General features: G+C 37.7%; 109 protein-coding genes, 2 tRNA genes and 3 pseudogenes (1 of these 114 running past the window's edge). 23 read left to right on the forward strand and 91 right to left on the reverse strand.

What is annotated here, in order from left to right; translation table 11 throughout:
- Nucleotides 1-164 precede the first annotated feature (164 nt).
- Nucleotides 165-434: a cytidylate kinase family protein gene (locus N773_RS23325; protein ID WP_024858957.1), complete on the forward strand. Its 270-nt coding sequence runs from the start codon at nt 165-167 to the stop codon at nt 432-434.
- A 16-nt stretch (nt 435-450) separates the two neighbouring features.
- Nucleotides 451-804, forward strand: coding sequence for an AAA family ATPase (locus tag N773_RS23330; RefSeq protein WP_278245379.1), 354 nt, complete (start codon nt 451-453; stop codon nt 802-804).
- Between the two features lie 833 nt (nt 805-1637).
- Here N773_RS23330 and N773_RS0117475 read toward each other — a convergent pair.
- The 7 genes and pseudogenes from N773_RS0117475 to N773_RS0117500 form a co-directional block, all read right to left on the reverse strand.
- On the reverse strand, nt 1638-1928 hold the full coding sequence (locus tag N773_RS0117475) for a hypothetical protein (protein WP_024858959.1): 291 nt from the start codon (nt 1926-1928) through the stop codon (nt 1638-1640).
- A 49-nt stretch (nt 1929-1977) separates the two neighbouring features.
- Entirely contained in the window at nt 1978-2121 is a 144-nt protein-coding gene (locus tag N773_RS22710; RefSeq protein WP_196231678.1) for a hypothetical protein, read from the reverse strand.
- Nucleotides 2122-2819: 698 nt separating this feature from the next.
- Entirely contained in the window at nt 2820-3017 is a 198-nt protein-coding gene (locus N773_RS0117480; protein WP_155250945.1) for a hypothetical protein, read from the reverse strand.
- A gap of 270 nt (nt 3018-3287) precedes the next feature.
- Nucleotides 3288-4449, reverse strand: a pseudogene (locus N773_RS20635) (RNA-guided endonuclease InsQ/TnpB family protein).
- Nucleotides 4421-5044: an IS607 family transposase gene (locus tag N773_RS0117490; RefSeq protein ID WP_196231662.1), complete on the reverse strand. Its 624-nt coding sequence runs from the start codon at nt 5042-5044 to the stop codon at nt 4421-4423. The pseudogene N773_RS20635 and the gene N773_RS0117490 overlap by 29 nt, the downstream one beginning before the upstream one ends.
- Nucleotides 5045-5143: 99 nt before the next feature.
- A complete protein-coding gene (locus N773_RS0117495) occupies nt 5144-5539 on the reverse strand; it encodes a hypothetical protein (protein ID WP_080678409.1) in 396 nt (131 codons plus the stop codon).
- Nucleotides 5540-5549: 10 nt separating this feature from the next.
- On the reverse strand, nt 5550-5918 hold the full coding sequence (locus N773_RS0117500) for a type II toxin-antitoxin system PemK/MazF family toxin (RefSeq protein ID WP_013483643.1): 369 nt from the start codon (nt 5916-5918) through the stop codon (nt 5550-5552).
- Between the two features lie 459 nt (nt 5919-6377).
- On the opposite strand from N773_RS0117500, the gene N773_RS0117505 reads away from it, so the two are divergent.
- Entirely contained in the window at nt 6378-6977 is a 600-nt protein-coding gene (locus N773_RS0117505) for a TetR/AcrR family transcriptional regulator (RefSeq protein WP_024858963.1), read from the forward strand.
- Between the two features lie 469 nt (nt 6978-7446).
- Complete coding sequence (locus N773_RS0117515; protein WP_024858964.1) at nt 7447-8979, forward strand: leucine-rich repeat protein; 1533 nt, start codon at nt 7447-7449, stop codon at nt 8977-8979.
- 287 nt (nt 8980-9266) lie between these two features.
- Here the strand turns inward: N773_RS0117515 and N773_RS0117520 are convergent, their stop codons facing one another.
- Nucleotides 9267-9533, reverse strand: a complete 267-nt coding sequence (locus N773_RS0117520) for a hypothetical protein (RefSeq protein WP_013483642.1) — start codon at nt 9531-9533, stop codon at nt 9267-9269.
- Between the two features lie 495 nt (nt 9534-10028).
- Here N773_RS0117520 and dnaG point away from each other — a divergent pair, with 495 nt between their 5' ends.
- Both dnaG and N773_RS21550 read left to right on the forward strand, forming a co-directional pair.
- Nucleotides 10029-11198 (forward strand): DNA primase, encoded by a 1170-nt coding sequence (gene dnaG, locus N773_RS0117525; RefSeq protein WP_024858965.1) that lies wholly within the window; start codon nt 10029-10031, stop codon nt 11196-11198.
- Between the two features lie 244 nt (nt 11199-11442).
- On the forward strand, nt 11443-13206 hold the full coding sequence (locus tag N773_RS21550) for a BspA family leucine-rich repeat surface protein (protein ID WP_024858966.1): 1764 nt from the start codon (nt 11443-11445) through the stop codon (nt 13204-13206).
- Between the two features lie 132 nt (nt 13207-13338).
- Here the strand turns inward: N773_RS21550 and N773_RS22380 are convergent, their stop codons facing one another.
- From N773_RS22380 to N773_RS0117600, 13 genes are all read right to left on the reverse strand, one after another.
- The gene (locus tag N773_RS22380; RefSeq protein WP_196231680.1) at nt 13339-13515 is read right to left on the reverse strand and encodes a hypothetical protein; all 177 of its coding nucleotides are present in this window, start codon (nt 13513-13515) and stop codon (nt 13339-13341) included.
- A 125-nt stretch (nt 13516-13640) separates the two neighbouring features.
- Nucleotides 13641-14165: a hypothetical protein gene (locus N773_RS0117540; RefSeq protein WP_024858967.1), complete on the reverse strand. Its 525-nt coding sequence runs from the start codon at nt 14163-14165 to the stop codon at nt 13641-13643.
- 221 nt (nt 14166-14386) lie between these two features.
- On the reverse strand, nt 14387-14914 hold the full coding sequence (locus N773_RS0117545; protein ID WP_024858968.1) for a hypothetical protein: 528 nt from the start codon (nt 14912-14914) through the stop codon (nt 14387-14389).
- Nucleotides 14915-14917: 3 nt separating this feature from the next.
- Nucleotides 14918-15247, reverse strand: a complete 330-nt coding sequence (locus N773_RS0117550; protein WP_013483637.1) for a YodL domain-containing protein — start codon at nt 15245-15247, stop codon at nt 14918-14920.
- Between the two features lie 43 nt (nt 15248-15290).
- Nucleotides 15291-15593 (reverse strand): hypothetical protein, encoded by a 303-nt coding sequence (locus N773_RS0117555; protein WP_024858969.1) that lies wholly within the window; start codon nt 15591-15593, stop codon nt 15291-15293.
- Between the two features lie 18 nt (nt 15594-15611).
- A complete protein-coding gene (locus tag N773_RS0117560) occupies nt 15612-15977 on the reverse strand; it encodes a hypothetical protein (protein WP_024858970.1) in 366 nt (121 codons plus the stop codon).
- Between the two features lie 13 nt (nt 15978-15990).
- On the reverse strand, nt 15991-16632 hold the full coding sequence (locus tag N773_RS0117565) for a hypothetical protein (protein WP_024858971.1): 642 nt from the start codon (nt 16630-16632) through the stop codon (nt 15991-15993).
- Nucleotides 16633-17096: 464 nt separating this feature from the next.
- On the reverse strand, nt 17097-17819 hold the full coding sequence (locus tag N773_RS0117575) for a DUF1848 family protein (protein WP_024858972.1): 723 nt from the start codon (nt 17817-17819) through the stop codon (nt 17097-17099).
- A gap of 140 nt (nt 17820-17959) precedes the next feature.
- The gene (locus N773_RS22720; protein WP_196231681.1) at nt 17960-18112 is read right to left on the reverse strand and encodes a hypothetical protein; all 153 of its coding nucleotides are present in this window, start codon (nt 18110-18112) and stop codon (nt 17960-17962) included.
- A gap of 146 nt (nt 18113-18258) precedes the next feature.
- On the reverse strand, nt 18259-18486 hold the full coding sequence (locus tag N773_RS0117585) for a hypothetical protein (RefSeq protein WP_013483618.1): 228 nt from the start codon (nt 18484-18486) through the stop codon (nt 18259-18261).
- A 74-nt stretch (nt 18487-18560) separates the two neighbouring features.
- Nucleotides 18561-18707, reverse strand: a complete 147-nt coding sequence (locus tag N773_RS22725; RefSeq protein WP_196231682.1) for a hypothetical protein — start codon at nt 18705-18707, stop codon at nt 18561-18563.
- Nucleotides 18707-18862, reverse strand: a complete 156-nt coding sequence (locus tag N773_RS22385; RefSeq protein WP_155250946.1) for a hypothetical protein — start codon at nt 18860-18862, stop codon at nt 18707-18709. Before N773_RS22385 ends, N773_RS22725 begins: the two co-directional genes overlap by 1 nt.
- 62 nt (nt 18863-18924) lie before the next feature.
- The gene (locus N773_RS0117600; protein ID WP_024858973.1) at nt 18925-19377 is read right to left on the reverse strand and encodes a hypothetical protein; all 453 of its coding nucleotides are present in this window, start codon (nt 19375-19377) and stop codon (nt 18925-18927) included.
- Nucleotides 19378-19615: 238 nt separating this feature from the next.
- On the opposite strand from N773_RS0117600, the gene N773_RS0117605 reads away from it, so the two are divergent.
- Nucleotides 19616-20767 (forward strand): hypothetical protein, encoded by a 1152-nt coding sequence (locus N773_RS0117605; protein WP_024858974.1) that lies wholly within the window; start codon nt 19616-19618, stop codon nt 20765-20767.
- A gap of 330 nt (nt 20768-21097) precedes the next feature.
- On the opposite strand, the gene N773_RS0117615 is transcribed toward N773_RS0117605, so the two are convergent.
- The 7 genes from N773_RS0117615 to N773_RS0117650 form a co-directional block, all read right to left on the reverse strand.
- Nucleotides 21098-21718, reverse strand: coding sequence for a DUF6927 domain-containing protein (locus N773_RS0117615; protein ID WP_024858975.1), 621 nt, complete (start codon nt 21716-21718; stop codon nt 21098-21100).
- A gap of 171 nt (nt 21719-21889) precedes the next feature.
- Nucleotides 21890-22597, reverse strand: a complete 708-nt coding sequence (locus tag N773_RS0117620; RefSeq protein ID WP_024858976.1) for a DUF3945 domain-containing protein — start codon at nt 22595-22597, stop codon at nt 21890-21892.
- A 249-nt stretch (nt 22598-22846) separates the two neighbouring features.
- Nucleotides 22847-24334: a recombinase family protein gene (locus tag N773_RS0117630; protein ID WP_024858977.1), complete on the reverse strand. Its 1488-nt coding sequence runs from the start codon at nt 24332-24334 to the stop codon at nt 22847-22849.
- Nucleotides 24335-24579: 245 nt separating this feature from the next.
- The gene (locus tag N773_RS0117635; protein ID WP_013483578.1) at nt 24580-24855 is read right to left on the reverse strand and encodes a stage V sporulation protein S; all 276 of its coding nucleotides are present in this window, start codon (nt 24853-24855) and stop codon (nt 24580-24582) included.
- A 282-nt stretch (nt 24856-25137) separates the two neighbouring features.
- Nucleotides 25138-25353 (reverse strand): hypothetical protein, encoded by a 216-nt coding sequence (locus N773_RS0117640; RefSeq protein WP_024858978.1) that lies wholly within the window; start codon nt 25351-25353, stop codon nt 25138-25140.
- A 5-nt stretch (nt 25354-25358) separates the two neighbouring features.
- On the reverse strand, nt 25359-26021 hold the full coding sequence (locus N773_RS0117645; RefSeq protein ID WP_024858979.1) for a DUF4314 domain-containing protein: 663 nt from the start codon (nt 26019-26021) through the stop codon (nt 25359-25361).
- A 186-nt stretch (nt 26022-26207) separates the two neighbouring features.
- Nucleotides 26208-28148, reverse strand: coding sequence for a dockerin type I repeat-containing protein (locus N773_RS0117650; RefSeq protein ID WP_024858980.1), 1941 nt, complete (start codon nt 28146-28148; stop codon nt 26208-26210).
- 171 nt (nt 28149-28319) lie between these two features.
- Between N773_RS0117650 and N773_RS0117655 the strand changes: the two genes are divergently transcribed.
- From N773_RS0117655 to tnpC, 4 genes are all read left to right on the forward strand, one after another.
- Nucleotides 28320-29033 carry a hypothetical protein gene (locus N773_RS0117655; RefSeq protein ID WP_024858981.1) on the forward strand — a complete coding sequence of 238 codons (714 nt, stop codon included), beginning with the start codon at nt 28320-28322 and terminating at the stop codon, nt 29031-29033.
- A gap of 352 nt (nt 29034-29385) precedes the next feature.
- Entirely contained in the window at nt 29386-29760 is a 375-nt protein-coding gene (tnpA, locus tag N773_RS21555) for an IS66 family insertion sequence element accessory protein TnpA (protein WP_024855846.1), read from the forward strand.
- Complete coding sequence (gene tnpB, locus N773_RS0117665; protein ID WP_024855847.1) at nt 29754-30110, forward strand: IS66 family insertion sequence element accessory protein TnpB; 357 nt, start codon at nt 29754-29756, stop codon at nt 30108-30110. Before tnpA ends, tnpB (N773_RS0117665) begins: the two co-directional genes overlap by 7 nt.
- A 152-nt stretch (nt 30111-30262) precedes the next feature.
- Nucleotides 30263-31897, forward strand: a complete 1635-nt coding sequence (tnpC, locus tag N773_RS0117670; RefSeq protein ID WP_024855848.1) for an IS66 family transposase — start codon at nt 30263-30265, stop codon at nt 31895-31897.
- Nucleotides 31898-32167: 270 nt separating this feature from the next.
- Here tnpC and N773_RS23335 read toward each other — a convergent pair whose 3' ends face one another.
- The 4 genes from N773_RS23335 to N773_RS0117690 form a co-directional block, all read right to left on the reverse strand.
- Complete coding sequence (locus N773_RS23335; RefSeq protein WP_155250948.1) at nt 32168-32296, reverse strand: DpnD/PcfM family protein; 129 nt, start codon at nt 32294-32296, stop codon at nt 32168-32170.
- A 63-nt stretch (nt 32297-32359) separates the two neighbouring features.
- Entirely contained in the window at nt 32360-32833 is a 474-nt protein-coding gene (locus N773_RS0117680) for a macro domain-containing protein (RefSeq protein WP_024858982.1), read from the reverse strand.
- The gene (locus N773_RS0117685) at nt 32833-33633 is read right to left on the reverse strand and encodes a DUF4241 domain-containing protein (protein ID WP_024858983.1); all 801 of its coding nucleotides are present in this window, start codon (nt 33631-33633) and stop codon (nt 32833-32835) included. The genes N773_RS0117680 and N773_RS0117685 overlap by 1 nt, the downstream gene beginning before the upstream one ends.
- A 482-nt stretch (nt 33634-34115) precedes the next feature.
- Nucleotides 34116-35477 carry an RNA-guided endonuclease TnpB family protein gene (locus tag N773_RS0117690; RefSeq protein ID WP_024858984.1) on the reverse strand — a complete coding sequence of 454 codons (1362 nt, stop codon included), beginning with the start codon at nt 35475-35477 and terminating at the stop codon, nt 34116-34118.
- A gap of 1054 nt (nt 35478-36531) precedes the next feature.
- Between N773_RS0117690 and tnpB (N773_RS0117695) the strand changes: the two genes are divergently transcribed.
- Nucleotides 36532-37650 (forward strand): IS200/IS605 family element RNA-guided endonuclease TnpB, encoded by a 1119-nt coding sequence (gene tnpB, locus N773_RS0117695; protein ID WP_024858985.1) that lies wholly within the window; start codon nt 36532-36534, stop codon nt 37648-37650.
- 459 nt (nt 37651-38109) lie between these two features.
- On the opposite strand, the gene N773_RS0117705 is transcribed toward tnpB (N773_RS0117695), so the two are convergent.
- From N773_RS0117705 to N773_RS0117870, 36 genes and pseudogenes are all read right to left on the reverse strand, one after another.
- Complete coding sequence (locus N773_RS0117705) at nt 38110-39324, reverse strand: condensation domain-containing protein (protein ID WP_024858987.1); 1215 nt, start codon at nt 39322-39324, stop codon at nt 38110-38112.
- Between the two features lie 1080 nt (nt 39325-40404).
- The gene (locus N773_RS21560; RefSeq protein ID WP_024858988.1) at nt 40405-42924 is read right to left on the reverse strand and encodes a Hint domain-containing protein; all 2520 of its coding nucleotides are present in this window, start codon (nt 42922-42924) and stop codon (nt 40405-40407) included.
- Between the two features lie 23 nt (nt 42925-42947).
- Entirely contained in the window at nt 42948-44531 is a 1584-nt protein-coding gene (locus tag N773_RS0117715; protein WP_024858989.1) for a hypothetical protein, read from the reverse strand.
- 27 nt (nt 44532-44558) lie between these two features.
- Nucleotides 44559-47837 (reverse strand): hypothetical protein, encoded by a 3279-nt coding sequence (locus tag N773_RS0117720; RefSeq protein ID WP_024858990.1) that lies wholly within the window; start codon nt 47835-47837, stop codon nt 44559-44561.
- A 13-nt stretch (nt 47838-47850) separates the two neighbouring features.
- Nucleotides 47851-48693: a hypothetical protein gene (locus N773_RS0117725; protein WP_024858991.1), complete on the reverse strand. Its 843-nt coding sequence runs from the start codon at nt 48691-48693 to the stop codon at nt 47851-47853.
- Nucleotides 48690-49865: a hypothetical protein gene (locus tag N773_RS0117730; protein WP_024858992.1), complete on the reverse strand. Its 1176-nt coding sequence runs from the start codon at nt 49863-49865 to the stop codon at nt 48690-48692. Before N773_RS0117730 ends, N773_RS0117725 begins: the two co-directional genes overlap by 4 nt.
- 14 nt (nt 49866-49879) lie before the next feature.
- Nucleotides 49880-55849: a DUF6603 domain-containing protein gene (locus N773_RS0117735; RefSeq protein WP_024858993.1), complete on the reverse strand. Its 5970-nt coding sequence runs from the start codon at nt 55847-55849 to the stop codon at nt 49880-49882.
- 1119 nt (nt 55850-56968) lie between these two features.
- On the reverse strand, nt 56969-57199 hold the full coding sequence (locus N773_RS0117740) for a hypothetical protein (RefSeq protein WP_024858994.1): 231 nt from the start codon (nt 57197-57199) through the stop codon (nt 56969-56971).
- A 47-nt stretch (nt 57200-57246) separates the two neighbouring features.
- Nucleotides 57247-57456, reverse strand: coding sequence for a hypothetical protein (locus N773_RS0117745; protein ID WP_024858995.1), 210 nt, complete (start codon nt 57454-57456; stop codon nt 57247-57249).
- Nucleotides 57449-57721: a hypothetical protein gene (locus N773_RS0117750; RefSeq protein ID WP_024858996.1), complete on the reverse strand. Its 273-nt coding sequence runs from the start codon at nt 57719-57721 to the stop codon at nt 57449-57451. Before N773_RS0117750 ends, N773_RS0117745 begins: the two co-directional genes overlap by 8 nt.
- Before the next feature lie 22 nt (nt 57722-57743).
- A complete protein-coding gene (locus N773_RS0117755) occupies nt 57744-58112 on the reverse strand; it encodes a hypothetical protein (protein ID WP_024858997.1) in 369 nt (122 codons plus the stop codon).
- Between the two features lie 2 nt (nt 58113-58114).
- Nucleotides 58115-58702, reverse strand: coding sequence for a hypothetical protein (locus tag N773_RS0117760; protein ID WP_024858998.1), 588 nt, complete (start codon nt 58700-58702; stop codon nt 58115-58117).
- The gene (locus tag N773_RS22730; protein ID WP_196231685.1) at nt 58674-58901 is read right to left on the reverse strand and encodes a hypothetical protein; all 228 of its coding nucleotides are present in this window, start codon (nt 58899-58901) and stop codon (nt 58674-58676) included. Before N773_RS22730 ends, N773_RS0117760 begins: the two co-directional genes overlap by 29 nt.
- A gap of 56 nt (nt 58902-58957) precedes the next feature.
- Nucleotides 58958-60070: a dockerin type I repeat-containing protein gene (locus N773_RS0117765; RefSeq protein WP_024858999.1), complete on the reverse strand. Its 1113-nt coding sequence runs from the start codon at nt 60068-60070 to the stop codon at nt 58958-58960.
- A 212-nt stretch (nt 60071-60282) separates the two neighbouring features.
- Nucleotides 60283-60852 (reverse strand): S-layer homology domain-containing protein, encoded by a 570-nt coding sequence (locus N773_RS0117770; protein ID WP_024859000.1) that lies wholly within the window; start codon nt 60850-60852, stop codon nt 60283-60285.
- 602 nt (nt 60853-61454) lie between these two features.
- The gene (locus N773_RS23090; protein ID WP_024859001.1) at nt 61455-62405 is read right to left on the reverse strand and encodes a C39 family peptidase; all 951 of its coding nucleotides are present in this window, start codon (nt 62403-62405) and stop codon (nt 61455-61457) included.
- 92 nt (nt 62406-62497) lie between these two features.
- Complete coding sequence (locus tag N773_RS23095) at nt 62498-62707, reverse strand: hypothetical protein (RefSeq protein ID WP_242840451.1); 210 nt, start codon at nt 62705-62707, stop codon at nt 62498-62500.
- A gap of 305 nt (nt 62708-63012) precedes the next feature.
- Nucleotides 63013-63324 carry a hypothetical protein gene (locus tag N773_RS0117785; RefSeq protein WP_024859002.1) on the reverse strand — a complete coding sequence of 104 codons (312 nt, stop codon included), beginning with the start codon at nt 63322-63324 and terminating at the stop codon, nt 63013-63015.
- Nucleotides 63325-63337: 13 nt separating this feature from the next.
- Complete coding sequence (locus N773_RS0117790) at nt 63338-64048, reverse strand: hypothetical protein (protein WP_024859003.1); 711 nt, start codon at nt 64046-64048, stop codon at nt 63338-63340.
- Nucleotides 64049-64188: 140 nt separating this feature from the next.
- Nucleotides 64189-65274 (reverse strand): DNA-methyltransferase, encoded by a 1086-nt coding sequence (locus N773_RS0117795; RefSeq protein WP_024859004.1) that lies wholly within the window; start codon nt 65272-65274, stop codon nt 64189-64191.
- A gap of 209 nt (nt 65275-65483) precedes the next feature.
- Entirely contained in the window at nt 65484-65768 is a 285-nt protein-coding gene (locus tag N773_RS0117800; RefSeq protein WP_024859005.1) for a hypothetical protein, read from the reverse strand.
- Nucleotides 65769-65910: 142 nt separating this feature from the next.
- Nucleotides 65911-66486, reverse strand: coding sequence for a hypothetical protein (locus N773_RS0117805; protein WP_024859006.1), 576 nt, complete (start codon nt 66484-66486; stop codon nt 65911-65913).
- A 31-nt stretch (nt 66487-66517) separates the two neighbouring features.
- Nucleotides 66518-67306, reverse strand: coding sequence for a hypothetical protein (locus N773_RS0117810; RefSeq protein WP_024859007.1), 789 nt, complete (start codon nt 67304-67306; stop codon nt 66518-66520).
- 214 nt (nt 67307-67520) lie between these two features.
- Nucleotides 67521-67781 (reverse strand): PcfJ domain-containing protein, encoded by a 261-nt coding sequence (locus tag N773_RS22015; protein WP_080678410.1) that lies wholly within the window; start codon nt 67779-67781, stop codon nt 67521-67523.
- 337 nt (nt 67782-68118) lie between these two features.
- Nucleotides 68119-70056: a DUF5710 domain-containing protein gene (locus tag N773_RS0117820; RefSeq protein ID WP_024859008.1), complete on the reverse strand. Its 1938-nt coding sequence runs from the start codon at nt 70054-70056 to the stop codon at nt 68119-68121.
- Between the two features lie 33 nt (nt 70057-70089).
- Nucleotides 70090-70160 (reverse strand) — tRNA-Gln (locus N773_RS0117825).
- Between the two features lie 269 nt (nt 70161-70429).
- Nucleotides 70430-70720 carry an HU family DNA-binding protein gene (locus N773_RS0117830; protein ID WP_013483533.1) on the reverse strand — a complete coding sequence of 97 codons (291 nt, stop codon included), beginning with the start codon at nt 70718-70720 and terminating at the stop codon, nt 70430-70432.
- 49 nt (nt 70721-70769) lie between these two features.
- Nucleotides 70770-70842 (reverse strand) — tRNA-Lys (locus N773_RS0117835).
- A 240-nt stretch (nt 70843-71082) separates the two neighbouring features.
- Nucleotides 71083-71991 (reverse strand): dockerin, encoded by a 909-nt coding sequence (locus tag N773_RS0117840; protein WP_242840452.1) that lies wholly within the window; start codon nt 71989-71991, stop codon nt 71083-71085.
- A gap of 251 nt (nt 71992-72242) precedes the next feature.
- Entirely contained in the window at nt 72243-73748 is a 1506-nt protein-coding gene (locus tag N773_RS0117845; protein WP_043538443.1) for a hypothetical protein, read from the reverse strand.
- A 29-nt stretch (nt 73749-73777) separates the two neighbouring features.
- Nucleotides 73778-73945: pseudogene (locus tag N773_RS22020) on the reverse strand (transposase); the annotation flags it as partial.
- A 276-nt stretch (nt 73946-74221) separates the two neighbouring features.
- Complete coding sequence (locus N773_RS0117850; RefSeq protein ID WP_024859011.1) at nt 74222-75052, reverse strand: CPBP family intramembrane glutamic endopeptidase; 831 nt, start codon at nt 75050-75052, stop codon at nt 74222-74224.
- A 236-nt stretch (nt 75053-75288) separates the two neighbouring features.
- Nucleotides 75289-77190, reverse strand: coding sequence for a zinc ribbon domain-containing protein (locus tag N773_RS0117855; protein WP_024859012.1), 1902 nt, complete (start codon nt 77188-77190; stop codon nt 75289-75291).
- A 91-nt stretch (nt 77191-77281) separates the two neighbouring features.
- Nucleotides 77282-78412: a DUF4317 family protein gene (locus N773_RS0117860; protein ID WP_024859013.1), complete on the reverse strand. Its 1131-nt coding sequence runs from the start codon at nt 78410-78412 to the stop codon at nt 77282-77284.
- 21 nt (nt 78413-78433) lie between these two features.
- Nucleotides 78434-78928 carry a hypothetical protein gene (locus N773_RS0117865; protein WP_024859014.1) on the reverse strand — a complete coding sequence of 165 codons (495 nt, stop codon included), beginning with the start codon at nt 78926-78928 and terminating at the stop codon, nt 78434-78436.
- 83 nt (nt 78929-79011) lie between these two features.
- Nucleotides 79012-80061 (reverse strand): hypothetical protein, encoded by a 1050-nt coding sequence (locus N773_RS0117870; RefSeq protein WP_080678432.1) that lies wholly within the window; start codon nt 80059-80061, stop codon nt 79012-79014.
- Between the two features lie 438 nt (nt 80062-80499).
- Here N773_RS0117870 and N773_RS0117875 point away from each other — a divergent pair, with 438 nt between their 5' ends.
- Nucleotides 80500-81375 (forward strand): IS1595 family transposase, encoded by an 876-nt coding sequence (locus tag N773_RS0117875; RefSeq protein ID WP_013483548.1) that lies wholly within the window; start codon nt 80500-80502, stop codon nt 81373-81375.
- A gap of 203 nt (nt 81376-81578) precedes the next feature.
- On the opposite strand, the gene N773_RS0117880 is transcribed toward N773_RS0117875, so the two are convergent.
- From N773_RS0117880 to N773_RS0117895, 4 genes are all read right to left on the reverse strand, one after another.
- Nucleotides 81579-82814: a hypothetical protein gene (locus tag N773_RS0117880; protein WP_024859016.1), complete on the reverse strand. Its 1236-nt coding sequence runs from the start codon at nt 82812-82814 to the stop codon at nt 81579-81581.
- 15 nt (nt 82815-82829) lie between these two features.
- On the reverse strand, nt 82830-83426 hold the full coding sequence (locus tag N773_RS0117885) for a hypothetical protein (RefSeq protein ID WP_024859017.1): 597 nt from the start codon (nt 83424-83426) through the stop codon (nt 82830-82832).
- Between the two features lie 21 nt (nt 83427-83447).
- Nucleotides 83448-84620 carry a ParM/StbA family protein gene (locus N773_RS0117890; RefSeq protein WP_024859018.1) on the reverse strand — a complete coding sequence of 391 codons (1173 nt, stop codon included), beginning with the start codon at nt 84618-84620 and terminating at the stop codon, nt 83448-83450.
- Nucleotides 84621-85242: 622 nt separating this feature from the next.
- Entirely contained in the window at nt 85243-85692 is a 450-nt protein-coding gene (locus tag N773_RS0117895) for a dockerin type I domain-containing protein (RefSeq protein WP_242840453.1), read from the reverse strand.
- A 132-nt stretch (nt 85693-85824) separates the two neighbouring features.
- Between N773_RS0117895 and N773_RS0117900 the strand changes: the two genes are divergently transcribed.
- Nucleotides 85825-86055, forward strand: coding sequence for a DUF6809 family protein (locus N773_RS0117900; protein ID WP_024859020.1), 231 nt, complete (start codon nt 85825-85827; stop codon nt 86053-86055).
- A 101-nt stretch (nt 86056-86156) separates the two neighbouring features.
- Here N773_RS0117900 and N773_RS0117905 read toward each other — a convergent pair whose 3' ends face one another.
- The gene (locus tag N773_RS0117905; RefSeq protein ID WP_024859021.1) at nt 86157-87623 is read right to left on the reverse strand and encodes an IS1182 family transposase; all 1467 of its coding nucleotides are present in this window, start codon (nt 87621-87623) and stop codon (nt 86157-86159) included.
- A 260-nt stretch (nt 87624-87883) separates the two neighbouring features.
- On the opposite strand from N773_RS0117905, the gene N773_RS0117910 reads away from it, so the two are divergent.
- The 8 genes from N773_RS0117910 to N773_RS0117945 all read left to right on the forward strand — a co-directional run bounded on the left by N773_RS0117910 (nt 87884) and on the right by N773_RS0117945 (nt 91808).
- Nucleotides 87884-88261 carry a GntR family transcriptional regulator gene (locus tag N773_RS0117910; protein WP_024859022.1) on the forward strand — a complete coding sequence of 126 codons (378 nt, stop codon included), beginning with the start codon at nt 87884-87886 and terminating at the stop codon, nt 88259-88261.
- A gap of 94 nt (nt 88262-88355) precedes the next feature.
- Complete coding sequence (locus N773_RS0117915) at nt 88356-88622, forward strand: hypothetical protein (RefSeq protein ID WP_196231686.1); 267 nt, start codon at nt 88356-88358, stop codon at nt 88620-88622.
- Complete coding sequence (locus N773_RS0117920) at nt 88619-89506, forward strand: ATP-binding cassette domain-containing protein (RefSeq protein WP_024859024.1); 888 nt, start codon at nt 88619-88621, stop codon at nt 89504-89506. The genes N773_RS0117915 and N773_RS0117920 overlap by 4 nt, the downstream gene beginning before the upstream one ends.
- Nucleotides 89496-90188 carry a hypothetical protein gene (locus tag N773_RS0117925; RefSeq protein ID WP_024859025.1) on the forward strand — a complete coding sequence of 231 codons (693 nt, stop codon included), beginning with the start codon at nt 89496-89498 and terminating at the stop codon, nt 90186-90188. The genes N773_RS0117920 and N773_RS0117925 overlap by 11 nt, the downstream gene beginning before the upstream one ends.
- A gap of 15 nt (nt 90189-90203) precedes the next feature.
- A complete protein-coding gene (locus N773_RS0117930) occupies nt 90204-90896 on the forward strand; it encodes a hypothetical protein (RefSeq protein WP_024859026.1) in 693 nt (230 codons plus the stop codon).
- A complete protein-coding gene (locus N773_RS0117935) occupies nt 90889-91086 on the forward strand; it encodes a hypothetical protein (RefSeq protein WP_024859027.1) in 198 nt (65 codons plus the stop codon). Before N773_RS0117930 ends, N773_RS0117935 begins: the two co-directional genes overlap by 8 nt.
- A gap of 25 nt (nt 91087-91111) precedes the next feature.
- Nucleotides 91112-91321: a hypothetical protein gene (locus tag N773_RS0117940; protein ID WP_024859028.1), complete on the forward strand. Its 210-nt coding sequence runs from the start codon at nt 91112-91114 to the stop codon at nt 91319-91321.
- A complete protein-coding gene (locus N773_RS0117945) occupies nt 91308-91808 on the forward strand; it encodes a signal peptidase II (RefSeq protein ID WP_024859029.1) in 501 nt (166 codons plus the stop codon). Before N773_RS0117940 ends, N773_RS0117945 begins: the two co-directional genes overlap by 14 nt.
- 252 nt (nt 91809-92060) lie before the next feature.
- On the opposite strand, the gene N773_RS20660 is transcribed toward N773_RS0117945, so the two are convergent.
- Entirely contained in the window at nt 92061-92615 is a 555-nt protein-coding gene (locus N773_RS20660) for an Ig domain-containing protein (RefSeq protein ID WP_024859030.1), read from the reverse strand.
- A gap of 251 nt (nt 92616-92866) precedes the next feature.
- Nucleotides 92867-93235, reverse strand: coding sequence for a hypothetical protein (locus N773_RS0117955; RefSeq protein ID WP_024859031.1), 369 nt, complete (start codon nt 93233-93235; stop codon nt 92867-92869).
- Nucleotides 93236-93480: 245 nt separating this feature from the next.
- On the opposite strand from N773_RS0117955, the gene N773_RS0117960 reads away from it, so the two are divergent.
- Nucleotides 93481-93720: a DUF7336 domain-containing protein gene (locus N773_RS0117960; protein WP_024859032.1), complete on the forward strand. Its 240-nt coding sequence runs from the start codon at nt 93481-93483 to the stop codon at nt 93718-93720.
- 136 nt (nt 93721-93856) lie between these two features.
- Here the strand turns inward: N773_RS0117960 and N773_RS0117965 are convergent, their stop codons facing one another.
- The 16 genes and pseudogenes from N773_RS0117965 to N773_RS0118045 all read right to left on the reverse strand — a co-directional run.
- Nucleotides 93857-94366, reverse strand: a complete 510-nt coding sequence (locus N773_RS0117965) for a hypothetical protein (RefSeq protein ID WP_024859033.1) — start codon at nt 94364-94366, stop codon at nt 93857-93859.
- 21 nt (nt 94367-94387) lie between these two features.
- Nucleotides 94388-94708 (reverse strand): hypothetical protein, encoded by a 321-nt coding sequence (locus N773_RS0117970; RefSeq protein WP_024859034.1) that lies wholly within the window; start codon nt 94706-94708, stop codon nt 94388-94390.
- A 17-nt stretch (nt 94709-94725) separates the two neighbouring features.
- Nucleotides 94726-95172 carry a hypothetical protein gene (locus tag N773_RS0117975; RefSeq protein WP_024859035.1) on the reverse strand — a complete coding sequence of 149 codons (447 nt, stop codon included), beginning with the start codon at nt 95170-95172 and terminating at the stop codon, nt 94726-94728.
- Nucleotides 95173-95174: 2 nt separating this feature from the next.
- Nucleotides 95175-95510 (reverse strand): hypothetical protein, encoded by a 336-nt coding sequence (locus N773_RS0117980; RefSeq protein WP_024859036.1) that lies wholly within the window; start codon nt 95508-95510, stop codon nt 95175-95177.
- Nucleotides 95511-95513: 3 nt separating this feature from the next.
- Nucleotides 95514-95714 carry a hypothetical protein gene (locus N773_RS0117985; RefSeq protein ID WP_024859037.1) on the reverse strand — a complete coding sequence of 67 codons (201 nt, stop codon included), beginning with the start codon at nt 95712-95714 and terminating at the stop codon, nt 95514-95516.
- A 21-nt stretch (nt 95715-95735) separates the two neighbouring features.
- Nucleotides 95736-96299: a hypothetical protein gene (locus tag N773_RS0117990; RefSeq protein WP_024859038.1), complete on the reverse strand. Its 564-nt coding sequence runs from the start codon at nt 96297-96299 to the stop codon at nt 95736-95738.
- 182 nt (nt 96300-96481) lie between these two features.
- Complete coding sequence (locus N773_RS0117995; protein WP_024859039.1) at nt 96482-98038, reverse strand: RNA polymerase sigma factor; 1557 nt, start codon at nt 98036-98038, stop codon at nt 96482-96484.
- A 112-nt stretch (nt 98039-98150) separates the two neighbouring features.
- On the reverse strand, nt 98151-99263 hold the full coding sequence (locus tag N773_RS21565) for a MerR family transcriptional regulator (protein WP_024859040.1): 1113 nt from the start codon (nt 99261-99263) through the stop codon (nt 98151-98153).
- A gap of 517 nt (nt 99264-99780) precedes the next feature.
- The gene (locus N773_RS22735) at nt 99781-99939 is read right to left on the reverse strand and encodes a hypothetical protein (protein ID WP_196231687.1); all 159 of its coding nucleotides are present in this window, start codon (nt 99937-99939) and stop codon (nt 99781-99783) included.
- A gap of 161 nt (nt 99940-100100) precedes the next feature.
- Nucleotides 100101-102290, reverse strand: coding sequence for a DNA gyrase/topoisomerase IV subunit A (locus tag N773_RS0118010; protein WP_024859041.1), 2190 nt, complete (start codon nt 102288-102290; stop codon nt 100101-100103).
- Nucleotides 102291-102661: 371 nt separating this feature from the next.
- Nucleotides 102662-103015, reverse strand: a complete 354-nt coding sequence (locus tag N773_RS0118015; protein ID WP_242840454.1) for a hypothetical protein — start codon at nt 103013-103015, stop codon at nt 102662-102664.
- A 48-nt stretch (nt 103016-103063) separates the two neighbouring features.
- Nucleotides 103064-105047 (reverse strand): annotated as a pseudogene (locus tag N773_RS20670) (toprim domain-containing protein).
- A gap of 72 nt (nt 105048-105119) precedes the next feature.
- Nucleotides 105120-106214: a replication initiation protein gene (locus tag N773_RS0118025; protein ID WP_024859043.1), complete on the reverse strand. Its 1095-nt coding sequence runs from the start codon at nt 106212-106214 to the stop codon at nt 105120-105122.
- A 6565-nt stretch (nt 106215-112779) separates the two neighbouring features.
- Nucleotides 112780-113253, reverse strand: coding sequence for a hypothetical protein (locus tag N773_RS0118030; protein WP_024859044.1), 474 nt, complete (start codon nt 113251-113253; stop codon nt 112780-112782).
- 35 nt (nt 113254-113288) lie between these two features.
- Nucleotides 113289-114356 carry a DHH family phosphoesterase gene (locus N773_RS0118035; protein ID WP_024859045.1) on the reverse strand — a complete coding sequence of 356 codons (1068 nt, stop codon included), beginning with the start codon at nt 114354-114356 and terminating at the stop codon, nt 113289-113291.
- A gap of 656 nt (nt 114357-115012) precedes the next feature.
- On the reverse strand, nt 115013-115343 hold the 3' portion of the coding sequence (locus N773_RS0118045) for an IS200/IS605 family element transposase accessory protein TnpB (protein WP_024859046.1). Its footprint extends 995 nt past the window's final position; 331 of the gene's 1326 nt are visible here — the last part of the coding sequence; its start codon lies off the right edge, out of view; its stop codon occupies nt 115013-115015.

Consider the following 115343-nt stretch of genomic DNA (forward strand, 5'->3'; position numbering starts at 1 on the left):
TTACCCCCATCCGACTTCAGGAACGCTCCCTATATAATACCGATAACCGAATAAATGACGCAAAGGAGCGCTGAAAGAAATAATTTCTTTTGGTGTTTTTTTTATATTCGGCAAAATTTATATGCGCCGAAAATACTTTCAACGGAGGTCTATTATGGAAAACAATGCAACTGAAACGCGAAAAAAAAAGAGATAATGTGGTCATAGCGGTAACAAGACAGTTCGGTTCACTTGGACGTCCTATCGCCAGAGAAGCCGCTAAAAAACTTGGGCTGAAATTTATCGACCGCGAGATCATCGAAAAAGCAGGCGAACGCATGGGCTATAAGATCGAAGATCTTGAGATGATCGACAATCACCGCATTAAAGGCTTTTCAAGAATGAAATATCCTCTCGGCATAGGAAGGCAGGAACACTCAGGATCAGCTTTTTGAGATCGAAAAAAGCATCATACTTGAATATGCCACATATGAAAACTGCATCATCGTAGGAAGATGCGCAAACTATATTCTCAGACACAGACCCAATGTGCTAAAAGTACATTTCTATGCACCCTATGAAAAGCGCCTTGAAATGTCTATTGACGACCTGAACCTTTCAAAGGGCGAAGCAAAGTCAATGATACAAAAGGTCGATGAAGCGAGAAGCAGCTACTATCTTTACCATACAGGCGAAATGTTTGATTCCACCTCCTATCAGGACGTTATGATAAACAGCTCAGTCTTCTCCTTTGATGAAAATGTAGAAAATCTGTGCAGACTGATAAAAAACAAATACCCAGATCTAGGAAACAGTGATAAATGATCTGCCGAAATGAAGTACAGCAGACATATGACCACAACAGCGTAATGCTAAAAAAATAAAGCCCCTTTGACTGCTTTGTCAGAGGGGCTTGTTCAGTTATGATTGGACAACTGTTTTTAATCTCATAATAGGATGAAGTTATTGCAAAAGTTGAATCCATATCTGCTTGGCGCTTTGAGTTTTCTATGATATAATTAAATTTAAAAACTAATATTCAGATCATGAAAATAACCAGGATATATCATTCTATTTCTGAACTTCGAGAAGATAATGCTACACTCTCAAAAAAGGATTGCAATTCTCTTATTCCAATTAAGTTACTTATTCTCGCTCTTATTGTATCCCGAAGATAATATCACTTCTTTGCTAGGTTTGTGTCACGCGTGACACAAATCATTATAAAGTGAAAAAATTTATTAATTTCCTGACAATCAACAATCTGAACTAATTTGCTCTACTTTAATCCCATTCGGTCAGTTTTGCATCAGGAGCTACCAAAACAGTTTCAGCAGAATCGTTGTTTTCATCACGGAAATAAATGTTCTGATAACTATACGATCTGATATCATCAGAAGACTTTGATACGTAAACAGATGCTGCAATGATCGGTTTTTACACCGTATAAATTTACATCACTCAATTCAAATACCGCAAAAAAATCTTCATAATAGTCACTTTCAGGTAAATGATAAGTACCTGCATTCCGGTTCGGATTAATTTCGAGTATGGATTGAACAGGAATCAAAGCCTTTCTCGTTTCTTACCAGACCTGCGCTTTCATACAATGGCGCAAATGCATCAAGTTTCAGCGGGAGTAGTCAGAAAGTTCTTCATTAAATCTGAGAGCCGATTAATCCTGTCGGCATCCATGTATAGTTTCCATGTAATCTCCTGTCGGTTTTACTTTTAAGCACTACTTCTCTTTTCAAGAGGCTCTCATGAAAACCATCGGGAGATTTGCCGCAGTAGAACTGCAGTTTTAAGCCCGTTGCTTTGTTTACAGCATTTATGTTATCATAAAATCCGTGACTTTTAACATTAACAGTATCTATTTCCCATCTCTCACCGTACTGATCGATAAGATCGCTGACGGTCCAGATAACCTCCAATTCTGAAAATATCATCGCATACCTGGATATACTCCCGATAAAAGATCTGCATTTTTAAATGTCGTCAATCGGCTTCGTATTCAGGCCATGGGTGTTTTCTTCGGGCAGTACTTTCGGACTCAGAAGCAGATGCAGCTGCGATTTCCTCTTCTTTTAACAGAAGAAAACTCCTCTTTTTTATTTCAGAGACCTCGGACCTTGCTATCATTGTTATTTGATGTACTGCTGTCTTTCGTGCTGTTTCCACAGCTTGATAGTATGCAGCATATGCACAATGCAAATACTGCTAATTGTGTAGTTTTTATTTTCATTTTCTTATCCTCCTGAATATCTGCCTTAGTCTATTTATGTGAATTCAATTTATTATATCCACACAGCACTGTAGTTTTCAATAAGAATATCATGAATTGCATCTTCGGAATCCTTGTGCGCCTGCGGTTTATCCAATCTCCATACACCGCTTTTAAGTCAACTGAAATCAAAAAAAACTACTCAAAAACCATCAAAGGGGCTGTTGCACCAAGCAACAGCCCCTTTTCCAAAAATTACAGATTTAGAAATGATGTGTTTACCTTGCAAAAATCGTTCTTAAGAAGAAGATTTACAAAAGAGCCCATATAACTCATTTTTCATAAACGCTTGTTCATCTTTGGATAGCGTTTTTGCCTACTATAAGACTATGAACCGATCTGCTGTGATCAAACAGCATAAGGTCATAATATATTCCCTCGCAGCTGCCATAATCAACATCACACATAAATCGACATTTTTGAGGCTATAGATTCGGGTATTACGTATTTATATTCACTGTAAATCTCTTTAAGGTTTATATGATTCAGTAAAATACTCATCCGGTTCAAGTTTTGCCTTGACCAACTCGGAACAAGATATCACTTACTATATTTTTTAGGATGCCCTGATACCTTCTTTCACACATCTGTGTTCGTCTACTCCTTTGTACACAGACACATAAATGCCGTTTTCTTTTCTTCTTGAAAGGTATGAATAGATCATTTCTCTTAGTCTTTCATCTTTATCAGTCATTTCTTCACGGCTTGATGAGCTGTTTATTTTATCAGCGGAATGCTTTAATTTTTTCGTCATTGAGCGCTTCATCAACATCCTCAGTAATAAAGAGAATATTTGTAGGCAAGTAGTTCGTTAATTTTATTGATATTCATTGAAATGCTGCCACTCAAAATGTGATTAAATATACTTACATCGAGATGTTGTAAGTTCTCGCGAACATTACTTACTGCTTCACAATGTATGCTTTTTGATTGACCGAAATCATATCTACTCACAAGTTCTTGTACACTCCACAGTCGTTAATTCCCGAAATAGCCTTCGGTACATACTTACGTTTGCGTTTAATTATGCAACTTCGTAAGTCATGGCATCTTTCAAATTAAGGGCAGCATTGAGATCTCTGTCTTCGACATAACCACAACTGCATCTATAGATTCTATCTGAAAGCCTTAAATCTTTCTTGATGCATCCGCAACAGTGGCAAAATTTTAGATGATGGATACCATCTGTCTACAACTCTTAATTCAATACCATTTTCGTTGCATTTGACCTGAAGTTTCGCTCTGAATTCATAAAACTTCTGTGCCGCAACCGTTTTTGAAAGATGCCTGTTCTTCATCATTCCTTTTACATTCAAATCCTCAATCGTTATATAAGATGGCTTGGTTTTTTACTATCTCAGCGATTGTCTTATTGATGTAGTCAGTACGGATATTATCTATCCTATGATAAAGTTTCTGTACTTTGAGCTTTTGTTTTTTGTATATTTTTTTTGAGTGGACTCTCCTTTCTTTAAATTTTCATATTTGCGAGAAAGACATCTTTGCTCTCTTCGTAATTGTTTTTTCAAGTTTCTTAACTTTGCCAGACTTGTTGATATTCTTGAATGTTTTTACCATTAGAAATAATCGCTAAATCCCTTTAATCCTAAATCAATACCGATACCTTCGCTGCTGTTTTTGGTGATTTTTGTTGTCAGGTATTTCTACAAGTGCAGATACATAATATCTTCCTGCTTTTTTAGAAACTGTACCGCTTTTGATTTTCCAACCATCTTTAGTTGTTGGTATATAACCCTTTTTCTTTAAGTTTTACCCAACCAAGAGTAGGGATATTTATTCTATGTCTTTCACAAGCACAATCTTTTGGATTATTCTTTACAAAATACATTTTCACATCAGATTTATCCTTTTTCTTATAGTTGGGATAACCGCTTTGATGCTTAAAAAATTTTGTAAAAGCAGCACATCCATCTTCAATAGATTTCTTTACAGATTTAGAACTTACTTCCTTAATCCATAGTTTATCTGGATTATTTGGAAGATATTCGTTATTTAGCCAGACGCTAAAAACTCTTTCCACTCATGAACTTTTCGCCTTTATCGTAAAGTTCTTTGTTATGAGTAAGATAAAAGTTATAAACGTATCTGCAAGTTCCAATAGTCTTATTGATTTTAGCTTTCTGTTCCAATGTTGGACTAATTTCCGTCTTGAAGCTCTTTAGCAATTTCCTCATCCCCTTCTATTTGTTTCTTATACTTACGAAGTCCGTACAACCTGCAAGAAAATACATGAAGAATTGAAACAATGTCCTGCACGAGTTCTTCTTGTGGCGATAATTCTTCATTGTTTACCACCACAATAGTTGTATTAAACTTCATGCAGAATTTTTCAAACCAGTCATAGCCAAACCTGATAAATCTATCTTTATGTGTGACTATGATAGTTTTGATTTTTTGTTCCATCACCTCATCTAATAGTTCATTCCACTTTTTACGGTTATAATTTAAACCACTTCCATAATCTTCAATACATTGGTCTACACTAATGCCTTTAGCATTACAGAACTGTCGTAAAAAGGATACTTGATTTTGTAAGTCATCTTTTTGATTTCTCGTAGACACTCTGGCATAAATAACGATCTGACGATTATCGTTTTCTGTATTTATACCTTTAAACTGAAGATATTGGTCGTAAGTGTAATAACGCCTGTCAGTTGGGGTTCGGTTTGCTTTTAATATGCCTTCTCTGTCCCATCGTTGAAGTGTTTTTACTGAAACACCTAACAATTCGGCAAAATCTTTTGGTTTGTAATTTGTGATATTTGATGTATTCATAATAATATACTCCTTTGAGTTTATTTCAACACATTTAATCACATTTGTCAACTCATTTGATTACTTAACAACCGCTCCTTTTCTTTACTGATCGGTGTTTTCGATCTCAGTCTGCATAGCCGCGTCTATATAGTAGAATAACTCAGCAGCTACTTTAGACACTCCGTTTTGAATTAAATAATTCTTTGCGTCTTCGGGGGAATCGAATATCATCCTCTTATTTTCGCTGTTAAGCAAGTACTCGATCCCACCATTAACAGTTATTCCGTTTAAGGGCCTGCCTACCATAACGCCGCATTCATTTCCTTCCGACAGAGCTTCTATCATGTAGAAATCTTCATCACAGTGAAAGCATTGTCCGAAATAACCCGGGGTCTTTGTTATGTACAACGGTCTTTTGCATTTTGGACAATAATATTTTCCCTCAGCTGCATCCTGTCTTGAAATGAATCCACCTTTGTAAATTCCTCTTACCATCATTATTTTCTCCTTAATTCAGGCCTAATTGGATCTTTACTGTATTGCTTATTTGCTTCATGAAGTTATCATTAAGATCTCCAATATAGTATCTCAGGCGTTCTTTTGAAATAGTTCTTATACTTTCGGCAAGGATCACGCTGTCTTTATTAAGATTGGCTGTTCCTGCCTGTACTAAGAAGTGTGTGGGCTGATTCAGATCTTTGAATTTAGACGTAATAGGTACTACCGTTACAGTAGGAGAATACTTATTTCCCATATTATTCTGGATAATGATAACAGGTCTTACACCTGCCATTTCAGAGCCTATTCCGTCACCGAGGTCAGCAAAATACACCTGCCCTCTCTTAATCAGTTTTCTGTATGTACTGCTTATATTCATTTTTTATAACCTTTCTTTCTATAATTTTTTGGATATGAAATGCTCCAAATTATCAAATCATATCACTACTAAAATTATAATTGAAAATTAGGAGAGATAAAAGAGGCTGTTGAGTTTTAAAAAACGCCCTTTCCATTATACTGGGCATCGACAATGGTTGATCAGCGGCGAAGTCCCGAAACCTTGAAATGATAATGACATCTCCTCGTCTATCAAATGCACGACCGAAAAGTACACGTATCAAAATAAGTTGAATGCTCCTGCATGTATTGATCAGACTTGGATTAACGGTATAATTCTTGTGCGTTTTACCCCCTTTTACGATTTGTAGAATATCCTGTTCGTGCGATTTATCAAAACAGTCGCGAACCTATTGACAATTGGCGCAAGGTAGAGTATAATTGCTACAATAGATTAGGCGTTAGCTAAATTACGAATCTATAGAGAAGGGAGAGAACTATGCAAAAAGGAAACACAAGAGAAAGGATACTGGCAGCTGCGTTGGATCTTTTCTCGGTAAAAGGTTATGATGGAACGACAATAGATGATATTGCAGCACGTGTTGGCATCAAAGGTCCATCTATCTACAAGTATTTGAAAGGAAAAGCCGATCTGTTCCGTGCGCTTGGAGAAAAAACTGACGAAGAATACAATGCCGGAATGGAAAGGTTTCTTAGTGAAGCAGAAAATGTACATTCCGGAAAAGAACTGAAAGAATTTACCATGCATTCTGTTATGTTTACGCTCGATAGCGAAGTTATAACAAAGATGCGCAGGGTGCTGTCCATTGAACAGTTTCGAAGCAAAGATCTTGCAGAACATACTACCGAACATCATCTCACTAAGATCACCACTCTATACACCAAGCTCTTTAAAAGATTGATGGATGAGGGTGTCATGATAAAGGGAGATCCCGAGATCTTTGCAATGGAATATACAGCGCCGACCACCTTACTGATCCATATGTCCGATCGTCAGCCGGAAAAGAAACAGGAAGCGCTGACAACTATTGAGCGGCTGGTCGATTCGTATATTGCCCGCCATTGCCATATCATATAATCAGATATCATATTTACTATTACCGCACTTGGAAATGATTTCGGGTGCGGTTTTGTTTTTCTTCTGAGGACCGTTGATCAAACGAGCTGTATTGTGCAGTGGTTCTGCTTTTTACTTATTTATTAAATAAATAAAGTTCAATGTGCCGAATTAAAAGCAAGTGTATTGACAAATAGTGGAAACTAATGTATAATAGCTAATAGTTGTTAATCTATAAACTATTAGCTTTTACGTATAAAGCCTAATAGCATATAGAATATGGATATGATTATGCGCATGATTAATAACATTTTATTTCAACTAAATTAGGAGTGGTAAAATGAAGTCATATACCAAAATTTTTTCTGTTACTGCTGCACTTGTAACTGCAGAAGAGATTGAATCAGAACTTAATATGCCACCAATGGTCATCACGTAACTATCATTGATAGCTGCGTTATTGATAATATAAATAAAAGGAGTTTACTCAATGAGTTCATTCAAAAGAATTGCATCAACAGCAGCCGCTGTTGTACTCACGTTTACAGGGACTGTTTTCAGTTCTCCAATTGCTTCAAACATTTCCTATGTTTTTCCTGCTTCAATTACAGCAGAAGCCATCTCTGTTGATCAGTACGAAACCTTTTATTGTACTGATACATATGGTACATGGAAATTCGCTCTTTATCACGGCGAAAAAAGCCAATATTCAAGAAAAGATACCAGTAAAATGACTTATACAGATCCAAAGGTTTATATATGTCAGTTCACACCCAAGAATAAGAATAATTGCCCCTATGTTAGTCTTCCGACGACTGTAAGTGGCTCTGTAAAAGATTTTAACAACAAATCTTTTACAATTGATAAGGCTCAGGTAGTAGGAATCAACTATGGAGCTTTCCAAGATAGTAATGTGGAATCTGTATTTATTCCTGCTTACATCGAAGTTATTGAACACAATGCATTTATGAATTGCAAAAAGCTTACAACCGTATCATTTGGTAACGGTTCAGCATTAAAAAGAATAAATGGTGATGTTTTTGCAAACTGTTCATCATTAAAATACATAACACTACCTAGCAAATTGGAGTTTTTAGGAGGATGTTTTTCCGGTTGCACATCTTTGACAAATATTAATATTCCTTCAAAAGTTAAAGAGGTTCAGGAAGGATGTTTTGAAAACTGTGTATCATTAAGGAATATCAATTGTAACCTTAACACCACAAAGATCATGGGAAGAGCTTTTGTTGGATGCAATCAATGGAGAACAATTAATTTTGAAGATGTTTCACTGGGATATGATATAAATCCAAAGTTTAAAAAAATGTTTTCTAGTTTAAATGTCGGAGATATACTTATGATCGATGACGTGATGAAACGCCAGATAAGGACCACAGCGGAATTTTTAACCGCCGGCTGTCATGATGATTATGAAAGAGTTAAAGCACTTAATGATTGGATATGTCAAAAAGTATATTATGATAGAGAAGGCAATTCTCTTGACAACCACGCTGATTATTCAGTTTATTTGGACGATAATACTGTATGTGCTGGGTATGCACAAGGTTTTGCTCTTTTAGCTCAAAGTATTGATATAGAGACATTGGTTGTTTCCAGCGGCAGTCATGCATGGAACATTGTAAAACTTGGTAACAATTATTATCACCTTGATGTAACATGGAATGACGATCCAGATGATAGAACAGGTACAAAATGGAATTATAATTGGTTTTTGAGAGATGATCAGTTTACTAAATCTGAACAGAAAAACCATAGGTCGTGGAATACATACAACTTTGGTGAATTGTACTGTAAAAATAAGAGCTATTCTAGTATTCCAAAATGTAACATAAAACACGGTGATGGTAACTGCGACGGTTATGTCAACAAATCTGATTATAATCTTCTCAGAGACTATCTTTCAAAAAGAAACCCAAAAATAGAGAACATTTATATGTTTGATATGAATGGTGATGGTAAGATAGATCAAACCGATCTTTCAGCATTAGGTTTGCTTGTATAATTCTTTATAGTGTTTAAGGGACTATTGCACTCCCCAGAAAGAAAAGAGCTTAGCGACCTCAAAAGGAGGAGCTAAGCTCTTGGTTTTGTGGTATGATGTAATTACAATAAACATCAAACCAACGAAAGGGTTGTACGTTATTCAAATACAGTCAAAAAAACGACATACGTCATGACTTGGGTAAGTGCGTCTTGAGTTTGGTCTCATCATTACATAACGTGACAATTTGAATATTTTTAGACAAAAGTTAAGAGGCTGCTGCGGGTGCAACAGCCTCTTATTGTTGCTCAGTGTTTGAAAAATTCATCTGCATCTCCCGATAACAAAGTAAATCGAGCTGTATGCTCTTTTCCCTTATTATCAGAAAATGTTATGACAGAACCCATATCCTCTGATGAGTGCATTGCAGGTTCTATTGATGTTACGTTTGCTTTCTTGTCCAGAAAACGCTTGACATGAGCCTTTAAAAGACTCTTCATTGACTCGACATTACTGCCGAGCTCCAATATCGAAAATCTATCGTCTATTGTTTTAGTAAGAAATGTGACATTCATATGTAAAATACTCCTTTCGGGAGCATGTACACAACAGCGCCGGGTACATGCTCCGTAAAAATTTGATAAATAATATGATAAGTGGAATATATTACACAGTGACAATGAGGTGAGAATCACTGTGAGAATAAGGAAGGAAATTGAAAAAGAGATTTGATAAGTGGTTCGATAAGTATATGTACATTCCTAAAAGGAAATTATAGAGTAGTAAGATATATGATAATGGCTTAATAATTTATTATAGCCTTGAAACGGTAGTTAATATCGATAGTTGGAGGGTTTAGAACATCGATATAGAGCAACAATTAATGATCTCCAGTTATCAATCGTTATCTCTGATTATATTGTAGAAGAAAATTCACTCAGATAAAAACAAGCTTTTTTTATTTTTTATCATTTATTATTTTCTGATATAATTTAATCGAAAGATAAAATTGAAAAATTGGAGCGAAAAATTTGAAGGATCCACTCTTAAACAAAGGAGAAATGATATAAATGAAAAATAACAGTATTCTCAAAATAATTTCCGTAAAAACATCACTTAAGCACATCGGGAATGGGCTATACCGCGGGAAATGCCCTTTTTGCGAAACTATACAGCTATACGTTTTTGAAAAAGAAAACTGCTATCATTGTTTTAACTGCGGCAAAAATGGAGATCAGGCGAGATTCATGAATGAAAATAAGATCCATTACAAAGATGCCGTTGGAAAGAAAAATCATGTGATACATACCAAATCCTGCGATTTAAAAACTTTTTATGAGTTGAATTACGAAGCTGCAAAATTCTTTTTTGAAAGGTTATTTTCAAAAAAGGAAAATGTATGCCTGGATTATCTTATAAATAAAAGAGGTCTTACAACAGAGACCATATGTAATTACAGAATGGGTTATGCAGATGGAAATTTCACATCACTAAAAGAACATATGCTTGGATTAGGATACACGATCGAACAGCTTCTTCAAAGCTCACTGGTTACAGTATCCAAAAACGATGAGATCATTGATTTTTTTAATAACAGAGCTATGTTCCCTTTTATAGATATAAACGGAAATATCATCGGATTTGGTGGCAGAAAACTAGATGGTGATAACAATTTTAAGTATCTAAATATCAAAAACACACCATGCTATACCAAAAACAACTTCTTGTTTTCTCTGAACTATGCCGTAAAAAACATAAGTAAAGGTGAAACACCGATATTATGTGAAGGTAATCTCGATGTGATATCAATGCATCAGGCAGGCTTCAGAACCGCCGTGGCGAGCTGTGGGACAGCTCTTACAACCAAACAGGCTTTATTGCTAAAGCGTTATTCAGACGAAATAATTATATGTTATGATAATGATGATGCCGGGATAGCAGCAACTGAGAAAGCAATAGACATACTTGAAGGCGTCGGATTTACAGTATACGTGATTAGCATCCGGGATGCAAAAGATCCGGATGAGTTCATAAAAAAATTCGGAGCTAAACAATTCTATCAGCTGATAAGAAATGATTTAAAAAATTCCATCTTTTACAGAATAGAACAATTATCTCAAAAATACGATCTTACTGACCTAGATGCTCAATCATACTTTATAAAGGATGTAACAGAGTTATCGTTACGTAAAAATTATGATCCTGAAAAAGCTATCAAAGAAACTTTCAATTTTATTTGATCCTTCAAGCAAAAAGAGGTTGTCGAATTAAGGACAGCCTCTTTTTGGCACTCGAAAAGCACTACAATATATTAAGATGTAAAGCAGAAAAAGCCTTAATTTCAATCTTTACAATTTTTGCTATCCAAAGCATGATATAAGAACAAAAATCCTATTGACAGTTATAGAAAAGTATGTTACAATAACTAGAACAGTTAAATATATTAATGTATTTAATCTAATTTAATTTTAGGAGGCTAAATTTATGAAGATGAAAAAAGTTTTGGCAGTAGTGATGTCGCTTTGTATGGTGGCAGGTATTGTCAGCTATGGTGCGCCTGTTATTACACAGAGCATAACCGCACAAGCTGCTGAGGCAAATATAAGCTGCTATTCTTTCGATGAAACAACAGGTACACTTACTCTCAGGGGAGAGATAGATGCTGATGCTCTGAGAAATTTCAGCTCTAAATTCAAAGTAAAGTCTATTGTGGCAGAGGAAGGAACAATTTTTCCAGAAGACTGTAGTAATCTGTTTTACAGGTATGTTTCTTGTACGTCTATTGATCTTTCACAAGCAGATACGAGCAATGTCACAAACATGAAGCAAATGTTCTACAGTTGTTCAAAGCTAGCTTACATTGATGTAAGTGGATTTGATACAAGCAGCGTAACAGATATGTCAAATATGTTCAATTACTGTCAAAAGTTGGCTTCATTTAATTTAAGTTCATTTGATACAAGTAATGTAACAAATATGAGCTATATGTTTGCAAGCTGTTCTTCGACAACACTTGATATAAGCGGATTTGATACAAGCAATGTTACAGATATGTCTTATATGTTCATGGGCTGCACTCTTCTGTCTGCGCTTGATCTGAGTTCATTTGACACAAGCAAGGTAAAAGATATGCAGTTTATGTTTTCAAGTTGTGACAATCTGACATCGCTTGATCTGAGCGGATTTGACACAAGTAATGTAACGAATATGCGTGGTATGCTATCATATTGTAATAGACTTACTGAACTTGATATAGGTGGTTTAGATACAGGCAAAGTTACCGATATGGGCTATATGTTCGCTGGTTGTTCCGCTATAACATCATTGGATCTGAGTAATTTTGATACAAGCAATGTAAAAGGTATGGATAATATGTTTGCCCAGTGTTTTAAAATTTCTGAGCTGAATTTAAGTGGGTTTGACACAAGTAACGTCATATATATGGATGGGATGTTCAGTCATCTTTCCAGCATGACCACGCTGGATCTGAGCAGTTTTGATACAAGCAACGTAAAATGTATGAGCTGTATGTTTGATGCTTCTTCCGGCTTAACATCACTGGATCTGAGTGGTTTTGATACAAGTAGTTTAACTGATACGAACAGTATGTTCAGAAGATGTACGAACCTTACTACACTTGATGTAAGCAGCTTTGATATAAGCAACGTTACAGATATGAGTGGTATGTTCTCCGAGTGTTCAAGTCTTACTGACCTTGATCTGAGCAGCTTTGCTCCAAGCAAGGATACTCGTATGGGTTATATGTTCGAGCGTTGTTCAGGCTTGAAAAAACTCACTCTCGGCGAGAGATTTTCCGGCATACCAAGAGGAGCTACACTCCACAACGACATCGGTTGGGTAAATGCGAATGATCCTAAAACTATCATCAGCGGCGACGGAGAATATGCCGTTATCGAAAATGAAGGGAAAAACACCTACAAACTTTTTGGTACCGATACAGAAAATACACTCACCTACCCCACAAACATCAAGGTAGAATACAGCAAGGAATATCACCAGGTAAGATTTTCATGGGATAAGGTAGAAGGTGCTGACAGATACGGCATTGCTGTATACCTGGCTGGAAAGTGGAGAGTACAGGCGCAGAACATAACAGGCACTGTATATACTTCTCCTAAGAACCTCACCCCCGGCAAAACCTACAAAGTAGCTATCGCAGCGAGAGTTAACGGCAAGTGGGATACCGCAAACGCTATCAAACATTCTGGTACTGTAACTATAAGGTGAAAGTTCAAAACTGAACCAATTCTGATAAATAAAACGGGACTGTTGCCACCTAGCAACAGTCCCGTTTTTTATGCTATTACTGCAGAAGAGATTACTGAACAATCGGAAAGGCCAAGTCTTTGAATGATTTTTTTAATACATTCTTTGGAATTTCTTCCCCAGATGCTCATATATTCGCCCTCTGATAGAATCTCTTTTTTCTTCGGTAAATTTTTCGTATACGTCTTTTATGTAAAAGACCTTACCTTTGAATGATGCGTTGATTTTCTCCCATAAATGCAGTGTTTTAACTACGTTGATATTATCCATAATTATCCTCCTCGTAATAGTTTGTTTGATCTCCAACTATCAGTGAATGTTCACTATTGTTATTTTACAAGAAAATAATTACAAATAAAATCTCCCTCCTAGAAAAAAAAGAAGGGAGAAAATGATTACTCAGTCAGAACCGAATCAAGGAATTTAAGGAAAGACTCTTTTGTGCTATAAAGGTCATCGTTATTTTCAAATACATGATCATAATTATATTTATTTACCTCATCATCAGCTCTGTTTCCGAAAACAAGATAATCCTTTTCGTTCCTGCTGACCAGAAGAGTGACAACAGTAATGCCGCATACACGATGTTTTACAGTTTCTTTGAAATGTTCTATCATTTCGGGTTCTCGAATATGAACGAACATGACCTTATATTCCGGTAAGCCAGCAAATTCTTCTGCTTTTTTCAGAATATACTCGTTGGCACCGTCGTTATAACGTGTTACAAGAGATTTCAGATCAGCAAGGAATTTTCTGTCTTCAAGAGTTTTACTTCCGTTCCATCCGATTATCTCAGCCATTTTCTTCATGGGATCAATGGATGACACGTTTATTGTTGGATACTTTTCCGAAGCAAAATTGCAAAGCGTATCTTTCCCACAGCCGCCTTTGCCATTTATTACAATTATAGTTTTATTCATCATATTTCTCCTTTCGGTAATAATTAACTTTATTGCATTTATCAGATTCGTATAGTTGATCATCTGTATTTTCCTATATATTTGCCATAAATACTCCTCCTGACTATGTTAAAATCCAAGTTATCAATGATACACTCTATAACAATTATATCTGAAAATCCAAATAAATAAAAACTCCCCGTTTATTGAAAAACAGGGAGAACAAAATTACTTTTATAATTTTAGAGGTTACTCAAGAGCTCTCGTTCGATGTCTTTTTCGTGAAAAACTGATTTTGATGTGTAGTCTTCCAAAAAAGGGTCTTCCCATTTATACAGTACAACATCTTTTTTGCCTACATTGGTATTTTTACGAAGATCTTCCCCCTGAGTTTCTGCCATTGCCAAATCTATTTCACCGCCACTTTGCGGTCTATAGCAGATCCCCACGGAAGGATTATCCAGATCTTTGCCTGCATAAGCCACAAGCTGCCCCGCAAATGTATCTACAGTTATTTCAGGCTTTAACAACCCCCAATTCTCGATAGTTTCCATAAGTCTATCAGACAATTCATCGTAATCACTTCCGTAAATATTAGCACTTTCCTCTGGATCAAGGTCTTCATCTTCGTCTCTTTCAGGATTAGGGATGATAACTCCTTTGCTATCAAGAAATTCTTCGAAGATGTCGATAAGCTGACCTTTTAACTCAGCAAGCTGAGTTAATTTTTCATCTTCACTGCAAGTTCTTATATCTTTCGTATCATACATTATCTAGTTCTCCTTTTTGATAAGCTTAAAATCAATATTTATTCTCTTGAATCCAAAGGTATCAACATAGTACAGTCTTCCCTCAAGATCAATGACGTCAGAAACACTCATACTGCGTCCTTTGAAATCTTTCGGATGTCTGATATTGAATACGTTATACAGTTCGTTGAGCGCATAGCTGTCACTGCCAGATAAATCGGTTTTACCGGAATAAACCATGTCATAATCCTTTATTGACAGATCCGGCTTCTCTTTTTTTGCTGTTTCATAACATGAAAAAACAGCACCTCGTGTTTTATTTGAATATTTCATCTGAAAAATTTTATAGTTCATATTATCCTCCTGTTTCTCATAATCCAATATAATTATGGGAAGTTTATTTTACTGTATTATTACATTTACTTGTTTTTTTGAATTCTGAAATAACATCGCGAAGCATAAAGTTCCATGAATCATCATCTTCTAGTCTGCGTTCATATTCATCACAGATCTTATCGATATCATCTTCTGTTATTTCTGACTCGTTTATTTCTTCCAGCTTGGTTTTTACATCTTCGATATGGTACATTCTATCTACAGCCTGAGAAAGAGTAAGCGCATCGCTGTATGACAAGAACATTTTCGGTGTACCGGGCCTTTGAAGCATAAAACCTTCTTTATGTGTAGTAATTGTAATCATGTAATTTACTCCTCTTTATTATTTGTAAATTTCATCCAGCATTTTTTTGAGCTGTTTTTTATCATTATCTGAATCATAACGGACATCAGAAGGAATGTTTTTTGCAATATTAAGAAATTTTTGTTCGATTGTTATTGTGGGAATGTTTCCGTCAGCCAGCCACACCATTATATGATAATCATGACACTGAATTAGAACTCCATAATGATTCTCCATAGCATTGAATGAGATGCTTTCAATATTATCTTCTGACAGATCATTATCTTCTATTGTTTTTAACGCAACTGCTTTAACAATACACTCTGGTGAATCTTCACTTTCCACATAGAAATCTACTGCATCTTCTGCATCGTAGTTATCTGAAACGTAAATATGATACTTCATTATATTTTTCCTCCTAGTCATACAGCTTGTCGCATTTTTCAAACTCATGAATACTTATAAAGCTATCTTCATGATCTTCTTCATATTCCTCACAAAGAGGATAAAAATCTTCGAGTTTATTGAATGTTGATTTGAAGAATTCATTTAGTATCGCTATAGCTTCTTCTTTTGTACTGTAACCGCCGATATCTTCTATATCATCATCACCGTAAGCATCAATATATATCTCTTCGTATAAAAAATCTCTGTAATTATGTGGGTCATATTTCCAATAGATATCGCATCCGCCTTCTTCAGCCATGAATGAAAATCCTACAGAAGTTAGATTTAACGCTTTGATTACAAGTTCCCACATTTTGCCCATAGGTACCCATGCTGTTTCAGTATATACATCAAAACAATAATCGTCATTATTACTGCTTGTTATATCACCGATCTCAGTAACTGTACCCCGGCATCTTACATTTTTTGACGAGTCTCCATTATCGATCCTATCTTTGAATCCGGCACCGATTAATATGTTTCCAAGCCACGGATCTCCAAAATCCGTTTTCATCGTTGAGGATGAAGTCCATTCTGTAATTTTACTGTGAAGTGTTTCAATTTGTTCTTTATTTCCGTGAAAACGAAAATCTGTGCTACACCAGTTCGGCATAATAATTCCTCCGTATATAAAAAAGTAATCCAATTATTAAACAACTCCAGTTATCAATAATTAGATCCTATAGTAATTATAATTGAAAACTACGGTCAATATAATTAAAAGAAGGCTTGTCGAGTGTGCAAGCCTTACCACAAATTATAGTCCAAATAATATTTTTGATACATATTATGATTGAGTAATGTGTTTTAGGTAAAAATGCAGGAGAAGTTCTGAATAGTTCAGAGTGGCAGCGAACCTCCTTCACTTATAAATTCTGATTTGGTTTATCTTAGCAACCTAACACGCTTGAATACTGATAGCCGTCCTCAACAGACGGCTATCAGCCTCTTTTCCTGCATACCCACAATCCAGCAAACTGAACTTCGTTTCCATTTTCTTTATCTCCGAATTCAAGGTCGTTCTTTTTGTAATGATTTAAGAGTCTTTCGCTGCTGAAAAGTTTTTCTCATTTAGCTCTAATCTTTCCAGTAGCAATACAGGCATCCAGAAGGACATCTTTTCTTATGAGTGAGCAATTCTGTCTTCCCTGCGCAGCAAAGGCATCCTTTTCTCTGAAAGCCACCTTCTTTTATATAAAATGTATTAAGTCCGAGTATTTCGTAATCTTTTTTGCTGATACAACCTGTTTTGCCCGGAAGATCCTCTGCACAAGCTTCAAAATCAAAGAACATTGAATACCTCTCAATATAATTTCTTACATTATTGAGCATATATTCAGGAGCTTTAAAGCTCTCAAAAGGAACTTTTCCAAATACAGCTCTGATCCGTTCTTTAGTATGAGGGTACATGTCTATGACTGAATACCTAACTCTATCAATATTTGCATCAAAAAATAACTCCCATACCCAGGCAACTCTTTTTAAGCCTGCCTCAGTTGGAATAATGGGGTCAGTTCTTAATACTATCTGTTTTTCAGGAAATCCTTTTGAAATAAGCTCCATAACCCCGGAATATACTTCTTGAGCCTTCGGAACATACGGCTCCATTTTTGTACCACCGTATCCTGTACAGGTTACATGCAGAATGATTTTCTCTCTGTTTTTCAATAGTAATTCAATAAGTTTTTGGTTTTTCGAAGTTAAGTGCTTGGTGATTATTATATTGCCGTCTAAAAGCTTGTCAGCCCAACTATAATCAAGGCCTGCATCGCCGGCTTCTGTGATTCCAAATTTTATCATTTTTTATCCTCCTATCTGAACTACTCAATTTGTTTTGACTCCATTTATCAAAGGTGTTCCTGTATTTATTATAAAAGAAAAACAGCTGTAATAAAAAAAAGGTTCGCAGAGCGAACCTTAAGAAAAATCATATGAAGAATTCAGCAAACACAATAAATGTTAAGATCAAATAATATCTGTTCTATATAGTCTTTTTTATAACCGCCATGTGATTCTCCCTCAAAAGCTATTACCGGCTTGCCGTTAGCCTCAGTTATGTTAAATGCACATTCAAGCTCTTTATTGTAATACATCGCATTCCATTAATTATTTTCATCAAAAGGCTTTGACGAAAATGATAATGGAAAAGGCTAAGGATTATCCTGAGTCTGAATATGAAACGAGATAACAGAAATAGGGCGATGAGTTAATCGCCCTATTTTTAATAATTGAGAGTTGCTTAGATTTTGGTATGATTCTTCTTGGCATCATTGAGAAGATAGTTAGAATGTGATGTGTTTGAATCGCGCCAGTAGTGTACTGCGTCCGAACCATCAACCACAATATGTCCGTGACCAGGACCATCACCGGTAGGTCCTCCATAGTATATATCGCACTTTCCACTTCCATCGTTACGTTCAACTATTTTTGCTATCTTTCCCTGAAATGTACCGTCGTATGTACTCATAATAAAATACCTCCAATACTTTGAATATATTGTCATCATATAATTTTAAACTGCTCTTCAGCGTTTCAAAAATCTCAGATTGCAGCAGTCGTCACAAATCTGATGTCCATAATATGGAACTTCACCACGCCACCAGCATTTACAGAAATGTTTATTATCTTCTGGAATAAACGCTCCACAATTTTTACAATTTCCAGATCCATCACAAATATGTTTTCCATTAGCACAGTCTTGATCTTTTTTTTTTCTGAGCTAATGCCTTGTTTTTGTAAAATTCAGTTTCAAGTCTTTTTAAATCCTCTCTTTCTCTTACATTCTCCATTATCACACTTGACACTATAATAATGATAATAATTATTATAATAAATACCATCATTTCAATCCTCCTCTGTCTTTCTTATTTAGTTTTAACTAATTTTATTTTCCAGTATAAAAAAACTACAATCGATTAATAAAATCTTTATATCCATCAACATCATTCAGTTCCGGGTATGTCTTGAGAACAATTTCAAGCATCTTATACGCTTTGCTTGACTTATCCATATTTAGACACTTGGTTCCTGCAATTACCCAATTTGGCGGCCTAACTTTTTGGTTTATGCAGTTTTCAAGACGAGTAAGGCAGTTTTCTATGCATAACTCAATAATAAATCTTGAAAGATAGCTGTCAAGCTTCTGATCAAGAATATGAACATTAGCAGGAACTATAGTGGTAGAAAAGATTGTTTTGTTATTCTTGAACCAATACTTCATATTAAGTTTATCTGCTATATATCTGCTTTGTTTCTCATCCAATCCATCAGCTTCAAAATAGAAGTCTTTACTGTCAATAAGCAACGCCTTTATATAAAATCGGCGAATACTATATATCAGTGCTGTCAATTCTTTCATTTTACCATGCTCCTCATTTCATGTTAATATATTGTAAATTGCTTAACATCCTATTACAACTTGAAAATCAAATGTGATTGTGATATAATGATTTTGATTTATGATTCTGAAAGACGATATATTGTTTCTGTACCAGTATCATAGCAGATATTCTTTTTTTTGACAATGAAATTTCGACTACTCAAAACTACTCAGGCCTACTCCGGTATACAATCGTTATTTTTAAGGATGTGATTAAATGCATAAAATAGATGGATGCAATAGAGATAATGTAAAAGTTGTTTTGTATGATTTATATTATATTCTGTCAGGTGTTTTAGCATATGATGAATCGATCGTATTCGAAAAATACACAACGAGTTATTATGATGATGAAATTCGTAACATATCTTTTTTCAAATCAAAAGAATATACACCAATCAAACTAAATAAAGGCGAGATTATTGATTTCGTATGCTATCATTTATTATCTGGAAAAGATCATCCACTTAATACAATGAATTATAATACAGTGAAAAATTATGCAACGCCTAAAGGCGATGGAAAAAACAATCCTTCTGATTTTTTTATGGGATATCTAATCGATGAAGAAGGCGTAGATAGATTGACATCCGTTTTGATTGAGACGTTTGAAATGAGTATGGACGAATTTAAGTCAAAACTTAAATTTAAAAACTTTGTAGAAAAGTATAATCTCAAAGATACAGACAATTTGGAAAAATTGTTCCATGCAGTATCTGGGCATCTCGCTGCGCTTATCAACGAAGGAGCTTTTATGTATTCAATGACCGACATAAAGGCAATCGAGATAGTTTATAATGATAATAAACCCGATGATAAAAAAGACAACGTATTATTTTCAAATGATATGTTGTCTACTGCAGCGGATGATAAAGCTGAAGTAGATAAATTTATAAATGATTATTATTATGAAGAAGATAAGGAGTGCATGGAACTTGGGCTGGGAGAAGTTATACATATGACAAATTACAGAACATACTATCGTTATCAAATCATTGAAATCGCAAAAACTGGATATAAAATAGAGTTTGATGCATTTTACAATGTTATTGCTCTCAAAAAAATAGAATATAATTCATTTAGAAACACTGGTTCCGGAACTTATGTAAATGATAATATTCTTGTTCCAGAATGGTTTACAAATATACCGCATGGTAAATGCAAGTTTTATTTTATTGACGGCATGTATTATGAGTTTGAAATAGCAGAAGATAATACAATTTATAGAAATTCAATAACAAAATATCCTATTGAAGAAATGATGGATCCTGTCCATTTAGATTTATCTTGTGACAAGATGAGAATTGAATTTTATAAAACTATGATGTATTTCAATATCAAATTTTGCTTAGAGAATCGTAGCGAATAAGCTAAACCCATTTACGAGATTCCCCCATGATAAACTTGTACTGCTTAGATAAAAAAATAACAGAATAAAAGCAAAATCTAAAACTACAAAAGGCAAGGGAAAGGACTTTCTTGTGCTGTTGGAGGTTATCATTAAAATAGCCCCGCAAAAGCGAGGCTCAACAAAACTAAATCACTTTAAAATCGTATACTCCTCTATACAAATTTTCTGCAAAGAGGTTATATGCATTATTGCAAGCTTCATTATAGTCGTCGAATTTACCGTAATATTCAGCGAATCCGTTTGTGAAAATCAGTTTGATCTTGTACATTTTTAATTTCCTCCGTTTTTTTATACTAAAATTTCAAATTCCTTAGGTAATCTTTTTTTGCTACAATAAGAATGGCTTCTGGCATCATACCACCATGGTGTCTTGAACTGATAAGCAGGAGAACGCTTTTCAAGGGTTATATATTCCCCGTTAGGAGCCTTAAAGCGAATCCTTGTTCCTATCGGCAATTTTGAGGGGTTATTGGCTGTTTTTTTACTTTCTGCGTATTTTCTGCATCTTTCTCTCCATTCATTAGCATATTCACTGGTTGTAGGAGTGAGCAGCTTAATTATTCCCATCGGACAATGATCCTCACATGGGCCACAGGTTTCTTCCATCTCCTTAAAATTGAAATTGAACCATTCATTGTTGTCTACTGACGTTAAGATAACAAAACCGACTACTCTTCTTTCATTTTCAGGGATCTCGACAAGCTCCTCAGGCTTATAGCTGCTGCCTTCAGGCCATTTCTTGCATATGGCCACAGCTGCATAATATACTCTGCCAAGTACTGTTGATTTCAATACCTTGAATCGTCCGTGATCATGTGCAAAAAGGTCGTCACATTCAGCCTTTACGTCAACAACTGTGCGATATCCTTTTTTCTTGTAAAAATTAGCATGTGTTCCTGTCCAACCCATAATGAGTCCTCCTTCGTAATTGCTTCGATAATAAATGTGATATAAAGTAAAAAAAATGATCTAGTATGACTCCAATTATCAACACTAAATCCTAAATGTATTATAATAGAAAAAAGGGATCAATAATAACAGCCCTGCCAAAAAGCAGGGCTGTAAAACAAAGTCAGTATTCTAAGCAAAATCAACGATTATTCCCTTTTTGCCATCTTCTTTTTCACCGTATGTCACCGTACAGGAAAAACTATTTCCTGTTCTGTTTGAAACCGCGTCAGTAATTTCAACCTCTCCGCCGGCTTCAAGTATCATCTTTTCCTCATCGGTGAAAGTGTGTCCGCTCCATGAATCAGGAACTGTTTCCTCTTTTTCAAAGCCCACAAAAGGATGTCCGTTGTATTCCTGTTCCGTCAGTTTTCCCTTTACAGAATAAATCGTGTTGTTTTTGGATACAAGGTTTTCGATTTCTATAGTATCTCCGTTTAAGAGGCTTGATACCTCTTCATCGGTGAACCTATGACCGTTCCAAACCCTCGTAAAGGTTATCTCTTCTCCTGTAACAGCCCATACACCGGATACCTTTTCCTTTTTTTCTCCATTGTTATTTCCGGCAAATCCGGTCATATCGAAGCCTATAAATTTGACTCCGTTATATTCCAGATTTGCCAGATGGCCGGTAACTCCATACTTGGACTTGTCTTTCTGAGAAACGATGCCATTGATAGTTATATCCTTACCGTCAAGAAGATCTTTTACTTCCTTGTCAGTAAACCTATGGCCGCGCCATTCTCTTGTGAATGAGATCTCCTTGTTTGTTACGCTCCACACGCCGGAAGCTCTTTCCTTGTTCTTGACCTTCTCTGTGTTGCTCTTGTTTTCAGACATAATTTTCATTTCCTTTCATTGTTTTATACTTTTGATTCAGTTGTAATCATCTTCAAGATATGTATAATCCTCCTCGTCTCCATTCCTGTTCCCATTCAGAGAAAAAATACTGTGAGACTCTGCTATAACTTCAGAAATATAATCATGATCATTTTTGACTATATCTTTCAGAAACGCCACCAAGTCGTTTTCTAAATCAATTCCATTTTCTATTTACTACACTCGCACTTCGGCTCTGAATGCAGCACATCAGTACCCCCCGCTTTCTGCACCCATAAGATACAGGTGGATATTCTCGCCGTCCCACTCAACACGACGCACCAAGCAGCGTATAACATCACGCTTTTTCATAACATCTAATGTGTCAATAGTTTTAGTGAATGACGACAGCATATCCGCAAGGCTTTGATACTGCTCGTCGGTTTTCTTTTCAGTCAGCCTGTCGATTTCTGCCTGCAAATCAGCGAATGTCTCATTCAAACTCTTCTGTGAATTTCTTAGCAGTTTCATCAGCTCCGAATCGTCCTCGCCCAGGTGCTTTATCTCATCGCATATCTGACGGTCAAGCTCGTTGCCGTTAATTCGCTTATTATCGCACTTGAGACCGTGACTTCTTTCTTTGAGCTCGCAAAGGTAATCATATACCTTCTCGCCCTGCTTGTTGACCCTTGATGAAAGCTTTGGGCGCATAAAGCTTCCACAGCACGCACAAAACAGCAGTCCCGACAGAAGTGCAGTATTGCTCTTGGGCTTTCGGTATGCCTTGTCCCTGTTCTTTTCAAGCAGATGCTGTACCTCTACCCAGCGCTTGCCCTCGATAATGCCCTCGTGTTTGCCAACAGCCACTATCCACTCGCTTGGAGCTTTCTGCTTCATTGACCTCCCCTTTTTCTGTATGGTCTTGTTGTACGCCATAATACCGTGAATGCCGTCAAAGTCATCGTGTGAACTGTACAACTGCATATCTTTTTCGTTCAAATATACCCATGTATCCTCGTCAGCAATGGCATACACAGGGTTTTGCAGAATGGTCTTAATGGCAAACCTCGAAAGCGTGTTGCCCTTTTTCGACTTGAAATCATTATTGAGCAGATAGGTCTCCACCTTAGTAATAGAACGCAGTTCAACAAACTTAGTGAACACCAGCCTGACAAGCTCTGCCTCTTCGGGATTTTTCTCCAGCATTCTCGCCTTATGTATCTTGCCATCAACCGTCATACTGCCTACGGTCTCGGCACTCCTGTAACCCGTTGGCGGATTGCCGCCCAACCACCGTCCCGACTTGGCAAGCTCATGCATATTGTCGGTTATTCTCTCTGCAATAATGTCACGCTCCAGCTGTGCAAAAACCGAGCTTATCATCATCATAGCCCTGCCCATAGGCGAGGTATCATCAATGTTGTCGCTGACCGAACGAAAACAAACGCTGTGTTCTTTCAGCTCCTCATAGGTGTTCACAAAGTCCGATGTGTTGCGGCTTATCCTGTCAAGACGGTAGCAAATAACCAACTGAAACTCACCATTGCGGCAGCGCTCCATCATCTCCTGAAATTTTGGACGCTTGGTGTTGCCACCCGAAAAGCCCTCATCCTCGAACTCCACAATGTCCTCATCAACTACATCATATTTGCTTTTCAACGCCCGCCTGCATATCTCAATCTGGTTTTCAATGCTCTCACCTTTGCCGGTGAATTTGAATTTGCGGCTGTAAATTGCGTATTTTCTGTTATCAGGCATATTATTGCTCCCTCGTTTCGTTATATTTGTTTAGGATAGATAATGACGCTTTTATGTATTCTTTATTGATGAGCATGTTTTCGTCCTCCTTCTATGCTTTGTATTTATTATATAAGTTTTGTCGGTAAATAAAAATTATATATAGTACATGTAAGCATCTCGTATATTTTTCTGCTATAATTATACTAGAAAATTACTTTCAATAAAAAAACATCTCCATAATAATGAAGATGTTTTTTAAAGTATTACTGGAAGCTACAATCAAACATTATACCCGTAACCTGCTTAGAATCGATTTCCAGCGTTGCAAAAGACGTTTTACTGATAACGTCCCTATTCTTGGTAATAGCCATTCCGCGAGCAATTGCTAAAGCCTTCACTACCTGGTTTGTTGCTGCGGCTCCAACTGCTGTTATCTCAACTTTTTCACTGTTACCGCTGAGTGCAGAGACGATTGCCCATGCAAGGTTCTTAGGAGTTGTTTTTGCTGATGCTTTCAGTCTTGTGATAGAATTATTCATTCATAATTCTCCTTTCATGATTTAATATTGTTTGGTTGTTTATTTGAAAGCTTTGTACTCTTATTATATAAGAAAATTATTGAAAATAAAAAAAATTGCCTCGCTTTATATTTTTTTTAGGAATTTTTATATACAGTTCGATTTTTACGCAAAAATATTTATTAAGAACAGTACAGTAAAAAACTGCCACATTTCTGCGGCAGTCTAACTGAATACTATATTCTATTGATTCAAACCGAGTTTTTGATTACATCGGACAATTCGGAACAATAACAAGTTATTTTATGATTCGTTATATACTCCTTCAGCTCCGCACTTTGTACAAGTCCAGATATTATCAACATCAGGGCGATGCATAACATCACAGCATTCCTTAACTACGCTTATAAATTCGCCTTCACTGTCAACTTCCCAGTCCTGTGTGACATGAGCAGTAGTGACAAAAGTTGTGTTTGTCCCGCAATTTGGGCATATCATTCTTCCTTGCAGACTTCCCATTTTTATTATATCCTCCTAATAAAGATCCTGTTACCTGAAAAACCACGATCAAGCAGATTTTTGATCTCACCATCAGACAAATCAAAAACAGGAATATTATTAATTTTTATATCCTCAACAAAAACGTGAGAACACCACCAAATGAGATGATCGTTAATAGCTTCCTCTATTGTATTTTCATCACCGCTGCAATAACTACAGCATTCTCTCAGCTCATTTACCGCTTCTTCGTATGTGCTAAATTCTTTGAGCGGAAGCCTGTGTTTCCAGCAATCTGCACGATACTTCCCTTCTACAAAGCTAATTTCTGTGTATCCGTAATCTTTTTCTTCGTCATTTTCAATGATATCAAATTCATCATCAAATACGCTGCTTGGTTTAATTTCTACAGAATCTTCATTGATGGGATAGCAGGAGATCGAATCTTTACCTGTTCTATAAAGCTTTCTTACATATGGTATTTCAATTATCTCTACCTTATCTACTTCAAGACATATCCCTAGACCGCTTCCGTTGTTCCATTTTGCGTGAACAGTCCCAACGTCATCAACTTCAGTGACAGTACCGCAGGTATTATCCGGAACAGGATGATATGGATCATCCATGTGAATTAGCTTCACTCTAGTTCCCGGGAGATATTTTTCTTTGATCGATTTTACGTCTAACATTTTTATTCCTCCGTATTATAATATTCGGTCTGCGACTCCATTTTATCAATAAGCGTAAACCTAAAATAATTATACAAGAAAACTTATCAAGATAATTTCATTCCGGATGAAATCTTTCATTGATTTGTAATTTGAAAAAGCAAAACACATCCATTCTATTACGAACAGATGTGTTGCAAGTTTTTTCTATTTCAGAGTTTTCTTCCCTTTTATATTCGCAGCTATCACTACAATATCAGTAATATTCACTTTTCCGTCTTCGTTTACGTCAACTCTGAGCAAGTCATCTTTTGAGTCAATGATCTTTCTGCCTTTTATATGAGCTGCTGCAAGAGTTATATCAGTTATGTTGATTTTTCCATCTCCGTTAACATCTCCCTTTGACAACGTTGTTCCTTCTACTATGCTGAATGTCTTTGTTACAGTACCCTGGTAATTACCCTTGAACTTGATCAATGCCGTAGCTGTTCCGATCTTAACGTTGTTAGAATACTCTACAGTATAATCTATACCATAAAGTACAGCTCTTCCATCAGAAAGGCGAATTTTATCATTGAACGGAGTTGCAGCTTTTCCGGTATAACCGACGCTGATAGGTGATCCTTTAATTTCATTGATTTTTGCGGGGACAATATTGAACCGGATATACGAAGTTCCTGTATAGTTTCCTATTCCTTTAATTGTGAAATTACCTGCAAGAAAACCTACTGCAGTGTTAGAACCATAGGTTATAGTATAATCTTCATCCTTTTTCAGAGTGATCTCCTTGCCGTTTCTATCGGTTATTACCAATGTGGGATTCGGAGTTATCTGTCTGCCGGTATACTCTTTGTCTCCAACGCTGTAATCACTGAAATTTAAAACGATCTTGCCGTTTTTCTGTGTAGTTCCGTTTGCCGTACAGGAACCTATGTATGAGCCGATGCCATACACTACTATTTCATAGCTAATAGTAGTGATCCCATTTTTTTCAGTTTCCCCGGTTTTAGTGACTGTGTAAGTGTAATCTGTGTTTTGAGCAAGTGTTTTACCGTTATCCATAACGATAAGCTTCACGAATTCGCCTTTTGAGAAAACCGGAGTGATACTGCAGGCGGAAATGTTTTTCTTTGTCGTGTCGGAAATTTTGTGATTCTCTATTTTATAGGAGAAGCTTCCTGCATAATTTCCCACACCTATAAATGTGCAGTTATAGGTTCTGTAAGTAACTCCGGACTTAGTAACATCTGATGTATTTATTACGATCTTATAATCTTTGTTTTCAGTAAGGATTTTACCGTTGTGTTTAACAACAAATACAGGGTTTTCGCCTTTATACGTCGGTTCGCTTACTTCACATTCAATAAAATTGATCTTATTATTTTCATCATCTACAGAGTTTATGAACGTCCTGGAGGTTTTACCAACATAGTTTCCTAAGCCCTGTATCTCAACAGTAAAAGAATATTCTATACCTCCGGAGATCTTTTTGTTGCTGCTGGAAGTTCTGAGCACCTTATAGTCAACATTTTCCTTAAGTTCCACACCGTTGTACTTGAATTTATATGCCGGAACAGCCTCATTTTTTGAGTAGTCAGTCGTGGCCTTGAATTTACCGGTGTCAGTGATATCGAAGATAACAGAGGATTTTATGAACAGATCAGAAAGAACTGTGTCTGACGTTACTCCTTTGTTGTATATAACGGCATAATAGTTCCCTGCCGGCACTTTTGTCAGTTTGATCTGACCTACCTCGTTAGCTTTTCCTGTATAATCATATCTTCCCCTAACAATTCCACTTGAATCCACAAAAAGAAGCGACACTTTTTTTGATGCTGCCGTCATGCTCAAAGTTATATCACCCTGCTTTGCCAGTTTTACTTTCAATCCACAATACGTAGGTGAGTTGTTTTTCAGAGTAGCCGGATTATATACCGGCCCGAAGCTCATTACATCACTATCCATAAGATAAATATCTGTTACGTCTATCTTTTCTGCAGAAGCATCAGGAAAATTAGCATTAATAGCTTTAGAACTGTATAAATACGCTTCTGTATCATTTTCCTCAGCTGATACGGCTGTTGTCATCGAAAGCATCATCGTTAATGATAAAATGCTTGTCAAAAGTTTATTTGTCTTGGAATTCATAATAATCGTCCTTTCGTTTTCTTTATATTTTATCCTCACACTTCTTTTTAGGATGCATCTATATAATAGCAGAAAATTTCCTGCGATAAAAACGCACGGCTAAAAAAATTTCTCTAATAGAAAAAAATCTAGTATAATATAAATATAAAAGATAAAAGAAGAGGTAATAACATGTCGATCAATAATTATAGATTTTCTCCTGCGTATAAACATAATGACTGGGCATCTTTAAAGGACGATTTAACGGTTCTCATAAAAGCTCAAAACCCAACTATAGATCAATCGTTTTACGCATCTTTAGCAAGCGAATTAGAACCTGATAATTATCCGTACTATACAAACAAATATAAATGCGAGATCACTCGGGATCATCTCGTTGATGTTTCCATTAGCAGCCACTCCGATGGTCTGCACCGTGGTTTTATAACCTTCTGTTTACCGGAATTCTTGCAAAAAGCAATAAAAATGCAGTTTTTACACAACGACAACTCAAAAGTTGTTTGTTATAAAATATGTTCTTCAAATTCAAGTGCATCTCTATCCTTTTATAATACCGCCAAGGAAACTCAAAGAAAAGTTTTTCATCTTCAAGGTGATCCTGATGACAGGATCTATGTAAATACACGAGAAAATCCGTATTCATACAGCCAGCATATAATAATGGACAACAAGCATCTTTCTATTTATGATAACACAAAAAGCAAGTACCTTGGAGTAAACGTATTATCAGTTACAGACCAAAGAAACGTCGTATCCGAAAAAGTAGAAATCCTGCAAATCAAATTTAGTTATTCAGATTATAATGATCAAACTATAATAGAAAAAATCATTGATCTCTTAAGTTTTATCACAACCGATAATATGTGGTTTGCATCTAAAATATAGGGTCGCCTGACGATTTTGCCGCCTAACGCGTGACTTTAGTCATGAGTTAGGCGGCATTTCTAGACATTCTGTTGTGCATGGTCGAGGGTATGTATATTCATTGTAATACCATATCGTAAGAGCTACCAAATACAGGAAGTCCTGATCATATACTTCGTCTTGTAAACTGTAAGCCTCAATTAAGAATGTCAGATACTATAATTCTTAAGTGAAAGACAGCTAAGTGAGTAAGATTAGCTGTCTTTCTGCATCTTAAACGTAACCGCCAACCACCCCCAGCCAATGACAAAGTTAGCAAAGAATGATATAATTACTCTGAAGGCAAATCGAAACCTGAAAGGAGTAAGATATCATGGGAAGAATACGCGAGATAAAAAAGCAGGTGCGTCACAAAGAATGGGCGGCAATGGTACAGGAATGTCAGAGCAGCGGAAAGAAAGTCGAAGAATGGTGCAATGAGAACGGCATCAATATCAGTACCTACTACAAAAGGTTGAATGTGATCAGAACCGAGCTTATCGAAGAAAGCGAAAATCAGAGTATCGTTCCGGTAAGTGTTTCCGCTGCTGTTTCGGATGCGAGCAATTCGGTTATCGCGAATGCAGTGAAGAAATGCAGTTGTGAGGATAAGATAATGATGCGCAAGAACGGCATCGAGATCGAGCTGCCTCAGAATATATCCGGAGATATTGTGCTCGCATTGCTTCGGGGACTGAGCCAATGCTGAAAGAACTGTCAGCTGCCAATATCTACATCGTGTGCGGGCATACGGATATGAGAAAATCTATTGATGGCCTTGCTGCTATCGTACAGCGGAAGTTTGATCTCGACTTATTCTCGGATAGCCTGTTCCTGTTCTGCGGAAGGCGCAGGGATCGACTGAAAGCACTATTGTGGGAGGGTGACGGTTTTCTGCTGTTCTACAAACGGCTTGAAAATGGTCGTTTCAACTGGCCACGCAATGAGCAGGAAGTAAGGGATATTACGAGAGAGCAATTCATATGGCTGATGCAGGGGCTGTCTATCGACCAGCCGAAAGCAATAAAAAAGATCAGCGGTGGTGTGGATATATGCTGAATATCCAACACTAAATCTGCACATAAATGTTGACAATATTTCTCTGCCCGGAAAGCAGTGAAAAGCGTTCTTTTTCTTGAAAAATCGGGCGGTTTGTGGTATAATTAAAGTATCGGGAACCACTGAAAAAAACAAGAAAAGGAGCGCTTTTTATGACATACGAAGAACTGAAAAAAGCATATGAAGAAGCCGCAAAAAAGTGTTCCGAACTTGAATCGAAAAAAGCTGAACTGGAAAAAGAAAACAGTGAATTAAAAAAATCAAATGAAGACAAAGACCTCCGAATAGAACATCTTACCGAGCTTGTTCTTAAACGCAATAAAATGCTGTTTGGTCAGAAAAGCGAAAAGGGTAAATATCTATGTGATGGTCAGCTTTCATTTGAAGGATTTTTCAATGAAGCCGAAGAACAGTCAAATTTAGCTTTGTCGGAACCTAACGAAGAAAAGATAACGAGAAAGTCTGCAAAGACCGGAAAGCACCGCGGCAGAAATGAGATAAGAACAGACCTTGAAACCAAAAAGGTCGTTTTTGATCTGCCCGAGAATCAGCTTATCTGCGGTGTGTGCGGTGATGCTCTTACAGAATATACCGAAGAATATCTGACAACAAGGCTTGCGGTCATTCCCGAAAAGATCTACAAGATAGAATACTACCGCAAGGTCTATAAGTGCAGAAACTGCGATAAGAATGGGATCAGGTCCAACATAATCAAAGCGGAGAACAAGACTCCTGCCGCTGTCATCGAAAAGGGGCTGCCCGATCCGTCGCTGGTCGCGGATATAATGCAGAGAAAGTATCAGCTCGGAGAACCTCTGTATCGACAGGAGCAATACTGGAAGCTGAGGGGCATTTATCTGAACCGCACTTCACTTGCAAACTGGGTCATAAAGGGTGCAAAATGGTTTGAACCGGTCATCGGAATGCTGCGTATGTATTCATTCCTCGAACCGGTTTTGAATGCCGATGAGACTCCAACAAGGGTATTGAAGATAGACGGCAAGCCATCTAAGAAAAAATGCCAGATGTGGGTTATCTGCACAGGGGCAAGTGCATCAAAGAAGATCGCTTTGTACTATTACCGTGACAGCCGCAGCAAGATAACTGCCGAGAAGCTGCTTGAAGGATACACGGGTGTTGTGCAAACGGACGGAATGAAGTCCTATGGCAGCGGAGATTATGAGAGTGCCGGCTGCTGGGCTCATTGCCGGAGATACTTCTTCGACTGCATAACAGATGGAGATACCACCTGTCCATCAGCGCAGATAGTTGCACTGATCAGCAAGGCAGCAGACTATGAACAAGCGGCTAAGGAGGCAGAATACACAAGGGAGCAGATACTTGAAATGCGGCAGGAAAAAGTAAAGCCTCTGCTCGACAAGGCATATGAGATAATAAATACTCTGCGCCCTAGTCAAGGTTCAAACCTGGCTAAGGCAGTTACCTATGCCCAAAATCAGAAAAAGAAGCTGTACCTGTTCCTTGACAATCCCGATGTAGAAATGACAAATAATCTAGCCGAAAGAACGGTGAAGCCTTATGTCATCAACCGAAAGAATTTCCTTTTTAGCGACACGGAAAAAGGAGCCGCTGCAAGCGCAGCAGTTATGAGCATCATCGAAACAGCAAAAAGAAATGAGCTTGATGTCTATGGGTATCTGCTCTATCTGCTGACCGTCCTGCCCAAGTGGGGTGCGGATCCAACTGAAACACAGCTTAAATCGGTAATGCCTTGGAGCATGGCACTTCCACCATACTGTAAGCAAACTTACAGTGAGGTAAAGTAATTGGCTGTAAAGTAGAGTTACAGCCGTTGGTAGAGAAGTATAGTAACCGGTAGTAAAGTACAAGTAGATGGCTCTAATAATCAAAGCCGAGGTTTCATTGGAAGCCTCGGCTTTTCTCTTTAGGGGCTGGGTTTGGTTGGCGCTTACTCTTAAACCTCATAAAAGGAAAAATTGAATTCTGTTTTTGTCACGCGTGACACAAACATAAAAAACGTCTCCCCACAAAAGAGAGACGCCACACTGTTTCTATAAGCTATCAGTTTGCGTACTTTATCCGGTTTCTATTTCTGCTTCAGTATTATCTTCCTGAGTCTCAAACTCAACTCCTGAAAAGTCCTCAGCTTCAACTGTTACAGTCCTTTTAAGCGTTTCGATAATTGTTACATTAAATTCTTTCATAATGAACTTCTCCGTACATTTCTATAGCATATTTATTGTTTGTTCTTAAGGATATTTAAGCGACTATTTGTACAGACAAACAAGGATCTCTATATCAGTGTTCTCAAATACTTCTTTTATGATCTGTCTGACATTATCCCATTTTAGTTTATCCAATCCGCAGCCGATTAGTGGCATAGCCAACTTCCGTTGAATTCCTATAGGCCGTATATCTCCCCAAGGCAAATAATTTTCATCAATCACCCAATTCTTTAAATTCTCAAGACTTTCCCTGAGTGTATCATAGGTGGGTTTCATCCAATACTTTTCTTTAGTGATGAGATTTGCTACCATTTTATCCTTAAGACCGACAGGTATCATATATCCATGACCTTCCCAGTTCTTCGGATAGTTTTTCACAAGTTTTTCTTTCACTCCCATCTGAGCGAATTTCTTTGCGATCCCTGCACCCAAAGCAAAGTCAGAACTTATGCAATGGACTAGAACGTAATCATCGGGAACTTCAAACAGGTCTCTGATTTCTTCTTTATAGTTCATCAATAATCCTCCTCATCATCCTCAAAATCAATGAATACTATTTTTATTGCAACGATCTTATCTTCAGAATTTCTTGAAACAAAGCATTCGTAACTTCCATCGCCGTATCCAGAACTGCTTATAAATGCTTTATCATCTAGAGGCATTCCATCTCTCAGCACGTATGTGGATTCGTACCATTCTTCATCCTTACAGTTTTTTACGAAATATTCTTCATCGTAAATTCCACATTCACCTGAATCTACTCCTACGTCGATGTTTTGGAGTTCATCAGGTTCATATTCTTCAGGATCGTATTCTTCGTGAACTATTTTGATCCCTGCAACTCTTCCCTCTCCTGTTTTCTGAACAAAACAGTTATATGTTCCCGGAAGAACGTTTTCAAGACTTCCTGCACACCAGGTATCCATATCATAGCACGGATCAGATATTCTGACTCTTGTACCCAGAGTGATAGTGCCACTTTCGGTATAATCATAAAGACAGTTCATATCTATATGCACCAGTTCATTAAAATAATGTTCAGATGAGTACTTATCTACTATAGCCTTTATTTTGTCGTGTTCTTTCTTTGAAAAATTATAGTTTTCATAGAAAAGCCAGAAGTTATCTCCTCCTGAAGGCTCACTGTGAATACCGAGATCTTCAATTATCTCCGCTCTCCTTTTTATCATTTCTTGATTTAACGAACTATTCTCCTTCTTGCTTGAAAAGATAGTTACAATTATATCTGAAATGATAGTGCCGTTTATGTTGTTTTTCTCAGATGTTCCATTGTTTGCATTTTTAAATTCTTTCATTTTGAATTCCTCCGTATAATAATCATTTAGTGTCTTCGATAACTTATTTATCTTCGCCAGTTATCAATAACATCTATGTTGTTATTATACAAGAAAAGTGAAATCGATAATATCTTTCGCTTGTGTCACGCGTGACACAAAACATACAGCTGCTAAAAAAGGCTCTGTCACTAAAACAAAGCCTTTTTCTCAGAGTAATTTTGTGATCGTTTTTATTCTTCTGCATACAACGGATAACGCAGCTTTATTGCCTGTCAGCCTTTAGTCAGCATTCAGGATTAATCGCCTGTTACACAAAATCAAAAATGTCTTAATAATGTTTTCAGCATTAATTATCTAAGGCAAGAAGATAAGCTACAACAAGGCGGTATTAGTCTATGTATGTTTCCCCAAAACATACAGCAAAAATCATTAAAAATCGCCTCGATTTTAGGACGTTAAGTCGCCCTAAAAATATTATCATCACATTATTTTACGTGAACTTACTTCTCTGGCATTTCTTCCTCTGTTTTCTTTTCCGGTTCCGTCTTTTCAAGTTCAGCTTTTATTATCTTGTCTATATCCTTGACAGCAATGTTCTGGCTGGCATTGTAATCATGCAGAACCCTATACCCACACTCTTGACAGATAAACTGCTCTCTGGTCGGATGATTATCTTTGTGTATACATCCGCATTTTGAGCATCTCAGGCTTGTGTAAGCAGGTTCAATATAAACAACTTTTATCCCTCTTTCTTTCGCCTTATTTTCGATCTTACTCTGAAGATCATAAAAAGACCAGTTTTTGAGGAATCCTTCTGAATTTTTTGTTACTCCTTTAAGATTTTCGAGCTGGATGATCCCACAATCATTTTTGATTGCAAAATCAATTAGCTTTTTACTTGCTTTGTGATTAAAGGTATCTCTGAAATTTGCTATCTTATCAGAGACATTCTGTAATGGTTTCATCCTGGTTTTATAACCATGACCTATCCTTCCATCTCCGCACACAGCAGCCTGTTTCTTCAGAGCTGTCCTTCTAGCCTCTATTCGTTTCCTGAATTCGATTATTTCATCACCGGAGATCGCTAGTCTATCCTTTTCTCCGGATATTGAAGCGCATAAAGGGTAGTAAACACCGAGATTTACTCCCAGTATCTTTTTCTTGTCAAGTTCCTTTACCTCTGCTTTATCGAATGAATAGCAGAGATTTAAAAACCACTGACTCTTCTTTCTGTTCCAGATAAGCTTACTTGCGCTTATGCCGTATACTCCATCAAAACAACGTTCAAGGATCATTCTTGTTGAATTATCCTTTACGGTTATCTTAAATCTGAAATCACTGATATTATAATGCTTGACGCCATTTTTGTTTAGCAGAACAAGAGTTACATAATAAGTATTTGTGTCCTTATCGTATTCCAGTCCGATACAGGTCTTCTTGATATCCAGAGGCTGATCGGCTCTATAACTTAAAATGCTCTTATCTCCTCTTAATATTTCTTTGAGATTATTTTTAAAGCTTCCGCAGGCGTCTCTTAATGTTTGTGAATAGTTTCCTGAATGGAGATTGTATTTTTTGCTGTATTTAGCATATATAAATCCATCCAAAGCATAATCTTTAATCGTTCCATCTGACTTTACCTTTTTCAGATAATCTCTTTCATTCGGATATTCTTCGTTAAGTTTATAATAATCGTTGGTGAATCCGTACCATTCCCAGCATTCTCTTACTACAGCATTTTTCAGGTCCCTGGTTTCTTTTTGAAGATCCCATAGGCATCTGTTTAATTCATTGTATTCAACTTTGTTTCCATCTTTATCGGTTACATTGCTTATTAACGCTAATTTTACTACTTTAGTCATTTTTATTACTCCTTAAGTTTTTTTGAAGGACACATCAATACTCCAACATCATTATATAACTTACAGCTCACATTCTTATATAGTTATGTTCACTGTCTACGCGGATTTTATGCGTAGAATTTTGATCTCATTGCTGAGATATTACCTTATCGAGTTATAGCGGTTTACGACGCATTGTTTCGATTTAAGGGCGTTAAGCCGCCCTGGATAATATGAATATCACAGTGTTATTTATTGTTGCTGTTATTCTTTTTGAGAAAAATTTTATATAGTTCGGGATTTCTTTTGATGATTAATAGTGCATTTCAATTTTCTCCTTTACTGTAAATTGATCTGTTGATTCCGACTCCGATTATCAAAATTTATAGATCTAAGATAATTATAGAAGAAAATCTTTATCGATAAAAACGTCCCTGCAAAAAAGGTTTTTATGGGGAACATTTTATTTGTGTCCCGCGTGACACAACAAGTTTTATACTATTATAACAGAAGATAATTTTTCCTTTTTAATATTTTCTTGATTATTATATCAAAAAAACAAATTGTAGTCAACATCTTCCATTCTTGTATGATGAAAAAAAACGCCCCTCGTGTGAGGAACGTTTAAAAGACAAATTATCGGTTATTTTTCTTGCTTGCTGTTTTATGTTGTCCATTCCAGTTTATTTTTTCCGTTGAGCAAGTCTCTGATATATTCAAGAGGCATTTTTTCAATTCTTTCTATAATGTCTGCTCCTTTTATCCTCTTTAAGCAAGAATACTCCCACCTCTTAGGTGGGAGATGAATTGCGCTTCTTACTCACCGGAATTTTCACTATGCTCATAGGATAAAATATTCAGTCGAATAAAATGGAGTGGCTAAAACACAGTGGATTTGAATAATAAAGCATATTCTTGCTTTACAAGAGGGGAGATTTTTTTAGAAGGGCGAGAACACCCGTTGCTTTAGCTGTGGGATGAAGCCCTGTTTTTATTTTTTATAAATTTTCTTGTATAATAATAGTGTAATTAGTAATTGATAAACGAACATAAAGCCATAAAAGGAGTGAACACTATGGCAAACAAAGCATTTAAATTCAGAATATACCCAAATAACGAGCAAAAGATTTTGTTTGCCAAAACCTTCGGCTGTGTGAGATTGGTATATAACTATTGGTTATACAAAAGAATCAAGCAGTATAAAGAATATGAGACAACTTTAAGTTACAATGCTTGTGCCAAAGAAATGGCTGAACTTAAGAAAATGGAGAAATACTCATTCTTACGGGAAGTGGACAGCGTATCATTGCAGCAGTCGCTTCGACACCTAGATACAGCGTTTCAGAACTTCTATAAACAGCCTAAAACAGGATATCCCAGGTTCAAATCAAAAAAATGTAAAAAGAACAGCTATTCTACTGTTTGTATCAATGGTAACATAGCCATATCCAATGGATACTTAAAATTACCTAAAGTCGGACAAGTCAAAGTTAAGCAGCACAGGAACATTCCTGATGAATATGTTCTCAAGTCTGTGACAGTAAGTCAGACTCAAAGCGGAAAATACTATGCAAGTATTCTGTATGAGTACGAAAACCAAGTACAGGAACAGGAACTGCATGACTTCTTAGGGCTTGACTTTTCAATGCACGAGCTGTACAAGGATAGCAACGGCAATGAACCTTCTTATCCCAGATACTACAGACGAGCCGAGAAAAAGCTAAAAAGAGAACAAAGAAAACTTTCTCTTATGCAGAAAGGCTCTAAAAGCCGCGATAAACAACGTATCAAGGTTGCTAAAATGCATGAGAAAGTTGCAAATCAACGAAAGGACTTTCTACATAAACAGTCAAGACAGATAGCCAATGCCTATGATTGTGTATGTATAGAAGATCTTAACATGCAAGCAATGTCTCAGACACTTAAATTCGGCAAGTCGGTTTCAGATAACGGCTGGGGAATGTTTGTAACCTACCTGAAGTACAAACTGGAAGAACAGGGCAAAAGGCTTGTAAAGATAGATAGATTCTTTGCGAGCAGTCAGACTTGTTCCTGCTGCGGTTATAAAAATAAGGAAACTAAAGATCTATCAGTAAGAGCATGGGATTGTCCCGAATGCGGAACTCACCATGACAGAGATGTAAATGCTGCAATAAATATAAGAAACGAAGGCATGCGAATAGCATTAGCGTAGCCTTAAATCATAAAAACCGTGGGACACACGGGGTTAGCTCGCTTATGCTTAGTGCATTAGTACTATCGAACGAGAACCGAACTCGCTGAGGTAGGGGAAGCCCCCGCTCTTTAGGCGGGGGAGGATGTCACAGTTATTTGAGAATGTTTATCAAAAATCTGTCTGATCTCCATATTATCAATATTATTCTCATGTTTAAATTATACAGGAAAATCAGGCAAAATAATAAAAAGACTCTGTATGAAACAAAGTCTTTTAATAGTTTTTATGGTTATCCCCTTAACACAAAATGGAATCATGTAAACCCTGATGGGTCAAGATGCGGGCAAATTTTCGCGTACAAAAAAAGAGCGTATGCATACGTTTGCATACGCTCGGATATTTTGCAGCTGCGAATTTATGCGCATTAATTATTAAATAGCTGCCCCGCAGCTCTTATCATACTAAAAAAATACGTTATCATCGTTCGCTCGTACATATTCTCATTTTGCCGTTAAGAGTAAGCACTCCCAATGTTTTCTTCATTGCGGGCGAAGCAGGCGGGATAAAATATGCATCTTCTATTACATCACTCTCTGTTTTTCCAAGATTAGTGATGCTATATCCCTCCGATCTGTCCATGTGGAAGAAGTTCTTGCCTATAAATCCGGCAGCCTTACTCTCGAACCTTCCCCTGCTCGCCATCATTGCGGCATCCAGCATTCCGGGATCAAGAGCCACATAGCATTGCAGCACCAGATAAAGAGATGAGGGTCTGGCAGTTATCTGACGGACTTTTTCATGGACCTGCTTTGCCATCGTAAAAATATCATCATCGAAACTATTGATTTCAACGGAAAAAGCAGTGGAATAATTCCCCATCGCCCCGGGATTATAACATTTTAAGGCTTTTCTGATATCCATTGCCATAACGATCCTTTTGATCTTGTCTTCGGTAAAAAGCTTTGCCAGAAGATAATCGTTTACCGTAACGCCTTCTGTCCTGCACTTTTCTGCGATATCATTCGTCTCACTTATCTGTAAAACCGACAGATTATGCTTTACTTTATCGGTTTTGATATGATCGTCCGCAAAACGGTGGTAATCTTCAAAGGATAGTCTTTTATTCTCTTTTTTCCACTGCCTGTTAGCCCTGTTCACAAGCAATCTGCTGATAAACGGAAGACGTGAGTTCTCAGGAAATTCCGCTACGGACGATATAAGCTTTTCTTCCGCATATACAGGCTGTTTACCAAGCACATAATAATCCGCAAACTCCTTGGAAAGTTCCAGAGCGCCCCTCCCGTCCGCAAGCAGATGATGGAAAACCATCAGTACGATCGTTTTTGCACCCGAAGGCCACACAGAGATCTTTAACATCCCTTCTTTAAAAAGGTCAGGATCTCTTGAGGTGATCCTTTCAAATTCATCTATGATCTCAGGTGAATCTGTATTCGGATCATTAACGGAGCAGATGGAGATCTCTGCCTGAGAAACATCCTTCACATCATAAAAGAATCTGTTTTCTTTTTCATCATGTGATATAAGCGCCCTGATAAAAGGATGTGCCGATGACATGCATTTCACTGTATCCGCTATCCTGCTTTCATCCAATTCGGCGTTTATGCACATAACTATCCCAAAGCACATGTTCGGACACATTAAATGTGCTCTTTCAGTAAAAATATACTCCATATCCGCTCCTTGCCTTTTCAGTTCTCCTTGGGATTCTGTCCTCAGTTCTGTCCGTAATAAGCATTCTTTCCATGCTTGCGCAGATAGTGCTTGTCAAGAAGTTGTTTTAGACGTATCTCGGCTCCATAAAAAGATCGGTCACTATGATTATTACTAATGTTTGATTTTTCATTGTATAAGCATTATTTATGCTTGTAATGTTGCATCTGCCTCGGCCTGAGAAAAAGCATGATGATAGTCACTCGCAATTTACTTGCCTGTACAGATTGTATCTGCAAAATTATACAAATAAAATTGAATACACGGATTTAATGTGTATTGTTTAAACCTTATCGAGTGTTATTTCAGCTACAGTTTTGTAGACTCTCAAACACTTTTCTCGATTTACGGACGCCGAGCCGTCCGAAATGTGGTGTTTTTATTTTGAATAATAGCACCCATTTTTTTATTTGAACGTCTTTATATTTTTTTACATGCACAATATATTGTTTTACTCTGTTTAATTAAAACAGTTGATAATGTATGACTCGCAATCTATTTGTACCGTGCAGATTGCGTCAAATATGGTAATGTATAATATATAATATCGATGACTCGCAATCTATTTGTACCGTGCAGATTGCGTCAAATATGGTAATGTATAATATATAATATCGATGACTCGCAATCTACTTGTACCATGCAGATTGAATCTGCAAAATTTTACAAATAAAATTGAATACACGGATTTAATGTGTATTGTTTAAACCTTATCGAGTGTTATTTCAGCTACAGTTTTGTAGACTCACGAACACTTCTCGATTTACGGACACCGAGTTGCCCGAAATAAAGTGCGAATCTACCAGCATTTTTATGTGAGCTTATCATTCGCACCGTATTAATGAAATTAATTATCTATAATCATTATAGCATAAAATCGGCTCAAAGTCCAGCGCATTATATGAACTTTTTCGTCTTATTAAGTTTATTTATCAATAATCTCTCTAACTCCAAATTATCAATAATTATCTTATGTTTTAATTATAAAGGAAAATTATTTGCAATAAAAAGAGGCTGCTGCAACAGCCTCTTTTATGAGAATTATACATTTAAGGGATTTGGCTTATTTTTCATATCGTTGACATATTGCTTCATATCATTTATTATCGCCATAGTTTTTTCCGGTATTTCGCAGAATTCGGGCTCATTCTGTGCTTTGAAATCACCTGACCAGAATCCGTTTGCCATGATATAATTTGAAGAATGCTCTTCTTCAAATGTGAAGTTGTATACCTTGTCGTTGTATTCCTCTATCTCAACAGAGCTTATTTCTACCACATTATCGGGAGTCATCAGACGATCACCCTTTTTAAGTTTGGCTGCTGCGATCTTTTTTCCATTGGGATATTTCTCGGAATACATCTTCATCGCGTGTCCGCCAGATACTCTGATGCTTCTGCCGTCGGTAGTCGTGATCCTGAATATCGCTCTGTCATTACCGGTCATCACGCTGCTTATTGTAAGTACCTTTCCGCCGTATACGGGAAGTCTGTCTCCCCTTCTGATCTCACAAGCCTTCTTTGTTCCATCAACAGTATTTATCAGTGTATCCGCTGCATAACAGCCCCATGCTATTACGAATCTGGGTATATATACTGTCGCTTTGTTATGAGAGCTTACAAAGTAGTTGGGATTATCATCAGGAAGCTTTCCGTTTTTACCTTCGATCCAGATCTGAAGATCATCATATATATAATCTCCGCCTTCTTTCTTTCTATATTTCAAACGAAGCATTATACTTGCTAAGAACAGGCAATCATTCTTTATATAATCATCTCCGAAAAATCCTGAATCTTCAAGTTTGCTTTGCCAGTCATATCTTCCGTATTCAGTATACTGTCCCTCATTTTTCAGACAGAAGTTAAAGGACACTTTCCATTTTGTTTTGTCACTGCTATAAGGAATGACCTCAAATGCACCGGCTTCCTGCATTGCCTGCTGAAGATTCGAAGCATCGAGTCCTAAGCCCTGACCATAAGATACAATAGTATGATATTGGTTATTGGAATAGCTTAGTCTTGGGACACCTGCATTATATTCAAAGCCCACAGGGCTCTTGCCCTTGAACGGTATGACCTGGATATTCTCCAGATAGAATTCGGGATCTTCTTCAAAATATATTTCTCCTTTAACCGGGATGATTGTTGTCTCAAAATACTTTCTGCCGCCTTCTTCCTCCTTAGCAAGAGCTTTGTAAACACCGCCGTAATAATCAGCACCTGCCCAATCGGGATTCTGATCAGGGTCTCTGCCGTATAAAAACATTATATCTTCGCCCGGTGTCTTGTGTCTGTCGGGATTATAACAAGGTTCAATTATCTTGGTGTAATTATAGAACAGGATCTTGGTCTGCCTTAATACTATACTGTTGCTCAATACCGGGTATGATACACCGTCAGCATCAAGATATATATAAGCTATCGAAATTTTGAAATTAAAATCTCTTATAAGATCAGCAGAAAAATAATCAGTTTCGGTCACATCTGATATCTGAGAGATATAATCTGTCTGTACCAGTGCAGAAGGTGACTGCCAGATAGTGATAGGCTCATCGTTTTCCATACCGTATCCGTTGATCATCATACTTCTCAGGCAGGACACGAACTCAGGGTGCTTCTTTTTCTCTCTTTCTTCCTTTGAATCGGTCTGTTCACAATCTTTCAGAACAATAACATTATTTATCTGGAACTTGAAATAATCTGAAGCTGACGACATTTTTCCATTGCTGCTGTCCGAATCACCCAGAAGACTCGCATTTGATGCTGTATCATCGAATGAGAAGAGAGGTTCTTCATCATTTACAAATGATTTTCTGAGTCTATTATTCTGAATGGCTTTCCACATCTCGGGGTATTTTTTCAGCTGTTCTTCTCCGCCAAAATGACTAACGAAATAATTATATTCATCTTCATTGGAAAGATCGAGCGGCTTTTTAAGTTCATTGTCATTTTTCAAATACGAAGTCTGCCATTCAGCTGCCTTGCCTGCTTTTCCCGCTTTGCCACCGTTTCCGTTTTTTCCGCCGATAGTAGGTGCGGAATCTTTTGTGCCGCCATTACCGACAGGTTCGGTACACGATCCTCCATCACCGCCATTTCCGCCGCAGCCTGTTTCCCATTTAAACTGGCTAGGGATTCCGGTTGATAATTTTCCGATATGACCGTACTCAAAAAATACAGATGGACCGTCTCCGCCATTTCCGCCGTTTCCGCCGTTTCCGCCTGTTTTTTCATACGAAACACCGCTACCACCGTTTCCGCCGTTAGTACCCTTGACCTTTACACGAACATCATTCACAAGATCTTTGACTTTTATATGTATCTTACCTCCGTCAACGCCGTCAGTACCGTTCTCACCGCTTCCGTCCGGAGCATCAGTACCATTAGTGCCATGTATCAGAAAATCACAAACATTTTCCGTCTGTTTTGTCTTATTATTTATGAGCTTGTCTATGATGAGTTCGGTCTTGTTCTTATCCGAATTTATAACAATACAACCACTATCTACCAGCTCGACCTCATCGATGTGCCCGCTGAGTTCCATTAAATTTGATATTACCATAATAAAATTCCTCCCATTAATTTTCAGAACTTGTAGTTCCATAACTCCTTGTCTTCACCGTTACAGATGATTGCAGAAAAAGTCAGTCCGTCCCGCTCACCGACTATCTGAAAAGCATTATCTGTGACCCCTTCGCTCTTCGCAGTGTTTTCCCGCAGCGAGAAATGCATATCCAGAAACTTGTCCTTGTCATCTATCTCAAAAACGTAGTCGTCAAGCACTATATACACCGAATTGGTCTTTACCAGATCAACCCTTTTCTGGTCTGCGTTCTCAAATTCAAATATGTTGTTTTTGAATTCATCATCGACATCGTACAGGTATACTCTGCCATTATCACACAAAACAGCTAACAAAAGATCCTTATCGAAGATCATGTCCACTGAAATGACATTGCGATGCTCCGGTGTCAGAAGTGTCCATGGATTTGACATTGAGTTTTCTGTTATCGTATACACCTGTATCATATCACCCGAAACACCTGCGATGATCGTATCGCTGTATCTCTTTATCGCATGGGTCATCGACCAGCGGACATTGTCTATTGTCTTCTCATCACCCCACTTATCGCCGCAGAATTGGTATTCTCTGTAAATGATATGGTCTTCACACGTATAACATATTATAAGTCCCGAATTGCTTTCAGAAAAACTGCAAGTGTAATACAGATGGTCTTTCGGCGCATCGAAATATTCGGTAAACTTGAACCATTTTATAAGGTCTTCACTCTCATAAAGATAGGGATGCTTGTAATAATAATACTTGCTGTTATATGTAAAAAACTTATTATACGCATTTTCATCGGGATCCAGTGAGATTTCTCCCTCCGTATCATCTTTTTTCCACAGCGTCCTGTATACGGGCAATGACCTCGACACGACTTTGCCATCTTTTTCAACACTCAATGTGAATCTTCTGTCCTTGTCAATCTTACAAAAATACGGCGCAAGATTTGTTACAACGTATCCGTTTTCATCGCACAGACTTGCGGATACTTTATCCACATTCCCGAGTGACCAGCTTATCTGCCCGACATCCCCCTTATGTATCGCACTTACTCTTCTCCCGTTTGCATCCATCAGCACAAGATCATCTATATAAGCGACAGATTCAGTTCTTATCGGGCTTCCGCTCTTTACAATATCAGCACTAAGGTCGGTACACATCGTATCAAAATCGACAAACTCAACATCTGCACAGATCGAGCCGCCGTCTTTAAATTCACCTGTAAATTCCACCTTATCTGATAACACGATATCGACCGTGAATTCACTTTCAAGTTTGAATGCATTGCACGTTACCACGATACATGATACGCCTTTATCGTTTTTGCCGTATGATACGCTCCAGTCATCAGTACCGACTGCGTGAAAAGATCTGGCAAACAGATCCATCGTATTTCCAAGATGCCCGTCATCTCTGAAAAGTTTTTCAAGACCAGTGATATATATCCTGGGATATTTCCCCGCTGTTCTTTCTGTGTTTATACACTTTTCCCCTTCTGTAACAGTCTTGCGGAAAGAGAAATAGAAATCATTCTTAACTATGCAGTTTTCCTGAGTCGTAAACGATATACTTTCAGGGAAATATGCGTTTAAATCGCCCACTTTTTTTCACCTCCGTTCATAATACTCTTATTGCTTATTCTCAGCAGCGGCAGCCCTCTTTACAATCAAGCCGTCTGTTATGATCGTTTTTTCTACTGTACCTATCGCAGGCACAGCCTTAACAACTTCAAGTTCTTTGTAACCTGAAGTATCATTTTCCAGCACAGGATACTTTCTTACAAACTTTTCACCCTTTGTGAAATCCGGTGTCTGAATATGGTCTTTTTCGGAAACGAGCATATCCATCTCAGCTGACATAAGATCCATACCGGTGAGATCGGTGTGGCTCGCATTTATCTGTACCTGTTCAACAGGCAGGAACCCTGTGGATACTGTTACTTTAAGCGAGGGATCCAAAAGCAGTGTGACCTTCGCGTTCTTTTCACCGCTGACTGTCGGATATGCCGCATTGATGACCTTGTTGTTTGATGTATCATATCCAAAAGGTGCAAACGCTTTGCCAAAGCCATCATAGAAACCGCATACCACACCATCGGAAACTCTTTCAATATCGCCTATCATAACAGGGAATCCCTGTTCCATAAGTCCCTTATCATCATTTGCATCGGGGCCGCCCGAGTTTTTGGAATACTCAGTCCCGCCGTAGTATTCAAGTACTATATCCATATCGGCAAGCACTAGGACACGTCCGAAGATGAAGTCACTCTGATACATTGGTATCGTATCATCAAGCTTTTTCTCGATGAGATCAACAAGCTCGATGAAACAGGATGAATCTTTATTATCAGGTGCTACCATTTTGATAAAGTCTGTTATTCTCCTATCTATGGGCTTGGTATAACCTGCAGCTTCTCTAAATCTTCCTTCTACCTTTTTATTTCTGTATACCCTCTTTATTATTCCGATCAGATCGCCTTCGTTATCGAATATATTGAGATTTCTGTTAAGTATATCGGGCGTGATTATTCCTATAATGGGTGAACTTATCGGCAGCGTACAAGACGGATAAGCTTCGTTTATTGCAGATACGAAGCGCGGAGAAAGTCTTGCGGGCGTTGTAAGTGCAAGCGGCAGGAAGCAGCAGTCATCTACCACGGGATACAGGTTTTCGGAGATATATTCCGTTCCCGATACAAGTTTATCATCCTCGATAATCTTCCTTCTGTTTCCGAAGGTGGATACTATCGAGAGCTTTCTCAGGTCAAGAAATCCTTCACGCAGCGGTACAACGTCGGTATCGTCGATCACTGCACGCCTTTCGGGATCGGGTTCATAGTATTCAGGATTTTTCATGTACAGACAATCATGCACTTTTTTCGTCAGATCATCTGTCGTATCCATAGGCAGCTGAAAAACATATTTAAGTGCTGCCATGTTGATCGTAAATCCTCCCAGACTCTGAGACAAAGCAGGGATATCATGTATCTTATCAAGGATATCTTTTATGTCATCTTTATCCTTGGCATCGAAATTATCATCGATATATTTTTTCAGCTTGTTCTCAAGATTGCATACTCCGTATGGCGTAAGCACGGAAGTTCCCATGCACAGCCTGTAATTCTGCGTCTTTTCTCCGTCGTAGGTATAGTCTGTGTTTTCATAGTCAAATGCACTCTTTGAGGGCGTACTGTCGGTATAGTCATTGAAGAATACCGATTCCCATTCCATGAAAAGGCTGACTTCTTCATACGGCTCTCTATTGACCATCACCTGCGAATACTTTCTTCCGCCGCAGGTACCTGCAGGATCGCTATCATTATCAAGCAATACTGTCATTACCAGTAATCCCAGATAGCTTTCAGTGTCGATAACGGAATTGAAAACCTTTGAAGATATGAGCTCCTTGATGTGTTCTGTATCGTCGCATGAAAGCGGAGAAGTAAGACAGTACAGAGTATTGTCGTCTTCAAAACGTCCGTCCTCACCAAAAGCATATGTCCTGCTGATCCCCTTTCCGAACAGCATCAGCGCAGGATCTTTCGGCGAATAGAAAGGCTTTGTCGGTACATCTTCGATACGCACCTTGTCGTTGTCGATCTTACTCTGGAATGTGAACAGCTTTGCATCAAGATCCCTTTTGTACTGAATTATTTCGTTCCTGAGCTTGTTTATCTCATCTACCGCAGTGTTAATCCTGCCTGTTATGACCTCTGAAGTACTATTTTTCTTATACATCTCCCAGAGATAATAGAGCTCGTTCTTTTTATATTCGAGCAGTCTTCTAGACTTACCGAATCTGTGCTTCATCAGCGCTAGTTCCGAATACTCCGCCAGTACATCCGGGGTGTCTTCTAATTCAGCGTCCTTGTCGAACACTATCTCGAACGCTGTCTCGATAGGATCAGCTGCATTGAAACCGTATGAATGTATAGTATCATCGACCTTGAAATTACCGTCGATCTGATCTCTCTCATCGACCATATCGTACTGTATCATCGTGAGTATACGTTCAAGGTCTTTTTCAGTATACTTTGAAGATATCACCGCCGAAAGCGCTTCTGCCGAGGTCTTTCCTATACCCGCGTTTATCTCGTTCTCGGGCAGAGGAGCTTTCTCGGATAGATCGACCTTGCATACCTCACCGAACAGCAGACAGGAATTGCATATGCTCTCATCCTCCGCTTTCAGCTGCATCGCTTCAAGCAGATCTTTCATTTCTTTCTCATTTCTGACAGCTGAAAACGGATCGTTTTCTGCATCAGAGTAGTAACCTATAACCGAATAAGTCAGCACCGCATCAGAGGGTACGCCGTCAAGATCGTCGTAGTATCCGAATACGCTGCGGCAGCTGGGATAATACGCGTTGAACACAGGATCGCCCGCGCCTACACCGCAAAGATCGCTTATGTATCCGTCATCTGCATTTATAGCGGGCGGTTCTTCAAACCCGGTGTACTGTCTGCCGAGGTAACGATATTCAAGCGTATCATCCTGTCCGTAAAAAGGTATGGTTATACTTTTAATATCACCGCTTTCCATTGAACAGAAATTGCTCTCCACAATATTGCAGTCATTTACGATCATGCCCGTTTTCTTATCAGTATACATTCTCGTTACGATATATCTGTCGGGTACCAGCGGATATTCAAACGTTCTGCTGCCGTCGTCATTTGTCTTTTCAGTGCCGTGCTTGAATGCGGAAGGTAGAACAAAATGCAGGTGCAGACCCTCCTGCAATTCAACGTTTGCATTGAATGCCTGCGGAGAAACATCTTTTCCCAGATCGGCATGATATGCTTCTTTATAACTGGGTGCCAGCGCAGGAACATTCTTGCTTCCGTTCTGTACTCTGTAAGCAAGCACTGTCATGGGTATTATTATACCGGATAGTTTTTTTTCAGCCATATTTCAACCCTCTTTATTCGCCCGCACAGAACTTTGCCCTGTGCGCTACTGAGATAATCTCATACGCAAAACGTGCAGGTGTAATCTTTTTTGTATCAAGCTTTCCTGCTGCTATAAGTTCAGCCTCGATCTTAGCCGAAAGCTGTTTAGCGTGCAAACAACCGTTTGTATCAACACAATCTTTACCTAACTGTAATGAACCTGATTTTTTTCCAAAATCATCGTCCGATGCAGAACGAAGATCTATCATTCTTTTGTTGTTATCATAATAACAGCCGAACTTCAGGTTTGTACACGGTTCTTCAATGATAAACTCATCTATTATGCCGCTGAATAGACATATTATTATATCATCAGCTATCTTTTCTATCCTGAGTATCAGCAGTTCTTCGCCCGCTTTGTTGAAGCCCAAGTAATTCAAACCCGTTTCAGTATATATGAGCTCAGACCTAATCAGCACGGCGCTCATCACTGAATAGTCTTCCGTAGCCTGTTTTCTTTCGGCTGAATGCAGCACTATCTTTTTATGCGCTTCGTGCATTCTTTTCATACGCGGCGTTTCCGAATAGAGCTTTTCTTTTACGGCAGACTTTATGTGTTCTTTATCCATATGACCATCCTGACCGCAAACACGTCCGACAGAAAATGCACCGTCGATGAAAGCGTCCGTCCAGTTTATATCCACCACACCGAATCTTATGCTCTCTTCAGGAAGGTCTGAAACATCGGTCAAAAGATATGTCAGTGGGATATCATTCAGCAGTCTTAGACGGTCTGCATAATCTTCCAGCCCCACAGGTATCTGCACGGGTACATATCCGCGGCCGGGATCGTTTCTCAACAGTCTTCGTTTCATCTGAGTTTTCCCTCCCCAAGTCTGATCACCACTGTCTTCAATTCATAATCGTCGATAGCGGTATTCTTTTCAAGATCATCAAGATGATCCTTTATCCTCTGCTGTTTTCTCCAGCTGACTATCTCCTGTGCCTCTGTAAAATGGCTGAGTGTGACAAGTCTGCCAAGATTGAAAGCAGCAGAATATGTAACATCGAAGATACCGTTTTCTTTATTGTATATCAGCCTTCCGTCAGCGGTAAAAGTTTCCTCGCCGTTGATATTGTCGGCACGTATGTATTTTTCCGGCAGCAGCGGAGAATGATACCACGAATAAGTCTTTTCACCTGTCCTCAGATAATGGGGTTTCAGCATGCCGTCCATTACCGAACGTGAATTGCCTTTCAGCCCCTCCACTATCGTTACAAATGATTTGTCCGTATTTTTTTCGGAATAGATATCCCAGTGATAAAGCGATATCACATTTACAAATTCGGCATCTGTGCTGTCAAGATCGTCATAATCACAGGCAGCAATAAGATGTACTGTGCTTTTTGTTATACTTCCCTCAATATACGGCGGGAAACGGTTTGCGATAACAGCTGAGAAATTGTCATCTTGATGAGTCAGACGATCTTCCGCATTTGAAAGAGATACCTGCTTGTAATGCGCTAGCCATGCACGGTCTTCTTTATTGGGCAGCAAGGATGACAACTGATCTTTTTTGAGCTTGATGATATGGACAAGATCATCGTTTTTGCACGCCGTATTCTTTGTCTTTTTGTATGGGAAGAAAACATTTGCTCCCGCCTCATTTTCAAGTTCGGAATACTTTACGTCCTTTTCTTCCTCGGCTTCCCCCTCTTTAACAACAATAAGCGCTATCCACGGCACATCAAGATTGCTTGAGTCTTTTCCCGCATACTTCATCCACGGGTATGAAGGATCGTTGAAAACCATGAAAGGAAGGTCAGTCGAAAAATCACCCTGCTGATTTTTGGCGGGATATATACTGAATATCATGTCTTCCGACAGAAATTCAGTATTAGCTGCAACACAGAATTTTTTCTTAACGCTGAATTCATCTTTATCAGGCTTCGTCACTTCCTGCGTAAGCCTTATCGTGTAATCTCCTTCGTACAAAGGAGGTATACAGCTATCGGCAAGTTTGAACTTGGAATCCGGATTATCCATATACTATCATCTCCTTACGATCTTATGATCAGTATTTCTTCTGCAAGCCAGTTATCGGCTTCATCTGCAAATTTTGTTATGCTGACGCTGTCATCGATAAGCTGTGATTTCAGAAATTCGTTTCTCTTCTGTTCCATCAGATCTGTTTCATTAGCAGTGAATATTTCTATTGTATCCTCATCTGAATATTCGTGCTTGACATCATCAGCGAAAGCAAAGCATTCTCCATATCCGATTGTATTATCTTCATAAAGTTCCGAAAGAACTATGTAACAGTTTTCAGGGAACAAAACCATTTTGTTATTTTTTATAGTGAGTTTCGTTCCGCATTCCAGTTCTCTTACAGGGTTTTCCTTTAGTTTATCTTCGGGCTTTTCTCCCCAGAGCGCTGCCGGCAGGTTTCTTTTGATATCGGTACTATCAAAGCTGCTTGTTATATCATCACTATCTCTTTCAACGACTACTGTAAGTTCAGATTTCAGAGGAGAGTCGACAGGTCTGACATACGCTTCACCCTTTGGTATCTTTGATTCTGCGGATATCACGAGACCCTGTGATGATATGATCGGAGTTTCGTCTTCTGTCTGACCAACAGCACCTTCAAGTGAGATAGTAAGAATATCAGATAAATTATCTTCAAGGAGGTTAGCTTCTTTATTCCCGGAAGAACCATCAGTAAGGAACGAATCTTTGAATTCTTCCCATTTAAGAGGATCATTTGAACTGCATTCACCCATCGAGAACGATATGGTAAATGAAATTATGTACCACGATATCTTGACTTTTCCGTTTACCTCGGGACCCCAGAGATGAAGATCTGCACCGAGTTCAACAGAAAATGTCTTGTGTATCTTCCATATATTCACAGTATACGAAGCCCCGACAGTTACCCCTACTGCCAGATAGTATGTGAACGGCTTCCAGTTGAGAAGCATATCCGTATACGCAGTGAACCACGCTCTGAGATCGCCCTGCGAATAGGTAGCGCTCAGTTTTCCACCTGCCATAAGTGTACTTGGCGTAAATGCAAAATAAATTTCGCCAATGATCTTTATATGTTCATCTATATTCCAGTTGAGTCCCAGTCGTGGAACGACAGGATAATGATCGGGTTTTACGAAAGAAGGATGATAACCGCCGAGAGTGATGACGAAATCTCCGCTGTGTTCATTATTGCCGAACCATAGGTATGCAGCAAATCCGCCTGTGAGCTTACAGCTTTTTGAAAGGATATATGATTCATTAGTCAGCTGTGCCTCGGCGCTGAATACGCCCTCGGTGGGTCTTATCGAAGTTTTTATAGCAAGCTGTGCTCTTGCGATGAAGTCAGTTCCGATATTGGGCGGAACTGTAAGGTCAGCTAATCCCAGCAAACCAAGTTCAAAATCATTGCCGAACGATACTGTGACCAGCAGCAGACCTGTAAGCGTTTCGTAGGTAGTAAATTTCAATCCCGCTGTCAGGAAATACTGATCGCTCTCCTCGACCATATATGTTTTGAAATCTTCAAGCAATTTAGGATTCTTATCGAATCCACACATTGCAGCAAGCACAAGAGGATACTCTGCCACCTTTTCTATCGGCGGAAGTATCAGTCTTCTATTATATCCGAAGCCAGCCGCGATACCCTTTACGAAGAATTCGGGTATACCGCCTATCGGTGCATTAAGTGACAGATACGCCCACATAGAACCTTCAGAATAACTGCCCATAGCTGCAAGGCCGAAATCTTTGAAACGGATCATCAGCATACCAGAGTACTCGGTCTTTCCACTGTTTTCTGTTGCCGAGAAACCTCCGCCTATCGACAGTATTCCGTTATCAAATCCTACACTGAATCCCGAGAGGTAGAATCTTACACCAAAAGGTTCGGGAGAAACACCTATGCCTGCTTCCTGCAGCGAGATAGTCAGAGGTGAAACATTAAGTGAAGCATCAAGAAGTACAGATATATATTTTTCATCTATACCAAATCCAATCTTAGGTACAGTAAGTACAAGGATGTTCTTATTAATCTTGAACCACGCAGCCGTACCAGTGAACGCGATGCCCGATGAACCGACATTCTGTGCAAGCTGTGTCTGAGGCTTTTCAGGCTCAAAGAACGACACTTCACAGTTCTCACCGAAAGCTTTGCAGCTCAGTGTAAGTCCTGTTTTATCTGAAACGGTTATCTTGAAATCACCGATAGTCAGACCGCTCGCATTCGGGTCGATGATCTTTATAAGTTCACCGACAACAGGCATATCGATAATATCAAAGTAACTGCTGTTTGCGTAAACGAATTTCCATGTGACTTCCGCACCGAATCCGACATCAACAGTCAGTTCGCCCAGTGAAGTTGTTATGCCAAGATGGATCTTATTAGTGTCTGCACCGACTTCAAATGCGATATCAACATTCTTGACAGTAAAACCGAGTATGAATTCAGGCAGATGACTAGTGTCTATATTGAATGACTTGAGAACATCACTGACAGAAACGTTAATTTCAACATTGCCTGTAAATGAATAGCCATTCTCGTCCATTTTAAGTTCAAGTGTGACAGGAACATCTACTATTTTAATATAAGCATTGATAAGGAATTCCAGAGCAAGATCATCCGATGAACCTATATGGAATTTGATATCATCAACTTCAAAACAATCACCGAATTTCAAAACATCTGCAATATCAACATCTGCTGTAAATGCATTGTTTTTCGATTCATATGAAACGTACAGACTTCTGATAAATGCTGTCAGGTATTCTGCAGGGAATGAAGTTTCTTCAATATCACAGCCAAATTCCGCTGAAATATCGGTGATAAGATCACCGAGGGTATATTCTGTATCATTGTATCCGTCAGCTGTGAACTTAAACGCATTATCACCAGAGTAACTGCCGTATACATTCAGTTCCATACCGCCAAGACGGAATGTACCTGAAAGACTGACTTCACCAAAATTTCCGTTTACACAAGAAAGTCCGAATGCAACATTATCTATGCCAAGTTCGGTGCTGCCAACATCGAATGAGAGTATATCGGAAGCTGCAACAGAGAAAGAGTAATCGTTTGTATTGAAATCAGCCATAAGGGTAAGGTCGGTAACGCTGATCTCAGGGAAATCAACACCGTGAGCAAATATATTCACGAAATCTTTTAAATTAAAAGCAGTACCATCTGCAAGACCCGCATATATAGTAAGGTCAGTTGTAAGTGTTATATCAAATTCCGCACCGCAGATAAGTGTTCTGCCTGTTGCCGAACAGAACACCGAGGTATCCCCTCCTGAAGGATGGTCTATATCTATCTCAAATACAGGGATAAATGAGATCTTTTTGGGAATTATATCCCACGCATTTGAAGCCGAGATGACGAAATTGAATTTGTCGGGAACAAGACTGCCCGGCTGAACTTCCATCTCCACACTTTTCACTCCGAGCGAACCGAAAATGCTTTCATCCGCAGGAAGAACCTTGCTTACATCTATATCATCCAGCCCGAACATCCTGAAAAGGTCGGTGAGAGTAAATACATCATTTTCATCAGCACATTTTCCGACTATAGTGAGAGAACTTGTGTAAAGCTGCTGATACAGCGTTACTTCGAAAGTTTTATCTTTATCGACCGATTCATTGGTGATCGAACCTTTTATACTTGTAGAGATCCAGTCATTATCAAGTCCGCTTTCAAATGTAAAATTATCTATTGACAGCGAAACGCTCCCTATCGTTACCGAGCAGCCGAACTCTATCTCTCCTTTGAAAACGAGTATTTCTTCGTTTTCCGTTACGGTACACAAGATGTTCTCGGTAGTTTTAAATCCCGAGATGATCTCCTTGACAGCCGTCCAGCAATCGGCAGAAGTATCTACCTCAGCATTGTAAGTAAGCACCGAATCTGCTGATGTGAGACCGGAGATATTTTTAAATACCATTCCGCCAACAAAGTCCTGTATGCCGTTATCAGTCAGGCACTGCGGCGGGTCGATGCCAAACTGCTCATCTTTGACAAACTGAAAGTCCTCATGCTGATCCTGTGCCTGCTGTATCTTTTCAGTAAGTGCGTTGAAGCGATCGGAGGAGCCGCACAACGAGAATGCTTTTTGGGGTATGGGCGGGGCATCTTGAGCAGGTGGTGGAAGTTGTACAACTTGTTTGGTAATATGCACACTGCTAAGCACCGAAGAGACCATTTCTCTGATTTTTTCTCCCGATTTGATTATGTCATGCGACCATTCAATGACCATCAGACCTTTATCCATCATAGCTTTTTTACGCTTTTCGATCTCGTCTTTTAGCAGTGCTATGTTCTCTGATATAGTTTTATCCTTTTTATAGTAGATCAGATAGAGTCTGTACATCACAACGATCGAACCAAACACAGCATTACCATCAAGCAGATCCATAGGATCGTCATACTCATTGACAAGCGCTTTGAGTATTTCAACTTCTTTTATCTGACGATTTATCTCAGAATTACACCACGAGTTTTTCTCCTTCTTATTTTTGCTATCCCATGTTGAAAAATAATACAATGATGCATCAAATGTTTCGGCTAAGGAATGGACACCCGTGATCCGTTTATCATAATATAATCTCCAGAAAGCAAACATTGACGGCAGTACTATTCTTGCATTTTCGACAGATTTGTTAAAATAAACAGAATGATCTTTACTGTAATCATTAAAATAATAATCAACAAATCCCATCATTCCATTTGAATGACCGGAAGGACCTGCCCAGAGCGGCATAAGATAATGTCTGTTGGTCAATGTAGTATAATCTTTTTCATCTCTTGTCCAACTCCATAATAAACCTTTCATGTTTTCTTCGAGAGTAGGGATAAAATTTTTATCGGCAGCAAGTTTGACTTTGCATTTCGTAAAAAATTTACTTCTATCTATCTCATCATATTCGATCGAGTTTCTGATCTGACCCGTTGCATAAGCAAATTTACGCACAGCATTGAAAACCATCGCACAACGCATAGTCGCGGGCATAAGTTTGCTTCTATCAAGCACTCCTTTTATGATCTCTTTATCATCCGCTGTAACAACTACACTTTCAAATTCAGTATCAGGTATTATTTTTTCATAGATAGAATTAATAAACGATGCAAAAAAATACCACTGCGATTCCTTGCTTTTCAATTTGTCCAGATCTTTTTTATAATAGAAATAGATGTATTCCAACATTTCCATTCTATTTTTCTTACATAAAAACAGATTTTTTAGGCTTTTATATTTTTTACCAGTTTTATAATTGCAATTAACAATCAGTTCCAATAATTTTTTTTGATTCGCTTCCAATTTCTTAGATGCACACAAATCAAATGCGAATATCTTCTCCAGCATTTTAGAAATATATGCGGTGACTTCACCTATGACAGCTCTGGCTAGTTCTGTCCAGTCCTTGCAAATTCTCACCTGATCACGGCTGGACTTTTCAAGTTTTTTCAAGCCTGCAGTTCCTGGATAACAACATAGTTCAAATACTCTATCTTTAGTTTCTTCCGACATATATTTTGGATCAAACTTTGCCCAATTTTTAAGATACTGATCTATATTATCCTGCGGTCTGCACTGCGGACTGTTTGCAACGTTACCGATCATAGGATGAGCCCAGTATTCATAAACTGTTTTGAAAATACCAGATATATCATCCTCATTCTTGACATCGGGATTATAGGTATTTACGTATTTTTTAAACTCGCCAATGATGTCTATCGTTTCATCGTTTTTTGCGTAAAGGGTACTGAACTGAGCTGCATAATTATTGCACACATCATCATGGGTTGCAACATCAAGTATATTAGTAAACAACTGCTTAACATTATCCGAAAACTTACCGTTCCTCTTTGCTTGATTCCATGCAATCAACTGAATGTTAGCTTCGGTGATCTTACCTTTAGTTTTTTCATCATAAAAATCACTGATTTCAAAGTATTCATCTTCTTTGACTTTATTATCCTCGCCTTTATTGATCATGAAAAAGATCATCTCACAACCTCCTTATTATTTATTTGCGTATCATCGGCTTTATCTTTTTATAATGACTTATCGATGTTAACACGGCACTCAGAATAGATCATTATTTTGAAAACACAAAATCTTTTTATTTTGCCTCCTTTCCAAATATTTTTCTGATGATTGGATAAACTTGTGTAATTATAGCAACAATACAGTTTGAAAGCTCATACTCAAATCTAATAACTTTGTTAGATTCTCCGGTTAATATTTTCCTATAATCTATCTTTTCGATATTAAATAATACATCATTTTTGTATTTGAAATCGTTGAGAAGTAAATCGCTTTTTGGGTTATCTCCTAATTTATGGTATTGATATCGATCTTCGTTATAAAATCCTACTCTTTAATGTCTATTTTAACCGCCTCTATTTAATTAGACAAAGTTAACAATTGAACAACTAAATAGCAATATAGTTTTCATCTTTTGATAAATTTATTATAAACGAATTGTGGACAATTGTCAATAACTTTCAACACACTTGATAAAGTTCTATGCATTACACAAAGTTGCTCGTTTATTACTTCAAATAACTTAATATTTAATCATGCATACAAAGATATTATACAAGAAAGACACTAAAGATAAAATCATTACTTTCCGGTCGGATGGTTATATACTTTGTGTCACGCGTGACACAAAAAATCGAACCTTTTAATTTTCTTAAAAATGAGCTTTTGGAGCAAGATTTTGAAGACTTTAGATTGATTAATTTTAGGTCAACTCATCTATATCTGAAGGGGGGCACGTTTATAGTTGCCTGATACAAAGCTATTTGTGCCAAACATCTCTATTTTTATTAGTCTTTCAAGAAGAAAAATGTTGACTTGATTTTGACCTCACTCGGTTGTATAATAATAAATAAATATTATATGAAAGGAGCTGTTTATGTATAAGCAGGTACTACTATTCGGAACGTCAGAAGAATATAATCAGAGGAGAGATGCCTTTAGATAAAGCATCAACGACTGAACTTGTTAGAATTTGCATGAAAGTTCGTTAATTTTATGATAAGTCCTAAAGATGATGATTGCAAATAACAAGAAAAAACGCCCCTCCGAAGAGAGACGTTTGTAAAAGACAGGTCTTATTCAAGGAAACAACTTTTCAGCAAGACGAACTATCCGTTCCATACTACAAAACTCTTTAGCTATATTAAGAGCTTCAACATCGGATAGCTCGTATTTATCTCTGAAAGGGATAACAAGTTCGCATATAGCTGATTTTGTGATCTTACTTGATGTATACAGTTTATGATACTGTTTTTGAAGTTCAAGTATCTCCTGTATCAGATTCCATCTACTTTCGTACTTATTATACATTGTACGCTCCTTTCAGAAATATCGTCCGATTTTTTTTGATGATCACTTTATTCTTTTGAAACAACTATATCTTTGATCGTTCCTATTTCTCGCATTTCCTCTTTGTTTTCCAGAAGAAAGTTAAGAACAGCACGAACACAGTTCTGATTGTACATCTTATTCACTTTTATAGCTTCAGAATGATCATCAAAGAAACTCCGTACATTGATTAGAGCTGTCGTATAACCTCTAATGTAGTCTCCGTTCAGATTATCCATCTTTATTCTCCTTTGTGGCATCATAATATTCATTGTTCCATACTTCCCTTTCCCAGAGTCCTGATTTTTCATCACACCCCAAAACAACATCGGGATCAGACTCTATCTCATAAGATTCATCGATATAATTGGCATCTCCGCAATGGGTAGGTATTTCAGCCTGATGTTTACGAACGTACTCTATCGCTTCTTCTTTAGAAAAAGCCTTCACCGGAACGTATTCACTAACCTGATAATAAACGGGAACTCTATAGATCTTCGACATGATTTCGTCCTCCTTGTATTTTTTATAGTCCTTTTATCTTTCTCATATACGGTAAAGCTACTTTGATGCGTAATATCTGTTTTGCTTCCCAACTGTCTTCTTTGGGTTTAGGATTATCCGACAAGAATTTTTCCATTAAAGCTACCGTATGATATCCTCCGCCTATCGCAGCCATTATCTTATCTGATCCTTCTGACTTTATTGCTAATAGACAATCTTTTTCTATTACATATAGTCCTTTTTGCAAAAGTTCTTGTTTTAGCCGGCACAGCGGAATGAATCCTTTCAGCATATAAGGACCTATATTCCATATTTTATATCCATCAGGAACTTCATTTACTATTGTAAAGGTATTTTTACCATATACTATTTTATCTTCGGTGATTTCCATGTTTATTCCTCCGTTTCGAAAGTTTTGATCCATTCCTTTAACTCCTCGGTCTGATAAATGAATGCTGTATTTTCCTTCACAAGGTCGTATACCAATTGTTCGTAGAAAAATTCAATATCTGTGATAGGCTCTTTTGTATCTGCACGAATGGCAACACAAAGATCATCAACTCCTACATAACCGATACTGTTTTCAGTTGCAAACTGAAGATGCAAGATGTGACCATCCGGAGTAAGATAAGCTTCATTAATATCTTTGATTCTTCCCTTTTCATGTAGCTTATTATATACGATATCCAATTCGTCCAGACTTTCATGCATAGAAAAATCTTTCACACCGTTGACGTAAAGAGCAAGTGACTGCTGCAGCAAATCTTTTTCTGTCATTTTCCGTCCCGACCACGTCGTTCCAAAATCTTTTTCTGTCATCTCACTGCCGTTTCTCTCCACTTTGATATCATCTGCATAGAGAAAAACAGTGTATTCATCCTGTTCGATTTCAAGATTACGTACCTTGACTTCATATGCGTCATTTCTGAATTCAAAAGAATATCCCTTCCATTCAGATATTTCGTTTTTTACTTCGTTCATAATTCTTAAGCTCCTTTTTATCTTCTTCGATATGTGTTTTGAAAGTATTATCAACAACTTGTCTGACCTCCAAGCTATCAATGAATATTCCTGAATAGATTATATTTGAAAATACAAGAAGATATAATACGTCATAGAAATGAAGCAAAAACAATAAACCAACCAATAGAACAAATGATACACCAGCCAGTGCTATCATTCAGTTGTTCTATTAGTTGGTCTATTTGTGTCACGCGTGACACAAATTATACACTATCAAAAAGTGGGCGGGGCAAAAACATAGATAAGGTACTGGGTTTTGGAATTATTACAAAGATCGTTGTTGATCTGAGGTCCGGTGAAGTTATCAAAACCGTGCCAAGTACCCGTGCTTTCAAGTCTCCAGTGTTTTCCGTCATTATCGCTGTTGTTGCTATTATATCCTATCTTCTGTGAGCCTATCTTGGTCATAATATCCCCAGGAGCCTTATCTGTCAGTGAAGCTATGTATTTTCTGACTTCATTTGCATTGTTGTATTCGCCCAGATACAGCCACATATGATCTGCATTAGCCATTCGGTTTCCTTTATTATCTTCAGCAAAGGCAACGACAATAGAGCCTACAGGGATTATATCATTATTCTTCCCGTACTGATAATACTTCTGTTTTGAGGTAGAAACACCGTTTTTCAACACTTTCATCGGTTTCTTTGTTCCGTCAACGATCCAATAAGCATTCTTTACAGGCTTTATTACGTTAAATTTATTGAGCCAGTCACCTGTTGCTGCCGGAGTATATCCAAATTGTGCAGCATTAGTGTTGCTTGATCCACGAAGACCTTCTGTTTCTATTCCAAGTGTACCCAGAGCATAATTTATTATACCCGAACAGTCTATTCCTTCTTTAAGGATGATTTTTTCAGCTTTGTCATTTCCTTTTGTGAAATCATATTTTCTGGGCTCATTAGGTGAGTAGTATTTGAGATTAGCTTCGGTAAGTCTGAGTGCTCTTGCGATAATATCAGTTTCGGTAGGAGTCGTTAGCTTTCTTACATTTTTAAATGCATTAGTGCTGCTACTAATACTTTTTACGTTCTTTATTTGAGCTGCTATTGTAGTGATGTCAGTTATATTGAGTTTTCCATCCCTGTTGACATCGGCAGCCCAGAGTGTTGTATACGGTACAAGTATATCATTCTGCTCTTCACTAAGCATTTTTTTGTTTTTTATGTGAGAAGCTATCTTGATTATATCAGTAGTATTTACTGTGCCGCTGTTGTTTATATCCCCTTTTGTATAAAAAGTTTCAGCGCCTGCATTTACTGTAAATACGCTTCCCAGTATCATCAGTGCTGTCAGCGAAGCTACGATCTTTCTGAGTATAATCATTTTTACCATTCCTTTCTTTTTCTTTGTTTAAATGTCGCATTCTTATTATATGTGAAAATTTATTGCAATAAAAAAACATCCCTCCGAAGAGAGATGTTTGAATGACAGGTTATATTCAGTTGCTATAAGCTTTTACTATACTCCATAAATACAACGTAGTTGATCTCAGAAAGGTCTTAGTTTTGATGAATGTAAGGTATTTTGATAACTAATTATATCTTTTTATATCTATCTAACAAAACACTACACTTTACGGAGCTTACAGTACTGGTCAGGTCTCTGGGAACAATGGAGGTGTTTATTAAATCATTAGTAACAGCCCAGTCAATGGCTCCACTGTTTTTTGCCCACTGACTCATTTTGAAATCGTTTGCTGCACCTGGTTTGATTATTATAAAACTTCCGTCATACTTTGCATATTTGAAAATCATCTGTATTACCTGTTCATATGTGATAGTGTCATTTACCCCAAATGTTCCGCCTGGATAACCGCTTACGATACCTTTATCATATGCCCACGTTATAGCTTTTGCATATATATAGTTGGTAGGCACATCTGAGAATATACTCTTAGGTTTAACATTAGGGTAGTGTGCCTTAGCGTAGAGCTTTTGAACAAACTCCACTCGTTTCATGCCATATGCTGATAAATAGTTTGCAGAAACAGTTGCTGCCTCTGCGGTCAGTACATTCGCGGAGAATACCCCACTCACTGATGTTCCTGCACCTGCAATAGTCAGTGCCATTGCTAGCGCTGCGATCCTTTTGATTGTTTTCTTCATTTTTTGCTCATTCCTTTTCTAAATTATTTGAGGTGAATTATTCAACCTCAACTACTTAATAATACCAAAACTCGCATCATTTGTCAATATAATTAAATTAAACAATATATATTACAATAGTTCACCAGCATTCTTTTAGCATTTCAGTATTCTATATCTATGAAAACGCAAGAAATGCAAAATTACAAAAAATCAGATATACGCAACTGTAAAATTTATGGGTGAATATAACAACAAGGCCATCATAAAAGTACACCTGATACTTTCCTTTAGAAAACTTCCTCAACTTCATTCCCAAAGAGAAAAATATTCTAATAGTATAAAAGTATATTTTTATATTTATGGATTATTGGTTGAATGATTTTTTCCTTTTAATTTTCGTGGCACTTCCCTAACGAAACAAAAAAATTTCCTCCTAAGAGATCCGCAATTACATAAGTTTTCAGTTTTGAACAGGAGAATTGCTTTCCGGCAATTGCTTTTTCATCATTAAATTTCACACGTTATTATCGCACTAAATCGAAGTTTAGTGCGCTTATTTATACATAACTATTCAGAAGTCGTCCTAAAAGTACTGTCACAGATCGGGATTATTCACTCCATCATTTAAGCCACAATAATCCTTTTACACATCCTTCAAAAGTCGATTCGTCATCTCCGCCAACACTCATTATCCTGTCAGAAAGAGTCCACTGATCCCAAGTATAAACAGTTCCGCCCCACGGATCAACTATTTTATAGTACATACAGTTTTTTTCACAGTATTTACCGTATATAACTATATAATGAAGAGTGCCGCTAAAAGTTCTGTGACCGCATATAAGCCTGTGTCCTTCATTCAGTTTTTCATTTATAGTATAAATGATATCTTCACTTGAATTATTCCATAAATGATCTATTTCGGAATCCAGTCCGTAATAGCTTACAAGATCCTGTATATTTTCTAGTGTGACTCCCATTCCGGATGTAAAATTCAATCCGGCATTATAATAAAAGCCCTGATCATATGCATTTACAACGATCTCATCTTTAGAAATATCCATTCCTTTTTCTGAAGACAGCAGCATGGCCGCTGAAGTCGGGCCACATCCCGAAGAAGAATATATGGAACCTCCAAGCTGATTATAAATGTAAGTGTCAAGCTCAATTATATCAGTAATGATAGTATATCCGGGTTTCTGAGCATGCTCAGTATCTGACGGATCTTCTTTTTCTTTACATTCAGAAGAATCAGCAGGTTCATTTTTACTATCATTAATAACTTCTTCAGAGATACTTTCAAATGACGATATTTCAGACTCGTCAGCTAATGATGAAGATTCTTCAGCTTCGGAGCTATTTTCATTATTAATGACTTGCCTTTCTAATGAATAATGCGATTTTTCTTTTGATGAACATGACACATCACCAGACAATAAACTTGTGCTGTCGAAATCACTTACGGTTAAATGCTTATCCTTTTCTTTATCATTAAAACTGTATTCAGCAAAATTACAGCACAATAATGCCGAAACTGTAACAGATAAGATCATAGCGAATTTTTTTATTTTCATAATTACACATCTCCTTTATACAGTTATTATATAAGAAAACACGTAAAAACAAAAATACACCCCGCCATAGCGAGGTGTTAGAGTCATTGAAATCAACTATATTTTACTTTGTAGTTATTAATGCAGTAACCATATACGTCCGAAAGCCAGTCTGTAACTTCTCCTGTATCATCTTTCTCGCTTTTCAATCCAAAAAAATCGGGAATTTTGACCTCATCGGGTAGTCCTAATATTTCAGCTGCATTAATTCTGTTGTGGTGAAGTTTATCACGTATAATTTCATGTCTATCTACCGTTTTCATATCAGCATACGTATCTGCAGTGATACATAATTATTTTGCTGCATCGTAAATAGTCATTTTTTCGAATGCTTCATAGATTTCATTAATATCAACATCCCAGTCTATATCATAAGCAGTAAATATTTTCATTTTTCATCCTCCGTTTAGAAATTATGTCATAGATTTTTACCTTTATTATTTGATCTCAACAACTTGTCTGACCTCCAGTTTATCAATTAAATCCTATACCTGAATTATACTAGAATTTCCCCAAAGATAAAAGCGCCCCTCCTGAGAGAGACGCTTTGTAATCATGAATTACTATACTAGTTGAAGAATTTTTCTACATCTAGTCTTACGGTTTCAAATTTAGGAAGTTCAGGCTTTTTAAATCCCTTTTCCGCGATGGCATCAAGCAGTATTCTCTGGTCATCCGGTTTATTGACCAGATCTCTTGCAGCATCGAAAATATTTTCACTATACCATCCTTCAGGATATTCCTCTCCATTACCCTCACAAAAAACGAGAATATCAGACGGAATTTGTGGATTTTTCTGTATCAAGCCGATCTCTACGAGGTATTCTAGAAGTTTCAGGCATTGATAGTATTCCAGTTTTTCTTCTTTTACATCATTCATTGTTTATCTCCTTCTACCACCAAGCCCAGAACACTGTTTCATCATCGATCCAGTTTTCTATAAAGGATTCTGAAAGGCCGCCTTCTTTTGTTATTTTTCTGATAAGATCTTTATCATCACAATAACCGCAATTTTCCGGGAGCAGCCCCCATCCAGTATCATTCAAACCTTTTCTTTGATAATCTATTTCTTCCAATTTTACAGCATATTTATTAGTATTCTTTTCGGTAATGTACTTGCCTTCATAGGGTGTATCAGTGTCATTGAATGTAAATACAACCACAATTTTATTGTAATCGGACTCATACCTTACACTAGTTGTCATATTTTGAGTTGTTTCCAAAATCTTTTCGTCTGTATTACAGATACCATTAAGAGTTTTTTTGATTTCTTCATTATCTTCACAATACAAACTGAAAGATTCGTTTTTATTAGTACGTGAAGAACCTCCTTGCCAAAATTGTTTTGCATATTCTGAGGCTTGTTCTTCTGAAACATCAAAAGTCATTAGGTAATCCGTTATGATTTTTCTCATATTATAGTATCGTTCTGTTATAATACATTTTACAGCAATTTTCTTAATCGTGTCGCAAAGAACATTTTCTGCATCTGTGTTGATAAATTTAACACCGGAGCATCTTGGATCTTCGTGTATATCATTTATAATTTCGCCCTCGTTTATTTCCGGTGTAGATACCTTGTACAAATACATATCTAGTCCCATTTTTACTTCCTCCTGTTTAAATTATTATAGTAACCCTTTTTTTATTCCAAGTATCCCAAAACTGATCCTGTTAATATTATAATTGAATACTTATCTTATTAAAAGCAACACCGCTCACGCAGAACTGCAAAACTGATTTTTTAAACTGCTAAGTTCCTATCATCTTCTCCGCTTTTCAGGATAGATATTGCTCTGGTTTTTATTACATTAAGATACTTTTTATCTATCTCACAGGTAAATACCTTTCTATTCAGAAGAAGCGATGCCGCCATTGTCGAGCCTGAGCCCGCAAACGGGTCAAGGATCCATTCTCCTTCTTCAGTGGAATTTTCTATATACATTTTAAGCAGTTCAACGGGTTTTTCGGTCTCATGGAGTTTTGGTCCCTTTATGTTATCAAACTGATGTACGGTCTTACTTCCGCAGTTTGAAATAGCCTTTGCTTTTCCTTTGTAGCAGAACAATACATACTCACAGTTTTTCATGTACCATCTGTTGGGTGTGGCATTATTTTTCAGCCAGACCAAAAGGTTATGAACCTTAAATCCTGACCTCTGAACTGCTTCAATAAGCTGCTGAAGATTAAGAAAATTTGTGAAGAAGTATGCCTGTCTGTCAGGTTTAAGTACCCTGTAACATTCGGGAATATATTCATCAAACTGTATGTCGTTGTTATCGAATATCTTTCCGTCATTTTTGCTCAGCATTCCTTTGGGTGCGTTTTTACCGCCTGTCCCTCCTGAAATTACCCTGTAAGGCGGGTCGGTAAGTATCATATCAAAGGACTCTGTTTTAAGTTTGTTCAGTATAGTCTTAGCATCAGCATGAGCCAGCACTGCCTGCAAGTTTATCTTTGCATTAAAGAAGTCCTGTTCATCTGCAAATGCTCTTCTTTGTTCGTATACGCCCTCTTCTATCATTTCGTTTTCTACAAATACATCTTTATAAAAGAGATCAACACTGCCATTTTCCAAAGTATCATATGATGCTCTATAACTGAGACTTATACCTTCTTCGTTCTTTTCTGCCTTTATAACTTCTATCAAGACAAAGACTCCAGCTTCTTTTCTTTCAAAAGCTGGAGTTTCGTTTGTTCTCAAATATCTGGAAATAACTCCTCTTATGCCGGTAGGAGAATATTCCGGTAGTTTTTCGTATAATTCTTTCGTCGTCAGACCATCATGATTTATACTTAACAGCCTGATCACTTTCTGTATCAGTGTCATATTTATTCCTCCGTAATATAAATAGTAATTCAATTTTTTCTGACACTCCAAGTCATCAAAATGAATTCTGTAATTATTATATTTGAATTTTTGATCCGATAAAAACAGCCCTGCAATAAAGCAGAGCCGTTAAGATTGGATCTAATTGTATTTTTTAATCATAATTTATAACTCGATAATTGTGAGAGATGAAATACCTATCCATTATTTTATATCTCCTTTTTGCATCCTGATTTTACGACATTATATAGAATGTCGGATAAATTATCATTTTCGTTTATTATAGCATCGATATAATCATCAGTAAGTTCTCTCAATTTGACCGATTCAAAAAAATCATCCGGGATCTTTTTGTCTTCGTTGATGCTTAGGTACATATCATATACTTCTTCCTTGCGTGAATTGAATTCCACTACGTTATAGATCTGTATCGCTTCATAAGACGGAACTATATGTCCATCATCAAGGATATATTTTCCATTTTTGTAGACCATTGTTTATTCCTCCGTTTTTATAGTATTAGATCCGTTTTTAATAACTCCGATTATCAAAATACAGATCTAATGATATTATAACGGAAAATTTTTTTTCATTAAAAAACGCCTCTCGAAAGAAGAGAAGCGTTTTATCATTGATTCAATGAACACCCATTTTAGAAAGAATGTTGCTGTCTGAAAAATCGAAAATTGTTTTGTCAAATATTGTGATACGATTTAATTCTGTCTCAAAATCAGATTCATTGTAAAATTCATCTGTTCTGTGTCCTGTCCATAGATCTCCGTAGAAAATCATACCTTTTGGAATGATCTGTCTTATATCCTCTTTAGATGGCGTTTCTGTCTTAAGAAACTTCTCACGAAATTTCTCGTATACTTCCGGTGTTATTGATGTCCTTAACTCACTGCATTTTTCTGAACAAATAAAGGCTATACCGGTCTTGGTATAATCCCACTTATCGAGTTCGGTAATATCATTTTCAGCAAGGAGCTCGTCCATATCATCGATAAAGTAGTCTTTGATATAGATATCCAGTCTTTCAAGCAGGAGTTCAAGATCTGGAAATCTATCTTTTCCTATATTCCCCCAGTAAGCTCCCTGAAGGTCGATCAGCGCAAACTGACCATCTTTTATATCGATCATGAAATCCATCTGTTCTACTATATCATCCATCTTTGCACAGCAAAGTTCTATATCAGAAAATTTATTTGCCATAATTACATCTCCTGTCTTGATTTTGTTCATCTTAGATGTGACAATCAATTACAAAAACATTTGTATCATCGTGAAAAGGTTCAATGAATTCTTTGTAATAGTTTTTGCGAAATTCATACTCCTCCTCAGCACTCGCAGTACTTAAGCCAAAGCTTCCTACTGTTCCCGGTTCAAACCAGCCTTCAGGCAAGAGCACACTGTAAGAAGGGCAGAAAGTATCTCTGTGAAAAGAAATATACTCTTCTTTACTTTTATACAGCTTCAACATTTCTTCTTTAGAAGGAACCCCCCACAGCAGCATGAAATGATCAGGATCCATTTTTTCAGGTTTGATGCCATTAACTACTACATTCCAGATATATTCGAGCCTGGAAGTGTCAAGCTTTTCTCGCTCTTTTCTGAATTCTTCTTTTATTTTTCCAATCGTGGTCTCTTTCTCTACACCGTAATAATCCCACTTAGCCTCGGGATTAGACATCGATAATACATTTCCTTTTCTGTCTACTTTTCGATACGATATATAATGTTTGTAAAAATCTTCAGGATTTTTATAATAACCCAAATATCCATCAATATTACGATTTTCATAAAGATCCTTTACTCTTTCTCCATGTTCAGCAACTGCTTTTTCAGGATCTTTTTCATACGCTTCAATAAGTTTGCATTTTTCCTGATAGAAAGCTTGTGCATTTTCGTAAATTTCTTCTTTTGTAATGTCGATATGAGGTTTGACTTTGCGGGATTCGTTGTAAATAGACATCATTTTCTCCAGTTCTTCCTCATTTTCAAATCCTATTGCGTACAAAGAATAGTGACTCATAATTATTACCTCCAAAAATATTATATATAGTAATTCTTGAAGCTTATTTCTTGATGTTCATCTTAATCATAAAATTTGATTACTCCGGTTATCAACAAATAAACTCTGTAAGTATTATAGATGAATATTTAGAATGATATCAGACGTTATAATTTCATGAAAAAGGCCCGAATAAAAAAACGCCTCACATAAAAGTGAGACGCTTATGTTGTTATCAAACACATTCAAGAACGTGCTTATGCCATCTTTCTATGAATTCAGTCTGTGCTTTATTTCTTATCGGGCAATTGTAAGCCAGAAGCTTCTGTCGTATTTTATGAGTTTTTGGGGTAAGTTCAATTGTAATAAGGCTTTTTTCGGGAGCTTTCTTTTCACGCATCACATAAATAAGACTTCTACCTTCCGCTATACTTTGAGCATAGCTGGCAACACAGTTATGCTGCTGTGTTGCTTCATCAAGAAGATCATCATCTATTTCGAATGCAAAAGAAGCCCTGCAAAATCAATGCAGAGCTTCTTGCTTTACCTTTTGGGATGTAAAATCCCGCAAGGGATTTTGATGGTTGATCACCGGTCTTTTTTTATAACCGCTAACAACGCTGTTATATAATGGAGACCATCGCTCCCAAGCAATGTTTATGGCACATTACCATAGCCCAAAATAACGTTCTCGTGTTATTTCAGTACGCTTTCCTTTTGTTGGTGTGCGGATACAGGATCCTGTCGGACGAAAGAACTATTCCCTTCAGAGAAAACACAATGCATTCTATTAAGAATACCCATGTTATTTCTTACAGTATCATGCCGGATCATTAAAACGGCGCTATATACTTGCTTACTACTCCTTTTGTAATACATTTCACTACTGCATCGAGGAACTTTCTCTTATTTGGCACTGTTACTTCATACATATCCCCGTTTTTTACATTCCAAATGATCCCTTTTTCTATTTTTGAAGCAACAAGATAAGAAGCTAGCTGAAGAAAGTCTTCGTGAGCAAGTTCTGTTTTGAATTTAAGCTCGTAGATAATTCCGTTTTTAAACACATCAAAACGGCCACAGATATTTATCGCTCTGGTTGGACCATTCATAAATGGTATTGAACAGTTTACCTGAACTTCTTCTCTGCCGTCAAAAACTGTTCCGAGACGGTCAAGAATGATATTCTTATGATATTCACGTATAAAAGGTGTTTTAACCTGTTTTACGTATCTGATGAAGTTTGTTTCTATAGCAGCGAGCAACAGAATTTTATCATCTACTGAAGACTCATCAGGAAGTTTGGGGAAATTTTTATCTTTATGGTGTTCTTTGGCAAACTCTATCTGAGCATCAATATCATAGTTAATGAAATACTCAGCTTCCTGCCATATTCCAATACACGGAGACAAATCAATGAGGTGATCGTTTACATCTACATCGATCACTTTTGCATTCTGAGGAGTAATATTTTTTCGTTTTATCAGTTTGTAACAATCTTCCACATCTTCTTTATACTTGAAGTCGAACATTTCGGAAATAAGAAAACTATCATACTGATTATTTATAGTTTTAGAAGTAGCAATTGTTGTATCCGAAAGTTGATCACCGTTTCCACTTACAAAAATTATAGTTTCTTTTCCTCTGGAAGCTGCTACAAGAAAAATATTTCTAAGGATCTCACATTTTACCTGAGGCTTAGAAAGTCTTACTTCCCAGTATTCCTCCGTATAGTCGAAAACTACACAAATTTTTCTTTCAAGACCTTTTGAAGAATCAAAAGTCGTAAATATAGCCGATGATGAGGACGGGGCTACTGCTTGTCTGTCCTCATCTTTAATGGAAGCATAGACTGTTTCCTTATTAAATTTGTCACTGTATTCTTCTTCCAATCGATTAAGAACAACGGACATAATACCGTTTCTTGAGCCTAAGCATAATATATCTGAAGTCTTTTGCTTTGAGAGAAAGTCTGTCACAGAACTAACTGACATTGTTTTGATGTTGCATTTCGGATTTACACCAACAATTTTCTTCTCCCAAATATTTCCAAGTCTTGCCGCATATTCCTTGGAAAGCCTGAAACATTTAGTAAAACTCATTTCATCGTGATTCCCTAAATAGCCATTAATGAATTCAGCAACGTTCAAAGTAGTTTTATCATATATTTTTTGCTTCATGTCTCCAACTGCAACTATCTGCAAGCCGGGGCATTTTTCTTTTATATACTCAAGCATCTGAGCTATTTCGAGTTCAATATCCTGATATTCATCTATTACCAACAGTTTGTATTCAGCTATCAGTGAGGGTTTGTGCTCCAAAAACGTCTGAATAAGATCGGAGAACCCGTCAATAGAAATATTTGCCTTCATCAAGCACGAAAGTGCAAAGCTGTGATAGTTCGCTACGGTTACATTTTTTTGTTTGATCTTCTCTCGTGCATCAAGTTTCAGTAAGGCATTATATGTTAAATACAGGATTTTTTTATCTGTTATCTCATTGCACAGAACCTGAATGGCTGTTGTTTTTCCACTGCCAATGCAGGCATCAACGAGTATATTCTTGCCTTTTTTCGCCTCATTCACAAATTTTTTCTGTTCATCCGAAAGTTCGTTTAATGTTCTTGACTTTTTTTCTGTCCAGCGTGAAAAGGCTTCTATGTTTTTGCTGTCAGAACAATACCACTGTTTCCTTTTAGCATCCCATCTTGCTCCGAGGTTTTTTGCCTGGTCTTTTTCAGAAAAAGGAACTTGCAAATAAATTCTTTCCATCAGATCACTCTCAAAAATTTATTTAGTTTATAGTTAGGGTGTCGGGATTCGAACCCGAGATGAAGGAGTCAAAGTCCTTTGCCTTACCGCTTGGCGACACCCTAATAACTGATTTAAAATAACAAACAAAGGGGAGATCTATGATCCCCCTTTTGTTATTTCCACGCTGATACCGTTAAATCACAGTATCTCCTTTGTATGTGTAGCGTGAGATACACCTTATAAAGGAGGCTTTTGATGATTCTCATAAAGCCAACGCGCAGACGGTGAGATTCGAACTCACAAATTCCGTATAACGTCTGCATACAAGCCTCTTTTACAATAGTTATGTATTGTATCAGAGGCTTAAAAAAGGAGAAAATGAAAAAGCTTTTTACTTCTTGTTCTTAGCCTTTGCAACAGCTTCCTTAAGAGCCTGTCCAGCCTTGAACGCGGGAACCTTTCTTGCAGGAACATCAACAGGAGCCTTGGTAACAGGATTTAAAGCGACCTTAGCAGCTCTTTCCCTAACCTCGAATGTACCGAAGCCAACGAGAGTGACCTTCTCACCGTTCTCCAGAGCGCCTGCAATAGTATCAAGAACTGTTGTCAGTACCTTATCAGCTTCCTTCTTGGTATAACCGCCCTTCTCTGCGATAACATTGATAAGTTCTGCCTTATTCATTTTTCGTATCACTTCTTTCTATAATTTATTCAGACTAAAAGTCCGTAAGTGTGCCATCGGAGATTCGAACTCCGGACCCTTTGATTAAAAGTCAAATGCTCTGCCGACTGAGCTAATGGCACATGTACTGCAAAGGTATCTAAAAGCTGCCTTTGCAGCAAAAAATTTAGGAGTAAAAATGAGATGGAATCGTAGTTACGCAAGCTTTGTGATTTGTTTTACAGCGAAGGAAGATATCCTGTATCTTCCTTACAGCCATAAAACATCAATAGGGGTTAAAATGAAACATGAAATGTTTGAAAGTATACATATATATTATAGCAGATTTTTTTGAAAAAGTAAAATTATATATAGTAAAAAAATTATTTCACGTATACAATACCTCTGTACCACGAATCATACATCTGATTGATCGAACCAGCCATAGTCTGTTTTCTTACGATAGTAAGTCCCGAATTTATATCATCACAGACCAAATTTCCGTTTATATCTTTCAATGCTTTTTTATAAGGATCCGCGACAGCATAATATCCGTCATATTTTCCTGATCCATCACATTCTCCTGCTATGACCACATAATGGATAAAAGGATTTGCCGGGAGAAAATTTGCTGCAGCACGGATAGTATTGGAATAGCCATTGAAAGCTACATATCTCGAATTAAACAGCACAGAAGCCACTACAGTATGTCCTTCACTGAGAGCTTTGTCTATTTTATCTATTGTTTTATTATTGCTTTCATAATAGTTTACAACGGGTGAAACAGCAGTCTTCCCTTCCCTGTCGGCATATATCTGCATAAGCCTGAACATACCATTAAGGGTAGTGCCGTTCCCTCCGGCCTCACACCATTCAAAATTCCATGGTGTGTAGTTGTAATTATGTGCATAAAGATTTTTTGGTATAGCTCCTATAGACCATGCATAATTATTTCCGTCGGCAAAAACGTCTGTAATAGATACATTCTTTTTGAATTCACTTGTAACAGCCATAGCAATACACGCGGGACCGCAGCTCAGATCCTTATCTTTTCCGTTATATTCTGTTACATTAAGTTCATTATCAAACTGCGATATATTTCCCACATTCAAGATATTATTGTATTTATTGGTAATAAATACACCGTCACGAACATACTTCTTAGGAACGTCTGTATAAGTGTTCCTGCTATATAATCTATATGTATTATCGTCTATCTGATAACCATAATAAAGATTATCAAATAATACTCCGTTATTGCTGTTTGGATCCAGCTCCTTTGATTTTACCATTCCTTTATAGTTTTGTTTCAAAAACAAGTATGATGGAGATGTATCCGTGCTTCTGACATCCTCCCACGGTTAAAACCGTGGGGTTCCCAAAAACAAAACGAATAGAATAACATACATCGTTTTGTCCTACCTTTTCTTTAACCTCGAAAGCTTAAAGTGCTGAGTAGTTAAGGTACTATAGTTTGTGTTGGAGAGAGTGCAGCCACTCTCATATAAACACTTAGGCTTTGTCGAAGCCTTCCGTTGTGTATTTATGCAGTTAATTTCTTATAAATCTTAATCCCTACACTGCTGAGAGTGTTATTATCGGTTATTAATTTTTGAATTTCTTGATCATGATTATTTTTGAATTCGGAATACTGTGTTTCTAATAATTCTTTATTAAAAGAACAAAGATCACTATTGATATTTTGTATCAGAAACGCAGAGTACAGATCTCTCTGGAGCAAATCTTCTCCTATATAAACCCACCTGTCGGAAAGTTCTTTTTTAATATAACTTTCGCTGACGTGGTTGTATTGACTGGCTCTTGCTTTCACTGTATTGATATAATTGAGTACAATACCATGATTACTAAGCTTTTGTTTTAATATTGAGACAAACATTGCAGGAGCTCTGTTTGCTAATGATTTGCCAAATCTCTTTTTTGAAATATATTTGCCTTTTGCATTGGTTTTAGTTTCTTTAGACCTCTTTTGTAAAGCCTTATAGTTCATTTTCTCAATATAAAACTCATTACCATAGGAGATTATCTCATTGGCAAGTATCTCATGCTGTTGTTTTCTCTCATCAGAAGATCTTCTATGAAGATCTTGTATTTTAGCAAGAGTTCGTAAATAATTATTAGATCTGTTCCATGTTAACTTAATACCTTTTTTTATAGTTCCGTCAGAGTTGTAATTATCGGGGTTAGTATACCTTCTAGAGCGAGCAAGCTTCCTTTGATAAAGCTTTAGTTTATGGTCTATGCTCTGTACATTTTTTGCAAGTTCAAAGATACGTACCTGATTTGGTGAGGCTACTGCCATCGTTGATGTACCGGGATCAATACCTACTCTGCCGATCCCTAATTTATGTCTGAATGTTCCGTCAGGATTATATTTAGCAGGCGGTACTCCCTCAAGCACTAATTGAGCATAAAATTTTGTTTTGTTTTTTATGGTCTTTCTTACTATGCGAACATATTTAACTCTATTAGATAAACACATCTGTTCGTAAACATTGTTATTATTGATCTTTACAGGGATTTTTAGTCCTTTCCATTGTATACAGCCACCGGAATAATAGATACAAACATTTTGCTTGCCTTCAACAGAGTTCAGCTGACCGTATTTTTTGAAATGAAGCTTTCTTCCTGAGCTGTATAACATTTTATTAACAGCAGTTAATACTCTAAATGCAAGTTTTTGAGCCGAAGCTGAGTCAATGTGCATTTTAAAGTGGTTTTGCATTGGCTTAACGTCTTTTTCTAATGCAGATTTCGTAAGCTTATATTCTTTGTTCATAGATAATAATTTATCGTTATAGGCTTTTTTAGCTTTTGCTTTATCTCCGGCAGCCATTGATGAGTTGTTGACCATTTTTATCTGTTCAACACACTCGCGGTACGCTTTGGTTTTTATTAGTTCTTTGTATCGCTTTAATGCCATTCCTAAGAGGCTGTTGTATATTTGTCTTGATATTTCAAAACGTTTGTTAAGAATATTTCTATCCCGTGTTGTTGTATCCATTGGCAGCGTTAATATAAAAGTACCCATGCAACAATGGCTCCTTTCTTTAGATATCTTTAAATATATTTAGTCTTTTGAGATTCTACGTATTTTTTTATTGTTTCACTGCTTACTGCTCCGGCAGTTGAAACAAAATAACTTCGGGTCCATAGATTCTGCATTTTAGAGATTTTTTCAAATTCAGATATAAGTATACGACTGGTATATCCTTTAATATGATGCATTCGATTATACTATTATTATATATGAAAACAGAGAAAGATAAAAAGCGACCAAGAACACACGGTCTTAGTCGCTTTGAAAGAATTTATCCTCTTTCAGCAAGAATACCCCCACCTCTTTAAAAAGATACCCATATAGAAGTTTTGCCCCTTAGTGTTTCATCACATAACACTAAGGGGCATTGTGATTTTTTCGGCGGCAAATATAGATCTGAATTTGTGGATTTCAAATTCGGATTTTCATTACCATGATTTGTATATTATCTTCCGACTTATCATTTAAGTTGACCCGTCCTCAGGGGCATTATTCTTAAGCTTATCAAACCATATGCAGATACAGATCGCCAGAACAGGCAGTATCACATACTCTATGATATCTCTCGAACACTCTACTGCCTGATAAAGAAAGCCTTCGCGAGCATAACCGAACAATCCGTGGACGATCCTGAACGTGCTGTCGGCGAAAGCGTGAAGAAGCATTACGAGAAGCAGATTATCTGACAGCATATATACCGCCGCCCAAAACATTCCAATACACATTGTAGACGGAACCTGGATCAGAGGATTTTCGCCAAAAGCGATGTTGGGAGCATGTCCCAGACCGAAGAACAGACCTGTAACCAAAACAGTGAACAGCCTTCTTTTCACTGTGCTTATATTAAATTTGATAAGACCGTTCATCATGAGTCCTCTCTGAACGCCTTCTTCATAGAACCCGGTTGCAAACTGCTGAACGATCAATATGCTGAGCGTTACAATATATCTTGTTGTAAAAACGGTTGCAATAAATATATTCAGGAAAGGAAGCAAAATATTGATAATCTGTGGGATCATGATAAGCCACGTCTTCCCTGAAATCTTATTTGTGAATAGCTGCTTCAGCGTGCATTTACTCTCACCGCGTTTGGAATACCCATTTAAAAGTATCAGTCCGGCAGTTCCGCCTGCTGCTCTTATTATAGTGTCTGCTATATAACGCGTGTTTACATCGGGAAATACATTGAAATGCACCATTGGTATCTCTATCGCATAGAACACCAGCATTATGATCGCTGCCTGAACTATCGGTTTCCTGATCTGCGCTATGGTCTGTTTATCGTAATTTTTCATTTGTTTTACCTTTCTCGCTGTATCTTCAAGGATAAATTGCTACAAACTTTAACATTTCTCCCTCGGCAGAACTGAAATATAAAGTTCCAACATTCATCTCAATTTGTGTAAGTAACAATTATATCATAACATCGAAGTGTTGTCAATACAAACGCCATAGTACTTCTGACCTGACATCAGAAATACTATGGCGAGAAACTTCTATATCAGCACCGCCCTTTAGGCGGGGGAGGATGTCACTTCTCATTCGATGTCTTTTCTTTATCAGTCATCGATGAACTGTCTTCTTTTTTAGAACTGCTGTCATTCTTTGAAGAACTGTCTGCTTTTGATGAGCTGTCAGCCTTTGACGAATTATCAGTTTTTGAACTTGCTTCCTGAGGCATATCCTCTTCCAAGCCAATAGATGATGATTCATCTTTACTGTCATCTTCTTTATTTACTGACTGCTGTTCTATACCAAAAGTCAAGGTAAAGCAGGTGCCTTCTTCATTGGATATAACAAGATGAGCCGGTACGTTGCTGGACCATGCAGCGCCAATCTTAACATCGATTTCAAAAGGCTGGTTCTTTCTCAATGATTCAACAGCTTTGTCAGCCGGAATGTTAGCACCGGCAATATTCGGGTAGATAGCCTTAAGGAAAGAAATGATCGATTCGACGTTCTTATCTGTCCTGTTGCTGTTTTTGAGATTTCCGTATATCTCACCCTTACATTCCGAGTAATTTGATTTATCATCCTTGACTGCTTCAAAATTGAAGTCTACGAAAGGAGCATCCTCATACTTCATTCCGCTGACACCGCTTGAAACTCTGAATTTAAAAGCGTTTTTGGTCTTTGACCCATCGTCCTCGGATACCATTTCAGTAACATTCATGCTGTCAAGCTTAGTATCGATAAACTTTTTACCCGGTATAGTAAAGTTTGACATTACATTCTTCATGAATTCGTGAGAAGAACCGCAGTCAGTCTGAGAAGGATCACTCAGAACCGGGATAAAGTCAGATATCTTTATTGAAGAATTATTATACACCTCGGGAGAACTTCCGTCAAAATAAGGAGTCTGACTTTCTTCATCAGTCATAAGTTCAAATCCGATTTCAAACGCAGCCTTAAAGCCGTGTCTTTTATCGATCTCAACATTCCTGTTAGCCTTCATTTTTATGTCCTGTGTGGAGAAGATCATCTCGTATTCAAGGTTTTTGTTATCTTCTTCTCCGTAATAGACTTTACCCTGGCCATATACAAGAAACTCAGCCAGATCTTCGTCCATAAAGTTCTTCAAGTGATCATAGCATGCTGTCTGGAAAGTTGAAACGGACTCCCCTTCTTCGTCGTGTATTTCCATATAGAAAGACGATGCACCGTCAAAATACGCAGTGTATGTACTAAAGCTTGACTTTGCAAGAACGACTGATTCTCCGTCTCTGGTGTTAGCATTGATGTTTATGTTGTAATTATCTTTAACACCGGTGTAATTCTTTCCCTGCGACTGTCTTGTATAAACGTCCTCGGTTTTGAACTGAGAATAAGAAGCATTACTGCCGTACTGTTCCTTATAGTAGTTTACAAAGTCATAATACGAATCTTTGATGCCTGTAGAAAACTTTTTGATCTCATGATCATTAACTGTTTCCGTAGTTACATCAAGTTCTTTCTCAGGAGCTTCGATTTCTGCTTTGATCTCCCATTCATTATCTTCTGTCTCCGGTTCAGAAGAATCATCCGCTTTGCTGTCTTCATCCGATGTGGTCAACACTTCTGGTTCAGATTCTATTTTTTCTGCTTTGGATGATACAACTTCCCGGTTTGGCTTAAGTGGCTTTTCGGGCTCTTTAAGAAGCAAATAAGCTAAAGCACCGCCTGCGCACACCACAAGAAAAGCAAGTACTGCAATTATCTTCCTTCTTACAGGCTTTTTCTCTTTTGGCTTTTCCTCATAAGATCTGCTTCTCAGCATAGCTGCCGCGCTGTTATCATCATCATTTTCATAGGTTTTTTCTTCCATCGCCGGCATATAGACCTGGCTTACCTCTTCGGAAACTGTACTTTCTGTGTTTAATTTGGTTCCGCAGTGCTCACAGAACAATGCTGTATCGTTCAGCTGCTTTCCGCATGACGGACAAAATTTTGACATTTATAACACTCCTCGTCTTTGGTTATTTCTTTCTATATATAATTATAGCAGAAAATTTTTCAAAAAAAAATTTTTTTGCAGACTTATTTAGTTAAACGTTCAGAGAATGATTTACGCTCGTGTCGATGCCAAGCACAGAGATCTCGGCTGAATCAAGAGGAAATACAAGGCACTTCCTTCCGTTCACCATCTGAACGTCGAGGGCAGTAGCTGCTTTTTTATAATCGATCTTCAGGCTGGAATTTCCGAATTTTATATTAACTTTTTCATCACAGACGTTTGCTGCAATAAAAGATGAATACCTTGATGACATCACCTTATCATAGATCTTACCGAAATCATCAAGCTTGTCCTTCGGTACATCGCATTTTTCAAGAATATGCTGTATGTCCGCACAGTCTATTTCACGTGCTTCTTTTAATCCCTCGGAAGCCTGTACAAGATCTGACAGTTTTTCATTTATATTTACTATCATATCATAGTTAAGGCCTTCACCCAGGACATTGGCGACCATACCCCAGAAATGAGTTTTCTGCTGTTCAGAACTCATTATATACTTGCAGCCGAGTACATTTTCTATTATCCCGGTATTCGGCTTTCCGGCATTTTTAGAAAAGTACATTACATGGTTCACATCTTCCTGCCTATCTGTGAATGTAGGAAACATGAATCCGTCAGAAGCCTGTTCCAGGATCCTGTCTGTTGATGTTTTCTTTTCGACGGTATTGGACTCGTCGTTATAAATAAAGCCGTCGATTCTCAGCTTTATAGGACAAAAAGCAGTTACAACAAAAGATACTTCATCTGAGTGATCAGCATTTTTATCGTATACAGAGATCGTAAAGTTTACAGACAGTACGGTGTATGCACCATCTGTTTTCACACCGTCTTTGATCTTATTAATGAAGATCTCGTTCAGATCATCATCTTCAAACTGAGATATCTTCATATTCATCAGTAGTTCCTGAGAAACATTTTTCTTCTCGGGGGTTATAGGGAATTCGTATTCGGTAAGAACTTTGCCTATCTTTCCTGTCAGTACTTTTTTGATTATAGAGACTATCTCCTCCTGTTCGCTCTGAGAATAGCTTATCCACGATCTTTTTTCAGTACAGTATACAACGTCTTTATTTATAACAGCAGTCAGAACATTATTCACTGTAAAAAAGTTGTTGTCGTTGTCGATAAACTTTTTGAACTTAGTTACATCGCTCTTATTCATATATGTATCCTCCTAAATTTATTAATAAACGTAAGAAACATCTTCTATGAGACTTTGTACCATATTTCTTGCATAGGTTATGGCTATATCTTCCTGTTCGTTAAGTAATTCAAGCCCATTAACTCGGAATTTGAAAGTTACATCAGCTAGATCCGGAAGCTCAATAAAAAGTGCTGTATTTATAAGAAAATACTCATAATTCAATGGAGCTTTCAGCTTTGCCGCAACTTTTTTATCCAAATATTTATTTATGTTGCTTTCATGATACTCTCTCGGAGTAATATTAAGGTCATTGATGTTTATTCCTGAGAAATCAAAATCAACAGGATCTCCGTCTTTCCATGTGATGTTAAGGAATGCTCTTCTATTACATTCGATCTTTATCGCAAGATCTGAACGGCTTCTCCCCGTGATCTTACATAATTTCTGTATTCTGTCCTCAAAGGCAAAATTGCTTTCCAGCTCCTTTATATACTGATAGTATAATATACAGTTTTTATCAATTTTGTATATCACTTTTATCCCGTCCCTTCTTTTTTTCTACTATTATTATTATATAAGAAACTGAGGCTGAAAAAAAATTATATATAGTTATTTTTTTATTTTTTAAAAAAGTCATCAGAGATCCAGTCCGAATCGTCTGTTTTGCCTTCAAAAAAGCTGTTATCCTCCCATTCTTCCGGCTCTTCGGGATTCGTATCTTCATCCTGAGGAGCGATATCATCATTATCCGCTCTTATATCGACCTGAGAGGAATCATCTTCTTTTTCTCTGTAATCATCTATGTCTTTAGGTCTGGCTATAACTTCCGTGGCTTTATCCGTTTTTTCAAGATCACCTTTTATTGTGTAAAGAGGCTTATTCTCTTCATCGACCACACTCATTTCATATTCAAGATCCAGGTCATCATTAACAGTCAGAGTAAAAGAGAAGAGTTTATCTGTCTCTGAAAAAAGCTTTCTCTGTGCTATGACGCAGTAAGCTTCAGTGAAATCATTCATAGCGTTTTTGGATAATCCCTCCGACAATTCGTGTTCAGTATCATTAAACATTTCTCTTGCAAAGGACATAAACGACTTATCCTCTTTTGTCAGCCTGTATACTTCCGAATAATTTTCGTTCACCTGATCAAATATTTCACATATTGTAGAAAACACAGTAGATGAATTGCAGTTTAACATCATGCTCTTATTGTCTTCAGTAAAGCTGAAAAAACCGTTATTGTTGGCTGCGTAGACAGCATACTGGTACATATGATCCTTTATACAAGCAAAATTGTTGAGGATAATACGCTTTGTATCCATAAAGTATTCATTTCCGGAAGGATTGATAACAAATAATTCCATCGAATCATTGAAATACAAAATAGAAAACTCGGTATCTTCGGAATGTATTCCCAGTTTTATGTTTTTATCCTCACTGACATCAAGAGTTACATCATAATTTATATCGTTATCTTTTGCATTAACGGTCAGATTTCCCTCAAAATGACCTGAGTTATTTTCAGATATGGTTTTTATGATCGGGATATCGCTAAATGTTTTTTTATCGGGTTTTTCCATTACTTCCGCAATACTTTCGTTTTCACCGACTATGCGTTTTTTCCCTTTGTCAACGAATTTGGTTTCATTGCTGCATGCGGATAACATACACGCTGATAAAATAAATGATAATAGTTTGATTTTTTTCATTGTGCAGGGCGATAAACCGCCTTGCCCTCCTTTCTAAAAAAGAGTCGAATTTTTAGTCTATATATATATTATTAGAAAATTACTAAAAATAAAAAAAAGAAAGCCGGATTGCGCTCATCCGACTTTCCTTCCAAAAACCAAGAGATGCTGATGATTTCCGACAGACACTCCATTATTAGGAATTATTTTTCTTCGCTCTCCACGAAGGTTCTATCCTTGGCAAAGGACATTGTACTCCGGATAATAATTTAATATCGGAAATGTTCATCAGCAATTATATTACATGGTTATCCCTTTAACACACCACAGATAATTTACAATGCTGTCCAAATAAACAGACCTCAAAAACCGGAAAATATAGTATAATAGTGACAGAAACCGAAAGGAGCTGTCGCTATGTCAAAAAGATTTCCGAAACCTGAGATCACACTTGATGGGATATACTCAAAGTTCGCAGATGAAAGCTTTTGCAAGGATTTTCTACTTGATATCCGCTTTGAAAAGGGCTTTGCCTGCCCGTTTTGCGGTGGCTCTGAGTACCGCAGGATAAGGTCACGTCATCTGCTGCGTTGCAAGTTCTGTAAAGCAGATATATCCGCCACAAACGGAACTTTTATGCACAGAACACATATTCCGCTCAGACTGTGGATAGTCACTGCATTCCTCATTATGAGCAACAAATGCAGCGTTTCTGCTGTTACGCTGATGAGGTCTTTGGGAGTGACTTACAAGACAGCCTGGTACATCCTTCATCGCATCAGAAAAGCTATGAAATGCCGTGAAGAACGCTATTTGCTCGACGGGATCGTTGAACTTGATGACACGTATCTCGGTGCTCCGACTCACGGTAAAAAGCGCGGCAGAGGTACTGAAAAAGTCAAGATGATCGTAGCTTTATCGAAGAACGCAGCAGGAAATCCCGAGTACGTAAAAATGAGCGATGTGCCGAATTTAAAGGGCATAACTGTGGGTAGATTTGCCAGGGATAATATCCGCGCAGGCTCGAAGATCGAGAGTGATAATGCTCGAAGTTACAAGAAACCGCTGGCACAGAAATACTTCCATGTTTTTGAGACATATGATCCGACAAGCGGTCAGCTGAATTGGATGCATAAAGTTATATCAAACTTCAAAGCAATGATCATGGGAACTTACCACGGAAACGAAAAGATCCACACAGCGTTATATGCTGCCGAATACTGTTACAAATTCAACCGTCGTAAGCTGGGAAACAGTGCGTATTTAAGGCTTTTGGCTGCTTTGGTTCAGTGATCTTACTTGTGGTGTGTTAATGGGATAACCATATTATATTATAACAGATAATTAGAATCGATAAAAATACGTTTCTTGAATTTATATAACTGATTTTACCAGTTCCGGAGTTTCCAAGTGTGCAGAACAAGCTGCACTACATGATATAGAACTGAGATAATATAGAAAAAGAGACCGACTGTAACAATCGGTCTTTTTTTCTTCTACGCATCATCGTACTCGCCGTCTATGAAGTCATCGGGGAATCTCTCAAGAATATCTTTATATTTTTCGTACAAAGCAGAGTTCGATCTCTTTTTACTCTTGCTGGACTTCATTATAGGAGTGATGATCTCTCCCAGATTTGAATAGTCTTTTGTTTTTATTTTCTTCTGAGGGGCGCTTGTTGCGGCCGGTGTTTCAATTACAGCATTCATTTCCGTCTTCTTTTTCCTTCCTCTTTTCTTGGGCTTAGGGGCCTCATCAGGGATTTCCTTGTGTTCTACATTTATTACAGATGTTTCTTCAGGAACAGGAACTGTTTCTGATTTCTTTTTTCTTCCTCTCTTTTTGGGCTTAGGAAGCTCGTCCGGTTCTTCCTTTTTCTCTATGGTTGAAACATTTGGAACATCCGAGGTAAGAACCGTTTCTGACTTCTTTTTTCTTCCTCTCTTTTTCTTTGGCTTTTCTTCGACAGGCTCAGAAACAGGAGTGCTCTTATTATCCGAAATTGCTTTTGTTTCCTTATTGTTCATAGATTCGATTATTTCAGCGCTGTCCATTACAATTTCGCTTATAACATCGTATTCAGCCGTTTCGGGATTATAGACAGGCGCTGAGTAGATCTCAGAAAATTCAGTTTCGGTAGAATCCGGATAAATTTCTTCCTGATCATGATCCAGCTTAGTTACATCATTAACCATCTCACTAATGTCAAGCAAATCAGTCTTCAGGTCCATCAGCCTTGATGGATAAATATTCGACTCCATAGTATATCTCAGTACTTTTGTGATCTTATCATTGTTAAGCTTTATCAACAGCCTGTACGGTGATACGATGTCCATAATGTACTCTGTGCTGTTCTTTACTGCGTTATTTTCTACTGCGATCTGAATGAAGCACGGGATCCTAGCGTTTTGGCAGTAAAACATAAAGCTGTTTACGATATTTCTAAGCTGTTCCCTTTCATCATCCGGCATTGAAAAGTCCTTGACGGAGCATGGCGTTCCATCACGGGGAATGTTATGGAGATCGAGAATGTCTTTCATTTTGTTATCGCAGAGTTTATAGCCCAATTCCGATGGTATAGAATAGAAATACTTATAGTTGGTCTTCTTATTCATGTTTTCGGTAGCGTAAACTATAAAGAAAGGATAAGAACCGTCGATCATATCCATTATCTGATCCGCAAAATCATTGAGTCTATCCAGAGTGTCTGATGGTATTTTGAAATTATCCATTGTTTTTCTTTCCTCCTAGATACCGATAAGGCTATCTATCAGATCGACCATTTCCTCAGTATCATTGTTTCCTGCATCGCTAGTATCATTGATGTTTTTTTCAAAAGTGATCTCCCGCTGTACCGCCGGCTCTGCAGGTGCTATGTTGCTTCCGGCAGGATCTTGACCCGGCACATTGAGTACATCGTTTTTCTTGCTCACATTTATTTCTTTGGGTTCTTCATTTAAGCTGACACGCTTTTTATGGTAAACAACGCCTTTGACAGATTTGTTATTTTCACCTTCTTCTGCGCAAAAAGCAGCTTCAAACATATCCCTCTGTATATATCTTTTGGTTATCTGCTTGAGATAATCATTCATAAACCCGTATCTTACTGTTTTGAGATAAGATATAACGTCTGCATCTGACCTTTCATCGAATGTTACGCATATCCTGCCGGAGTCCTTCATATTTTTCTTTTTTATCGTTAGAGACGGGATCTCAAAATCCTCGCCTCTGACGAAAGCACACACTGCATCGTGGATGATCGTGTCAAGATTGAAACCGGGAGCGTTATTTATCATCATCAAGTCGTTATCCTGATGAACATAGAGTCTTACCTGTACATACATTTCCTAGTCCTCCTCCTTACATCACGCCGACTTCTTTGAATTCAGTGCAGTTACACGATACAGATAGTAACCTCTCACGTTGGAGAAGATCTGAGGAATAGTAGTAGCTCTGTTAGCTGCTATAACATTGAGCCCTTCCATCTTGGAAAAATAATTCTTTACTGTCGAGAACCAAGCATCACCTGTGCCACCTGTAACGAGCAAATAATCGTATTCGATAAGATTGTTGTAAATAGTACGTATGCTCTTAATGGCTTCCATGCAGATATCATAGCTGCAAGTCTCAACGATGTCTGCTATCTCTATGGTTTTAGTGGATACCGTTTCCGAATCGTACTTTTTGATCTTTCCGGTACTAAGAATATTCTGCATTGCAGATACGGCTATCTCCTCGTCGTATTTGTTATAGATATCATTTACTGCCTTGTGCAGTATTGCTTTCATACCGAGATGATCAAATGTCTGTGTCGAACCTATTGTTCGGTTTATTATCTCGAAAGTGTCAAGAGTTCCGAAGCCGCCGTCGAAGATGAGGACGTTCTTGTTCATAAGATCTTTTCCGTCCGGAGTCTGCTTTCCTTCATCAGTTAGAGTTGCACCGAGAAGTGAGCCTAAAGGCTGCTGCATGATCCAGATGTTCTCTTCTTCCAGTTCAAAGCAGTATTTCTTCCATGTTTCTTTTCCTATCTTAAGATAAAATTCGTGCTTACCCTTAAGTATATTTTTTAAGGGTTTGCTGTCTGCCTTTACATATGCGGGAGGAAGTCCAGTCTGGAGGACAATTTTCTTCTTTCCGCCGGCGTTCTCTCCCATGTAGCCCTGCAGACCGAGCGCGATACCGACTCTGCTGATAACAAGAAACATCGGATTAGTGTATCTATTTCTCGAATAGAGCATTTCTTCGGAATTACTGCTATCTGACTGAGAAATCTTACCAACAGCGATCTCTCCTACATCCCAGATAACACCGTCTTCGCCCTTATACTGAATATCTGTAGGAGCAGCATCGCCTATGGAAGCAGTATTATCCTTTCTTCTTATAGCAAATGAGGGGAAAGAACAGATATCTGTCTTTGACATTATCTTTACAGCTGAGTAGCCAACATCCATAGCTATGACCCAAGCTTTGTTTGATCCTATGTTATTTCCCTTTTTAAGGTAAGTCTTTGTCTTAAAATCTTTTGTGTTTATCATATTTGTACCTCCTGAATTTTCAGTTTTAATTTGCCTATATTATTATTATATAAGATTCTGACGCGAATTAAAAATTATATATAGTATTTTTTTAGACATCTTTATTTTATAAGAAAATTTAGTCAGATAAAAAAAAGAATCTCCACAAAAAAATGAAGATTCCAAAAAATAGGAGGAAAAAATTCAAAGAATCACCATAAAGGAACATAAAAGATCGAACTTATCCGCTTTTGCGGATTTCCTGAAGAATACAGGCCTGAGCTCGGGGCTGTTCCCTACCCTACTGATAGCAGAATAACAAGGAGAATAACATTTTTGAGTTGCTTGCTATACAAAGGCAAAACGATGATTGATAACTGGAGTTTTCACGCCATGTTAACCTCTTGGCGCTAAGAGGTGCCTTTTTTGCTGCAGGGAGCAAGTGTTATCTGCTGTGAGAAGTTTCCCTCTCTTCTATGACTACAGTATAACACAGGTCAATAAAAAAATCAAGGAAACGTCCAAAAAATTTTTATATATAGTTAAAGTGTGATTTTTTATTTTGTGTCACGCGTGACACACGTGATACGGATGATAGGGAGAAATAAAACAGACCTGCCGGTATGACAGGTCTGTGGTAGGACTAAAAAAGTAATTTTTTCCCTTTTATGTGTGCTGCGATTTTTGTAATGTCAGAAACATTGATTTTACCGTCGTGGTTTACATCGGCATATTGAAGTACTGCATCATCAAGCATTTTCTTACCTTTGATGTGTGCAGCTACCTTTGTGATGTCGGTGACATTGAGCTTGCCGTCGCCGTTTACATCACCGAGCATTGATTCAACCTTAGCAACGATTTCAAACGTCAGACTTGTTGTTCCTGAATACTTTCCGATACCAGTTACAATGACTTCTGCAGTACCCACATTTTTATTATTGGAATAAGAAACAGTAAAATCCGTTCCGTTTACAAGCGTCTTCGTTCCATCATTTGCGGTCACAGTAGGCTTCTTTTCTGTTCCGTCATAGGTGTATGATGTGTGGCTGAGCGTGATTGTACAATCGGAAATCGTATTGGTTTTGTCTAACAATTCATAATCAAACCCATTATCAACCGCATATTTTTCGCCAGCGGTGTGCCGTAAGCAACACCTTAGCAACGATTATTTGGTAAAGTTTGGACAGTTGGTTTTACAACAATAAAACCGAAAGGACAGATACAAATGATTGATGCGATGTATAATTACAGACAGGGTGAGATCCACTCCGCTGAGTTCTCCGATGAGTTTAACAAGCTCTGCATACCGTTTGAAGATTCGCTGAGTGAGGAGCAGATCGATGTGTTCCACAAGATACTTGACTGCGTGAGCAATACCGCCGCCGCTGAAATGAGGGCTGCATATAAGGCAGGCTTCAAGGACGGTGCGGCGATGATGCGGGATGTTCAGGAGTAACATACAACCAATAGACAGATGATAATATAAAAAGAGCCTGATTCAAGTCAGGCTCTCAGTCTGTCTCAAAACCCCATATCCGCACTGGATATGGGGTTAAATCATGCTATCAAAAACCAATATCTGTCAATAATAACATGAAATAGTGTATATACACCGTTATTCCAGCGGTGTATTGCATACTTTTTTAGATTCATGGCAGCAAATTTAAGCCTGACCCATTTGCTCACCTGGGAAAGACCTCTGAAATATGTGAATCGCATTGAGTGCTTTTCTTTTGCATCTGCAAACACTCTTTCAATCGTTTCTTTTCGTTTGTCATAAAGCTCTTTCATGCCGTATGTATGCCGTATGTCTTCGACCTGTTCCAGATAACCGAGCCAGATATGCTTAGTTACTGTCTTTTCACTTTTAGCATTCTCTGTGCATTTGCTTTTGTTCGGACAGTTTTTGCAGATATATCCTTTGCTTTTGTATTCTCTGTATCCTTCTCGGTTTGTAGTTGCATAATTTAAAACTTGGTTCTGCGGACATATCACACAGTCATAATATTCATCAATGACATATTCATATGGTCTGAAAAAGCCGTTTTTACCCATCGGCCGTTTGTACGGCAGTACAGGTATCCTGCCGTCATCTATCACTTTCTTTGCTATCCATGGAGTTTTGTACCCTGCATCTATCACTGCATATTTTATCTGTTGAAACCGATTTGTCAGTCTGTCGTAAAGTCCGTCAAATGCTACGCTGTCATGTACATTTCCGGGATTTAATGTCACATCCATAATGTAGCCGTGTTTATCGCAGGCTGTCTGTGCAGCGTATGCAAAGCACTTTTTATGTTCGCCCTTATGGAACACTCCGCACTCGGGGTCGGTAGTTGAAACGGTGACTTCTTTTGTTTTTATGTTTTCAACATTTTGTGTTGGATCTTCAGACATTTCATCTGTTTTGTCCTTATTGGTTCCACTTCCGCCCGTTTTGTCATTCTTGTCATTGAACGGCTTCTTTCCGTGTTCTTCACGGTCTTCGTTTATTTCTTTCATGAGCTGTTCTTCGTAAACCTTTGCTGCTTCGGGTACTGCTTTCTTTACAGCTTTTTTCATATTGGCATTTGCCTTGATATGTGTTCCGTCAATAAATACAGCTTCGGGCGAAAGATAACCTGCTCCGTTGATCTCGGACAATATCCAGAAGAATATTTTTTCTGCCACATCTTCATTGAATCGATGCTTGAAGTTTCTGCTCAGCGTTGAAAAATGAGGCGTCTGCTCATTGAGAAGATATCCGCAGAACCAGCGGTAAGCTATATTCATCTTCACCTCCTCCGCCGTTTTGCGAAGTGAGGGGATACCGTATAAATGCTGTATCAGCACCATCTTGAACAGTACGACAGGATCCACTCCGGGTCTGCCGTTATCAAGACAGTACAAGTCCTCAACAAAATCATAGATCTTATCGAAGTCTACTGCTTTGCTGATCTTCCTCAGAAGATGATCTTTTGGAACAAGTTCTTCTATGCTTATCATTTCCATCTGGTTCATATCTTTCGGTATTTTCTTGAGCATTTCTATCACCCTATTTCATTATACCACATTTATGCAAAAAAGCCTACCACTTTTTTGAACCGCAGTTCATTTTAATGGTCGACTTTTGCGACAGACTGAGAGCCTGATTCAAGTCAGGCTCTTTCGTTTTGTGCATTTACAACAATTCTATGATGATTCAAGTCTTGACATTTATATCGTTAAAGGCTTGACAAAACTGTTTATGTGTTATATACTGTATATACACCACATAAACAGTAAAGTCGAAAGGAGAGGATCATTTGAAAATCTATCAGAATTCAACCGAACCGATTTACAAACAGATAGCTGCCCAGCTCAGGGAGCAAATTCTGATTGGCAAACTCAAAGCAGGTGATCCGCTGCCATCGATCCGAGGTTTGGCTCAGGATCTGAAGATCAGTGTTATCACAACGATGAAGGCTTACGAGGAACTTTCTTCGGAAGGACTGGTGACTGCTTCAAAGGGCAAGGGCTACTATGTAAATGCCCAGGACGAGCGGATGCTGAAAGAACAGCATATGCGGCAGCTTGAAAAGCACCTGTCAGATGCGATATACTCCGCAAGGATAGCAGGAGTTGGACTTGAAGAAGTAGAACAAACGCTTGAAATGCTATGGAGCATTGACGAGGTGTGCTGATATGAATTGGGCAATATGGTATCTGCTGTTTATTGTTCTTTTCGCTTCGTATTATCAGCGCAGGAGACGAATGAGGCAGATCTTACACAAGCATATGATGAATAAAAGAAAAGGATTAAGCAATATGAACGAGCTTATCAAGGCATATATCGGCAATGATGTAATTATCTCCACAGGGTTCACTTCGGTAGACAGAACACTCGTAAAGGTCGAGGATAATTGGGCACAGCTTGAAACAATGTCCGGCATAAAGACCATTAATCTTGAGTATGTTTCCGTTGTGCAGGAATACCCTCGTAAAAAAAAGGAAAGAAAAGCTCTGTTCGGGCATTATTCGGGGAATAAGGAGAATTGGAAATGAATAACGCAATTGAGATCAACGGCATTACCAAGAAATACAAGGATTTTACGCTCGGTGGGGTTCAGGCGGTCGTTCCCTGCGGATTTGCAACGGCTCTCATCGGTGCAAACGGTGCCGGAAAAACCACACTAATCGATATTCTCTGCGGTGTTACAGGCAAAACAGGCGGTAAAGCCGTATATTTCGGTGATATGACCGACACTGACGATGACAAGCTCCGCAACCGTATCGGCTATTGTTCTTCGGCTAACTTCTTCCCGATGGATTGGACGCTTAAAAAAATCGCTGATTCTATGGAACTTGGTTTTGATAACTTTGACAGACAGCGATTTGCAGAGCTTTGCAAACGCTTCAAGCTCGGTGTTCCGACTGAAAAGAAGCAGAAGAAGCTCATGAAGCTCTCAGACGGCAACAAGATGCGTACCTTCCTTGCAGCGGTGCTTGCAAGAGATACAGAGCTGCTTGTACTTGACGAGCCTGCATCATCGCTTGATCCGCTTGCCCGTGATGTGTTATGCGACCTGTTCAGGGAGTATCTGAGTGAGCGTGACGGCGAACGCTCAGTGCTGTTCTCCACCCACAATATCGCTGATATGGAGTATGCCACCGACTATGCGATCTTCATGGCGAACGGCAAGGTCATCGAACAGGGCTTTGTTGAGGACTTGAAAGAAAAATACATACTCGTTCACGGCGATGCGGAAAACGCTGACAAGGCAAGACCTTTTATGATCTCTTTTTCAGGCGGACGGACGGGCTTTGAGGGAATCGCCCTTGCAGAAAATGCCGAAATGCTGCGAGCATACGACACTGCTGTCGAAACGCCCACATTACAGCAGCTTAGTGTCGGCATACTCAGAAAGGCGGAGGAAGATGAAAAGTAATTCACTTACGCTCTCTCAGGCACATAAGATCTATACCGGAGACAGTATGGGAATGTTTGCTTTGAAGCTCAGTATTGGCGGGATATTGATGTATTCTGCAACCATTTTCACCTTTTTTATTATCATGCTGCTCTCGGAGGGAAATGTATCGGATGCCCTGAAGGAATTGAGCGGAACTGCGTTAATAAACACATTTTTAACTATGGATGCAGGCATTGTCCTGATGATAACGGGGCTTATCCACTATGATAAGCAATTTCCGGGTGGTAAATATTTCAGAACGGTAAACGGTGGGTTTGATACATACAGAAAAATGAAAAATGCCTCGCTGATAGCTCGTGTGATCGCTCTTATATCAATTATGGGCGCCGGTGCGATCATTGACCGTCTGGGGCTGTTCAAGCTATCATTCGGAACAAATGATGTGATCTATATCGGAGCATTTCTTTTGATCTCGATCGGGCTGGTAAACTTCATGAACCTGATCAAAAACCCTGCCGTCAGAGGACTTTCAACACCATTCATCATTTTTGCGGCAGGATTGCTGGGTGTGATACTTCCGAACATTCTGGACGGAAAGATCTATTTTGCTCTTGCAGTTGCAGTGATAGCAGTACCATTCATCGTGATATCGCAAAAGGTGATGCTAAACGACTATAAAAAGAATAAATGGAATAAATAAAGGAGATGTTCAGCTATGAATAAAGTTGCAAGCGGTATAAAGCTATATACCCAAGCGGCAGCACATCCGTTCACGATCGGATTTGGGCTGTTTATGATGATCGGAATGTCGTTGGCTTTTATCATAGATCCCGATCCTGTCGGAAGTGATGAATATTTATCCATGCTCGGAGCGATCCAAATGGGTAATATCGGAACAGTTTATATGGTGATCATTGCAAGTGCAAAGCTGATGCAGAACAAATTTTACAGTTCCTGCAATTGCGCCAAAGAACTGTTTACAATAGGTCCGGTGGCTGCGGTCACGGTTCTGAATATGTTATATGACACATTACTTGCTGTTTCAGCTTACGTCAATCTCGGTGTTGAGGGACTTTCCGATACGCTAATATTCAACACAATAAGCAGTATGCTGATAATCATTATAGGTGGCTGCTATGGTAAAGTAGGTGTACCATTTGTTGCAGCAATACAGTTCATTGCGTATATGCTTTTTGTCTCTTTCCCATTTTCGATCAGACTTGCATCATTCACGCAAAAACTTCTCGGACATCATCTGATGACCGCAGTCATATTTACCGTATGCGGTTATATTCTTGCTATCGCTGTTACTCTTGTGCTTGAAAACATCTGGTGGAAAAAAGGCGACAAGTTCGCAGCTCCTAAAAAAGCATTGCTGGCGGCGCTGGAGGTGCAAGCTAATGAATAAGAAGGCAAAGTATATAAATTTAGCTGCTCAGTGTGTTCTCTATATCTCGGTAGCTGTGTTCTCCATTACCAATATCATGGATATAGAGCTTCCTGATGCTGTAATTATCATTCTGATGGTGCTTGACCTGCTGACCATTCCGGCATTTATGTATGCTTATGTGAAAAGTATGGAAGGAGACAGTAAATGAGGACACACCAAAACGGAGGTGCGATATGAAAACGGCAGTAAAGATACTGGTTCTGATCTGCGGTGTATGCACGGTAATATGCGGGATATGGTTTCTTGTGGCAGGTATAATGGATATTCCCGTGCCGAAGCCCGTCACTGTATTATTCTGCATCGGCTGTCTTGTGTCGGGGATAGTGAATATCAAAAACGCCTTCAAAGGCGGAAAAAAGGAGCATCATCGTGAAGATACTTAAACGTGTGATTACGATCATCGGTCTGTGTATCATTGACCAGCTTATCAAGATAGTGATAGATCACCGGTTTATGACCTCAAGACTTGAAATAGAGCATATTTTCGGGTTTCACACAAAGATGAATACACAGCAGCTTTCTATATTCAATAACGAACTCGGACTTGATTTGGGGCTTGGAGTGCTTAATGTAATAAATATCATAGCTATGGTATTGATGATAACCTTCTATGTATATCTGAAAAGAAATTATAGTGATAAAAGACTTGTTGACCCAGCCATGATCCTGTTCACATCAGGTATAGTCTGTTCACTCATAGATAAGATCTGTTGGGGCGGCAGTCTTGATTATATTCTGTTTTTCAGGCAGATAAGTGATCTGAAGGACATTTACCTTTTAGCAGGAGCTGTACTGATCATATTATTTATTATAAGGCAAGGCATTGAGGACAGCAAGGCAAAAAGACAAAACAAAGCAGACCGATCTTGATTTATAGGAGGTTATACTTATGGAAAAGAATGGACGCAGCCTTATCATCTTTTACCATAAACAATGATTTGTTTTTAGGCAAATATAATACACTGAAATCTTTTTGTAGTTTATAAGTGATTTTGTGTCACGCGTGACACACGTGATTCACCTACTGCATTTACCCTTCCTTCTGGCATCCTTAGAATAAAAAAGAAGTCTGTGGAAACTTTGCCCACAGACTTCTTTTACATTATCATTTCTTCTCAGTGATTATCTTCTTGGAACTAATCTGAACTCTATTGCTTCCATACGCAGACCCTGACCTGTTGTTCCTGCTACAGCGTTGTCTCTTACCCAGTTCATCCAGCCGATATTCTGTACATGAGCACGGTACTCTACTATGTAATCTTTTGCCAGACTTCCTGTAAGCTGGATCTGAACTGCTTCTATAGCTCTGCTTTTACCAGTTGTACCTGAGCTAATCCAGTTATTGACAGGAGCAGAACTGTATCCTGTCCAGCCAAAGTTAGCCTGATGAGTTCTTATCTTTACTAAACTATCTCTATATTTGTTTTCATCTGCACTAAGGTATATATATATACTCTCAAGTCTCAGGCTTTGTCCTACAGTTCCACAAATACCACCCTCACCTACATAATTTTGCCAACCAATATCCTGGACATGTCCCTTTGCGTATAACCATGCACCACCATAAGCACTAGCTTTCAGTGAGTGATTCGGCAGTACAAATGCCACAAGTGCGAATGCTGTAACAAGTGCTGTTACAAGTGAGATCAGCTTGTTTTTTTTGCTTGTGTTTTTCATGATAAAAACCTCCTAAAAATATGTTTTGTGTATCCCGACGTTATATTCAATAATTGCCGGTATCAATATTATAAATCGAATTGTTAGATTTGTCAATTAAAAATATTAAAGAGTTCATATTTTTTCAAAATATATTAGTTTTGACTTTATTTCATTTTTATATTAAGTTCATTATTACCAAACATTTATAGCTTAATGGATTATATGACAGCGACTACCACTCCCCTCCCCCACAAAAAAAGAGCTGCACATCAAACAGCCCATGTCCTTCTCATCATCGGGCAATTTTTCCTATAACTTCTCGCCTCAAATTTATCTGTAAGATCTTTTGCAAAAAGTGCAGCACTTCTTTTATCAGAAAAAACAAAATTGTTATCGAGATCGGTCAGTTTGAAAAAATCTATGTTGTTCTGCAAGGCAGGCTTTTTTATTTTCGTTTTGAAATCAGTGTATCCGCCTTTTCTGAAATACTCTATCTGCGCTTCGTAAATGCAAAATTCCTGTCGGGGAATAGGATCACCAGGAATATAATACAGATGTTCACGAACTACATATACTGTACTTCCTGCTTCAATACCGTATTTTTTGCTTATATAATTGCTGCTTAGAAATTTATCCATTTGATATACCTCCGTTTCATGTTTTTGAGCTCCAAATCATCAGTAAAATACACTCATGGTTATTATATCTGAATTTTAAGTATAATAAAACTCCCCCGATAATAAGGGCAGCGCTGATATAGAAGTTTTAAGTCATGGTATTTCTGATGCAAAGTCAGAAGTGCTATGGCGTTTCTATTGACAGTGCATAGATGACGTGCTATAATGGTAACTAACATAATTCGGGATTTATATGGAGTTAATATATGAAAGTATTTTTGCTATGGCATATACACGAGTTAACTGATGATTTTGGTACACACGATGAAGAAAAGCTAATTGGTGTATTTTCATCTTCCAAAATAGCTAATGACACCATTCAAAAGTTCAAAAATCTGGATGGATTCAGAGATTATTCTTTAGATTGTTTTATGATAGAAGAATACGAGGTGGATAAACCAACAAATTGGACGGAGGGGTTCTCTACTGTTCGATGGACTGAATAATCAACTCAACTGGAATTATGATAAATTCTGGGTTTATCTTAGCAGTTGAATAAAATACAATGCCCCGAAGCACTTTGAAGTGCTTCGGGGCAATACTTCTATATGGGTATCTGTTTTAATTCGAGGGAGTATATGATCAAGATATTTTAACGGGGTCGATAGTGAAACATTTTTTTGATGTATTATTGAGATATTCGAGAACTTCTTCAGCCTCTTTTATATTTTCGAATACAGTTGCTTTAGCTTTATCTGCTGTAAGAGAATAATCCAGTCCCCTATAAGAAGCCATCTCAACATATTCAGGCTTGTGATTTTTATAGTAAAACACGATATATCCTGCAATTTGAGGAGATACCTTATCTTCTTGTTTCTTTTCCTCGTAAGGGAAAATCATAGCATCCCAATTATCATGGTTTGCACAGTCGTTTGCCCAGGCAGAATATGGTGTGATCTCACAATCCTCAAATTCTCCATAAGCAGACGTTTCAGTAAGATCAATTTTATTTTCTAAAAGAATATCCTCTGCTCGATCTCTTATTGCTGCCAGAAAATCTTTTCTCATCTGACAGTTCGCTTCAGCATAAGTATTATATACTACAGGCTTTTCTATCTCTCTTTCCCAGACTTCAACGTAAATATATTTCATAATGTGTTCCTCCGTAATTATTTAGCTCCAAACGAGTCCTATGGCTCCATACTTTTCAAATATTTTGAGCTTTTTGAACTCATCGTTTTCATTATTTAATTCGTTTATTATTTCAGGGGTTCCATCGAAGATCAAGTCTATTCCAAAATTATAGACCAATTCGGGAATATCTATGATCCCTTTCCACAACTTATAACCTTTAGCATTTGGATGCTCTTTTTGATAAGCCTTTATAAGTCTGCGATTACTTTCGTTCAGAGCATCATCAGCTTCTCTCATTCCGCATCTCATCCAGTTTACATAGAAAGCCCAATTTTCGTTTATTACTTCATTAAGCGCCATATTTCATCTTCCTTTTATCATTCATGATCTTTTTTATACAGTTCATCAACAACTTCGCTTACGGTCATTATATTGAAGCCGAAATGATCCACAAGCGATTCTCCTGTGAATCCCATCTCTATAAGCTTAAGTATAGTAGATTCTTCATCCTTTTCATTATCGGCAACATAGTCGATAATTTTCGCAAGATCACAAGAAATATTGTTGGATGATTTTGTTTCTTTTATTTCTTTCAAATCCGTATTTATAAGTTTTTGGGATTTGTCTGCTTCAAGTTCCTTATAAACAAAAGTTATACTAAATTCAATAGGAAAATCGCTGAATTCCTTCATGATCTCGTTTCTCAGACTTTTTATTCTTTCTATCGCATCTTCATCGTTATCTGCAGTTAATCTGGAGATATGATGTCCTGAAAATGGATGATTCCCTATTCCTGAAACATTATATTCAAAAGCATAGATCATTTTTATCTTCCTTTCTTCATTCCCGGATACTCATAATAACTTATTTTAAGCATATCTTCTGAGCCGGCAATAATATTTTTTGCTTTATTCCAGTGTTTTCTGCGATTGCGTTTATGGCGTTTTACGTCCTTTGTGTGGTAGATTCCATATCTATCCTTGAATCCTTTGCGAAGGTCACTGAAAAATTCGTAGACAGGTGAATAAGCCTGTTCTATTGTATAGCCGCATTTATCGCAGTAGCCATGCTGCTCCACACTGCCCCATCCAAATTCAGAATAAGATTCGTATCCATACTCTTTGCTTCCACAAACAGGACAATTTTTTTGAAATGTATCCATATATTACTCCTTTTCAGCATCGATCACGTAGATTTTGTAATACTCTTCAAGTGTATCATCAGGCATTTGATCTATCACCTCATCCATAATTTTATCAATAGATTCTTTATCATAGCCTGACAGATCCATACCACAGAAGTCTTCCACCGCTAATGTTCCGCTGTTGAATAGTGCTTTCTTTAATTTTTCGTTATTGATTTTCATATTAGTACTCCTTTTGATTATTTAAGTTTCTTCTCCTGTAAGCTTTGTAAATCTCTTACAGTATTCATTGCATTGTTCTATCTCGTCTTTGATTTCAGCTTCTTCCATTACAGTTATAACTTCTTCCGGATGTTCTTCCCTATAAGCCTCATTGAGAACGGCTTCGCATTCTGTTATCCTGCGTCTGCATTCAGCTGCCGTTTCTTTTAAATTTGTATCTATATCGTAAGTATTTATAGGGTCATCCGAATACCTATCATAAGTGAATACCTGTATTCTACCGCTTTCTTTATTATACTCAACAAGTACTGCAGCCTGTCGTTCTATTTCTGTACCGTTTATTGAATCATAGGTAACTAAAATTCCGGGGTCGCTATCATTGTTTGAATTGACATGAAGAAGTCCCATATTGATCTCAGTAGCGTTAGCCACAGCATCATTATACTTATCTTCAAGTGCTACATAAGATTTTTGGATTATTTCTCTGTTCTTGCAGACAAAGTCCCGTTGATTCTTAAGTTTTTCATTTTCTTCTCTCAAACGAATTATTTCCTTTTCGAGAAGTTCATTTGTGATAGATGACATGTTTTTATCCTCCGTTATTAATATTCAGATCTTATATAACTCCATGTTATCGGTAAAAATCTCAAATATATTATATGGAAAAATTGCAATCAATAAAAGAAGCCTCTGTTCAACACAGAGACCTCTATTTTAGCTTATACTTTTTTGAGTGTGTCACGCGTGACACACTTGCCATTCTCATATCATCCTTCTAAAATCATTACCGTTGTCCCAATCATACCGTCCTTAATAGGCAGCAGCCAGCCGATTTCGCAAAGGCTACGCATTATATGCTTAACCTCTTTGTAGTACAAGAGTACCGCCATCTTATCGGTATATTTAATCAGATGCGCAGGCGTGTGTTCTCGGAGCACTTTTCTGATGATATCTGTCCTGTCCAAAGCACAGTCAACTATCTCCTCAGGAAGATTTGATAACAGACCTATAAGTTTATCCCATTCATCCTCCTTTATACAGGGGAGATTCGGTTTTATCTCGTCTCCTTCCTTGATAGCGAAGCCAAGCTCGACTAACTCTGCGCAAACGAGCTTTTCACTCTCGGTCTGAGGTTGCCGCTCCATAAGCATCATTAACATTTTCACTCGAGTTTCGCTGATTTCGGAGTGCAAAGCCATTCCGTTTATCTCCACGTCCCAGAATGCTATCGCACAATCGTCCTCCCTGTCATTGTATGCACTTATGCCAGTCTCGAAGCTACCGCATGGGTCATCCTCGATGAAAAATCGGAAACACTTTTCTCCAAAAATGTCGGTGGGATAATCGAGTTCAAGATCACTTTCCACATGCAACATACTCCAATATGACATTCTGAGTATCAGTGAGACCAGCATCCATTTGAGAGAGTTTTTTGGCATATCGCTGCCATAGAAGCCGATTTCCCTCACCTTATCAAGAATAGCATCCACTTTTTTTCTTATGTCCTCTGTCATATCCCTAAGAATCTGCTCGTTTTTGCGGGCAAGATCATCAAATACCTCGTGCGTAATGATAGGCACATTGGTCTGATACAGACCGCTCTTTTCGTTAAGCAATCCGTATTTGACAAGCTCCTTGATATCGTCCTCAAGGTACGCTGTCGGCACGCCCAGCTGCAAGCTTATCTGTTCCTCATTCAGCCTGTCATAATAGCATGCCATAAGTATATTCTGACACAGTTTGGTTTCGAATTTGCCGTAGTAATTGTTCTTTTCGCCCCAGAAAAAGAGACTTAGTTTTATCGGCTGATAGCTTAGTTTACCGTAATTTCTTTCCATATTTATGCCCTCTCGTATTCGTTTTCTAGACTGAAAGAGGAGATATTTCACCATGCTCTGGGAAAGCGAGAACCGTTCTGAAATGTCCTTTACTGAAAGTCCATCAACATAGTGTGAGACAATAACATGACGATAATTAGAGTTCAAGTGCGACAACTCACGAGTGATAAGGCGTAGCTGTTCATTCTCAGCTGCTTGTTCTTCAAGTGCCTCCCAGCTACCATCGGAGATAGTATCATCAAGTTCGGTAGTGTCGCGTCTGTTTTTATCGCGGTACCATTGGCGAAGGATATTTTCCGCAGTACGCCACACAAATGCATAGAACGCTTTTTCGTTCGGAAAACTATTCTCTCCCTTACTGCTTATAAGCAATATTTCCTGCGCCAAATCCTCCGCATCGCTATAGCTATTAGTGCGTGATAGACAGTAGCGAAACATTGACTTCGACATCTGAGCTATCTGTTCGCTATATTCGTCATGGGTCATAACTTTACCTCTTTCGTGTGTTTCTTAGAAGCTTCTATATGTATAATGCAGAAATCGGCAGTTGGTTAGTATGGAAAAAAATTTTTTTCATACATTAATGGCTTCTTTTTTATTATAATTTATGGTTATCCCTTTCCCTCACCATAACATAGTAACTGCTTTCTCTTCCGCCGAAACGGTAGTCACCGCTTTTCCACTCTATTATGAGATATTCTTTTCCACCAAAGGATCTTATCTCATATGCGCAGGCATTGCTGTTCCACTTGCGAAGCCAGAAGCCCCTTGTCCATACACTCTTGTCATCACCGCTTATGACCTCGTCACCATAGACCGCAGTTATATGACCGCCCTTGCTGAATTCTATCTCCTTAAAGTAAAAGTCGATCATATAGTTCCACGCACCCTTGGGCGGATTTTCATAAGGTATGAAATCCTCCTTGGCAAGATCTGTCGGGTCGAAATAGCACATCGCTTTCCACTTGCCGATAACCCTCTCATCGGGGATAAAGGGCTTGTTTATGTCGTCCTTTCTTGCTATCATATCTCTTGTGTATTGAACGCTGTCGAGCTTTCTTAAAGCTATCGCCGTGGTCTCGCCTGTTTCGGGGTAGTCCTGCGATTTGAAATCAACTATCATATACATATCGTCGCCGCGCTGCTCAAGGCGGTAGTCATTGACATAGCGACTTACTCCGTCATCATAGATAAGCTTTCCCTTTGTCCAGCCAAAGCACCAGTAGAATTCGCCATTTGGCAGAAAGTAGAGGTGTCTGCTCCCGTCACCGAGCAATAAAGTCGGGTAATTCTCTCCGTCACCGTGCTCGCCCAGAACGAGCCACCTGCCGATGACCTGCTCGTCATTTATAAAAGGCAGGTCTGTGTTTTCTGTCAGGGCTGTAAATTTCTGTTCCATAATAATACCTCCGTTTATCTTGTTTTTGAGGCTTTCAAGATCACGAAGCTGCTTTTCGAGTACAGCTTTTTTATCTGCAAATAACCGGTCGATGTTTTCATCGTAATACAGCATATCCCTTATTTCAGATAGCGAAAAGCCCACCGCTTTCAGCTCAGAAATACGTTCAAATATGACTACCTGCGATCTGTCATAATAGCGGTATTCGGTAAAGCGGTCGATGTAAACGGGCTTGAGAAGCCCTATTTTGTCATAATGCCGAAGCACAGATATCTTCGTCCCGCAAGCCCTTGCAAAATCACCTATCTTCATGATCTTTCGCTCCTTGTTCTTTCTTTGTAAGGTACCTTATGTACATATTATAAACCTGATGTTAGGTTTAGAGTCAATGGATTTCTCAAAAAAATCTGCATAAACTTTTATGGTTATCCCTTTTGCTCACCATGAATTTTTACCGCGTATTATAGGCAATTTCGTGAGCAGAGAATTTTGGGATTTCAAGGGGCGGAGCCCCTTGACCCCCGGAGGGTTTCCCTCTTTCGCTCTGTCTCTCTTTGGCATTTGAAAAACAGTGCCTTTAGTTGGTGAGGGAAAGGGATAACCAGTTTATAATTTGAGAAATGTCTAATGATCATTTTTTCATATTATACCCTAATATATTCTAGTATGTCAAGCTGAAAAGCCCTTAATTTCTATCTTTACTATATTTGCAGTCCACACATAATGATACATTTGCATACCTTATATTCGACTGTGTCACGCGTGACACAAATAGCTCTCCCATCCTATTAGTGACGAGAGAGCTTTGTCGTTTTATCAGATAATTATATTACGCTTCGGAACCTGTCTTATCTCTCCCCTTCACAACAACCGCGTACTTTTCTTTCTGTTCGATTATCTCTTCAACGGGAGTATATTTGTCCGAGAAAGCCTTTTCTATCAGCTCTTTATTTTCCTTTATGATCTCATCAAATTGCTTACTGGTCATTTTTTATCCTCCTCTTCATAATAATATTTGTCTTCGTAGATTAATACCATTAATCCATTCACAAGTATTTTTTCACCTTTATCTGTTGTTACAAGAATATAATCCCCAATGAATTCGGTTGATATTGCAGGCTTTTTATCTTCTCCAATTAAAGTTATTCTTTATTTCTTTCTTGAAAAACCACTTGCAGGGATGCTTTTCACTACTATTTTACTGCTTTTTTTATCAAGTTCCTCAATGATCCTAGACTTTAGGATCTTTGTTTCCTTTGGAAGCTTCATTACCTGAGTTCCTTGTGTTGTCTTTGAATTCTTTAGATTTATCATTTCTGAATTAAAGATCAGCAGCTTTCCGCCATCGCTCTTCATCTTTATATTGACGTCTTCAAGAACATGATAGAATGCGACGGGCTTTACGTTCGTATAAAAGGCATTTATCAGTTTTTTTCTGTTCTGTTTTGTCTCATAAACGTTTAACGGGAACTTCGCAACTTTACCATTCTCGAAAACAACTATCATGTTACCCGAGAAATCTCCTGTAGCTGTTATAAAGACAGTTTTTTCATCGTCGGGTATTTCGGCTGCAGAACGGATAAATGTTCCAAATTCTCCCGCTTTGCAAACTTCTATATCGCTGATCTTTGTTTTATAGACTACGCCTTTATCAGTAAAGGTAAGTACTTCTCCGATGTTCTGAGCGTCTATGACCTTTAGGATACGATCATCGTCCTTCAGCTTATACTCTGTATCTTCCTTATACGTACTTGTGGGAACTTTCTTGACGTATCCGTGTTCACTAATTATGATCTTTACATCATAATTTTTCACTTCTTCAGTTACGGTTACTTTTTCAACCTTAACTTCCGTATTGATAGTTGTTTTTCTGGGTTTGATATAATCCTCTTTATTTGCTATTTCCTTCAGTTTCTTGATTATTTGCTTTTTCAGGGCTTTATCACTGCTTATTATCGTTTCATTTCTCTTTATATCTTCTTTTATCTTCTCGATTTCCTTTGTTCTGTCGAGGATCCATTCCTCGTTTATGTTTCTGAGTCTTATTTCTGTGATGTATTCAGCCTGAGTCTTGTCTATATCAAAGCCTTTCATCAAGTTAGGGATAACATCCTTATCCAGTTTTGTACCGCGTATGATCTTGATTGCCTTATCGATATTTAAAAGGATCTTCTGTAGGCCTTCCATAAGATGGAGTTTCTTTCTGAATATTTCAAGATCATATGTAAGCTCTCTCTTGATGCATTCAGTACGGAACTTTATCCATTCATCGAGTATACCGTATACTCCAAGAACAACAGGATTATTGTTTATAAGCATTGTGAAGTTGCAGCTGAAGGTGTCCTGAAGCGGAGTCAGACTGTAAAGCTTATTCATGATCTCGTCAGGGTCAGCTGATCTCTTATACTCGATAGTGATAAGAAGACCGTTTTTATCCGTATCGTCTCTTATATCATCGATTTCCATTATTTTTTTGCTTTTGCACAGGCTGATAACATTTTCGATGATAGCTTCGGTAGTCGTACTATATGGGATCTCTCTTATCTCAATTCTTCTGTTTTTCTTATCGACTGTATATTTGCTCCTTACAACGATACTCCCCTTCCCTGTTCTGTAGATCTTGTCCATTTCATCTCGATCAAACAGGATGTCTCCCCCGGTAGAAAAATCAGGGCCGGGCATAATATCCAGAATATCTGTTTTAGGATCCTTTATATACTCGATAGTAGCTTCGCACAGTTCTTTAAGGTTGAAGGATGCAATATTGGAAGCCATGCCGACAGCTATTCCCAGAGTAGGCATAGCGAGTATATTAGGAAAGCTTGTTGGCAGAAGCACAGGTTCTTTCTTTGTAGCATCGAAGTTATCTGCCATGTCTACGGCGTTTTTGTTTATACCCTCAAATAACTCTGCTGCTATCTTTGTAAATCCTGCCTCTGTGTATCTGTATGCAGCATAAGCCATATCTCTTGAATAGTGCTTACCGAAATTGCCTTTAGAAGAAATAAGAGGAGTAAGCAAGGATTCATTATCTTCGGTCAATCTTACGAGTGTTTCGTAGATACTGGAGTCTCCGTGTGGGTTATACTGCATGGTCTGACCAACGATATTGGCACATTTAGTCTTTTTATCAAAAAGCTTCATCTGATACATTGTATACAGAAGTTTTCTGTGTGCAGGCTTAAATCCGTCTATCTCCGGCAGCGCTCTCGATTTTATAACACTCATGGCATAAGGCATATAGTTTTCTGTCAGAACTTCTGATACAACTATGTCTCTCATGTGCTCATCATAACCGGTCCTGTCAATAACAGCAGTTTCCGCTTTTTTTCTCGGCATTATTATTCTCCTTAAAAATATTTATGTATAGAAAATATTGTATCTGTATAGTATTATAGCAGATTTTATCATAGAAAAAAAATTATATATAGTAAAAAAGAGAGTCTTTAGGACTCCCCTTTTAATTTTAACGTCTCATTGCAAATACTTTGTGTCACGCGTGACACAAAGCAGTTCAAGTACCATCGCAAATATTATACACAAAAAAATAATTTTTGTCAATATTCTGCTATCGGTTTTGCTTTTTTAATCTTCTTGCCTAAAGAGGATAAAAAATCAGATTTTGATATATAGTTAAAAATCCACATATCAAGATCTGATCTATAGATATTATACTCGAAAATAAGTGAAAATAATAAGGAAGCCTTGGTTTAATTTGCTTTCAAAGCGTTCAGCGGCACTTTCAGGATCCTATTAAACAGAACATCCGCAACAGTTGCATATTGTACTCCATAATAATAATCGTCTTTGGAATTAAGTACGAGTACTTTTCTGCTGTGTTCTTTCATATACTTTTCTTTGTTAAGAGTTCCATCAATTCCCGTTAAGATGTCGGAATTTATGAGATCCGCTTCAGAAGGTAGAAGTGTTCCTTCATATTCACACTTTATGTAGTGATTTATATCCGGGTCCTCTCCGTTAAAATACTTCTCATAGTCGATATACGCCGAAAAAGGGTTCTTTAAAACCTGATCAAGCTTTTCATAAAACTCTTTAGTGTTCATACTCTGAATGTTCTCTCTGTTTGTCATAGTCATTTCCCTTTCTAATTGTTAATCGAGATCAAGATCATCAGTGTATAGATGTCCGTTTTTTTCTATGTAGCTTTTTCTTGCAGCTACATTATTTCCAAGGTATAATTCAAAGTACTCAAGCATTTTTTCTGCATCCTCAGATGTAACCCTTATAAGACGTCTTGTTTTAGGATCCATCGTAGTGAGCCACATAAATTCTGCAGTATTTTCGCCAAGTCCTTTTGAACGCTGAATAAAGAATCTTGAAGGGTCTTTTCCTTTCATTATTTTGTTTTTTTTCTTTTTCATCGAAAGCGAAGAACGTTTCCTCATTAGCTCTCGTTTTATATCTCATTTCGTACAGTGGAGTTTCAGCGATATAAACGTATCCTTCTTCTATAAGAGTCGGACATAATCTGTAGATCATAGTCAGTATCAGAGTTCTTATCTGAAATCCATCAACATCGGCATCTGTACAGATTATTATCTTATTCCATTTCAGGTTGTTTATATCGAATGAAAGGACTCCCCTCTTGGGTGTTTTTATCGGTATTTCTATACCGCAGCCAAGCACTTTTATCAGATCCATTATTATATCGCTGCTGACAATTTTTGAAATATCCGATTTCAGGCAGTTAAGTATCTTTCCTCTTACAGGCATTACTGCTTGAAATTCTGAATCTCTGCCCATCTTTACCGAACCGAGAGCTGAATCACCTTCAACAATAAATAATTCTCTTATGGAAGTATCTTTAGACTTGCAGTCTACGAATTTCTTTACTCTGTCCCAAGAATCACTCTTGCCTACAAGTTTTCTTTTCAGTGCGATTCTTTGCTTTTCGGAGGCTTCCCTGCTTCTTTTATTTGCAAGTATCTGGTCGATCACCCTGTTGGAATCGCCGGCATTTTCAATAAACCATATTTCCAGTCTTTCTTTGATCAGTTCGGTGAGAAAATCCTGGATAAATTTATTGTTTATAGCCTTTTTGGTCTGATTCTCGTAGCTTGTCATTGTAGAAAGACTGTTTACGATGACTATAAGACTGTCTTCTATATCAGCAAAGCTAATTTTAGTCTCGCCTTTATTATACTTTCCTCTTTGCTTGAGGATCTTATCAAAAACAGCTACAAAGGCTGACTTTACCGCTTTATCTGGAGCTCCGCCGTGTTCAAGAAAGCTTGAATTGTGGTAATACTGAAGGGTAGGTACATCGTTATTGAAAGCAAAAGCGATCTCGGCTTTGACCTTGTACTCTTTCAGGTCTTCCCTATCCTTTCCTGTTCCGGAACCCTCGATATAATACGGAGAAGAAATATTTTTACCGTCGGAAATTTCTTCTATATAGTCAATTATTCCGTTTTCATAGTAATACTCAGTGTTTGTATCAGAAGACTGGTCAATGATGCAGAAGGTTATGCCCTTATTGACCATAGCCTGTTTTTTGTTTACATCAAGCAAATATTCGTAAGTGATATTTGTATCTGTAAATACCTCAAAATCAGGCTTCCATTTCTGAAATGTACCGGTTTCTATTTTTGATTTCAGTTTCTTTTTTACGAGTCCGCCTATATTCTCACCTTTTTCAAAGTGAAGGTTATATTTATAGCCATCCCGGACAACTTCCACATCGAAATACTCGCTTGCATACTGAGTTGCACAAGCTCCAAGACCGTTAAGCCCCAGACTGTACTCATAATTAGCTCCGTCAACATCGTATTTTCCTCCTGCGTAAAGTTCGCAGTAAACGAGCTCCCAGTTATAGCGATTTTCGGTTTTATTGAATTCAAGTGGAATGCCTCGACCGTGATCCTGAACGCTTATAGAACCGTCTTCATACAGAATAGTTGTGATCTTGCTGCCGTACCCATCTTTGGCTTCATCAATGGAATTGGACAGTATCTCAAAATAAGCATGCTGAGCTCCTTCAAGACCGTTAGAGCCAAAAATAACACCGGGTCTTTTTCTTACTCTGTCAGCTCCTTTAAGAGAACTTATACTGTTATTGTCGTATGATGCTGCCAATTACATATCTCCTTTCATTCTCTGACATCCTCCCACGGTTAAAACCGTAGACTTTCTGTTGAAGTGTTATAATTATTCATCTGAATCTTCTTCTGCTTCATTTTCAAGCATTTTTCTTAAATACGCAAAACGGTTAGTGATAGATTCACCGTTTTTCGCTTTATTTTCTTCTTCCTGACACAGACGCAGATACTTTTCCTGTAAATACGCTTCCCTTCCGAATCTACATGTACCCGTTCTGTCTCCTTCAGCCGGCGATATATTTATCTTTTTTAGGAGAGCATGGATAAGCTGCATTTCTTTCTTAGAAAACGTGTATTCACATTGCTCAGCCAGTCCTGCAAGGACAGATGAACCATAGAAAGCTTTCCAGTCTTTTTCCTCATTATTATCAACCGGTACAGTAGATGCAGATTTACTTGATTCAACATCTACCATTTTATCAGTATCTACCTTCTTATCAGCCTTCTTTTTGTCAGTAAGACCTTTGACTTCAGAAGCCGTGAATGTTACAGCAATTACAGAGCGGTTTTTCCTTATAGGCTCGAAAGTGAAGCGGACACCTGTTTTGCTTTCTATTTCTTTCTTACAGGGGTTGAGGATATCATTTTTTAGATAACTGAACATAGAATATCTCGATGATTCGCATCCTAATCTGACCTTCAACTCAGGATAACTAATAGTCCATGTTTTTTTATACAAATTGTCTTTTAAGTATAAAAATAACGTGTAACTATATCTTGAATTTAATTTGATTATATCTTCAAGATTATATTTGATGTATTTAATATCATCTAATTTGAAAATAAAATCTTTAGCCACGTCATTACAAACCAGCACTATCTCACCCATTCGGGTTTCTTTATTGATTCTTCTTCTAGCCATTTGAAACAAGTTGATTTTTATTACATCATCATCTTCGTCGTTGGCAGTGTTTTTTAGCGTAATCACGTGATTAAGCAATTTATCAAGATTAGCGTCTAGGACTTCTGTTCGGAGTCTCTGGATACCCAGCATCTCTTCGTACTCTTTTACCTCGAATACGACAGTTTTGTTATCTGGCTTATAAGTATCAATTTTTGCTAGATAAGCATCGAGAAGCTTGAGCGCATCCAATGGAAGTCCTATTCTCACTATATCCAGTAATGGTTTTGATTTTTGGATCACCAGTTTTTTTGGGATCTCCTAACCCAACTAATATTTGAGTTTTTTCGTCTTTCTTTGACATAATAACATCCTTTCAAGGAATCATAACTTAGAGTCACATATTGATTATAGAAGAAAACTTCGAAAAATAAAAATCAAATGTAATCTTTTTTTATAAAAAAATTTTATTGAGTATTAAGTGTGTGAATCTCGGCAATAATAACAAGTAGATTCTTGTGTGAAAAATCAGTCTATCTTTCTATCAGGTGATAGATAGAGTGATTATACAGTTATAATACTTGTGATTTTAATGTGATATTTGATGTGATAGATTTTGTGATAGTTATTGTGATTACGGCTTTTAAAAACAACCGAAATAAATCCGTTTCAAAAGCTGAACTAACGTCCCGAATCCACTCAATTAACGGTTGAAAACCACTCTACTAACGGATAGAATCCATCCAATTAACGGTTGGAAACCACCCGACTAACGGATGGAATCCACTCAATTAACGGTTGAAAACCACTCTACTAACGGATAGAATCCATCCAATTAACGATTGAAAACCACCCGACTAACGTCCCAAATCCACTCAATTAACGGTTGAAAACCACTCTACTAACGGATGAAATCCACTCAGTTACGCTTCTCTATCAATATACCTGAGTTATCTGATATATTGAAAAGCATATATCATAGTTTTTCGTAAAGATACAAATAAATGAGATACCTGTCTATAATTTAGACAGACTTGCTTGAAATATTTTTTCAAATACTGTAAGCTCATCTTGTATATCATAGATTTCTAGCCTTATTATACCATATAAAAGAGAAAATAGCAATGATTGTTCAGAATTTATCAGAAAAATCAAGAAAAAATTTATTCTATTGATAAGATATTGGAACAGTCCACAAGCTCGTTTTTTTAGCTATACCGAAGCTATAGATAATATAATGAAATCTCTCCTATGAATCTTAGGCTTCAAGTTTGAGCTTTCTGGAAATAATTACAGATGTAATTGCGTGAAAATCAGTCTATCTTTCACTCGTTTATGATAGATAGAGTGATTAAAGTTATGGTATATGTGATAGTTGATGTGATATATATTGTGATTACGGAGCTTTGAAACGACCGGAATTCCGCTGTTTACGATACTCAACTAACGGATAAAATCCACCCAATTAACGGATAGCATCCACTCAATTAACGGATGAAATCCAGTCTATTAACGTATGAAATCCACCTCTTTTACGAATTAAATCCGTTCAACTAACGGATGCAATCCACCAGTAGAATAATCTAATATTCCAGATTTCAAGTGTGTCACTCGTGACACAAGCCAATCTAAAAAGCGGTATTTCTGGGCATTACAGTTTTGAATTAACGTACAAAATCCACTCTCCATAATAATAGTAAGGCTCTAATTAACGGATAAAATCCATCTTTACTAACGGATGTAATCCACCTGATCTGAGTGTGACACGCGTGACACAAAATAAGCTGAAACGCAGTGTTTGGGGAGTTACAGTTTTGAATTAACGGATAAAATCCACCAGCATTATTCTGAAATGACGTATTTTGGGGGAGTTTTAAATTTGAATTAACGGACGTAATTCATGATAGGAAAGCTTCAAAATTCTAATTAACGGATACAATCTACTTGATTTGAGTGTGACACGCGTGACACAAACTAAGTTGAAACGCAGTATTTGAGAAGTTGCCGTTTTGAATTAACGGATAAAATCCACCAGCATTATTCTGAGATGACGCATTTTGGGGGAGTTTTAAATTTGAATTAACGGACGTAATCCATGATAGGAAAGCTTCAAAATTCTAATTAACGGATACAATCCACCTGATCTGAGTGTGACACGCGTGACACAAACTAAGTGGAAAAGCAGAATTTCAGGCAGTTTAAATTTGAATTAACGGACAAAAATCCACTCTCCATAATATAAGCAAGACTCGAATTAACGGATAGAATCCATCTCAATTAACGTATAAAATCCACCCTATCTGAGTGTGTCACTCGTGACACAGACTAAGTTAAAAAGCAGTATTTCGGGCGTTTCAGTTTTGAATTAACGGACGCAATCCACCTCATCTGACTGTGTCACGGGTGACACAAATTATTCTGAAATGATGTATTTGGGGGAGTTTCAGTTTTAAATTAACGGACAAAATCCACTCTCCATAATACTAGCAAGACCCGAATTAACGGATACAATCCATCTTAACTAACGTATGAAATCCACTCTAATTAACGGAAGTAATCCAACTGATATAAGTGTGACACGCGTGACACAAACAAAGCTGAAAGCAGCATTTCTGTGTATTTCACTCTTGAATTAACGGATAAATTCCACTTCGATTAATGGACGCGATCCACCTATGCAATGATCAGATGTCTTGAATTCGAGCGTGTCACCCGTGACACAGACTAATCTGAAAATCAGTATTTTCATGTGTTTCTGTTTTGAATTAACGGATACAATCCACCTTCAAAATACAAGCAAGCCTCTAATTAACGGATAGAATTCATCTCAATTAACGTATGAAATCCACTCTAATTAACGGAAGTAATCCAACTGATATAAGTGTGACACGCGTGACACAGACTAAGATAAAAAGGAGAATTTCAGGCAGTTTAACTTTGAATTAACAGACAAAATCCACTTTCCATAATACAAGCAAACCTCTAATTAACGGATAGAATCCATCTCAACTAACGGATATAATCCACCCGCAGCATTATTCTGATTCAATTGTTTCAATTGTGTCACGCGTGACACAAACAAAGCTGAATCAGCATTTCTGTGAATTTCATTCTTGAATTAACGGACAAATTCCACTTCAATTAACGGACGCAATCCACCTCATCTGACTGTGTCACGGGTGACACAAATTATTCTGAAATGATGTATTTGGGGGAGTTTCTGTTTTGAATTAACGGACGTAATCCATGATAGGAAAGCTTCAAAATTCTAATTATACGGATAGAATCCACATCATCTAACGGATGAAATTCATCTATGCAATAATCTGACTTCTTGTGTAGGAGCGTGTCACCAGTGACACAAACTGATTTGAAAAGCAGTATTTTGGGAAGTTTTAATTTAGAATTAACGGGCGAAATCCATGACAGGAAGGTATCAAAAATCTAATTAACGGATAGAATCCATCTCAACTAACGGATATAATCCACCCGCAGCATTATTCTGATTCAATAGTTTCGATTGTGACACGCGTGACACAAACAAAGCTGAAAGTAGCATTTCTGTGTATTTCATTCTTGAATTAACGGACAAATTCCACTTCAATTAACGGACGCAATCCACCTCATCTGACTGTGTCACGGGTGACACAAATTATTCTGAAATGATGTATTTGGGGGAGTTTCTGTTTTGTATTAACGGACCAAACCACTCTCCCAAATGCTAGCAAAATTCTAATTAACGGATAGAATCCATCTCAATTAACGTATGAAATCCACTCTAATTAACGGACGGAATCCACCTGATCTAAGTGTGACACGCGTGACACAAACAAAGTTGAAAGCAGCATTTCTGTGTATTTCATTCTTGAATTAACGGATAAATTCCACTTCAATTAACGGACGCAATCCACCTCATCTGACTGTGTCACGGGTGACACAAATTATTCTGAAATGATGTATTTTGGGGGAGTTTTAAATTTGAATTAACGGACGTAATCCATGATAGGCAAGCTTCAAAATTCTAATTATACGGATACGATCCATCTGATTTGAGTGTGACACTCGTGACACAAAATAAGCTGAAACGCAGTATTTGGGAAGTTAAAGTTTTGAATTAACGGATAGAATTCATCTCAACTAACGAATGTAATCCACCAGCATTATTCTGAAATGATGTATTTGGGGGAGTTTTAAATTTGAATTAACGGACGTAATCCATGATAGGAAAGCTTCAAAATTCTAATTAACGGATACAATCCACCTGATCTGAGTGTGACACGCGTGACACAAACTAAGCTGAAAAACAGAATTTCAGGCAGTTTAGCTTTGAATTAACGGACAAAATCCACCTTCTATAATACAAGCAAAACTCTAATTAACGGATAGAATCCACATCATCTAACGGATGAAATTCATCTATGCAATAATCTGACTTCTTGTGTTGGAGTGTGTCACCAGTGACACAAACTGATTTGAAAAGCAGTATTTTGGGAAGTTTTAATTTAGAATTAACGGACGTAATCCATGATAGGCAAGCTTCAAAATTCTAATTATACGGATACGATCCATCTGATTTGAGTGTGACACTCGTGACACAAAATAAGCTGAAACGCAGTATTTGGGAAGTTAAAGTTTTGAATTAACGGATAGAATTCATCTCAACTAACGAATGTAATCCACCAGCATTATTCTGAAATGATGTATTTGGGGGAGTTTTAAATTTGAATTAACGGACGTAATCCACCCGATCTAAGTGTGACACGCGTAACACAAACTAAGTTGAAACGAAGTGATTCGGGAGTTTCTGTTTTGAATAAACGGATACAATCCACATTCAAAATACAAGCAAGCCTCTAATTAACGTATGAAATCCACCCTCTCTGAGTGTGACACGCGTGACACAGATTAAGTCGAAAGCAGAATTTCAGGCAGTTTAGCTTTGAATTAACGGACAAAATCCATGATAGGCAAGCTTCAAAATTCTAATTAACGGATACAATCCACCTGATCTGAGTGTGACACTCGTGACACAAACAAAGCTGAAAGCAGCATTTCTGTGTATTTCACTCTAGAATTAACGGACAAATTTCACTTCAATTAATGGATGCAATCCACTATGCAATGATCAGATGTCTTGAATTCGAGCGTGTCACCAGTGATACAAACTGATTTGAAAAGCAGTATTTTTGGGCGTTTAAATTTTGAATTAACGAGCGAAATCCATCTATGCGACGATCTAACTTCCTGGTTTCGAGCGTGTCACCCGTGACACAGACTAATCTGAAAAGCAGTATTTTCATGCGTTTCTGTTTTGAATTAACGGATACAATCCACCCGCAGCATTATTCTGATTCAATAGTTTCGATTGTGTCACTCGTGACACAAACAAAGCTGAAAGCAACATTTCTGTGTATTTCATTCTTGAATTAACGGACAAATTCCACTTCAATTAACGGACGCAATCCACCTCATCTGACTGTGTCACGGGTGACACAAATTATTCTGAAATGATTTATTTGGGGGAGTTTCTGTTTTGAATTAACGGACAAAATCCACTCTCCATAATACTAGCAAGACCCGAATTAACGGATGCAATCCATCTTAACTAACGTATGAAATCCACTCTAATTAACGGACGTAATCCACCTGATCTAAGTGTGACACGCGTGACACAAACTAAGTTGAAACGAAGTGATTCGGGAGTTTCTGTTTAGAATTAACGGATACAATCCACATTCAAAATACAAGCAAGCCTCTAATTAACGGATATAATCCACCCGCAGCATTATTCTTCTTCAATTGTGTCACGTGTGACACAAACAAAGCTGAAAGCAGTATTTCTGTGTATTTCACTCTTGAATTAACGGATGCAATCCACCTATGCAATGATCAGATGTCTTGAATTCGAGCGTGTCACCAGTGATACAAACTGATTTGAAAAGCAGTATTTGGGGAGTTTAAATTTTGAATTAACGGTCGCAATCCATCTATGCGATGAACTAACTTCCTGGTTTCGAGCGTGTCACCCGTGACACAGACTAAGTTGAAAAGCAGTATTTCGGGCATTTCAGTTTTGAATTAACGGACAAAATCCACTCTCCATAATACTAGCAAGACTTGAATTAACGTATGAAATCCACCCTCTCTTAGTGTGTCACTCGTGACACAGACTAAGTTGAAAAGCAGTATTTCGGGCATTTCAGTTTTGAATTAACGGACAAAATCCACTCTCCATAATACTAGCAAGACTCGAATTAACGCATGAAATCACTCTCTCTGAGTGTGTCACTCGTGACACAGACTAAGTTGAAAAGCAGTATTTCGGGCATTTCAGTTTTGAATTAACGGACAAAATCCACTCTCCATAATACTAGCAAGACTCGAATTAACGTATGAAATCCACTCTCTCTGAGTGTGTCACTCGTGACACAGACTAAGTTGAAAAGCAGTATTTCGGGCATTTCAGTTTTGAATTAACGGACAAAATCCACTCTCCATAATACTAGCAAGACTCGAATTAACGTATGAAATCCACCCTCTCTGAGTGTGTCACTCGTGACACAGATTAAGTCGAAAAGCAGAATTTCAGGCAGTTTAGCTTTGAATTAACGGACAAAATCCACTCTCCATAATACTAGCAAGGCCCGAATTAACGGATACAATCCATCTTAACTAACGTATGAAATCCAACTGATCTGAGTGTGTCACGCGTGACACAGATTAAGTCGAAAAGCAGAATTTCAAGCAGTTTAGCTTTGAATTAACGGACAAAATCCACTCTAATTAACGAACGAAATCCAACTGATCTAAATGTGACACGCGTGACACAATAAAAAAAGCCCATCTATCGATGAGCTTTTCTCCTGAATTATCTGTTGCAGAAATCATTATATTCCTTGTTTTTGAAATCCAAAACCATATTGTTCTCAGTTAATATCTGAACTAAGTCAGACTCATTCACTCCTTCTGTTAAAGAGTATTTCCCTTCTGAATATTGTTTGAGTCCGTTTTTGAATAGTATTGTATTTAGTTCTTTATATTTTTCTCCGCTGCCATCATCAAGGCATTCATTTTCGATGAAATAATTTGCCTGGGTGATCACCAGAACTTTTTCTTCGCTTTCTGTCTTTATGCAGCCGTAAAAAATATTATTTGCTACTTTCTCTTTCTTTGTTTTATTGTCGTTGTTGACGTTGAAATTCATAGACGCTAATATTATTAGTGTAATAACAGAGATGCCTATGAAAATAGGTATCCCGTTTTTTCTCAGTGAATATTTCATACTTGATTTCTTTATTTTGTCCATTTGTTTTACCTCAATATACTTTTTATTGTTGAGCATTTGGATTCTTCATTTGATTTCAATGTCTATATTTATCAAATCAGACTTATAGTTCCTTTAAAAAGCTTCTCCATATATTCTTCCTGAAGTTCAGAAGAAATAGGAAATCCGCTTGCATTGATATGTCCACCGCCTCCAAGCTTTCTCGCAAGCTTTTCGACATTGATATCATTGTTTATGGAACGGAAGGATAATTTGGAACCTGTATTTATGATTGCAATGTCTCCTTCCGGAAAATCAGTTTTCATTACTTCAAAAAGTTCCGGGGTGTGAGAGTCTGCAAAACAATAAATTGCCTTGTAAGAAACATCATCTATTGTAAGTACACACTTTTTGAATGACTCTCTTTTTGAGTTGATATAGTTTTCGTTTCTTCCTTTTTCCAGCATAAGTACAAAGTTTTCTCTTTTATCGAGGATCTTTGCTCCTTCTTCAGATATCTTTTTTGAAAAGATGTTGTCGAATATTTCCGGCTGGTAGATCCAAAATACAGTGTTCAGATCCAGAAACTTTGGATCTTTTTCAAAAACATTTACCCAATCCCAAGAATCATAAGCACTTATCATGAAAGCAAGTTCCTTAGCAAGAGAAAAATTTTTGATATACTTCGTAAGCCCATAGTACTTCAAAAAGTCGAAGGTTATTGAAGTTGCGGAAGGCTTTCCAATGGGTTCTTTGTAGTATTCGTCTATGAAAGTGTCTTTGATATGATCTGACTGAACAAATGCCCAGTCGTACTCATTCAGAAATTCAGCTGTTCTGTGGTGATCAAGCAAATAATACTTTTTTCTGTTATAGTGTTCGTTGATCTTTTCTGCAGTTTCCCTAGAACAGGATATATCTGTTACAAACACTGCATTGTATTTGTTGGCAGCATATATAGATTTCATTATTTCGCGATCCATACTATTATTTGAGCAGTGAATGATCTCTATTTTTGAAAAAATACTTTTGAGAAGCACTGCAGGTCCTGAGCCATCAAGATCGTTATGGGTTAATAATAAAATCTTACTGTCAGGTTTAAGATTAGATTTTTCGATTTTATCTTTGAATTTTTCAAAAGGTGAGAGCATATCCAGCTCCTCAAAATTTAGTTCAAACATGATCATTCTCCTGTCTTATATTATATCATCATAATATTCTTCGTAATGATTTTCAGAGTAGTCCATTGCTATACCGAGCCTCATCCTTCGATATGTTAGTCCGCTGAAAGAACACCAAGGACAGCTGCAGTGAACTTTACCCTTACTCAACTTTCCTTCCGGCTTGCAATTAATATTTTCCCTTTTTCTGATTCGAATTTTACGTAGATTTGTGATCTTTGTCCCATTGATATTTTCCTCCTATGATTTTGAATTTTAAAACTCCAAATATCAATTATAATACCTATGTTTTTATTATAATAGGAAACTTGGTACGATATAATGAAAAATGGAGTTTATCCTTGTGTCACGCGTGACACAAACAAATTTAAAATACAATCTTTTCAGAAATCTATTTATTTGAATTAACGGATGAAATCCACCCGGATAATATTCAGATTTCCTGTGCATCAAGTGTGACACGCGTGACACGCTCTATATCAAATTCAAGTGAATAAATAGTCATATACCTTCAATAGGTATCAATGTAATCCAAGTACGTTTGCTGTGTGAAGCCTCACACGACTAAAGTCGCGTGCTTCCTATAGTATCCTATCGGACACTCCCACTTTAGGTGGGCGGACTACGTTCCTACCATACAGCCTGAACTCAGAAAATTATGCTGTTTGAGCAATAAATTCTGCATTCAGGTTAACTAAGGTAGAGAACGTGCAGGTGCTTCTCTTACTGCATTGAGGTACTTTTGCCTCAATGAGCAACCTTGAATTCTCATCCAAGGATTTTAATATTTCACGTATGAAATATCTTGCCCCGATATTATACGAAGCAGATAGATCACAGTTGTAGGTCTTGCCATTTTGAAATTTGCATAGCTCATAAGTATTGAAACCACCGAATTTACCACGAAGTACAAAACCACTGCCATCGTAGGCAAGGCGTGACGTATTCCATGCACAGATATGGCTTACTCTCATACCCAGTCTGTGA

The organism is Ruminococcus albus AD2013 (assembly GCF_000526775.1).
Classification (GTDB): Bacteria; Bacillota; Clostridia; order Oscillospirales; family Ruminococcaceae; genus Hominimerdicola; species Hominimerdicola alba_A.

Coding starts and splice junctions, on each gene's coding strand:
- N773_RS0117880 (WP_024859016.1), bottom strand. CDS start 82,814: ATGGATAATTTCAAAATACCATCAGACACTCTGGATAGACTCAATGAT.
- N773_RS0117520 (WP_013483642.1), bottom strand. CDS start 9,533: ATGAATGTCACATTTCTTACTAAAACAATAGACGATAGATTTTCGATA.
- N773_RS0117985 (WP_024859037.1), bottom strand. CDS start 95,714: ATGAAAATCAATAACGAAAAATTAAAGAAAGCACTATTCAACAGCGGA.
- N773_RS0117705 (WP_024858987.1), bottom strand. CDS start 39,324: ATGGAGTATATTTTTACTGAAAGAGCACATTTAATGTGTCCGAACATG.
- N773_RS0117730 (WP_024858992.1), bottom strand. CDS start 49,865: ATGGATAATCCGGATTCCAAGTTCAAACTTGCCGATAGCTGTATACCT.
- N773_RS0117860 (WP_024859013.1), bottom strand. CDS start 78,412: ATGAATAAGAGCGATGTAACTAAGTTCAAAAAGTTTATCGACAACGAC.
- N773_RS21560 (WP_024858988.1), bottom strand. CDS start 42,924: ATGGTAATATCAAATTTAATGGAACTCAGCGGGCACATCGATGAGGTC.
- N773_RS22720 (WP_196231681.1), bottom strand. CDS start 18,112: ATGTATTACAATAAAGAGCTTGAATGTGCATTTAACATAACTGAGGCT.
- N773_RS0117855 (WP_024859012.1), bottom strand. CDS start 77,190: ATGTCAAAATTTTGTCCGTCATGCGGAAAGCAGCTGAACGATACAGCA.
- N773_RS0117805 (WP_024859006.1), bottom strand. CDS start 66,486: ATGGCAAATAAATTTTCTGATATAGAACTTTGCTGTGCAAAGATGGAT.
- N773_RS0117575 (WP_024858972.1), bottom strand. CDS start 17,819: ATGATAAAATTTGGAATCACAGAAGCCGGCGATGCAGGCCTTGATTAT.
- N773_RS0117630 (WP_024858977.1), bottom strand. CDS start 24,334: ATGCCTGATAACAGAAAATACGCAATTTACAGCCGCAAATTCAAATTC.
- N773_RS21550 (WP_024858966.1), top strand. CDS start 11,443: ATGAAGATGAAAAAAGTTTTGGCAGTAGTGATGTCGCTTTGTATGGTG.
- N773_RS0117940 (WP_024859028.1), top strand. CDS start 91,112: ATGAAAACGGCAGTAAAGATACTGGTTCTGATCTGCGGTGTATGCACG.
- N773_RS0117540 (WP_024858967.1), bottom strand. CDS start 14,165: ATGAATAAAACTATAATTGTAATAAATGGCAAAGGCGGCTGTGGGAAA.
- N773_RS0117515 (WP_024858964.1), top strand. CDS start 7,447: ATGAGTTCATTCAAAAGAATTGCATCAACAGCAGCCGCTGTTGTACTC.
- N773_RS0117615 (WP_024858975.1), bottom strand. CDS start 21,718: ATGGGTTGGACAGGAACACATGCTAATTTTTACAAGAAAAAAGGATAT.
- N773_RS0117995 (WP_024859039.1), bottom strand. CDS start 98,038: ATGACCCATGACGAATATAGCGAACAGATAGCTCAGATGTCGAAGTCA.
- N773_RS0117960 (WP_024859032.1), top strand. CDS start 93,481: ATGAAAGTATTTTTGCTATGGCATATACACGAGTTAACTGATGATTTT.
- N773_RS0117900 (WP_024859020.1), top strand. CDS start 85,825: ATGATTGATGCGATGTATAATTACAGACAGGGTGAGATCCACTCCGCT.
- N773_RS0117735 (WP_024858993.1), bottom strand. CDS start 55,849: ATGATCTTTTTCATGATCAATAAAGGCGAGGATAATAAAGTCAAAGAA.
- N773_RS22380 (WP_196231680.1), bottom strand. CDS start 13,515: ATGGATAATATCAACGTAGTTAAAACACTGCATTTATGGGAGAAAATC.
- N773_RS0117550 (WP_013483637.1), bottom strand. CDS start 15,247: ATGAACTATAAAATTTTTCAGATGAAATATTCAAATAAAACACGAGGT.
- N773_RS0117600 (WP_024858973.1), bottom strand. CDS start 19,377: ATGAAAGAATTGACAGCACTGATATATAGTATTCGCCGATTTTATATA.
- N773_RS0117605 (WP_024858974.1), top strand. CDS start 19,616: ATGCATAAAATAGATGGATGCAATAGAGATAATGTAAAAGTTGTTTTG.
- N773_RS0117820 (WP_024859008.1), bottom strand. CDS start 70,056: ATGGAAAGAATTTATTTGCAAGTTCCTTTTTCTGAAAAAGACCAGGCA.
- N773_RS23325 (WP_024858957.1), top strand. CDS start 165: ATGCAACTGAAACGCGAAAAAAAAAGAGATAATGTGGTCATAGCGGTA.
- N773_RS22730 (WP_196231685.1), bottom strand. CDS start 58,901: ATGATAGCACTGGCTGGTGTATCATTTGTTCTATTGGTTGGTTTATTG.
- N773_RS0117965 (WP_024859033.1), bottom strand. CDS start 94,366: ATGAAATATATTTACGTTGAAGTCTGGGAAAGAGAGATAGAAAAGCCT.
- N773_RS0117640 (WP_024858978.1), bottom strand. CDS start 25,353: ATGGGAAGTCTGCAAGGAAGAATGATATGCCCAAATTGCGGGACAAAC.
- N773_RS22725 (WP_196231682.1), bottom strand. CDS start 18,707: ATGGAAAACATATTTGTGATGGATCTGGAAATTGTAAAAATTGTGGAG.
- N773_RS0117740 (WP_024858994.1), bottom strand. CDS start 57,199: ATGTATAATAAGTACGAAAGTAGATGGAATCTGATACAGGAGATACTT.
- N773_RS0117500 (WP_013483643.1), bottom strand. CDS start 5,918: ATGAATATAAGCAGTACATACAGAAAACTGATTAAGAGAGGGCAGGTG.
- N773_RS0117750 (WP_024858996.1), bottom strand. CDS start 57,721: ATGTCGAAGATCTATAGAGTTCCCGTTTATTATCAGGTTAGTGAATAC.
- N773_RS0117990 (WP_024859038.1), bottom strand. CDS start 96,299: ATGTCATCTATCACAAATGAACTTCTCGAAAAGGAAATAATTCGTTTG.
- tnpA (WP_024855846.1), top strand. CDS start 29,386: ATGGGAAGAATACGCGAGATAAAAAAGCAGGTGCGTCACAAAGAATGG.
- N773_RS0117755 (WP_024858997.1), bottom strand. CDS start 58,112: ATGGAAATCACCGAAGATAAAATAGTATATGGTAAAAATACCTTTACA.
- N773_RS0117810 (WP_024859007.1), bottom strand. CDS start 67,306: ATGAGTCACTATTCTTTGTACGCAATAGGATTTGAAAATGAGGAAGAA.
- N773_RS23090 (WP_024859001.1), bottom strand. CDS start 62,405: ATGAAAATAAAAAAATTCGCTATGATCTTATCTGTTACAGTTTCGGCA.
- N773_RS0117915 (WP_196231686.1), top strand. CDS start 88,356: ATGATGAATAAAAGAAAAGGATTAAGCAATATGAACGAGCTTATCAAG.
- N773_RS0117480 (WP_155250945.1), bottom strand. CDS start 3,017: ATGACGAAAAAATTAAAGCATTCCGCTGATAAAATAAACAGCTCATCA.
- N773_RS22385 (WP_155250946.1), bottom strand. CDS start 18,862: ATGATGGTATTTATTATAATAATTATTATCATTATTATAGTGTCAAGT.
- N773_RS0117635 (WP_013483578.1), bottom strand. CDS start 24,855: ATGAATAATTCTATCACAAGACTGAAAGCATCAGCAAAAACAACTCCT.
- N773_RS0117555 (WP_024858969.1), bottom strand. CDS start 15,593: ATGATTACAATTACTACACATAAAGAAGGTTTTATGCTTCAAAGGCCC.
- N773_RS0117970 (WP_024859034.1), bottom strand. CDS start 94,708: ATGGCGCTTAATGAAGTAATAAACGAAAATTGGGCTTTCTATGTAAAC.
- N773_RS22735 (WP_196231687.1), bottom strand. CDS start 99,939: ATGACCAGTAAGCAATTTGATGAGATCATAAAGGAAAATAAAGAGCTG.
- N773_RS0117790 (WP_024859003.1), bottom strand. CDS start 64,048: ATGGGACTAGATATGTATTTGTACAAGGTATCTACACCGGAAATAAAC.
- N773_RS0117935 (WP_024859027.1), top strand. CDS start 90,889: ATGAATAAGAAGGCAAAGTATATAAATTTAGCTGCTCAGTGTGTTCTC.
- N773_RS0117955 (WP_024859031.1), bottom strand. CDS start 93,235: ATGGATAAATTTCTAAGCAGCAATTATATAAGCAAAAAATACGGTATT.
- N773_RS0118035 (WP_024859045.1), bottom strand. CDS start 114,356: ATGTTTGAACTAAATTTTGAGGAGCTGGATATGCTCTCACCTTTTGAA.
- N773_RS0117920 (WP_024859024.1), top strand. CDS start 88,619: ATGAATAACGCAATTGAGATCAACGGCATTACCAAGAAATACAAGGAT.
- N773_RS0117890 (WP_024859018.1), bottom strand. CDS start 84,620: ATGATAAACACAAAAGATTTTAAGACAAAGACTTACCTTAAAAAGGGA.
- N773_RS0117840 (WP_242840452.1), bottom strand. CDS start 71,991: ATGGTAAAATCAAAGGAGCTGGATCCAAACAGCAATAACGGAGTATTA.
- N773_RS0117870 (WP_080678432.1), bottom strand. CDS start 80,061: ATGTTATCCGCATGCAGCAATGAAACCAAATTCGTTGACAAAGGGAAA.
- tnpB (WP_024858985.1), top strand. CDS start 36,532: ATGGCAAACAAAGCATTTAAATTCAGAATATACCCAAATAACGAGCAA.
- N773_RS0117800 (WP_024859005.1), bottom strand. CDS start 65,768: ATGGTCTACAAAAATGGAAAATATATCCTTGATGATGGACATATAGTT.
- N773_RS0117685 (WP_024858983.1), bottom strand. CDS start 33,633: ATGAAAGAATTTAAAAATGCAAACAATGGAACATCTGAGAAAAACAAC.
- N773_RS0117560 (WP_024858970.1), bottom strand. CDS start 15,977: ATGAAGTATCATATTTACGTTTCAGATAACTACGATGCAGAAGATGCA.
- N773_RS0118015 (WP_242840454.1), bottom strand. CDS start 103,015: ATGAACACTAAAGAGTTTTATGAAAAGCTTGATCAGGTTTTAAAGAAC.
- N773_RS21565 (WP_024859040.1), bottom strand. CDS start 99,263: ATGAAGATAGGTGATTTTGCAAGGGCTTGCGGGACGAAGATATCTGTG.
- N773_RS20660 (WP_024859030.1), bottom strand. CDS start 92,615: ATGAAAAACACAAGCAAAAAAAACAAGCTGATCTCACTTGTAACAGCA.
- dnaG (WP_024858965.1), top strand. CDS start 10,029: ATGAAAAATAACAGTATTCTCAAAATAATTTCCGTAAAAACATCACTT.
- N773_RS0118010 (WP_024859041.1), bottom strand. CDS start 102,290: ATGCCGAGAAAAAAAGCGGAAACTGCTGTTATTGACAGGACCGGTTAT.
- N773_RS0117905 (WP_024859021.1), bottom strand. CDS start 87,623: ATGCTCAAGAAAATACCGAAAGATATGAACCAGATGGAAATGATAAGC.
- N773_RS0117875 (WP_013483548.1), top strand. CDS start 80,500: ATGTCAAAAAGATTTCCGAAACCTGAGATCACACTTGATGGGATATAC.
- N773_RS0117565 (WP_024858971.1), bottom strand. CDS start 16,632: ATGCCGAACTGGTGTAGCACAGATTTTCGTTTTCACGGAAATAAAGAA.
- N773_RS0117645 (WP_024858979.1), bottom strand. CDS start 26,021: ATGTTAGACGTAAAATCGATCAAAGAAAAATATCTCCCGGGAACTAGA.
- N773_RS0117885 (WP_024859017.1), bottom strand. CDS start 83,426: ATGTATGTACAGGTAAGACTCTATGTTCATCAGGATAACGACTTGATG.
- N773_RS0117585 (WP_013483618.1), bottom strand. CDS start 18,486: ATGAGTACATACGACGGTACATTTCAGGGAAAGATAGCAAAAATAGTT.
- N773_RS0117650 (WP_024858980.1), bottom strand. CDS start 28,148: ATGAATTCCAAGACAAATAAACTTTTGACAAGCATTTTATCATTAACG.
- N773_RS0117845 (WP_043538443.1), bottom strand. CDS start 73,748: ATGGGTACTTTTATATTAACGCTGCCAATGGATACAACAACACGGGAT.
- tnpC (WP_024855848.1), top strand. CDS start 30,263: ATGACATACGAAGAACTGAAAAAAGCATATGAAGAAGCCGCAAAAAAG.
- N773_RS23335 (WP_155250948.1), bottom strand. CDS start 32,296: ATGAAAGAATTTAATGTAACAATTATCGAAACGCTTAAAAGGACTGTA.
- N773_RS0117505 (WP_024858963.1), top strand. CDS start 6,378: ATGCAAAAAGGAAACACAAGAGAAAGGATACTGGCAGCTGCGTTGGAT.
- N773_RS0117620 (WP_024858976.1), bottom strand. CDS start 22,597: ATGTCTGAAAACAAGAGCAACACAGAGAAGGTCAAGAACAAGGAAAGA.
- N773_RS0117545 (WP_024858968.1), bottom strand. CDS start 14,914: ATGTATGATACGAAAGATATAAGAACTTGCAGTGAAGATGAAAAATTA.
- N773_RS0117975 (WP_024859035.1), bottom strand. CDS start 95,172: ATGATCTATGCTTTTGAATATAATGTTTCAGGAATAGGGAATCATCCA.
- N773_RS0118030 (WP_024859044.1), bottom strand. CDS start 113,253: ATGCTCAACAATAAAAAGTATATTGAGGTAAAACAAATGGACAAAATA.
- N773_RS0117690 (WP_024858984.1), bottom strand. CDS start 35,477: ATGACTAAAGTAGTAAAATTAGCGTTAATAAGCAATGTAACCGATAAA.
- N773_RS0117475 (WP_024858959.1), bottom strand. CDS start 1,928: ATGATATTTTCAGAATTGGAGGTTATCTGGACCGTCAGCGATCTTATC.
- N773_RS0117655 (WP_024858981.1), top strand. CDS start 28,320: ATGTCGATCAATAATTATAGATTTTCTCCTGCGTATAAACATAATGAC.
- tnpB (WP_024855847.1), top strand. CDS start 29,754: ATGCTGAAAGAACTGTCAGCTGCCAATATCTACATCGTGTGCGGGCAT.
- N773_RS0117930 (WP_024859026.1), top strand. CDS start 90,204: ATGAATAAAGTTGCAAGCGGTATAAAGCTATATACCCAAGCGGCAGCA.
- N773_RS0117720 (WP_024858990.1), bottom strand. CDS start 47,837: ATGGCTGAAAAAAAACTATCCGGTATAATAATACCCATGACAGTGCTT.
- N773_RS0117495 (WP_080678409.1), bottom strand. CDS start 5,539: ATGATGGTAAGAGGAATTTACAAAGGTGGATTCATTTCAAGACAGGAT.
- N773_RS0117765 (WP_024858999.1), bottom strand. CDS start 60,070: ATGATTATACTCAGAAAGATCGTAGCTTCGCTGACAGCACTGATGATA.
- N773_RS0117980 (WP_024859036.1), bottom strand. CDS start 95,510: ATGGATACATTTCAAAAAAATTGTCCTGTTTGTGGAAGCAAAGAGTAT.
- N773_RS0117760 (WP_024858998.1), bottom strand. CDS start 58,702: ATGAACGAAGTAAAAAACGAAATATCTGAATGGAAGGGATATTCTTTT.
- N773_RS0117770 (WP_024859000.1), bottom strand. CDS start 60,852: ATGAAGAAAACAATCAAAAGGATCGCAGCGCTAGCAATGGCACTGACT.
- N773_RS0117680 (WP_024858982.1), bottom strand. CDS start 32,833: ATGAACTATAAAGAAGAAATCAGAGACCTGTTTGAAGTTCCCGATGAT.
- N773_RS0117785 (WP_024859002.1), bottom strand. CDS start 63,324: ATGAATGATGTAAAAGAAGAAAAACTGGAATACTATCAATGCCTGAAA.
- N773_RS0117725 (WP_024858991.1), bottom strand. CDS start 48,693: ATGAAACGAAGACTGTTGAGAAACGATCCCGGCCGCGGATATGTACCC.
- N773_RS23095 (WP_242840451.1), bottom strand. CDS start 62,707: ATGAAAACGGTAGATAGACATGAAATTATACGTGATAAACTTCACCAC.
- N773_RS22710 (WP_196231678.1), bottom strand. CDS start 2,121: ATGATAGCAAGGTCCGAGGTCTCTGAAATAAAAAAGAGGAGTTTTCTT.
- N773_RS0117830 (WP_013483533.1), bottom strand. CDS start 70,720: ATGAATAAGGCAGAACTTATCAATGTTATCGCAGAGAAGGGCGGTTAT.
- N773_RS0117850 (WP_024859011.1), bottom strand. CDS start 75,052: ATGAAAAATTACGATAAACAGACCATAGCGCAGATCAGGAAACCGATA.
- N773_RS0117745 (WP_024858995.1), bottom strand. CDS start 57,456: ATGGATAATCTGAACGGAGACTACATTAGAGGTTATACGACAGCTCTA.
- N773_RS0117925 (WP_024859025.1), top strand. CDS start 89,496: ATGAAAAGTAATTCACTTACGCTCTCTCAGGCACATAAGATCTATACC.
- N773_RS0117795 (WP_024859004.1), bottom strand. CDS start 65,274: ATGACACTGATACAGAAAGTGATCAGGCTGTTAAGTATAAATCATGAT.